We start from the raw sequence: 115,056 nt of genomic DNA on the forward strand, positions 1-115,056 counted from the left end.
GCGCGAGGAGTGAGCTTGCGAGCCCCGCAGTCGCGAACGAAAGGTGGGCTCGGTGAGCGCGAGGAGTGAGCTTGCGAGCCCCGCAGTCGCGAACGAAAGGTGGGCTCGGTGAGCGCGAGGAGTGAGCTTGCGAGCCCCGCAGTCGCGAACGAGAGGTGGGCTCGGTGAGCGCGAGGAGTGAGCTTGCGAGCCCCGCAGTCGCGAACGAAAGGCTGGATCAATGACCGAGCTGCGGATCATGCGGGGCCGGGAGTGGGCTCGCCCGATCCGGCCGGCGCGGCGTGAGGTGCTCAGCGCCGTACCCGAGGTCGAGGAGGGGCGTCCGCCGCTGCTCTTCGTTCCCGGGTTCGGCCATGGCGCGTGGGCGTTCGCGGAGCACTGGCTGGGCCACGCCGCGTCGCGGGGCTTCCCGGCGTACGCGCTGAGCCTGCGGGGGCACGGCGGCAGCGAGCCGGCGCCGGAGGCGACGCTGCGGGCGTACGCGCACGATGTGACCCAGGTGGCGGCGGGCCTGCCGCGCCAGGCGGTGCTGGTGGGGCACGGCGCCGGGGCGCTCGTCGTGGCGCACGCGCTGGCGCGCTACCCGGCGCGCGGCGCGGTGCTGGTGGCGCCGGTCTTCGGCGGCTGGGGGGTGCTCGGGGCGGCGGTGCGCCGCAACCCGGCCGGGACGCTGCCGGCGGTGTTCGGCGGACCGCTGCGGCTCAGCCGCGCGCAGTTGTTCAGCCGGGAGTTGCCCGACGAGGACGCCCGACGGCACGTGGCGCGACTCGGCCGGGCCGGTCGGCGCGCGCAGTGGGCGCTGCTGGGTGAGCCGCAGGCCGAGCCGGCCGTGGGTGAGCCTCCGGTCCTGGTGCTGGGCAGCCCGGACGACCGGGTGGTGCCGGCGTCGGCGTTGACGCGGATCGCCCGCCGGTACGGGTCGGCGCCGCTGCTCTTCCCCGGCATGGGGCACGACCTGATGCTCGACGCGCGCTGGGCCGAGCCGATAGACGCGATCCTGGACTGGCTGGAGAAGGAGCCCACCGGGCGGTGAGCGCCGGTCAGCCGCCGGTGTGTTGGGTGGCGATGGTCGCCCGGGTCGCCGGACGAGGCACCCGGGCGGTGCCGTCGGTGCTGGTGAGGCGGCCGACCAGCGCGCCGGTCTCGTCCAACGCGCTCAGGTAGGAGCGGGCCCAGGCGCGGATGTCGTGCTCGTGCAGGTGGGCGCGCATCGCCCGCATCCGGGCGGTGGCGTCCGCTGGGTCGGCCCGCAGCGCCGTCCGCAGCGCCTGCTTGAGCCCTTCCAGGTCGTGCGGGTTCACCAGGTACGCCTGGGACAGCTCGGCGGCGGTGCCGGCGAACTCGCTGAGCAGCAGCGCCCCGCTGTCGTCCACCCGCGCGGCGACGTACTCCTTGGCGACCAGGTTCATCCCGTCGCGCAGCGGGGTCACCGCCATCACGTCGGCGACCCGGTAGAGCGCCGCCAGCTCGGCCCGGTCGAAGGGCTGGGTGAGGTAGTGGATGGCGGGCTCACCGACCCGCCCGAACTCGCCGTTGATCCGGCCCACCTCGCGCTCGATGCGTTCGCGCAGGATCTGGTACTGACCGACGCGTTCCCGGCTCGGCATGGCGACCTGGACGAGCACCGTGTCGCGGACCTTGACGTCGCCGCTGGCGATCAGCTCGCTGTACGCCTTGAGTCGCTGCTCGATGCCCTTGGTGTAGTCCATCCGGTCCACGCTGAGGATGACCTGCCGAGGGTCGCCGAGGTCCTGGCGGAGGCGGCGGGCGCGGGCGGCCACGTCGGGGCGGGCGGCGAGGGCGGCCATCTCGGCGGTGTCGATCGAGACGGGGAACGCGCCGATGCGGACCACCCGGTCGTCGATCCCGATCCGACGGTCGGTTGCCGGCAGCTCCAGTACGCGGGTGACCAGTTGGGCGAAGTTGTGCGCCGCCTGGGCGCGCTGGAAGCCGACCAGGTCGGCGCCGAGCATGCCGCGCAGCAGCTCGGCCCGGCGCGGTAGCTGCATGAACAGCTCCGGCGGCGGGAACGGCACGTGCAGGAAGAAGCCGATACGCAGGTCGGGGCGCAGCGCGCGCAGCAGCCCGGGTACGAGTTGCAGGTGGTAGTCCTGCACCCAGACCACGCCACCCGGCTCGGCCACCTCGGCGGTCGCCTCCGCGAACCGCTGGTTGACCCGTTGGTACGCCTCCCACCACCGGCGGTGGTGCTCGGGTTGCTCGACGGCGTCGTGGTAGAGCGGCCAGAGGGTCGCGTTGGCGAACCCCTCGTAGTGGTCGCGCAGGTCCTCCTGGCTGAGGGCGACGGTGTGCATGTGGACGCCGTCCACGTCCGGCAGGGCGGGCGCGGAGCCGGTGCCGCCGGCCCAACCGACCCAGATCGCCGGGGTGTGCCGCAGGAGCGGGTGTAGCGCGCTGACCAGCCCACCGGGGCTGCGCCGCCACTCGCAGGCCCCGTCGGGGGCCTGGTTGTCGTCGATGGGGAGGCGGTTGGCCACCACCACGAGAGAGCTCTTTCGCATCTCGGGCATTCCGATCAGCAGAGGACTGACCGCCACGAGCAAGGAAAAACCGGTCAGTCAGCGGGGGAAGTGACGTGCAGCGGTATTCCTACTGACAGTAAGTTACACCACTGTTACGCCCAGAGTGAGGGCGGTCGTGTCCCGCGATACGGGCCGGGTTGGGCCTGCTTCATAAGGGCGGCCGAGCCGAGGCGGAGTCCGGGCGGCGATCCGGCAAGGCGCGGTTGGGTCCGGATACCGATGTTGTATCCGGACCCAACCGCAACGCCGCCGGTCGTCGTCCGGGCCCGCCGCAGGCCGGCCAGTTCTTATGAAGCAGGCCCTAGACGACCGCGCCGTTGTCCGGGTCGTCGTCTTCCTCGTCGCCGGGCCGCAGCCGCCAGATGAGCGTGACGAATCCGGCCAGGATGCCGGTGAACCCGAACAGGGTGACGGCCGAGCGGTCCACCGGGAGCAGCGACGGGAAGAGGAAGAGCACGAACCCGACGACCACCGCGAGCGCGCCGACGACCGCGTACTTGGAGACGCGGGGTAGCGGTGGCGGCGGTGGCGGGTGGTAGGTGTCCTCGTCGTCGTCCGGCAGGTCGGCGCCGAAGGTGTCCAGACCATCGAGCAGCGACGGCTCGTCGTCCCGCGTGTTGCGGCCGACCGAGATGCCGGAGAAGTCCGTCGCCGACGGCAGCCGACGGACGTCGGTCGCGGTCGGCCCGGCCTCGTCGGCGCCGGAGCGGGCGAGTGGTCCGGCGGTCGGCTCGTCCCGGGTGTCCTGGTCGTCGCGTTCGTCCACGTCCTCCGCGGCCGGCCACGGCCGCTCGTCCGTGCTGGGGGAGGTGCTGTGGAAGCCGGCCACGATCCGGGCCCACTCGGCGTCGATGTCCGGCTCGTCGCGGGCCGGTGGCTGCTCCGGGGCGCTCTCGTCGGCGAGCTGGGTGAGGTAGTCGCGAGCGGTCCTCAGGTGCGAACGGTCGACGTAGAGCCGGTCGACCGGGCGGGCCGGGACGGTGGTGGTGCGGGTGACCGGGTTGAGGTCGGCCGACGGTTGCAGGTAGGCGGCGATCCCCCCGGCGGCCAGGACGTCGAGCAGGTGCTCGCCGACGCGCGGATCGACGTCGCCGACCACGGCGTACTCGCTCGCGTCGAGCCCGTTGTCCCGCCGTCCCCGGCGGGCCCCACCCGCTGACACCCGGCAATCCTCCTCAACGCGCCCTGCGGCGCGGCCACCCTGCCCCCTCGACGCCCGTCCGCACGCCGTGCTCTGAATCGTGACACGTCAGGGGCCGGTTCCGGGAGTGCGTTGTGTCGCGTCTTGGAAACTCAGGGGCGCTCCCGCTGGTCACGGCCGTGGCTCTTTGTCCGTTGTTGCGCGAGACGTGCTATCTCGATGATCGCTTTCGACCGCATGGCGCGCTGGTGAGCTGCGAGGTTCGCGCCCCTGGGGCGGAACAACCCTCGCGTCGCGCGCAAGGGTCCGAGCAGTTTCCCTGTTGTTGCTGCCTGCGGCGTCCGGGAAGCAGCATCAACGCTGATGTTGTGCGGATCTCCGCGCGCCTGTCCGGTCCGCTGGTCGTCGGCAGGAGGCGCGGCGTGCCGAGGTGGGCGTCCGTCCGTTGTGGTGCGAGCGCTCGCTTCGTAGGCTCGTCGGCGACGCGCCCGGCGCTGTCGTGGGCCCCCTCGGAAAGGACGCCGGTGCTCTACTGGCTGTTGAAGCACGTGATCCTCGGTCCGCTGCTCAAGCTGATCTTCCGGCCGCAGGTGGAGGGGTTGCACCACGTGCCGGCGACCGGCCCGGTGATCCTGGCCAGCAACCACCTCTCCTTCTTCGACTCGATCTTCATTCCGTTGATCGTCTCGCGGCGGGTCACCTTCGTCGCCAAGGCGGAGTACTTCACCGGCAAGGGGATCAAGGGCTGGTTCATGAAGATGTTCTTCGTCGGCACCGGCACGATCCCGGTGGACCGCTCCGGCGGCGAGGCCGCCCGCGCCGCTCTGGACACCCAGTTGCGGGTGCTGCGTGCTCAGGGGGTGGCCGGCATCTACCCCGAGGGCACCCGCTCCCCGGACGGGCGGCTCTACCGGGGCAAGACCGGCGTGGCCCGGCTCGCCCTGGAGAGCGGGGCGGTGGTGGTGCCGGTGGCGATGCTCAACGCCGACGAACTCCAGCCGCCCGGCAGGCTCATCCCGAGGATCGGCCGGGTGCGGGTCCGCTTCGGCGTACCCCTGGGCTTCTCCCGCTACGCGGGAATGGCCGGCGATCGGTTCGTCGAGCGTGCGGTCACCGACGAGATCATGTACGAGTTGATGGAGCTCACCGGCCGTGAGTACGTCGACATCTACGCGCAGAAGCTCAAGACGCCGGTGGCCGCCTAGCCTAGGCCGTGCGTCAGCAGGCGACGGCCGGCCCGGTCGGGCTGACCGGCCTCCCGGCCAGCGCCAGCAGGCCCGGGGCGTCGTTGCGCAGCGCGAAGGTGCGGACCTCGGCGCGCGGCGCTCGTGCGCCCGCCGGGTCACCCGCACGGCTCAGCTCCGCGGCCGCCAGCGCCAGCGCCAGCACGCGGTCGCTCGTGTCCGGGATCCGTCCGTACGTCTCGGCGGCGGCCAGGTGCAGCTCGGCCGCCCGTCGGTGGTCGCCGTCGGCCGCCGCCACCGCAGCCGTCACCGTGCGCAGCGCCGCCTCCGACCACGGCGTCCGATGTCCGACCCGGTCGAGCATCGCCCGGACCCGCACCGCGGCGTCCCGGCCGGCCAGGGCGCCGGCGTACGCGGCCGCGGCGATCCACTCGCCGCTGGCGAGCGCCGGCACCTCCGACCAGGAGCGCTCCAGCTCGTCGATCAACTCCGCCGCCTCGGCGTGGCGCTCCTGCAACGCCCGGCACAGTGCCGCCATGCCCAGCATCGTCCAGCGCAGGCGGTGGAAGCCGCTGCGCCGGGCGGTGGTCAGCGCGTCGACCAGGTCGGCCGGGTCCTCGTCGTCGCGCAGCACGAGCAGGCAGCAGCGCAAACCCCGCACCTGCATGTCCCAGCTGCCGGTCGGCGTGTCCACGAACGCCTCCGCCGCGGCGAGCAGCCGGCCGAAGTCACCCTCGAACCAGGCGCGCATCGCCTCGGCCGAATAGCTGGTGGTCAACGTCTGCCCGCTGGCCGTACGCGCCGGCGCGGCCGAGAGCAGGGCGTTCGAGCGCAGCCAGTCGCCCTCCTCGCGGATGGCCCAGGCCAGGTTCTGGGTGGCCCGGGGCAGCGCGAGCAGCTGGCCGGCCCGGCTGAACTCGACGATCGCGTGCAACTCGTCCAGGCCGACCCGGTCGCCGGCCTGGTAGCGGGCGGTGGCCGCGGTGATCCGCGCGTTGGTGCGGGTCTCGGTCAGGCCCAGCCGCTCCGCGATCTCCGCCGCCGTGTCCGCCGCCGACACGGCCGGGTCGCGCTCGTAGTTGAGCATGTGCAGGCGGCCCAGCTCGGCGTACGCGTCGGCCTTCTGCGGGCTGTCCGGCAGCGGCTCGAAGAGCTGCACCGCCCGGTCCAGGCAGGCCAGCGCCTCACCCCGCTCGGCGCGCAGCCACGCCGCCTGGCCGAGCAGCGTCCACGCCCGTGCGGCGCAGGCGTCGTCGCCGTGCGCCGCCAGCCGGTCGGCCAGCGCGTGCACCTGCTCGGTCCCGCCGCCGGAGAGGAACGCGTTGCCGTCCCGGTAGAACGAGATCTCCGTACTCAGCAGCTCCAGTTGCAGCCGGCCCACCGGATCGCTGTCGTCGGCCAGACCCAGCGCCCGGCCCGCGTGGCTCGCCGCCGCATCCAGCCCGTGCAGGGCGTACGCCCGGCGGGCCGCCCGGTGCAGCGCCTGCCGCGCGGGCCCCGCGTACCGCTGGATCGCCATGCCGAGGGACCGCGCGATCTCGTGGGCCGCCCAGCGGTGGTGAGCGAGGACCTCGGCCAGGTCGGTGTCGCGGCTCTGCGACAGCGCGTCGAGCCAGTCCGCCGCCCGCTCGTGCCGCGCCACCCGCTCGGTTCTCGGCAGCCGCTGGTAGCAGACGTCGCGCACCAGCACGTGCCGGAACCGGAACTCGGCCTGCCCGGCCATGGTCGACGCGGCCTGCTCGTGCACGAAGTCGCGCTGTTCGAGGCGGCGCAGCGCGCGCTCGACCGACTCGACCGGCTGGCCCAGCGCGGCGGCCACCGCGCCCGGCCAGAACTGCACCCCGACCACCGAGGCGGCGAGCAGCACCGCCCGGTCCTTGGCGTCCAGCAGGTCGACGCGGTTGGCGATCACCGCGTGCACGCTCTCCGGCATGGTCAGTTCGAGCTGCTTGTCCAGCGACCAGCCCCGCCCGGACTGGCGCAACGCGCCCTGCTCGATCAGCATCCGGACGTACTCGTGCGCGTAGAGCGGGTTGCCGCCGGCCACCTCGATGAGCGGCGTCAGCATGTCGGCGGAGAACGCCGCCTGGCCGAACAGGTGGGCGTACAGGGCGGCGATGCCGGTGTCCCGCAGCGGCGGCAGGGTGATGGTCACCGAACCCGTGATCGTCCCGGCCCAGCTCGGGTCCCGGTCGACAAGCTCGGGGCGCGCGGTGCAGAGCAGCAGCAGCGGCACGTCGCGGGCGGCCGCGCCGAGCAGCTCCACGAAGCGCAGCATCGCGTCGTCGGCCCAGTGCAGGTCCTCGAAGACCAGCACGGTGGGGCGGCGGGCCGCCAACGCCAGCAGGAAACGTCGCCACGCCGACTCCGCCTCCTCCGCCGGCAGCGGCGTACCGGGCAGCCCGACCAGTGGGCGCAGCGCGTCGACCACCCGGTCGCGTTCGCCCGGCCCGATCAGTTCGCCGACCGCGGCGCCCAGTCGCTGGGCCGCGCTCGCGGCCGGGTCGGTGTCCAGGATGCCGGCCTCGGACTTGACGATGTCGGCGAGCGCGGCGAACGTGACGTTCTCCCCGAAGGGCGGACAGCGCCCCGTCCGCCAGGTCAGCGGCTCGTCGACCAGCCGGCCGGTGTGCCGGTACAGCTCGCGCAGCAGCCGGCTCTTGCCGATCCCGGCCCGGCCGAAGATCGTCACCACCTGGGGCAGTTGGTCACGCAGAGACCGGTGCAGGGCGTTGACCAGCATGCCCAGCTCGTGCTCGCGGTCCACCAGGGGCGTGGTGTCCGGCTCCCGGTCGGTGGGCTGGCGGCGCACCGGAGACAGGGCGAGCCACACCTCGGTCGGCGACGACCGGCCGCGCAGGGTGACCGGGGGCTGCTCCTCGTAGCGGATCGCGTCCTTGGTCAGGGCGTGCGTGGTGCCGCAGACCAGCACGCCTCCGGGCGGCGCGACCGACTGCATCCGCGAGGCGGTGTTCACCACGTCGCCGGCGACGATCGCCTGCCCGCCGTCGCGGGCGGCGGCCACGTCGACCAGGGCCTCGCCGGTGGCCACGCCCACCCGGAACCGCATCTCGGTGCTGCCGGTCGGCGCGAAGCGGGTGAGCACCCGTTGCAGTTCCAGCCCCGCCCGGACACAGCGCAGCGCGTCGGTCTCGGTGGCGATCGGCGCGCCGAAGAGCGCCATCACCGCGTCGCCGATGTACTTCTCCACCACCCCGCCGTACTGGCCGACCACCCGGCGGGCCGCCGAGAAGAAGCCGGTCTGCATGCCACGGACCTGCTCCGGGTCGGCCCGCTCGACGTACGGGGTGAAGTCGATGAGGTCGACGAAGAGCACGCTCACCCGCCGGCGGTCCTCCTGCGGGGCGAGCGTGGCGGACCGGTCCGTGCCCGGTCGGGGAGACCCGCAGGAGGTGCAGAACGCGACGTCCGAGGCGAGAGGACGCAGGCAATGTGGGCAGACGGCACCCAGCTCGGCGCCGCAGCCACCGCAGAAGCGGTCACCGTCGGCGGCCGTGCGTCCACAGCGCCCACACTGCGCGGCGATGACACACCCTCCACTGGCGATACCGGCCGGCGCCCCCCAGCGCCGTCACCCACAAGGAGTATCGCCGTCGGACGGGCTGTCAGGTACCGGCCTGTTGGTTTGTGGACAGTCCACCAACGGTCTGACCGACTACATTCAGTCCGCCACATATTCGATCAGCGACCAGAGGGGGACAGGTCAATGGTGTACGTCAAGCTGGAAAGTGACTGGACCGACGGTAACGGCGTCGATCACTCGGCGGGAGAGTCGGTGGACGTCGACGCCGCCACGCTCGCCACGTTGCAGGCCGAGGGCATCGTCAGCGAGCAGTCCGGCGCGGGCGGCGACAGCAAGGGCCCGAACAAGTGGGCCGGTCCGGGCAGCCCCGGAGTCTGAACCAGGCGTCGATGACACGACGGAACGGCCGGGCCGCCCACGGGCGACCCGGCCGTTTCGGATGTGCGGGCCCCGCGCTGCCCCCGCCCGGGGGTGGCGAGTCGGTTCAGCGGTCGTTCATGCCGGCGCGGCGGCGCAGCGCGGCCACGTCGGTGACGACGATCCGGCGGCCCTCGGTCCGCAGCCAGCCACGACTGGCGAAGGAGCCGATGGCCTGGTTGACGCTCTGTCGGGAGCCGCCGGCCATCTCCGCCAACTGGCTCTGGTTGAGCTCGATCGTGATCATCGGGGCCTGGCTCTCGCCGGCCAGCCGGACCAGCGTCTTGGCGACCCGGCCCGGCAGGTCGAGGAAGACGTGGTCGGCGTTCTGCTCGGTGAGTCGGCGGATCAGCCCGCCCAGAGACCTCATCACCGCGTCCAGGATGCGCGGGTTGGAGTGCACCAGCTCCATGAACGCGCCCCGGGAGAGCGCGAGCGCCGCGCAGTCCTCGATGGCCTCGGCCGACGCGGACCGCGTGGAGGCGTCCAGCAGGGAGACCTCGCCGAGCACGTCCGGCGGACGGATCACCGACAGCACCGCCCGTTCGCCGGTCGGCGCGGTGCGGAACACGGCGACCGCGCCGCGGCGCAGCACGATCAGCGACTCGCCCGGGTCGTTCTCGACGAAGAGCAATTGACCCTTGCGGTAGGTGCGCGGAACGGCGGCTGCGATGACACGCTGGCGCACCTCGGGCTCCAGCCCGGCGAACATCTCGACACCTGTGAGCGCGTCACCCGGCTCCGGCAGGCGCATCTCCACGGCCCAACCCCTCCCCGGTCATGGACCACACAATCGCTCACCGGGTGAACCTGATGGCCCTGACGAGGTGAACTGACGCCGGTTCGGCATCCGGTAGCGGTACACATCAGATCATGACGGTCCGGTCGCTTGCTGTACACCCCTCGAAGCACTTCCGTGACCGTCGCGAGCTGCGGCGTACCCCCTGGGTCGTCGCCGCAGCGGCGTCGGCGGCCCGGGTCGCCGCTGGCCCACGGCGGACCGGCCGGGCTCGCACCCGGCCCCGCCGCGCGCCGACGGACGGCGGTGGGTGAGGATGTCCGGAATGGTCTACCGCTACTTCTACGACTGCGAGTTCATCGAGGACGGCCGGACCGTCGACCTCGTCTCGATCGGTGTCGTCGACGAGTACGGCCGCGAGTTCTACGCGGTCTCCACCGAGTTCGACGACTCCCGTGCCGTGCCCTGGGTACGGCGTAACGTGCTGGACCGGCTGCCGTCGCCGGCCGACCGGGCCTGGCGTTCGCGGGAGCGCATCCGCGACGACCTGTACGACTTCCTCATGGAACCGGTCCGGGACCGGCCGGGTGAGCAGTTGGAGCTGTGGGCCTGGTACGCGGCGTACGACCACGTGGTCCTCGCCCAGCTCTGGGGGGCGATGCCGGCGCTGCCCCGGGAGATCCCCCGGTTCACCAAGGACCTGCGGCAGCTCTGGGACGACCGGGGTCGGCCGAGCCTGCCGGACGCGGACGCGGCCCGGCACGACGCCCTGGTCGACGCCCGGCACAACCTGGCCCGCTGGCGGGCGATGACGACGCGCTGAGCGATGGTCATACGTCTGTAGGTTTGACCGGTTCTGTCCTGGGCAACGGTTCGACAGCCGAGCCGAGGGAGACCGCCATGAGCAATGATCCGACCAGCGTCGCCGACGGCCGGGCGCGGGTCACGGAGCTGATCCGCGCCGCACGGATCTGCATGCTCACCACGATCGGGCTGGACGGGCGGCAGGTGAGCCGGCCGATGGGGCTGCAGGAGGCGGACTTCGACGGTGACCTCTGGTTCTTCGCCTACGCCGACTCGGCCAAGATGCGCCAGGTCCGGGTGAACCCGGAGGTCAACGTCGCCTTCTCGGACCAGAAGAACAACGCCTGGGTGTCGATCTCGGGCACCGCCAGTGAGAGTTCCGACACCGAACGCGCCAAGCGGCTGTGGAATCCGCTGCTCAGGGCCTGGTTCCCGGACGGGCTGGACACGCCCGGCCTGACCCTGGTCAAGGTGCATGCCAGCTCCGCCGAGTACTGGGACTCGCCGAGCAGTGCCGTGGTCAACCTGCTCGGCCTCGCGAAGGCCGCCGTCACGGGCCGTCCGCCGTCGGCCGGGGAGAACCACGAGGTGACCTACTGAGCCGTCGCCCCCGGGGCGCTGTCGTCGCGTGGTCAGGTGCGACTACAGTGCGCAGTGACGGCCCGCCCCGGGCCGGCAACGGCGCCGATGGTCTGACCTGACACATATCCTGGGGCATATCGGGCTTTACCTGATGCTCCAGGAGGATGAGCGGATCATGCGTATCGGCGTGCTCACCGGCGGCGGCGACTGCCCGGGTCTCAACGCGGTCATCCGGGCGGTGGTCCGCAAGGGCGTCGCCACTTACGGTCACGAGTTCGTGGGCTTCCGGGACGGTTGGAAGGGCCCGCTGGAGGGTCTGTCCCGCCCCCTCGGCATCGCCGACGTGCGCGGCATCCTGCCCCGCGGCGGCACCATCCTCGGCTCGTCGCGCACCAACCCGTTCAAGATCGAGAACGGCGTCGAGCGGATCAAGGACAACCTCGCCGAGCAGGGCGTGGACGCGCTGATCGCGATCGGCGGCGAGGACACCCTCGGCGTGGCCACCAAGCTCTACGAGCTGGGCGTGCACGTGGTCGGCGTGCCGAAGACGATCGACAACGACCTCGGTGCCACCGACTACACCTTCGGCTTCGACACCGCGGTCAACATCGCGATGGAGGCCATCGACCGCCTGCACACGACCGCGGAGAGCCACCACCGCACCCTGGTCGTCGAGGTCATGGGCCGGCACGCCGGCTGGATCGCCCTGCACGCCGGCCTGGCCGGCGGCGCCAACGTGATCCTGCTGCCCGAGCGGCAGTTCGACGTCGAGCAGGTCGCCGGTTACGTCGAGAAGCGCTTCCAGCACCAGTACGCCCCGATCGTCGTGGTCGCCGAGGGCGCCCAGCCGCTCGACGGCCAGATGGTGCTGCACAACCAGGAGCTGGACTCGTTCGGCCACGTCCGTCTCGGCGGCATCGGCCAGTGGCTCGCCGAGCAGCTGGAGGCCAAGACCGGCAAGGAGGCCCGCACCGTGGTGCTGGGTCACATCCAGCGCGGTGGCACCCCGACCGCCTTCGACCGGGTCCTCGCCACCCGGCTGGGTCTGCAGGCCATCGACGCGGTCCACGACGGCGACTGGGGCAAGATGGTCGCGATGCAGAGCACCGACATCGTCCGGGTGCCCCTCGCCGAGGCCACCCGTGAGCTGAAGACCGTGCCGCTGGAGCGGTACGAAGAGGCCGAGGTCTTCTTCGGCAGCTGATCGACGGTAGGCGGCGCGGCGAGCCTGCGGGCCCGCCGCGCCGCGACCCGACCTCAAGGGGGTACGGCCCAGATGTCAGCCGGGGTGCACACGGTCGCGGTGATCGGGGCGGGCAAGATCGGCGAGCTGATGCTCTCCGGCCTGCTGCGCTCCGGATGGCCGGTGGAGAGGCTGCTCGCCACCGCCCGCCGACCCGCCCGCGCGCAGGAGTTGACCACCCGCTACGGCGTCCGCGTGGTCGACAACCTGACCGCCGTCGACGAGGCCGCGGTGCTCGCCGTGTCGGTCAAGCCCCAGGACGCCGCCGCGCTGCTGGACGAGATCGGCCCCAAGGTGCCCGCCGGCAAGCTGGTCATCTCGCTCTGCGCCGGGCTGCCCACCAGCTTCTTCAACCGCCGGCTGCCCGAGGGCACGCCGGTGGTCCGGGTCATGACCAACACGCCGGCGCTGGTCGACGAGGCGATGACGGCCATCTCCGCCGGGGCGTACGCCACCGGGGCCCACCTGAGCCTGGCCGAGGAGATGTTCAAGCCGCTCGGCCAGACCATCCGGGTGCCCGAGTCGCAGCAGGACGCGGTCACCGCGCTCTCCGGCTCCGGCCCGGCCTACTTCTACCTGCTGGTGGAAGCCATGATCGACGCCGGGATCCTGCTCGGGCTGCCCCGCCAGGTGGCGCACGAGCTGATCGTGCAGACCGCCATCGGCTCCGCCGTGATGCTGCGCGACTCCGGCGAGCACCCGGTCAAGCTGCGCGAGGCGGTCACCTCGCCGGCCGGCACCACCATCTCCGCGATCCGCGAGCTGGAGAAGCACGGCGTCCGCGCCGCACTGCTCGCCGCGCTGGAGGCGGCCCGGGACCGCGCCCGCGAACTGGCCGCCCAGGCCGACTGACCGCGGCGCGCGGGGTCCCCGCGGCCGGGTGGGTGCCGCATACTGGCGGCGTGTTCACACTCGCCCAGGCCCGGCACCTGGTGGCCACCCTCCAGCCGCGTGTCGACGAGCTGATCCGCATCCGCGCCGACCTCGCCGAGCTGCGCGTCGACCTGGCCGACCACGGCGTCAGCTCGCTCGGCGGGATGGCCGAGGTCAAGGGGCTGGAGGCCCGGCTGCACGCCGTCGTCGACGAGCTTCACCAGCACGACATCCAGGTCAAGGGCATCGCGCCGGTGCTGCTCGACTTTCCGGGCGAGCGCGACGGCCGCGCCGTGCTCTGGTGCTGGTTGGAGGGCGACTCCGACGTGCGCTGGTACCACCGCGCCGAGTGCGGCTTCGCCGGCCGTCGCCCCCTCTGACAGTCCCGCGCCGCCGAGCCGCGCCACCGGGGTGTTGATCAACTGGGGTGCACGGAAACCGCGGTGTCCGCTTGCGTCGGATGCCGCGATTCCCTGGAACCCGAGTCGATCAAACTCTCAGCCCGCCGCGGACGTCGGCAGAACCGGCCCGGGGGCGTCGGTGACCGCGAACACCACCACGTTGTCGACGTAGTGACCCCGCCGCCGGTCGAAGTCACCCCCGCAGGTGACCAGGCGAAGCTCCGCGTTGGGCGTCGGCCCGTAGACGACGGCCGTCGGAAACTGGTCCTTGCGGGTGCGCAGCGACCCGGTCACCCGGAACGACAGCCACTGCCCGTCGCGCCACACCTGGACGCGGTCGCCGGAGCGCAGCTCGCCGAGCCGGGCGAAGACCGCCGGGCCGCGCCGCGAGTCCAGGTGCCCGGCGAGCACCGCCGGACCGGTGTCGCCCGGGGCGGGGCCGCCCCCGTACCAGCCGGCCACGTCGAAGTCGGCCGGCGGGACGAGCGCGCCCGCGCGGTCCAGGCCCAGCACCGTGAGCGCCGAGTCGACACCGATGCGCGGCACCCGTACCCGGGTGGGTGGACCCTGCGGTCGCGGCGACGCGGCCACCGACGCGGCCACCGAGGCGCAGCCGTCGGCGCAGCCGGGGTGCCAGGTCGCGACCGGGGGCGGCCCGGTCGTCGCGAGCCCGACGCCGCTGCCGGCGGCCAGGCAGACCGCCGCGCCGGCCGCGACCAGCGCGGCCAGCGGCGCCCGACGGTCCCGGTGCCGCCGGATCGCGGACCCGATGCTCACCAGGTGGTGCGCCGCCGCCGACGCCACAGCAGCAGGCTCGCCGCCACGGCCGCCGCGGCCACCGCGCCGGCCACCAGGGGGTACGCCCCGAGCCCACGCCCGGCGGTGCCACCGGCGCCGGTTTCCACCCCGCCCGCCGGTACGACGGTGCCGCCCTCGGCGTCCTGCCGCAACTCGGCGGTGAGCCCGCCCTGCCTGCCGTCGAGCACCAGCAGCGAGTAGACCGCGCCCCCGGCCAGCCGCACCTCGGCGTCGGCGCTCGGACCGCCCGCGCCGGTCAGCCGCAGCCGCCAGGTGCCCGGGTCCACCTGCTGGTAGTCCGTGGTGGTGGCGAACTGCACGCCGTCGGCGATCGTCGGGCCCTCGGCGGCGGCCACGTCGAGGACGGGCGTCCGCACCGACGCCTGCACGACGCGCACCTTGGCCCGGCCCTGCGCGGGAGCGCTCAGGTCGTCGGTGAGCACCCGCAGCCCCAGGTCGGCGTGCCGGCCGACACCGGCGACGGTGTACGCGCCGCCACTTCTCACCGCCACCTCGGTGGTGAGCACCGGCGGATCGCTGGCGGGCGCGCCGGCGTCGCGCATCGCCACCGCGTACCGGCCCGGGGGCAACTGGAGATAGTCGGAGACCACGCCGTAGCCGACGCCGGGAAAGACCCTCGGCTTCGCGGCGTCGGGGGCGGCAAGGTAGACGTCCACCGCCGGAGTGTCGGGGGAGAGGTGAGCGAGTCGGACGTACCCGACGCTGTCCGCGCTGGCCGGTGCCGGGAGCACGGCGGCGACGGCGGTGCCGAGCAGGAGCGCGCCGGTGCCGGCCAACAGCCGGCGGGACGCGGTACGGAGTGTGTGCATGTCGCCTCCGAGGCACGTTCGGTGAGCGGGCGGCAACCCACGGACAGAGTCCCGTGCGTGAGACTTTCGCGCAAGTTGTACACGCCATGTTTCTCTCCGCCGCGCCGCCGCAAGCGCCGCGATCGTGCTCGATCCAGGATGTAGTGGCCTCGGCGTCGAAAGGATGCCACTGGATCCATGATCGAGCGCGATCTTGCCGCTCGGCGAGGGATGACCTGACTCTGGGACCGAAACTGCTGCCGCTACCGCGCTGGCTACTCCGACTCGGCGACGAAGACGCCCTGCCCCTGTTGGCCGTACACCAGGTTCCGCTGGTGCAGTTCGCGTACGGCCCGGTAGGCAGTCGACCGTGCCACGTTGTAGATCTCGCCGATATCCGAGACCGAGGGCAGTTGATGGCCGGGCGGGTACTCGCCGGAATTGATTCTGCGCGCGATGTCGTCGGCGACGCGGAGGTAGTGCGGTGGCCTGGTAGGCATGATCAGCTCTCCTGGACTTCAGCGCAGATCATGCTTCCAGCCGGGAGCGGGCCAGGACAAGTGACGACGCGGCTCGACTGAACACAGTGAGAACTTGACTACACTGAGACAGTGGATACAGTGAGACAGTGGTCGGACGCTTCTGGACTTCAGCACCCCGAGGTCTTCGATCCACCCACCCTGGAGGGCGCGACGCATGCCCTCCGCCCTCCAGGGTGTGCAGCTCGTGACCTGGGAAAGGTGCGGACGATGGCGATCGACGAGCCGGTGTCCAGGGCGACCGAACTCTTTGTGGCAAAGCGGGTCCTCGACGCTCACTGGGCCCCCGGGCGAGATCGACCCTGGCAGCCGAGCGGCTGCCTGGAGTGTCGAGGTCAGCACGACTGTCCGCAGTTGGACTGGGCTCTCGAGATCGTGGCGGACGTCGCGTCGGTGCTCTTTCAAAAGGAGTGCCTTCGCCCGACGGTCGAGTCGTGCTCGTCACCGTTCGACTGCACGGCCAACGGTTGACGGGGCCGTCGCCCGGCTTGCGTTCGCCTATTCTCGGGCGATGCGGGATCGCCGGGTGGCGCTGGTGTGGGCGGCCTTCGTCGTCGTCGCGACAGTGTCCTGTGTGCTCGTGATGACACGCGATGACCGGCTCTCCGACCTGCACATCTACTACGGCGCACTGTCCGATCTGCACGCCGGCCGCCCGCTGTACGAGTACCGCGCCGCGAACGGCGGGCCGTTCACCTATCCACCGTTCGCCGCACTGGTGCTGGCCCCGATCACCGTGGTCGCTGAGGGCGTACTCCAGGGGATCTGGCTGGTCGCGACGTGCGCGGCGGTCGTCGCCATCGCCGGGATGGTCGGTGTCGCGCTGAGCGCCGATCGGTCCCGCCGCCCGCTGGTCGTCGCGGTGGCTGCCCTGACGCTGATGCTGTCGGCGCCGGTTCAGAGCAACCTGCGGTTCGGGCAGGTCAGCATCTTCGTCGTGCTGCTGGCGCTGCTGGACGGCATCGGCGTCGTCCCGCCACGGCTGCGGGGAGTGCTGGTCGGGGTAGCGGCGGCGATCAAGCTGACACCCCTGTTGTTCGTCGTCTACTTCCTCGTCACCGGCCGCTACCGCGATGCCGGGCGTGCGGCGGCGACCTTCGTGGGCTGTGCCGGGCTGGCGGCGCTCGTGTTGCCCGGCGAGAGCTGGACCTACTGGACCGAGGCCGTCCGGCAGACCGCACGGATCGGCAACCTGGCGTCGCTGGGCAACCAGTCGGTGCACGGGATGCTGCTACGGGTCGGCGTCGGCGAGGCGGCCCTGCCCGTGCTCTGGGCCGCTCTGGTCGCGGCGATCTGCGGGGTGGCGCTCCTGCGCGCCCGGCAGTTGGCCGCGCAGGAGCGCCCCGGCCACGCCGCCGTGCTCGTCGGCTGCGCCACGGTCGCCGCGTCCCCGGTGTCCTGGACCCACCACCAGGTGTGGCCGGTGCTCGCCGCGATGCTGCTGGTCGGCGCGTCCGGCGTCACCCAGCGGGTGGCCGGCATGGCGCTGCTCGCCGCCATGGTCCTCTCGCTGGGCGCGGTCCTCGGGCCGGTGTCGACGCGACCGGGCGTGCAGTTCCTGTTCGAGAACGCCCGCACCGTCGGGACGTGCCTGCTGTGCCTGGTCGGCTTCGGCGGTGCCACGGTCGCCGTCGCCCGGGGCGGCCGTCGCCCGTCCGCCCGACGGGCATGGCTGCGAGTGGGCATCACGAGCGCGGTGGCCCTCGCCTTCTTCGCCGTGCAACCGCTGCCCGCCGGGGCGGACCCGACGTTCAAGGCGTACACCCTCGACGACGTGGTCAACCCGCGATACTTCTTCGTCTGCCGGGGCCCGGCCGAGTGCGCCGCCTACAACACCGCAGCGCCGGTCACGTTCGGCACGCGGGCGGAAAAGACCAAGGTGCGGGTCAATGGCGTTGTCTCCGCACGGGTGGCCCGGCTGGACTACTACTCCGCCCCGGGCGGCGCGCCTCGGAGCATCCCCCTGCTGGAGGCCTATCCCGGCACGCGGACGTTCTCGTTCCGGTCGGCCAGCATGGCGCAGGGCCGGCTCGTGGCGTACGACGTCGACGGCCAGCCCATCGCCAGTTACGACGACGAACTGGCGGTCGCTCTCCGGAGGGCCAGCCGGTAGGCGGTGCTCAGCGAGTGGCGGCGGCCAGGGCGGCGCGCAGCTTCTCGGCGTCCCCCGGTGCGGGGTGCTGCCAGTCGGAAGGGGTGGCGGAGTAGAGCGTGCCGTACGCCGGGGTGTCCGGCTGGTAGCGCCAGCCCTCGGCGAGCGGGCCGACGTCGACCGCGTCGTACCCGATCCGGTCGAGGAAGGCCGTGACCTCGGCCTTCGCGGCGGCGTCGTCACCGGCGATGGCGAGGGCGCTGCGGTCGGCGGCCCCGGACGGCCGGGCCAGCGCGGCCAGGCCCACGAAGTAGATGTTGTTGAAGACCTTCACCACCCGCGACTCCGGCAGGTGCCGCTGGAGGAGTTCGCTGCTGGTGGTCTCGCCCGAGTCCAGCTCCGGGAAGTTCCCGTCACGCTCCGGGTAGTAGTTGTTGGTGTCGATGACGACCTTGCCGGCCAACGGTTCGACGGGCACCGCCCGGTACGCCTTGAGCGGCACGGTGACCACCACCAGATCGCCGACCTGCGCCGCGTCCTGGGACGTGCCGGCGCTGGCCCGCTCGCCCAGCTTGTCGACCAGTTCGGTGAGCGTCTCCGGCCCGCGCGAGTTGCTCAGCACCACGTCGTAGCCGGCGTCCACCGCCAGTCGGGCCACGGTGCCGCCGATGTTGCCGCTGCCGATCAGTCCCACAGTTGTCATGCTGCTTCCCAACTCCGTCCACCCGCGACGCATTCCCGACCGATGCGGTGGGTTATTGCACGAACCTCTGGTTGCGCGAGCCGGTCCCGCACAACGTACTGCGTACGCAATGTCGTGCGACGGGCTTCACGGGACGCGCCACCCTCCGGCGGCGCCTGCTCCCCGGGTGGGGCGTTCGGGGTGGGGCGTCAGGCGGGGAGGATCTTTTCGATGGCCGTGCGCAGGTCGTCGGAGTCGGGCTCGACCGTCGGGGCGAAGCGGGCGGCGACCGTGCCGTCCGGCGCCACCAGGAACTTCTCGAAGTTCCAGCGAACGTCCCCGGTGTGCCCGTCGGCGTCCGGCATGGACGCCAGCGCGGCGTAGAGCGGGTGCCGCTCGGGTCCGTTGACGTCGACCTTCTCGGTCAGCGGAAAGGTCACCCCGTAGTTGACCTGGCAGAAGTCGCTGATCTCGGCGGCGCTACCCGGCTCCTGTCCGGCGAACTGGTTGCACGGCACGCCCAGCACCACGAGGCCACGCTCGGCGTACGTGTCGGCGAGGGTCTGGAGGCCGGCGTACTGCGGAGTGAGGCCGCAGCGGGAGGCGACGTTGACGACCAGCAGCGCCTTGCCGCGGTAGCGGTCGAGGTCGGCGGGGCCGCCGTTGAGGGCGCCGATCGGGATGTCGAAGACGGTCATGGCCCGAGGTTACGCGCCGAGTGTCGTCGCGCCGGGACGGGGCGTGAGAGGCGCATTCCGCGCATCAGGGTAAATCGAAACATGGACATCTTGACGGAGTGATGACGGTGTGAGTACCGTCTCACCATCTCTTTTGGAAAGTTTCCTAACAGTACGGGAGACGCCTCATGAAAAGATCGCTCCGTCGGGCCCTCTGGGCCGGCGCCGTGGTCGCCGTGACCGTCGCGGCGGTGCCGATGACGACCGCGTTCGGCGCCGGCACGGTCACCACCACGTTCGCCAAGGCACAGGACTGGGGGACCGGTCACGAGGCGAAGGTGACCGTAACCAACGGCACCAGCGCCACGGTCGCCACCTGGCGCATCGAGTTCGACCTGCCGTCCGGCACCACCATCAGCAGCGCGTGGGACGCCGACGTCACCAGCAGCGGCAACCACTACGTCGCGGTCAAGAAGAGCTGGGCCGGAGGGCTCGCCCCCGGCGCGTCGTTCAGCTGGGGCTACAACGGCACCGGCGCGTACAAGGCGCCGCTGAACTGCACCGTCAACGGCGCGCCCTGCGGCGGCGGCACCCCGACGACCCCACCGACCACGACCGCGCCGCCCACCACGGCACCCCCGACCACGGCACCGCCCACCACCGCGCCGCCGACCACCGCGCCCCCGACCACCACCCCGCCGCCCAACACGGGCGGCAAGAAGGTCGTCGGCTACTTCGCCGAGTGGGGCGTCTATGGGCGCAACTACCACGTCAAGAACATCCAGACCAGCGGCTCGGCCGCGAAGCTGACCCACATCCTGTACGCCTTCGGTAACACCACCGGCGGTCGCTGCACCATCGGCGACAGCTACGCCGACTACGACAAGGCGTACACGGCGGCGGAGAGCGTGGACGGCGTCGCCGACACCTGGGACCAGCCGCTGCGCGGCAGTTTCAACCAGCTGCGCAAGCTCAAGGCGCTCAACCCGCACCTCAAGGTGATCTGGTCGTTCGGTGGCTGGACCTGGTCCGGCGGCTTCACCCAGGCCGCCCAGAACCCGGCCGCGTTCGCCGAGAGCTGCTACAACCTGGTCGAGGACCCGCGCTGGGCGGACGTCTTCGACGGCATCGACGTCGACTGGGAGTACCCGAACGCCTGCGGTCTGAGCTGCGACACCAGCGGTCCCAACGCGTTCAAGAACGTGATCGGTGCCCTGCGGTCGAAGTTCGGGTCCAGCGCCCTCGTCACCGCCGCGATCACCGCGGACGGCAGCAACGGCGGCAAGATCGACGCCACCGACTACGCCGGGGCCATCGGCAACCTCAACTGGCTCATGCCGATGACGTACGACTACTTCGGCGCCTTCGCCGCCCAGGGCCCCACCGCCCCGCACTCGCCTCTGACGTCGTACACCGGTATCCCGCAGCAGGGCTTCAACTCCGACGCGGCGATCCAGAAGCTCAAGAGCAAGGGCGTCCCGGCCAACAAGCTGCTGCTCGGCATCGGCTTCTACGGGCGGGGCTGGACGGGCGTCACGCAGGCCGCCCCTGGTGGCAGCGCCACCGGTGCCGCGCCGGGCACCTACGAGGCGGGCATCGAGGACTACAAGGTCCTCAAGAACACCTGCCCGGCCACCGGCACGATCGCCGGCACCGCGTACGCCAAGTGCGGCAGCAACTGGTGGAGCTACGACACTCCGTCGACCATCAACGGCAAGATGACGTACGCGAACAACCAGGGCCTCGGCGGCGCCTTCTTCTGGGAGCTCTCCGGCGACACCAGCAATGGTGAGCTCATCGGCGCCATCAAGGGCGGTCTCGGCTGAGCCGAAGGCCGACGCACCACCCCACACGGCGGGGAGGGGCCCGCACCGCCCCTCCCCGCCCGTGCCGAAGCGGCCCGGTCGACGCCCAGCGTCGGCCGGGCCGCAGGCCTTGGGCGGGTCGGGCCCGATGTGGCAGACTCGCGGCTCGGCAGGTTTCGATTTCCCTGGTCGACGGAGGTGGTCATGCGCTCGATCCACCGCGGGCTGGTGGTGGCCGCCGCCGCGTTCGTGCTGCTCCCGGCCTCGTTGGCCGGCTGCGGGATCGGCCGCGACGACGCCGACGAGCAGATCGCCAAGCCGAAGGGGTCCCCCGCCCAGGAGACCGCGGTCCAGCGGTCCCCCGCCGAGGAGGCCGCCGCCCGGTCCCGCGAGCGCGTGCAGGCGTACCTCGACGCGATGATCGCCAAGGACGTCGCCGCCGGCCGCAGTCAGCTCTGCGCGCTGCTGCACGGCGGGTTCGACCTCGCCGCCACCGGCCCGAACGGCGACTTCGCCGACCACTTCGAGGTGCCTGAGGCGACCATCACCGACGTCCGGTCGGGCAAGCGCGGGCAGGAGGTCAGCGTCTCGGTCTCGGTCATCGCCGGCAAGAGCAAGGTCACCCGCCCGCTGCTGTTCACCGTCACCCGCGACGGCGGCGACTGGTGCATCGCCGGTGAGGCGCCAGGGGGCCATCCGGCCGCCAAGCCCTCGCCCAAGGGGCTCGCTCCCTCACCCGCGTCCTGACCGGCGTCGGTGGGATCGATCTCCCACTTGCCGGAACCGTCACCCTCGCCGCCCGGTCACACCCACGGTCGCCGTACGCTTTCTCTCATGCGCCATGAGTGGCATCAGCTGAGCCATCCCGCGGTGGGCAGCCCGGGCCTGCAGACCAGCCGTCCGACCGTCGACTCCGCCGAGGACGCCGCCCTCGGTCTGGACCGCTGGCGGGAGCTGCCCCGCGAGCAGGTCCCACCGTGGTCCGACCCGGCCGCCGTCGCCGAGGTCTGCAAGGTGCTCGACACCGTGCCGTCGGTCGTCGCGCCCTACGAGGTGGACCAGCTCCGGCAGAAGCTGGCGCTGGTCTGCGAGGGCAAGGCGTTCCTGCTCCAGGGCGGTGACTGCGCCGAGACGTTCGCCGACAACACCGAGAGTCATCTGCTGGCCAACGCCCGCACCCTGTTGCAGATGGCCATCGTGCTCACCTACGGAGCGTCGCTGCCGGTCGTCAAGGTAGCCCGGGTCGCCGGCCAGTACACCAAGCCCCGCTCGCTGCCCACCGACGCGCGTGGCCTGCCCGCGTACCGCGGCGACATGATCAACTCGCTGGAGGCCGATCCCGCCGCCCGCGTCGCCGATCCGCAGCGCATGATCCGCGCGTACGCCAACTCGGCCGCCGCGATGAACATGCTGCGGGCGTACCTCGCCGGCGGGCTCGCCGACCTGCACGCCGTGCACGACTGGAACAAGGGCTTCGTGCGGACCTCCCCGGCGGGGGAGCGCTACGAGGCGATCGCCCGGGAGATCGACCGGGCGTTGGCCTTCATCCGGGCCTGCGGGATGACCGACGACGAGGCGCTGCGGACCGTCACCCTCTACTGCTCCCACGAGGCCCTGGCCCTGGAGTACGACCGGGCGCTCACCCGGGTATCCGACCGCCGGGCCTACGGGCTGTCCGGGCACTTCCTGTGGGTCGGCGAGCGCACCCGGCAGATCACCGGCGCGCACATCGACTTCATCTCCCGGATCGCCAACCCGATCGGCGTCAAGCTCGGCCCGACGACCTCACCGGACGAGGCGATCGAGCTGTGCGAGAAGCTCAACCCGGACAACATCCCCGGCCGGCTCACCCTGATCAGCCGGATGGGCAACCACCGGGTCCGCGACGCCCTGCCGCCGATCGTGGCCAAGGTCACCGCCTCCGGCGCCAAGGTGGTCTGGCAGTGCGACCCGATGCACGGCAACACCCACGAGTCGTCCAACGGCTACAAGACCCGGCACTTCGACCGCATCGTCGACGAGGTGCTCGGCTACTTCGAGGTGCACCGTGGCCTGGACACCCACCCCGGCGGCATCCACGTCGAGTTGACCGGTGAGGACGTCACCGAGTGCCTCGGCGGTGCCCAGGGCATCGAGGACCTCGACCTGCCCGACCGGTACGAGACCGCCTGCGATCCTCGGCTGAACACCCAGCAGTCGTTGGAGCTGGCCTTCCTCGTGGCGGAGATGCTCCGAGGCTGACGCTGCGACCCCTGTCGGCAGCCTGAAGCCTGGCTCCGAGGCTGACGCTGCGGCCCCTGTCGGCCGCCGAGAAGAATGACCGTGGCCAGGTGTGCGAGACCCGCCACCGGCTGTCGAGAGGATGACTGTGACTGAGCTTGTTGACCTGCGTTCCGACACGGTGACCCGGCCTACCGCCGGGATGCGCGAGGCGATGGCCGCCGCCGAGGTCGGTGACGACGTCTACGGCGACGACCCCACCGTCAACGCGTTGGAGGCGGAGGTCGCCGCGCTGTTCGGGCACGAGGCGGCGCTCTTCGCCCCGAGCGGGTCGATGGCCAACCAGATCGCCCTGCAACTGCTGGTGCCGCCCGGCGACGAACTGCTGTGCGACGCGGACGCGCACGTCGTCACGTACGAGATCGGGGCCGCCGCCGCGTACGGCGGGATCTCCTCGCGGACCTGGTCGGCGGTCGGCGCGGACATCGACCCGGAGGTGGTCGCCCGGATGATCCGTCCGGACGGCTACTTCGCCGTGCCCACGCGCGCGATCGCCGTCGAGCAGACCCACAACCGGGGCGGTGGCGGCGTGATCCCGCTGGCCACCCTGCGGGAGCTGCGCGGCGTCGCCGACGACGCGGGAGTGGCGCTGCACTGCGACGGCGCCCGGATCTGGCACGCGCACGTCGCCGACGGGGTGCCGCTGACCGAGTACGGCCGGCTGTTCGACACGCTTGCCGTCTGCCTCTCCAAGGGGCTCGGCGCGCCGGTCGGTTCGCTGGTGGTGGGCAGCGCGGAGAAGATCGAGCGGGCTCGGATGATCCGTAAGCGGATGGGCGGCGGCATGCGCCAGACCGGCATCCTCGCCGCCGCCGGCCGGTACGCGCTCGCGCACCACGTCGACCGGCTCGCCGAGGACCACGCCAGGGCGGCCCGGCTCGCCGAGGCGGTCGCGCCGTTCGGGGTGCTCGCCACCACGGTCCGCACCAACCTCGTTCCGCTGGACCTGACCAAGCACGCGTTGGACGCCCGCGCCCTGGCCGCCGCCGCGCGCGAGGAGGGCGTACTGATCTCGGTGCTCGGCCCCCGGACCGCGCGCCTGGTCACCCACCTGGACCTCGACGACGACGCGGTAACCCGCGCCGCGATCGTCCTGACCAGGGTCCTCGCCGCCTGACCCACTCCCTGTCGATCAAGAGCTTTGCGTCATCCGAAGACCGGATCTTGACGCAAAGCTCTTGATCACCGCCGCGAGCGGGTGGGTGGGGGTGGGGGTACGGGTTAGGGGTTGAGGCGGGTCAGGGTTTCTATGTCGGCCCGGTGGCCCAGTTGCTTGTCGCTCGGGGTCTCCACGACCACGGGGACGCCGGCGGTGGCCGGGTGGGCCATCAGCTCGGCGAAGGCCGGCTCGCCGATGGTGCCCTTGCCGATGTTCTCGTGCCGGTCCCGGGTGGAACCGCACAGATCCTTGGAATCGTTGGCGTGCACCAGCCGCAGCCGGTCCGGCCCCACGGTGGCCACCAGCGTGTCCAGGGTCGCGGTCATCCCGCCCTCGGCGGCCAGGTCGTGGCCGGCCGCCCAGGCGTGGCAGGTGTCGAAGCAGACCCCGAGCATCGGATGCCGGTCCACCGCGTCGAGGTAGGGCCCCAGGTGCTCCACCCGGGAGGCGAGGGAACGGCCGCCACCGGCGCTCGGTTCGACCAGCAGCATCGGCCCGCCGGCCTCGGCGGCCCGGTCGAGCAGGGGCAGCAGCTCCCGGCGGACCTGCCGCATCGCCTCCTCGGCGTACCCCTCGTCGACCGAACTGCCGGCGTGGAACACCACCGCCTGCGCGCCGATCGTCGCACCCCGGCGCAGCGCGTGCGCCAGCGTCAGCGCCGATCGCTCGACGGTGGCCGGAGTGGGTGAGCCGAGGTTGACCAGCAGCGAGGCGTGGATGAACGCCGGGATGCCCCGCTCGGCGCAGCCCTCGCGGAACAGCGCGTCCTGCGCCGGGTCGCCGGGCGGCAGCGCCCAGCCCCGCGAGTTGGAGACGTAGACCTGCACGGCTGCGGCACCGGTGGCGTCGACGTAGGGCAGGGCAGCCTTGGCCAGCCCGCCCGAGGTCGGGGTGTGCGCGCCCACCGGCCGCGTGGAGATCGCCGGCATCAGAAGCACGTGATGACGACCGGGGTGCCCGGAGGCACCTGCGAGTTCTCGCCGGGGGCCTGGATGCGAACCACCGCGTTCGGGTTGACGGCGACCGTCACCGGGAAACCCTGACTCTCCAGCACCTGCTTGGCCTGCTGGCAGGGCAGGTCGACAACCCGGGGCACCACGACCAGCGGCGGGCCCTTGCTGATCTCCAGCTTGACCTCGGTGCCCTTCTCCACGCCCGCGCCGTCGGCCGGGCTCTGCCCGAGGATCTCGTCCTTGGGCTTGTCGGAGTCCTTGAAACTCTCCACCGGCGTCAGGCCGAGCTGGCCCAGTTTGGTGCGCGCCTCGGTCAGGCTCTTGCCCACCAGGTTCGGCACCGTCACCGGTGCCCGGCCACGGCTCAGGATGAGCGTGATCTTCGTGCCCGGCTTGACCTCGGCGCCCACCTTCGGGGAGCTGTCCAGGACGACGCCGGCCGGCAGGGTGTCGTCATAGCGGGTGGCGCCCTTGGCGACCACCAGTTGCGCGTTGACCAGATCCGCCTCGGCCAGCTCGTACTCCTTGCCGATCACGTCCGGCACCGGGAAGCGCTCCGGGCCCAGCGAGAGGGTCAGGGTGATCGTGCCGCCCTTGACGATCTTGCTGGACGACGCCGGGCTCTGCCCCAGCACGCTGTCCTTCGGCGCCTTCTCGTCGAAACGCGGCTCCCCGTACGCCAGGGTCAGGCCGGCGCGGTCGGCCTGGGCCTGCGCGTCGGTCTTGCTCAGGCTGACCAGCTGCGGGGCGGAGGTGTAGCGGCCGACGCCGAACCACCAGCCGCCCAGCGCGGCCACCAGGCCCAGCGCCACCACCACGACCGCGACAGCCAGACGACCCTGCGAGTTGCTCAGCACCGTGTTGCGCAGCTCGGCGAACCGCGCACCCAGGCCCTCGGCGGGCTCCGGTGCTGCTCGCCGACGGCCCGGGCCCTGGCTGCCGCCCTCGGGCAGTCGCGCCCAGGTGGGCCGCTCCGCCGGGCGGATCGCGGCGACCATCATCGTCGGCTGGGAGACCGGCGGCTCGTCGGTCACCCGGCGCAGTACGGCGGTGCTGGTGCTGTTGACGCTGCCCAACTGGTCCCGCGCGACCTGAACCTCGGCCAGCAGCGCGCCGGCGTCGGCGGGCCGGGCGGACGGGTCACGCCGCGTGGCGCGCTGCACCACGGTGTCGAGCGCCGGCGGCAGGCCGGGCACCAGGGTCGAGGGCGCCGGCACGTCCCGGTCGACGTGCTGCCAGGCGACGTCCACCGGACGGTCCCCGTCGTACGGCACCCGACCGGTGAGCATCTCGAACAGGACGATGCCGGCGGAGTAGACGTCGGTACGCGGATCGGCCCGACCCTCGGTGACCAGCTCCGGGGCGACGTACGCCACGGTGGCCATCAGTTGGTTGCCCTGCTCGTCGTCGGCGCTGGCCTCGACCGCGCGGGCGAGCCCGAAATCGGCCACCTTGACGACGCTGTCCACGAGGTTGGCGACGCCGCCGGTGGGCGCCTCGGCGACCAGGACGTTCTCGGGTTTGACGTCGCGGTGCACGAGGCCGGCCCGGTGCGCGGCGGCGATCGCGGCGAGCATCTGCTCGGCGATGGCCAGCGCCTCGTCCGGGTTGAGTCGGCGTCGCTCGGCCAGCACGTCGCGCAGCGTGCGGCCGCGGACGTACTCCATCACCAGGTACGGCAGGCCGGCGTGGGTGCCCTGGTCGTAGACCGCGACGACGTTCGGGTGGGTCAGCCGGGCGATGGTCTTCGCCTCGTCGGTGAACCGGGCCACGAAGTTGGCGACCCGGGCCCGCGCCTCGGGCGCCTGGGTCGGGTGAATGATCTTGACTGCGACGGTGCGCTCGAGGCGTTCGTCGGTGGCGGTGTACACGGTCGCCATGCCGCCACGGGCCACGCGACCGCGAATGCGGTAGCGCCCGTCGATCAGCGAGCCCAGCAACGTGTCGGCGACCTGTGTGTCCATCGGCAGGCAGTCTATGTGTCCAGAGGGTGGGAGTTGAACAGGATGCTACAGCCCGGGGACGTACCCGGTCCGTCCCGTCGTGACCGCCACCCCGGCGGCGGCCCTGAGCCGCTGCTCACCGGCGGTGCCCACCCTGCGGACGCGGACCGGTGGTGCGGGGTGCCGGTGGTCCGCGCCGACGGCGGCGTGGCAGGGTGATCGGGTGACCGAATCCGTACCCGACCCCGAGCTCGCCGGCCCCACCGACCCGGCCGACTGGCTCGCCCTGCCCGACGTCGCCGAGCGGCTCGACGTGTCGATCAGCAAGGTCCACCAGATGATCCGCGACCGGGAGCTGCTGGCGGTCCGCCGCGACGGCATCCGCCGGATCCCCGCCGACCTGGTGGCCAACGCGACAGTTCTGAAGCACCTGCCCGGCGTGCTCAACCTGCTGGCCGACAACGGCTACGACGACGAGGCGGCGCTGCGCTGGCTCTACGAGCGGGACGACACGCTTCCCGGCAACACGCCCGCCGCGGCCCTCTCCGGCGACCAGGCCCGCGAGGTCAAACGCCGAGCCCAGGCCCTGGGCTTCTAGCCCCCACCCGGCCCCCGCACCGGCGCGCCCGTGCGTCCTGGCCTCGTCCCGGCCTCGTCCTGGCCTCGTCCTGGCCCCGTTGATCATGAAGTTATTGCCCGCTGCCGCGGCGTGTCGCGGCAATAACTTCATGATCAACGCAGTGAAGGGGGTGGGGGCAGGGGGAGAGGGGGCGGGGGCGGGGGGTTAGTCGGCTCGGCGGGTTGCGGCTATGGCCAGGTCTACCAGGGCCTGGCGGGCTTCGGTGTCCAGGTCGACGGCGGACAGGGCGGCCAGGGCGGTGTCGGTGAGCGTCACGATGCGCTGTTCGGTGCGGGTCAGGGCGCCGCTCGCGTGGATCAGCTCGCGCAGGCGGGCCACGCCCTGCTCGTCCAGGTCCGGGTTGCCGAGCTGACCGAGCAGCAGCTCCCGGCCCGCGTCGTCGGTGGCCTCCACGGCCGCCGCCACCAGATAGGTGCGCTTGCCCTCGCGCAGGTCGTCCCCGGCGGGCTTGCCGGTCTGCGCCGGGTCGCCGAAGACCCCGAGCACGTCGTCGCGGAGCTGGAACGCCTCGCCCAGCGGCAACCCGTACGCCGAGTAGGTCGTCCGGACGTCCTCGCCGGCGTCGGCCAGCGCGGCGCCGAGCAGCAGCGGGCGCTCGACGGTGTACTTCGCCGACTTGTACCGGGCGACCTTGCTGGCCCGTTCCACCGACGTGTCCCCGGTGACCTGGGTCAGCACGTCGAGGTACTGCCCGACGGTGACCTCGGTGCGCATCTCGTCGAAGACCGGCCGGGCCCGGGCCACGGCCCGCAGGTCCAGGCCGGCGGAGTGCAGCAGCTCGTCGGACCACACCAGGCACAGATCCCCGAGCAGGATCGCGGCCGAGTCGCCGAACCCGTCCGGGTCGCCGCCCCAACCGGCCGCCCGGTGCCGGGTGGCGAACCGCCGGTGCACCGCCGGCTCGCCGCGCCGCGTGTCGGAACGGTCCATCAGGTCGTCGTGGATCAGGGCGCTGGCCTGCACGAACTCCAGTGCCGCGAGAGCGGTGAGAACCTCGTCGCCGTCCACCCCGCCGGCACCCCGGAATCCCCAGTAGGCGAAGGCCGGGCGCAGGCGCTTGCCGCCACCGAGCACGAACGCCTCGATCGCCTCCGCCACCGGGACGAGGGCCTGGTCGACTCGGATCAACCGGGCCCGCTGGCCGGCCAGGAACTCGGTGAGCGCCTCGTCGACCCGCTGCCGCAGGCCGGCGCGGTCGACGGGGGACACAGGAGCAGCGTGGGTCACGCCACGACGCTAGCGGGTCGCCACGGTCCGCGCCCCACCGCCACGCGTAGTCCCGCCGGCCCGGCCCGGGCCTGTCCGCGCACCGGCCGCGCCGTGTCGGCCCGATCCGCCGGCCGCGGGCGGACCGGTCCGCCGGGCGTGCACGGCCGCCTCGGCGAGGACCGCCGCCGGTACGTCCAGCACGACGGCGAGCCAGCCGAGCCAGAAACTGCCTGGTACGCGTCGCTGCCGTTCCCACCGGGACACCTCGTGACGGCTCAACGTCGGCACACCTGCGGCGGCGCACAACTCGGCGGCGGCACGCTGCTGGCTCCACCCTCGGGCCCGCCGATGCCGCACGAGCAGCGGCCCGAGCTGGGTGCGGTGCGGCGGTGAAGACGAGATCACGGGCCCTCCCGGCGGACGTCGACGCGGTGCCACCCCGCCCGCGCGACGGGCCGGGCGCACCTCGGTTGCGTGACCCCCACGCCGGAGCCGGGCCGCCCCCGCCGCCCCTCCCGCGCCCCCCATTCCTACCCCGGGGGTACGACGACTTCCGCCGCCGGAGCCCATCGGGTACGCGGCGTTGTCGTTCCCGCGCCCCGCTCAGAGGACGCCTCGAATCACGGGAAGAGTCGGCTTAGGTGAGGTCGATCCAGTAATCCAACTCCACCAGATCGGCGCGCCTGACGATGTGCGCCACCTCGACCACGCGCTCACCGACGTACGTCTGTCGAATGATCACCACGACGTGAACGCCACCAGGGATTTGCAGAGCCTCAACCTCATCGGGCGTCGGCATCCTCCACCGCGGCCGTTCTCGGATGCCGGTAATGGTGTGCCCGAGGCTGTAGAGCTGTGAGGTGTTGCCACCCGGCCAGGGCTCGTTCTTCGGGTCGGCTACCGGGGTGCCGGCGACCATGTCGAGCAGCAGCGACGAGACGGACATCTGTTGCGGCACGCCGTGGGTACGGAACAGGAAATGGCGCTCCAACAGCATCGTCCCTTGCTCCACCCCGAACAGTTCCGCCATCTGCTCGGTAGCCGGCACCTCCAAGAAGCTCCTGTCGAGGCTGTAGGCGGACCACTCGACCTGCTGATCAGCAGTGAAGGACGTTCCGGGCTCGCCGCTGCGAACCTGCTCCAGCTCCTTGCGGTACCTCTCGGAGGCGAGTCGGCGCACGGGCATGATCGGACGGGCATAGGTGCCTCGTCCAACCTCTGTCATCACCAAGCCCTCTGCCCGCAGTAGCGCCAGCGCTTCACGAACGGTCCCGCGCGCGACTGCGAACTCGGCCATCAAGGTCGACTCACTGGGCAGCAAGGAGCCGGGAGCGATCACGCTGGCCTCGATCCGGTGGCGTAGCTCGTCAGCAACCTGCCGGTAGCGCCGCGGCTGTGGGTGCGGGGTAGGCACGCCCGTCACCGTACTCCGGATCTTCCCGACCGCTTGTTCGCCATGACACGACATTACCTGTCTGGACAGGCTGCCTAGACAGGCTTACGGTTACAGTGTGGCCGGCACGCTGAGTGATCTAGGGGTAGGCACTGCGTGTCGGCCACCCAAGGAGTCTCGGGAGGCAGCTCATGCGTCGATGGAAATGGTTCCAACGTCCTGACGAGCCGATCGACGTCGTCGAACGCTCGGCCTATCAGCCCGTGGCCTGCGCCCCTCCTACGCCGCCACAGAAGCAGGACGATCCCGCCAGCGCACGGCCAGCCGCGAAGCCGCACAGCCAGCGAGACGACCGCCATGATGCTTGAGGAGATCAGGCCGGAGCCACCGTTTCCCGTGATCATGGCCGGCTTCATCGTGGATCTACACATCCGCAAGACGTGCCCACGCTGCCGGCAGGATGGCTGTCCAAAGCTCAGAGCCGCTGGACTCACCCTGAAGCTCTGGCGGGCAAGGAAGCAGCCGTGAAGGCCGGTGACGTCCTGCGGCTTGGTCGGAAGGTCAGCGTTCAGTTCATGAGGCCGATAACCGTTCGGGTCATCAGAAGGCTTGACTGGGTTACCTACGACGGTTGGTGCTGGATCGACTGTTATCAGCTCGACCGCAGAGGTGACGCCATCGCCAGACGTTCGCTGTTCATCCGACCCGAGTTTGTGGAGTCCCCCGCCGAAGGCCTGGCCGCGTCGCAGGGCCGGGACCGGTCGACTCGTGCGCACGGTGGGAAGCTTCTGGGTCACGGTGGCGCCGCCCGCTAGAGTCGGGTCGTGGCGCTCGGTCTTCCCTCGGTACTCCCCAATCCGCAGCCGGCGATCGGGGCGCTCATCCGTGACCGCCAGCCGACGTTCTCGTTCGAGTTCTTCCCGCCCAAGACCGAGGCGGGGGAGCGGTTGCTCTGGCAGGCGATCCGCGAGCTGGAGTCGCTGCGTCCGTCGTTCGTGTCGATCACCTATGGCGCGGGCGGTTCGACCAGGGACACCACCGTGGCGGTGACCGAGCGGATCGCCACCGACACCACCCTGCTGCCGATGGCCCACCTGACCGCCGTCAACCACTCCGTGGCGGAGCTGCGGCACGTCATCGGGCGGCTCGCCGGGGTGGGGGTGCGCAACGTGCTGGCCGTACGCGGCGACCCGCCCGGCAACCCGGGTGGCGAGTGGGTCCGGCATCCCGAGGGCGTCGACTACGCCGAGGACCTGGTCCGGCTGGTCCGTGACTCCGGTGACTTCAGCGTCGGTGTGGCGGCCTTCCCGTACAAGCACCCCCGCTCACCCGACGTGGCCAGCGACACCGCGCAGTTCGTCCGCAAGTGCCGGGCCGGCGCCGAGTTCGCGATCACCCAGATGTTCTTCGAGGCCGACGACTACCTGCGCCTGCGTGACCGGGTGGCCGCCGCCGGCTGCGCCACCCCGATCCTGGCCGGGGTGATGCCGGTGACCCAGATCGGCACCATCGAGCGGTCCGTGCAGCTCTCCGGCGCGCCGTTCCCGCCGGCGCTGGCGGCACGCTTCGAGCAGGTGGCCGACGACCCGGAGGCGGTGCGTCGGCTCGGCATCGAGCAGGCCAGCGAGATGTGCCGCCGGCTGCTGGACGAGGGCGTACCGGGAATCCACTTCATCACCCTCAACCGGTCCACCGCCACCCGGGAGGTCTGGCAGAACCTCAGGGCCGGCGCGCGGGTGTGAACGCGGAGTCGGCGACACCTGATGCCCGGCACGACGGTTGATCCCCAGGTGGGCACACAGCTGAACTGGGACCAGTACGCCACGGCGTGGGCGCGGCTGCACGGCGGGTTCGACCCGCGGGTCGCCGCGCCGGTCGTACGCGCCTGGCTGCGGTTCGCCTACCACGTCGGGTACGTGCTGGGCCGGCTGCGGGTCGGCCCCACCCCGGTCACCGCTGCCGGGGTGCTGCTCTGCTTCTGCGTACCGCTGCTGGCGACCAGGCCGGACGACGGCCCGTTCCTCGGCGCGCTGTTCGTGCTGTTCGCCGCCGTGGCCGACAGCGTGGACGGCGCCGTGGCGGTCGCCACCGGCCGCACCACCCGGCTCGGGTACGTCTACGACTCGCTGGCGGACCGGCTCGGCGAGGTGGCGTGGCTACTGGCGTTCTGGCTGGTCGGCGCGCCGGGCGCGCTCGTCGTCGCGGCCGGCGCGCTGTCCTGGCTGCACGAGTACGTCCGGGCCCGCGCGGTCTCGGCCGGGATGCGGGAGATCGGCGCGGTGACCGTCGGCGAACGTCCCACCCGGGTCTCGGTCGCGTTGGCGGGCCTGGTGGTCGCGGGGCTGGCCGGTCTGATCGAGCCGGACCTGGCCGCCGGCACCATCACCATGGCGACCGCCGTGTGGGTGCTACTCGCCGGCTTCGGGCTGGGACAACTGCTGTCCACCGTCCGCCGCGCGCTCCTCGACGCGGGCTGAGCGACCCCGCCGAGCCGCCGGACTACCAGGCGGGACCGATCTCGTCGGCGACGATCTGCGCGGAGAGGGTCACCATCGGCAGGCCACCGCCGGGGTGGCTGGAGCCGCCCACCAGCCACAGCCCGTGCGCCGGACCCCGGTTGGGCGGGCGGAGCAGACCGCCGGCGGTGCCGTAGATCGTGCCGCCCGGCGCCCCGGTCGCGGCGTCCAGGTCGGCCGGGGTACGGACCTCGCGGAACAGCAGCCGGTCCCGGACGTCCACGCCGCGTTCGGCCAGCACGTCCAGGATGCGGTCGGCGTACGCGTCCGCCAACCCGGGACGTCGCCAGTCGACCGCGCCACCGGCGGTGCCCTGCCGGGCGGCGTTGACCAGCACGAACCACGCCTCGTGCCCGGCCGGGCGGACCATCGGGTCGTCGGCCACGGTGACGAACACCGTCGGGTCGACCGCCGGCCGGGCCCGTACGCCCCGGCCGGGGTCGCCGAAGACGGCGTCGAACTCCGCGTCGTAGTCGCGCGGGAAGAACACGTTGTGGTGGGCCAGTCCGGTGCTGCCGGACACGCCGAGCAGCAGCACGAAACCGGCGAGGCTGCGGTCGGTCAGCGCGGCCAGCCGGCGCGGGTGCGGCAGCAGGTCACGGTAGACGGTGAGGGCGTCGGTGTTGGCCACCACCACGTCGGCGGGGACCGGCGCGGCGACGCCCGCGAGGCGTACCCCGTGCACCCGTCCGCCGGTCGCGTCGATCCGGGTGACCCTGGTGTCGGTCTGCACGACCACGCCCAGGTCCAGGCAGCGCGTCAACAGCGCGTCGGCGAGCGTGCCCAGCCCGCCGCGCAGGTACCAGCCGCCGAAGGCCAGCTCGGCGTAGGGGACCGCGACCAGCGCCGCCGGCGCCCGGCGCGGGTCGGCGCCGGTGTAGGTGGCGTACCGGTCCAGCAGCATCCGCAGCCGCGGGTCGGACAGGTGGCCGCGGCCCAGGCCGCGCAGGGTGCGGCCCGGAGCGATGGCGGCCAGGTCGCCGATCCGCCAGGCCAGCGACGCGAGGTCGCGGGGGGAGTCGACAGTACGGCGCAGGATGTCCCGCGAGGAGGCCTCCCACACCCGTGCGGCCCGGCGCCACAGCCGTTGCCAGTCGGTCGCCGCCCGGTCACCGAAGGCGGCCCCGATGCGCGCGGCGAACTCCACCGGGTCGGCGCACGAGTCGAGAGTCGGGCCGCCACCGGGAAAGACGTGCCGGACGATCGGGTCCAGCGGGACCAGGTCCAGGTACTCGTCGAGCTTCGCCCCGGTCGCCTCGAACAGGTCGTGGAACACCTCGGGGAGGGTGAGCAGGCTCGGCCCGGTGTCGAAGTGGAACGCCCCGGCGGGGGTGTCGTGCGCGTACCGGCCGAGCTTGCCACCGACCGCGTCGGCGGCCTCGAAGACGGTCACCTGGTGCCCGGTGGCGGCCAGCCGGGCGGCGGTGGCGAGGCCACCCACCCCGGCGCCGACGACCACGATCCGCGCCATGCCGTGCCTCCCTAGCTGACCGGGCGGCCCCGCCAGGTGAGGCGGCGTCGCTTCCGCAGATGGTACGACCGCAGGGTCAACCAACCGAGGACCACGACCGACACGGGGTGTGCGAGCGCGTCGGGCCACCACCGACCCCCGGTCGCGCGGGCGGTGAGCGCCCGCCCGGCCACCCCCAGCAGGTATGCGATGAGCGCAACCATCGACACCCGGGGAGCTGTCCAGGCGAACCCCAGCGCGACCAGCGGCGGAGCGGTGTAGAGCAGCAGCAGCGCCGCCACCACGGCCGCCGCCGCGCTCGGGTGCCCGAACGACGCCCACAGCGACTTCGAGTACCCGTCGCGCAGTTGCGGCCAGTCGTCGTACATCCGGCAGGTCGCCAGCCGGGAGCCGTCGGCCAGGGCGATCCGACCCCCGGCCCGCTTGACCGCCCGGGCCAGCTCGACGTCCTCCAGGACCTTGTCGGCGACCGCGGCGTGCCCGCCGGCTGCGGTGTAGCCGGCCCGGTCCACCACCAGGAACTGCCCGCCCGCCGCGGCCAGTGACGGCCGCGGCGAGCGCTCCATCGCCCGCAGCGGCAGGAAGGTCAGCCAGAGCCACTGCAACAACGGCTGGACCAGCCGGTCGGCCGCCGTCGCCACCACGATCCGGGGGTACGGCGACAGCAGCGTCACCCGGGCGGCGCGCAGCTCGGTGACGGCCGCCGCCACGGCGTGCGGGGCGAGCACCACGTCGGCGTCGACGAAGACCAGCGCGGTGGCGTCCGGGTCGGTCCGGGTGGCGAGCTGCCAGCAGGCGTGCGGCTTGCCCAGCCAGCCCGGCGGCGGGGTCACCCCGCTGAGCAGGGTGACCCGGGGGTCGTCGCCGGCCACCGCGCGGACCACGTCGGCGGTGCCGTCGGTGGACCCGTCGTCCAGGACCACGACGCGCAGCCCGGGCACACCCCGCTGGGCGAGCAGGGCACGCAGGCAGGGCGTGACGCGGGTGGCCTCGTCGCGCAGCGGCAGCAGGACGGCCACCGACTCGCCGACCTCGTCCGGTGCGTCGGTGGGCCGGCGCAGCCAGCGGGCGGCGTTGACCCAGGTGTGCGCGGTCAACGCGGCGACGGAGACCAGCAGGGCGTACAGGACGGTCATCGGGTCGCGTCGACGCCGGTACGGTCCGGCTGGTGGTCCTCGCGGCGGGTCTCGCCAGCCCGGCGGGCGCGCAACAGGGCCACCGTCAGCGGCACGGCGGTGACCGCCATGCCGGCCGCGCCCCAGAGCGCCGACGCGGGCAGGTCCAGGAAGACCGCGTGGGCCAGGATGCTGGAAAAGTACGTCCACAGGTAGAGCGCGACCATCGGGTGGTCCCGTCGGTCGGTGTGCTCGACGGCCGGGCCGGCCAGCGGTCGCAGCGCGCTCATCAGCAGCACCGCGAAGAGCAGCCAGCCCAGGTAGTTGCTGACCGGGATGCCCGTCAGGCCGGGCAGCGCGGGGGTGGCGTCGCGCCACACCCAGTAGCCCTCGGCGACCATCTGCGGGTCGAGGAAGAGGTCCCAGGCGGCCAGCCCCAGCGCGGCCAGCGCGATCCTGCCCACCCACCGCCCGACCGTCGTGCCACCACCTGTCGTGCCACCGCCGGTCAGGCGGACCGCGGCCAGCCAGGCCGGCCAGGCCATCCAGGTCCAGGCCAGCGGGATGATCAGCGGTACGCCGGCCAGCTTGGGGCCCAGCTCGCCCGAGTAGTCGTAGCTGCCGAACGGCACACCGGTGGCCACCCCGATCGCCTCGATCGCGAACCCACCGCCGGTGGCCACCGCGACCAGTGCCGCCGCCACCCGAGGGCCCCGGCTGAGCAGCGCGTGGCCGACCGAGAGCAGCCAGCCGAGCACGACGGTGGCCACGGTGAGGCCGGCCCGGGTCGCGCCGGTGGTCAGCGGGTAGCAGATCTGGGCGAACACCAGGACGCCGAGCAGCGTCCAGGAGATCCGCCGGGTCATGACGCCGGGGGCTCGAGCGGCAGATCCCGACCGAGTACGCCGAAGGGCCGCTCGTCGCCGGGGAAGTGGAAGTCGCGCAGCACGTCGACGAAACCGAAGCGCCGGTACAGTCGCCAGGCCCGCGAGGTCTGCTCCTCGGCCTCCGGCGTGGACAGCAGCGTGGTGTCGCCCTCGGCCATCGTGAGCAGCGCCCGCAACTGGCCGGCGCCCAGGCCGTGCCCCTGCGCCGGCGGGCGTACGTGCAGCTCCACCACCTCGAAGCAGTGGGTGAGCCAGCGCTTGCGGGTCGGGCCGTCCAGCGCCCGGTGCACCTGGTCGTGCCACCACTGGCCGGAGCTGCCCAGATAGCCGTACCCGAAGCCGGCGAGGTGACCCTCACTGGTCAGGCTGGCCACGGCCCGGAAACCGGGTCGGCGGACGTGGGTGGCGATGTAGCCGCGCCGGGCCTCCAGCAGGTCGGTGCGGTATCCCATCGCCTCGCCGTAGACGGCGACCACGTCGTCCAGCCGTCGGACGAGATCGTCCGGCGTCCAGCGCACCAACCTCATGCCCGTCCACCCTTCACTGTCGCCTGGTCGCCGTCGGCGACCCACCCGAGGACCGTCCGGTCGCCGACCACGTCGCGTACCTCGAACCGGGCGAACAGCTCCTCGGCGTACCAGCCCGCGGTGGGGGTTCGCATGATCGCCGCCCGATGCTCCGGGTGACGGTACGCGAACGCCACCAGGTCCGTCGGGTCGCGCCACACACTGACCGTGCCCTGCCATCCCAGCGGGGCCTCACCGACGCCGAAGCGGGCCAGCAACCCGGGCGCGTCGCGCAGGGCGGCGGCCACCGGCGGGATCGCCCGCCAGAAGGTGGCCGCCCGGCGGGCCCGTAACCGGGCGCGGGTCAACGCCAGCACCGGACCGGTCACCCGACCGCCCGGCGGTTCGCCGAACGGTCGCTGACCGGACCACTCGCCCCGGCTGCTCAGCGGGCGCAGGTCGACCCGGGCCTGGGCGTGGGCGATCCGTGCCCAGGCACGCCCGACCGGCGAGTCGTCGAAGCCGGCCGCCGCGGCGGGGGAGTCCCAGACGGTCAGCGCCGCCCATCGGGTCAGGTCGGCGTCCCCCGGCCCGAAGCCGGTGCCGGTCCCGGTGCCCAGCAGCTTGCCGAACCGTACGCCCGGCAGGGCGCGCAGCCGGCGCGGGTCCACCGCCATCCGGGTCAGCGCCCGGGGCAGCGCGCTCCGGGCGGTCCGCCACACGTGCAGGGTGACCAGCTCCGGTACGGCGTCCTGTGCCGCCCGCACGTTCGGGTGTGGCTGCATCCCGTCATTCTTCCCGGTCCGCGTGTGCCGCTTCACCCCGGCACACGTCACAGCGAGTCCTGGCGCGTCACACGTTGCATTTTCGTCGGAGGGGAGGTGTACTGTCAGCAGCAGTTAGAACGAGTGTTCGATTGCCTCGAACGTTCGTTCCAACCAGCCGGAGCGCGGTGTTTCGCGGCACCAGCTCCGGCCCGGTGCGGCTCCGCGGGCCGCACCTGGGTTTCCGGGCAGTCGCGAGCCCGGTCCCATCAGGCAGGAGCGTCGCCCGCCGCCCACGACCCCCGGGCGGCGGGCGACGAACCCGCCGGTACGCCGGCCGGGTGTGGTGTGGGGAAGCATCCACACCCGGCCGGCCACCCCCGGTGCGTCTTCCTCCGCACCACCCGACCTCGGCGTCTCGCCGGCGGCACCACCGCCCCGGCTCACGCCCCGGCCATGTGGAGGAGACAGTCCATGCCGACCAACCCGGCTCAGGCACCGACGGTGCCGGCGCACGTGCTGCCGCACCGCACCCCTGCCCAGCTCCTCACCCTGGCCCGCCGCGGGCTGGTCGAGGCCGGCCAGACCCGACCCGACGGCCTGCGTTACGCGGCCGCCCACCTGGCGGCGCTGCGCGCGGCGGCCGCCCTGCTCGCCGCCCGGGCCCGCCCCGCCCCGAGCCGGCGCAACCGGATCACCAGCGTCTGGGTCCTGCTCTGCGCCGTCGCCCCCGAGCTCGACGAGTGGGCCCGTTTCTTCGCCGCCGGGGCCAGCAAGCGCGCCGCCGCCGAGGCCGGCATTCCCCGGGTGGTCAGCGCCCGGGAGGCCGACGATCTGCTCCGCGCCGCCGAACAGTTCGTCACGGTGGTGGAGACCGCGCTCGGCGTGGCCCACCAACCGGCCCTGGACGGCCTCGCGGCGTGAGACAGCCGTGACGCCGGCCGCCTGGAAGGGAAGCCGGGCGGCTGGCGTCACGGTGCGTCGGTCCTGATCTGTTCCACAGCAACGACGGGGGGTTGGTCCCATGGCGGGCCGCATGGTGGTCGGTTCCGCCGCGCTGGCCGATCTGGTACGCCCGGCGAGCGCACCCGATCCGGTCGGCGGGCACCGCGTGCTGCCGGTAGCGCCCGAACTGACCGGCCTGTTGCCCAACCGGGGCCTACGCCGGGGCAGCACGATCGCGGTCGCCACCGGTCAGCCCCGACGCAGTGGGGGCACCTCGCTGGTGCTCGCCCTGCTGGCCGAGGCGTCCCGGGCCGGTTCGTGGTGTGCGGTGGTCGGAGTGCCGACGTTCGGCGCGGGCGCGGCAGCCGAGCTGGGCATCTCCCTGGACCGGCTGGCCCTGGTGCCGAATCCGGGTCCCGAGTGGGCCACCGTGGTCGCCGCGCTGATCGACGGGGTGGACGTCGTGGTCACCGCCGTACCGGCCGCGGTCTCCGCCTCGGTCGCCACCCGGCTGGCCGCCCGGGCCCGGCAGCGCGGCAGCGTGCTCGTTCCGTACGGCCGCTGGGACGGCGCGGACGTGACGTTGCAGGTGGTCCGCGGGGTCTGGGAAGGGCTCGGCCAGGGCCGGGGGCGGCTGCGTCGCCGGGAGGTCACCGTGTCGGCGCGCGGGCGTGGAGCAGCCGCTCGTCCCAAGGAGATCAAGGTCTGGCTTCCCGGCGCCGAGCTCACCCGCGTCATCCCCCGGACGGTGCGGTCGAGCGTGGACCGACCGTCCGTACCGCTCGCCCTGGTCGGGTCGGGGTGACCGGCTCGCCGACCCGGACCCTGCTGCTGTGGTGCCCGGACTGGCCGGTGCTCGCCGCCGAGATCGTCGACGGGGTTCCGGCCACCGGTCCGGTCGCCGTGCTGCACGCCAACCGGGTGATCGCCTGCTCCGAGCGGGCCCGCGCCGACGGCGTACGCCGAGGGTTGCGCAAGCGGGAGGCGCAGGGCCGTTGCCCGCAGCTCACCGTCGTGGAGTACGACCCGGCCCGGGACGCCCGGGCGTTCGAGCCGGTGGTCGCCGCGCTGGAGGAACTGGTCGCCGGCGTCGAGGTGGTCCGTCCGGGGGCCTGTGCGGTTGCCGCCCGGGGCCCGAGTCGCTATCTCGGCGGCGAGGAGGCGGCCGCCGAACGACTCATCGAGCACGTCGCCCAGTCGTGTCTGGTGGAGAGCCAGGTGGGCATCGCCGACGGGGTGTTCGCCGCGGGGCTGGCCGCCCGAGCCGGCCAGGTGGTGCCGCCGGACGGGACGCCGGCGTTCCTGGCCGGGATGCCGGTCGAGGCGCTCGGTCGGTCCGCGCTGGCTGACCTGCTGCGCCGGCTGGGGGTGCGGACCCTCGGTCAGTTCGCCGCGCTACCGGCCGGCGACGTGCTGGCCCGATTCGGGTTCGACGGCGCGCTGGCCCACCGCCTCGCCGCCGGCCGGGACCACCGGCCGCTCGCCGTCCGGCAGCCGCCGGCGGACCTGACGGTGACCTCCGGGTACGACGAGCCGATCGACCGGGTCGACGCGGCGGCGTTCGCCGCCCGGGCCCTGGCCGAGCAGTTGCACGACCGGCTCGCCGGGCACGGGCTGGCCTGCACCCGGCTCGGCATCGAGGCGGTCACCGAGCACGGGCAGGAACTGCACCGGGTGTGGCGGCACGACGGTCTGCTCACCGCCGCCGCCATCGCCGACCGGGTGCGCTGGCAGCTCGACGGCTGGCTCTCCGGCAGCAACGGCCGCGCCGGTGCCCGACCGGCCCGCCCGACGGCCGGCATCATCCGACTGCGGCTGATCCCGGACGGGGTGATCGCACAGGGTGGCCTGCAGACCGGTCTCTGGGGGGAGACCGGCGAGGAACGGGAACGGGCGCACCGGGCATTGAGCCGGGTACAGGGCATCCTCGGTCCGGAAGCGGTGGTCACGGCGGTACTCGGTGGTGGACGTTCCCCGGCCGACCAGGTGCGACTCGTGCCGTGGGGCGACGAGCGGCTCCCCGGCCGCCCCGACGTTCCGCCGTGGCCGGGTCGGCTGCCGCCGCCCGCGCCGGCCGTGGTGCTGCCCAGCCCACTCGCCGCGACCGTGCACGACGCCGACGGCGAGCCGGTGGTGATCAGCGCGCGGTTGGCGGTGAGCGCCGCCCCGGCGCGGCTGGTGGTCGGTATCGGCCAGCCGGCGGAGATCGTGGGTTGGGCCGGGCCATGGCCGGTGGACGAGCGCTGGTGGGCGCCGACCGAGGCCCGCCGCCGAGCCCGGTTCCAGGTCAGCCTCGCCGACGGTGCCGCTCTGCTGCTCGCCGTGGAGGCCGGGCAGTGGCTGGTGGAGGCGATCTATGACTGAGCCGGGCCGGTCCATGACCGGCGTCGGTGGGACCGGCGTCGGTGGGGGAGCGGATGTCCCGATGAGCGTGATGACTCACAGGCATCTTGATGCCTGTGAGTCATCACGCTCATCGCACTCATCGCCGCCGGCGGTGCGGTCGCTGTCGTGCTCGGTCAGCGCGGCCGGAGCGGTTGGATGAGCTTCCACAACCCGAAGATGCCCTGGTCGGAGCTGGAACGCGTGCTCTCCGGCCGGGCCGGCGACACCCGGGCAGGTGGCAGTCGAGGGAGCAGAGGCGAGCGGCACCTGCACGTGGTGGACCCGCTCGCTGTGGACGCCGACGGCGGTGACTCCCCGGCCTGGAGCCGCCACCGCGAGCGGTACCAGCCGCCGGAGCTGGCCCGCCCCGACGGCGTGGTGCCCTACGCGGAGCTGCACGCGCACACCAACTTCAGCTTCCTCGACGGTGCCAGCCACCCGGAGGAGCTGGCCGAGGAGGCGGCCCGGCTGGGGCTCACCGCGCTCGCCGTCACCGACCACGACGGCTTCTACGGGGTGGTCCGCTTCGCCGAGGCGGCCCGTACGTTGGGTCTGCCGACCATCTTCGGCGCGGAGCTGTCCCTCGGACTGCCCGGCCCGCAGAACGGCGAACCCGACCCGCACGGCGCGCACCTGCTGGTGCTGGCGCACGGCCACGAGGGGTACGCCCGGCTGGCCACCACCATCGCCCGCGCCCAGCTACGCGGCGGGGAGAAGGGCCGCCCGGTCTACGGGGACCTGGAGGAGGTCGCCGCCGAGCTGCGTGACCACGTGCTGGTGCTGACCGGCTGCCGCAAGGGGCACGTGCCGGGTGCGCTGCTCACCGAGGGAGTGGACGCGGCGGCCCGCGAGCTGGACCGGCTGACCGCGCTCTTCGGCGCGGAGACGGTGGCCGTGGAGCTGACCGATCACGGGCATCCCGTCGACGCCGACCGCAACGACGCGCTCGCCGAGCTGGCCGCCGCCGCTGGGCTACCGACGGTGGCCAGCAACAACGTGCACTACGCCAGCCCCGGCCGGCGTCGGCTGGCGACCACTGTCGCCGCGGTACGAGCCCGGCGCAGCCTGGACGAGATCGACGGCTGGCTGCCCGCCGCGGCCACCGCCCACCTGCGCAGCGGCGCGGAGATGGCGGCCCGGTTCGCCGCGTACCCGGGTGCGGTGGCGCGGGCTGCCGAGTTCGGCGCCGAGCTGGCCTTCGACCTGCAACTGGTCGCGCCGCAGCTACCGGCGTACCCGGTGCCGCCGGGGCACACCGAGATGAGCTGGCTGCGCAAGCTGACCGCCGACGGGGCGCGGGAGCGCTACGGGCCGCCGCAGGCGCACCCGACGGCGTACGCGCAACTCGAGCACGAGCTCAACATGATCGAGGAGCTGGGCTTCCCCGGCTATTTCCTGGTGGTCTACGACATCGTCACGTTCTGCCGCGAGCAGGACATCTACTGCCAGGGTCGGGGATCGGCGGCCAACTCGGCGGTCTGCTACGCGCTGCGGATCACCAACGTGGACGCCGTCCGGCACCGGCTGCTCTTCGAGCGGTTCCTCGCTCCGGAGCGGGACGGCCCTCCGGACATCGACGTGGACATCGAGTCCGACCGGCGGGAGGAGGTGATCCAGCACGTCTACACCCGGTACGGCCGGGAGCACGCCGCGCAGGTCGCCAACGTCATCTCCTACCGGCCCCGGTCGGCGGTGCGGGACGTGGCCAAGGCGTTCGGCTTCTCACCCGGTCAGCAGGACGCGTGGAGCAAACAGATCGACAGGTGGGGTTCGGTCGCCACGGTCGACGTCGAGGGCATCCCGGAGCAGGTGGTGGAGTACGCCAACGAGCTGCAGACGTTCCCCCGGCACCTGGGCATCCACTCCGGGGGGATGGTGATCTGCGACCGGCCGGTGATCGAGGTCTGCCCGGTGGAGTGGGGGCGGATGCCCGGACGCAGCGTCCTGCAGTGGGACAAGGACGACTGCGCCGCCGTGGGCCTGGTGAAGTTCGACCTGCTCGGCCTCGGCATGCTCTCCGCGCTGCACTACGGCTACGACATGATCGGCATGAGTCTGGACCTCGGCGACATGACGCTTGACGACCCGGAGGTCTACGACATGCTCTGCCGGGCGGACTCGGTCGGGGTGTTCCAGGTGGAGAGCCGCGCCCAGATGGCCACCCTGCCCCGGCTCAAGCCCCGCGAGTTCTACGACCTGGTGGTCGAGGTGGCATTGATCCGTCCCGGCCCGATCCAGGGCGGTTCGGTGCACCCCTTCATCCGGCGTAAGAACGGCCAGGAACCGGTGACCTTCGCGCACCCGTTGATGCGCAACGCGCTGGAGAAGACCCTGGGCGTGCCGCTGTTCCAGGAGCAGTTGATGCAGCTCGCCATCGACCTGGCCGGTTTCGACGCGGCCGAGGCCGACCAGCTGCGCCGGGCGATGGGCGCCAAACGGTCGATCGAGCGGATGACCCGCATCGCCGACCGGCTCTACGCCGGGATGGCCGAGCGGGGCATCACCGGCGAGTTGGCCGACGACGTCTACCGCAAGCTCACCGCGTTCGCCAGCTACGGCTTTCCGGAGAGCCACGCGATGAGCTTCGCCTACCTGGTGTACGCCAGTTCGTGGCTCAAGCGCTACCACCCGGCGCCGTTCCTGGCGGCGCTGCTCAACGCCCAGCCGATGGGCTTCTACTCACCGCAGACCCTCGTCGACGACGCCCGCCGGCACGGGGTGGAGGTCCGCCGCCCGGACATCAACGCCAGCGGAGCCCTGGCGGTGCTGGAGTCCACCCCGGACACCCGATGGGGCAGCGAACCGGGGGAGCCGCCGCACGCCTGGGGGTTGGGCGGTCCGGCCGTCCGGCTGGGGCTGTCCAGCGTACGTACCCTCGGATCTGACGTGGCCGAGCGGATCGAGGCCGAGCGGACGGCCGGCGGGGCGTACCGCGACATGCCGGATCTGGCCCGGCGGGTCGGCCTCACCGCGGCGCAGCTGGAGGCGCTGGCCACCGCGGACGCCTTCGCCTGTTTCGGGTTGACCCGGAGGGAGGCGCTGTGGGCCGCCGGCGCGGCGGCCCAGGACCGACCGGGCCGGCTGCCCGGCACGGTGACCGGCGCGGCGGCGCCCGTGCTGCCCGGCATGGAGGCCGTGGATCGGTTGGTCGCCGACGTGTGGGCCACCGGGTTGTCGCCGGAGAGCCATCCGGCCCGGTTCATCCGGGGACAGCTCGACGTGCTCGGCGCGGTGCCGATCGCCCGACTCGGGCGGGTGGAACCGGGCCAGCGGATCAGGGTCGGCGGCATCGTCACGCACCGGCAGCGTCCGGCGACGGCCGGCGGGGTGACCTTCCTCAACCTGGAGGACGAGACCGGGATGCTGAATGTCACCTGCTCACCGGGGCTGTGGCAGCGCTACCGGCGGGTGGCCCGGACGAGCGCCGCGCTGGTGGTCCGGGGGCGACTGCAACGGCACGAGGGGGTGACCAACCTGGTCGCCGACCGGCTGGACGCGATCGAGCCGCCGGTCCGCCCCGCCTCCCGTGACTTCCGCTGATCCAGTGATTCACATTACGGTTTCTGGCGCCCGGGAGCGGGAGACTCGTCCTGAGCGGGCAGAGCGGCCCGTGATCCGTGAGGGGGACTGACAAGTGATGGGAAACCACGCGTACACCGGCGGTGGGATCGCCAACGCCCGACGGACCCGGCTGGGTACCGGCTGGATGCCGTCGCACCTCACCGACCCCCGCGAGTACGAGGTGACGAACGGTCCGGTGGCCAACGAGCGTCGATCCCGGGCTGAGGACGCGGTCGAGGGCACCGAGTCCTGACCACTAGGCTCGACCGGGTGGAGCAGACCCGAGGCCGGTTCGCCGCGCCGCCGCTGACCCCCCGGACCGCCGTGATCTGGTCGGTGCTGCGCGCCGAGCTGGACCGGCGCGGCGCCGCCGAGCTGACCGTGCTGGACGTCGGCGGCGGCACCGGCGGTTTCGCCGTCCCGCTGGCCCGGGCCGGGCACCGCGTCACCGTCGTCGACGCGAGCCCCGACGCGCTGGCCGCGCTCACCCGCCGGGCCGCCGAGGCCGGCGTCGCCGACCGGATCGTCGCCGTGCAGGGCGACGGCGACGCTCTCGCGGGGCTGGTCGAGCCGGCCGGCGTCGATCTGGTCCTCTGCCACGCCGTCCTGGAGGTCGTCGACGACCCGACGCCGGTGGTCGCCGCGCTGGCCACCGCACTGCGCCCGGGCGGCGCGGCGAGTGTCCTGGTGGCGGGTCGGGCCGCCGCCGTGCTGGGCCGCGCCATGAACGGGCACCTGGACGTCGCGGCCACGCTGGCCGCTGACCCGGCCGGCAGCGCCGGGCCGCGCGACACCCTGCGCCGCCGCTACGACGCCGCCACGGCCGGCGCGCTGCTCACCGCCGCCGGGCTGGAGGTCGAGGACATCCACGGTGTACGCGTGCTGGCCGACCTGCTGCCCGCCGCGGTGTCCGACGGACAGCCCGCAGCCCTGGTCGAGCTGGAACTGGCCCTGGCCGCCCAACCCCCCTACCGGGACCTGGCCGCCCAACTGCACCTGTTCGCCCGCCGACCGGCATGACCGGGCCGGTTCCGCCCGCCGACGGGCATCCGCCGGGTGGGGGTGGCCCGGCGGTCGACGTCGCCCCGCCGCTGACGATCCTCGCACCGGACCAGGCCGGCGGACGGCTCGCCGACGTGCTGCCCAGCGCGCTCGCCGTGCTCGGCGTGCCCGACTCGCCCGACCCGCTCGGGCTGGCGTCCGCCCTGGCCGGGGTACGCCGGATCGCCGTCCTGCTCGTCGACGGGCTCGGCTGGTACCAGGTGCCGACCGCCGCCCCGTACGCGCCGACCCTCGCCGGGTTGGCCGCGACGGTGGGTCGGCCGATCATCGCCGGGTTTCCGTCCACCACACCGACGAGCCTCGTGACGCTGGGCACCGGCGTCGCCCCCGGCGCGCACGGAGTGCTCGGCTTCACCGTGCGCGTGCCCGGCACCGACCGGGTCCTCACCCACACCGACTGGGCCGCCGACCCGCCACCGCTGCGCTGGCAACCGGTGCCCACCCAGCTCCAACGGGCCCGCGCCGCCGGTGTGACGACGACAGTGGTGAGCCGGCCGGAGTTCGGCGGCAGCGGGTTGACCCTGGCCGCCAACCGGGGCGGTGACTTCCGGGGCGCCGCCGGGGCCGACGAGGTGGCCGCCACCATGTTGGCCGCGCTGTCCGCCGGCGACGGGCCGACCCTGGTCTCCGGTTACCACGCCGACCTCGACCGGCACGGGCACCTCAGCGGGGTCGACTCGGGTCCGTGGCGAAGCGCCGCCGCCGAGGTGGACATGCTCCTCGCCCGGTTGGTCGACGGGCTGCCGTCGGACGCGGCGCTGCTGGTGACCGCCGACCACGGGCAACTCGACATCCCCGTGGCGCACCGCTTCGACCTGGACACCGATCCACGGCTGCGCGACGGGGTCCAGGTGGTGGCCGGCGAGGCCCGGGTGCGCTACCTGCACGCCCGGCCGGGCGCGGTCGACGACGTGGTGGCGGCCTGGTCGGCGGTGCTCGGTGACGCCGCCCGGGTGCGTACCCGTGGCGAGATGGTGGACACCGGCTGGTTCGGGCCGGTGCCCGAGGAACACCTGGGCCGGATCGGCGACGTGGTGGTGACGTGCAACGACACGTACGCCGTCATGGCCAGCCGCACCGAGCGGCCGATGGCGTCGAAGCTGGTGGCGTACCACGGCGCGGACACCGCCGCCGAGCTGACCGTGCCGCTGCTGGTCGTGCGGGGCTGACCGGCGCGCGGTCCGGCCCCTCGGCCGGTGGTGCTGTCGTACCCCCGGGTTAACCTGCCGGGATGGGTCGCAGCCAATCGTTGCCCCGGGGCGACGATCCGCGCTTCGGGCCGGACGCCGACGACTCCGCCAGCGGAATCCTGCACGTCGACATGGACGCCTTCTTCGCCTCGGTGGAGGTGCGCGCCCGACCCGAGCTACGCGGCCGCGCGGTCGTGGTGGGCGGCGTCGGCCCGCGCGGGGTGGTCAGCTCGGCCAGCTACGAGGCCCGCCGCTACGGCGTACGCAGCGCCATGCCGACCTCCCGGGCCCGGGCCCTCTGCCCACACGCCGTCTACCTCCCGCCGAACTTTGCCGCGTACTCGGCCGCGTCCCGGGCCGTCATGCAGATCTTCCGGGACGTCACCCCGCTGGTCGAGCCGCTCTCCCTCGACGAGGCGTTCCTCGACGTGACCGGCGCGCGGAAGCTGTTCGGTTCGCCGGCCACCATCGCCCGGCTGATCCGCCAGCGGGTCGCCGACGAGCAGCGGCTGACGTGTTCCGTCGGGGTGGCGCCGAGCAAGTTCGTGGCCAAGCTCGGCTCCACCCGGGCCAAGCCTGACGGGCTGCTGGTCGTACCCGCCGGGCAGGTCCTCGACTTCCTGCACCCGCTTCCGGTGGACGCGCTGTGGGGGGTGGGGGAGCGGGCCGCCGAGACGCTGCGCCGGCTCGGACTGGCCACCGTCGGGGATCTCGCCGAGGCCCCGGTCAGCATGCTGCGCAAGGCGGTGGGCGCGGCGTCCGCGACACACCTGCACGAGCTGGCGTCCGGGCGCGACCCGCGCCGGGTCAGCCCCGAACACGTCGAGAAGTCGATCGGCGCCGAGGTCACCTTCGACGCCGACGTGGCCGACCCGGTGGAGATCCGCCGCGCCCTGCTCGCGCTCAGTGCCAAGGTCGGCGTCCGACTGCGCGGCGCGGGCCAGGTCGGTCGTACCGTCACCCTGAAGGTGCGGCTGGCCGACTTCCGCACCGTCAACCGCTCGCGCACCCTCGGCGTACCCACCGACACGGCGCGCGAGATGTTCGACACGGTCTGGGCGCTCTACACCGCGCTGGACCCGGGTGAGCGGATCCGCCTCGTCGGTGTCCGGGTGGAGGGGCTCACCCCGGCGCAGGGCGCGCCCCGACAGCTCACCCTCGGCGCGCCCGAGCGCGGATGGCGGGAGGCGGAAGCTGCCGCGGACGCCGCTGCTGCCCGATTCGGGCGGTCCGTCATAGGTCCGGCCAGTCTGTTAGGCGACCGTGACGCCCATCGAAAGGAAAATCCACCCCACCCGTAGGTCGTCCCGCTTTCCGACGCGCGACCCCCCTCGTAGACTTGCGGGTAAGCAGCCGGTTGGCTGCCACGGTCTGTCGGCCCGAGTGGGCCCGACCAACGTGACCGGGGAGGAGTGCCGTGCCGCTCTCGGAGCACGAGCAGCGGCTGTTCGAGCAGATCGAGCGGTCGCTTGCCGAGGACCCCAAATTCGCCTCGGCCGTGCGCGCCAGCGATCCGCGCTTCCACGCGCGGCGTCGCCTGCTCGTCGCTGCCGGCGTGATCATCGCTGGCTTGGCTCTACTGGTCTACGGCGCGGTGATCAAGACTCCACCGCTGGCGGTGGCGGGCTTCGTCGTCATGCTGGCGTCAGCCGCGTTCGCGGTGCAGTCGCACCGGCGGGCGCAGTCACCCGACCTGCACGTGGTGGGTGGCACGACGAGTCGTCGTTCCCGCGGTGGCCGTCCCGGTCGCCGCCGGTCGATTCTGGACCGGATGGAAGACCGGTGGCGGCAGCGCCCGGAGGGGCACCGCTGAGCCCGTCCCGCCGCTGAGGCGGGCCGTACACCGCGACGAGCGGGTCGCCGGGAAGAGCCCCGGCGACCACCGACGTATCCGCGCGCCCAACCACCCCCACGCCCCCCGCTCCACCCCCACGCGCGCGCTCCGCGCTCGCGCGCGCCGCGCTCGCGGCTCCGCGCCCCCCTCATGTCGCGCCGATCTTGCAGTTTCTGTTGTCCGTATGAGTGGCATTGCCCCTTATGCGGCGACACAAAGTGCAAGATCGCTGGGGCTGGGGCTGGGGCTGGGGCTGGGGCTGGGGCTGGGGCTGGGGCTGGGGCTGGGCTGGGCTGGGCGGGCTGGGCTGGGGCGGCGGGCGACAGCCCGCCACCCCACAGCACGGGCGTCGGTCAGCGGGCTGCGCGGTCGGCCAGTATCCGACGCGGGTTCCAGCGCAGTAGCCGGTAGCGGACCCGTCCGGTCCACGCCACCAGACGGCCGGAGGCGTCCGCGAGGGCGATCCGCCAGCGCAGCAGCACGGACGGCGGCAACGCGGTGGCGAGCAGGCGGGTCCGCCGATCCGCGCTGGAGGACAGCGCGCCACGGACCGCGCGCAGCGCCGGCGGCAGCGGCTCACCGGTCAGCGGGTCCCGCGCGTACCGGGCCCGCTCCTCGGCACGGCCGAGCAGCCGGGCCGCGCCGACCGCCTCGCCGTCGTCGGCGAGAGCGTCCCGGACCAGTCGGTCCGCGGTCGCCCGGGGCGTCTCGGTCGAGTCGACCCGGACCTTGAAGTCGACGAGCGTGTCGAGCAGCTCCGCCCAAGCGGCGTGGGCGTCCGCGCGAGCGCGACCGGCGTCCGCCTCGACCACCATCAGGCGTGCGTCGTCGGCCGGAGGCCCGTCGCCCGGGACGGTGGTGGCCGTCGTGGTGGCCGCCCGGCCGCCCCGCCGCCGCCGCAACGCCAGACGACGAAGCGCCGGCACCGCGAGCAGTGCCACCAGCGCGAGTACGCCCGCCAGCCACCACGGCCAGACCGGTGCCGGCTCGTCCGGCGTCGATCCGCCTAGGGAGAGCCCGGAATCGGTGTCCCGGTCGGCGTTGTCCGGACCGGCCGGCCCGGCCGACGAGTCCGCACCGGTCGGGCTGTCCGTGGCGCCGGTCTCCGGGGCGGACGGTTCGGGCGCGTCCGTGTCCGGAGCCCAGGCGGACCGGGTGGAGCCGGGAACCCCGTACGCCGGGGTGGCGTCGAACGGCACCCAGCCGACACCGTCGAAGAAGACCTCGGTCCAGGCGTGCAGGTTGAGGTTGGTCAGCGTGTACGTGTCGCCGTCGCGCTTGCTGCCGTTGGTGAAGCCGAACGCCACCCGCGCGGGGATGCCGGCCGACCGGACCAGCCAGGCCATCGCGGCGGCGTACTGCTGGCAGTAGCCGACCTTGTTGGTCAGGAAGTTGACGATGTCCTGGCCGCTGCTGCCGCTCTCGGTGCTGAGCCGGTACTTGAAGCCGTTGTCCGCCGAGAAGTGCCGGTAGATGGCCAGCACCCGGTCGTAGTCGGTGCGCTTGCCCTGGGTCAGCCCCTGGACCAGCTCCTCCACCTCGGGCACCGGGCCGGGGGTGGCGGTCTGCTGCCGGCGGACCGGGTGGTCGGCCGGCAGCGGCTTCGCGGCCCGCAGGGTCGCCGGGCTGTACGTCGAGCGGATGTAGTCGAACGTGTACTTGCGCCCCCGCGAACTCTCCCGGTTGGAGAAGACGATCTGCTGGTTGGGGTCGTAGAGCCAGTTGCCGTTCAGGTCCTGGGTGCGCACCGGTTCGGCGTACACCGGCATCAGCGACATGCTGAGGTTCTTGGTCACCTCGACGCTCGCCCGGTACTCGGTCTGCTGCACCCCGGGACCGACCCGCTCGTTCGGGTTGGGCAGATCGCGGTTCACCGGCCGGCCGCTCGCCGGGCGGGCCTGGAAACCACTCGGGCGCAGCTCGTCGGCGACGGCGTACCGCAGGTAGAACGGGTTCGGCTCGGACGTGGTCACCTTGACCAGGTCGGCCACCTCGGACTGGTTGAGCTGACCGGCGAGCGACGCGAACAGGTCGATCCGGCCGGACGAGCCGCCCGCGCCCCGGCCGGTGCCGCTGCCGTTACCCGTGCCCTCGGTGAGCCTGTTGAGCAGCCCACCGCTCAGGCCCGGGACCGCCAACGGCAGCACCACGGCCAGCACCACGCCGACCACGGCGAGCCGACGACCGGCGGCGGCCAGCGGGGACGCCTCCCACACGTCCACGTCACGACCGTCGCCGGTGAACCGCCGCCCGAACCGGCGTACCCGGTCGACGTTGTCGGTCACCAGCAGCCACAGGTAACCGGCGGCGCCCACCACGAACGGCGCCGGGGGGACGCTGTCCACGTAGACGGCGACCGGCACCGAGTAGATCGCGAGCATCGGCAGCCCGGCCAGCGCGGGCCGCCGCAGCCCCACCGCCAGCACGTCCACCAGTACGGCCACCCCGCCGACGCCGAGCACGGTGATGAACAGCAGCGGGTCGGTGTCCGGAACTTCGACGCCGTACGAGCGCATGTCCTGCGCGGAGCCGGCGAGCAGGTCGGCGAAATGCGCGATCGTGCTCGGCGTGGGCAGGACGGCCAGCAGCTCACTGCCGCTGGGGAACAGCCAGGTCAGCGCGAGCAGCAGGGCGGCAAGCATGCCGAGCACCTGACCCCAGAGTGGCGCGCGGACGAGCCGGGTCAGCGCGGCCACACCGGCCACCACGGCGACCGCGATCGCGCACTGGATCAGCCACGTCCAGGTCTGGAAGATGGCCGACAGCGGCGCGGCGGCGAGCAGCGTCGCGGCGGCCGCCACCGCGCCGGTGTTCCGGCTGGCGATCATGAGGGGAACCTTCCGTTCATCGCACCCGGCCAGCGACCGTCTCGGCCAGCGCGGCCCGCAGGGCGAAGCCCTGGGAGCCGCGGCCCGCCTGCGGCCACAGCGCCGGCAGTCGGCTGCCGTGGTCGGCGCCGACCACCCGCCAGCCACTGCGCACCATGGCGAGCACGGCGGCGCCGTGCGCGTGCTCCGCCTCGGCGCGAGCCTTCTCGGGGAGGCTCAGCCAGGTGGAGCTGTCCAACAGGAAACCGACACACGTCGCACCGTTGCCGCGGAGCCCGGCCAGTAGATCGGCCTCGGCGACGCTCACCGTGCCGAACAGTCCGATGATCAACCCGCCGTCGGCGCGCTGCCGGACCCGCTGCACCAACTCGGTCATCTCGGCCCGCTGGTCCAACCGCACCTCGGCCAGGTGGTCGAGCACCGCGCCGTCACCGCCGCCCTCGGAGGCGTCCACGTCGACTCCCGAGCCGGTGACCAGGCGCAGCTTGTAGCCGGCCTGGCGCAGGTGCACGGCGATGCTCGCGGCGGCCGAGACCGCCCACTCGAAACTCGCCGTCGGCCCGTCACCCCGGTGGCCGTGCGCGCGGGTGTCCAGCACGACCGTCGCCCGGCTCTCCCAGGGCTGCTCCTCCCGGCGCACCATCAGCTCGCCGGTGCGGGCCGTCGACTTCCAGTGCACCCGGCGCAGGTCGTCGCCGCGCCGGTACTCCCGCGTCGCCGCGTCGTCCTCGCCGTGTACCGCCACCGAACGCGCCCGGCTGTCGCCGCTGCCCGCGTACTCTCCGGGGAGCCGGACCGACGGCAGCGGGGTGACCTGCGGGATGACTGTCAAATGGTCGGTGCTGGGAAAGGCGCGGGTGAGCTCGCAGAGACCGAACGGGTCGGTCATCCGGACCACCAGCGGACCCACGTCGTAACGACCGCGCACATCGGCGCGGACCGTGTACGCCACGGAGCTGGCCTGATGTGCGCCGAGCCGTTCCAGCACGACGCGGGGCCGGCTGCCCAGCGCGTAGGGCAGCCGGTCCTCCAGCAGCAGCGTGCCGGTGGGCAGCCGGGAGAGGTTCTGCAGGCGCAGCACCACCCGCGAGTTGGCCCCGACCGGAACCCGGTGCGGGTCCAGCGACCGGTTGCAGGCCAGCTTGTAGCGGCTGCGGCCCACGTAGGCGGCCGCCAGCAGGGGCAGGATGGCCAGCAACAGGGCCACCCGGAGCAGGTCCTTCTCGCCCAGGATGACGGCCGAGACCGTCGCCGCGACCGCGGCCGCCAGGAACGAGCGCCCGCGGGTCGTCAGCCCGCGTAGCCCGGCACGCACGTCACGGCCTCCGCGGCTCGTAGGGCGGGCGACCGTTGCCGGTGGCGGGCCGGGTGTCGTACGGGTTGCGCTGACGGTCGTGCGGCAGGGGCAGTCGGTGCACCAGCTCGGAGACGATCGCGTCGGTGGTACGCCGGGCGAGCTGCGCGTCGGCCGTCGGGATGATCCGGTGCGCCAACACCGGCACCGCAAGCGCCTGCAGGTCGTCCGGGAGGACATAGTCGCGACCCTCCAGCGCGGCGACCGCCCGGGCCGTGCGCAACAGCTGCAGCGTCGCCCGGGGGGACGCGCCGAGGCGCAGGTCGGGGGCCTCACGGGTGGCGGTGACCAGGTCGATCGCGTACTGCTTCACCGCGTCGGCGACGTGCACCTGCCGGACGGTGGCGATGAGCTGCCGGACGATGTCGGCGTCGGAGACCGGGCGCAGTTCGTTCAGCGGGTCGGTGGCACCGTGCCCGTCGAGCATCGCCAGCTCGGCGCCGGCGTCCGGGTAGCCCATCGCGATCCGGGCGGTGAAACGGTCCCGCTGCGCCTCGGGCAGCGGATACGTCCCCTCCATCTCGATCGGGTTCTGGGTGGCGATGACCATGAACGGGGTCTGGAGCTGGTAGGTCACGCCGTCGACGGTGACCTGCCGTTCCTCCATGCACTCCAGCAACGCCGACTGGGTCTTCGGCGAGGCCCGGTTGATCTCGTCGCCGACGACCAGGTTGGCGAAGACGGCGCCGGGACGGAACTCGAAGTCGTGGGTCTCCTGGTTGTAGACGCTGACGCCGGTGACATCGCTGGGCAGGAGGTCCGGGGTGAACTGGATGCGGCGGACCGTGCAGTCGATGGACCGCGCGAGGGCCTTGGCGAGCTTGGTCTTGCCGACGCCGGGAACGTCCTCGATGAGGAGGTGGCCCTCGGCGAGCAGGACGGCCAGAGCCAGCCGCACGGTGGCGGTCTTACCCTCGATGACCTGCTCGATGTTGGCCACGATGGCCTCGCTGGCGGCGCGGAACTCGTCGTGCGGCAACAGGCCGCCCACCTCGTCCCAGGTCTGTTGTGTCACGGGCCTCCTCCTCGTCGCCGTCACGGCAGCTCTGTAGAGAGCACCTGGACCCGCCGTTGGGTTCGCGACGTCGAGCCTCGTTTGCCGCAGGGATCTCACTGGCCTCTCAGGCTAACCATGTTTGTCGTTATCGCCGACCCCCGCAGGTAGTCCGCCGGTTACGCCCCGATATTCGCCAGCTCGGGGGAACGGGTCCGACCCCGCCCGGCGGCCGACGGGCGGAACCGTGCGCGCGGTACACTGCGGGGCATGGCCGGAGTCTTCCTGCTTCTTACCGGGCCGTGCTGATGCGCTGAACGCGCGACAGCACGGCGGCCCCTCCTGCGCGAGGGGCTTTTTTGTGCCCGCCGCCGGTCCGGCCCGGCGGTGCCGAGACGAAGCGAAGCGAAGCGAGGAGAGACGATGAGCGAGGCAGCCGCACCGGCGGGCGACATTCCCCCGTTCCGATACACCGCGGCCATGGCCGACGAGATCGAGACCCGTTGGCAGGACACCTGGGCGCGCGAGGGCACCTTCCACGCGCCCAACCCGACCGGCCCGCTGGCCGATCCGGGCCACCCCCGGGCCGGCGCGGAGAAGCTGTACGTGCTGGACATGTTCCCCTACCCGTCGGGCGCCGGCCTGCACGTCGGCCACCCGCTGGGCTACATCGGCACCGACTGCTACGCCCGCTACCAGCGGATGGCCGGGCGCAACGTGCTGCACGCCATGGGGTTCGACGCGTTCGGGCTGCCCGCCGAGCAGTACGCGGTGCAGACCGGCACCCACCCGCGGACGACGACGGTCGCCAATATCGAGCGGTACAAGGCGCAGCTGCGCCGGCTGGGGCTGGCGCACGACGAGCGGCGCTCGGTGGCGACCATCGACACCGACTTCTACCGCTGGACACAGTGGATCTTCCTGCAGATCTTCAACTCCTGGTACGACCGCGACGCCGGCCGGGCCCGCCCGATCGCCGAGCTGATCGCCGAGTTCGAGGGCGGCAACCGGGCCACCCCGGACGGCCGTGCCTGGGCCGAGCTGAGCGTCGCCGAGCGCCGCCAGGTCGTCGACGACCACCGGCTGGCGTACGTCTCGCAGGCGCCGGTGAACTGGTGCCCCGGGCTGGGCACCGTGCTGGCCAACGAGGAGGTCACCGCCGACGGTCGCTCCGACCGGGGCAACTTCCCGGTCTTCAAGCGCAACCTGAAGCAGTGGAAGATGCGGATCACCGCGTACGGTGACCGGCTGCTGGACGACCTGGACAGCCTGGACTGGCCCGAGCCGATCAAGCTGATGCAGCGCAACTGGATCGGCCGGTCGACCGGGGCGCACATCGACTTCGCCACGGCGGGGGAGCCGATCCGGGTGTTCACGACCCGCCCGGACACCATCTTCGGGGCCACCTACATGGTGCTGGCGCCCGAGCACGAGCTGGTCGACGCGCTGGCGCCGGTCACCTGGCCGGACGGCACGCGGGACGCCTGGACCGGCGGGCACGCCAGCCCCGCCGAGGCCGTCGAGGCGTACCGCAAGGCCGCCGCCGCGAAGACCGACGTCGAGCGGCAGTCCGACTCCAAGGAGAAGACCGGCGTCTTCATCGGCGCGTACGCCACGAACCCGGTCACCGGCGGGCAGATCCCGATCTTCATCGCGGACTACGTACTGGCCGGCTACGGCACCGGCGCGATCATGGCGGTGCCCGCGCAGGACGAGCGCGACTGGGCGTTCGCCGAGGTCTTCGAGCTGCCCATCGTGCGTACCGTGCAGCCGGCGGAGGGCTTCGACGGCAAGGCGTACACCGGTGACGGCCCGGCCATCAACAGCGCCGCGCCCGAACGCGGCCTGGACCTGGACGGCCTGGGTGTCGTCGACGCCAAGGCGGCGATCATCGCGTGGCTGGAGGCGAACGGGCACGGCACCGGCGCGGTGACCTACCGGCTGCGCGACTGGCTGTTCTCCCGGCAGCGCTACTGGGGCGAGCCGTTCCCGATCGTGTACGACGAGACCGGCGCGGCCATCGCCCTGCCGGAGGAGATGCTGCCGGTCGAGCTGCCGGAGGTCGACGACTTCTCCCCGAAGACGTTCGCGGCCGACGACGCCGACAGCAACCCGGAGACCCCGCTGTCCCGGCGGCGAGACTGGGTCGAGGTCGAGCTGGACCTGGGTGACGGACCGAAGCGCTACACCCGCGAGACCAACGTGATGCCGCAGTGGGCCGGCTCCTGCTGGTACGAGCTGCGCTACCTGGACCCGACCAACAGCGGACGGTTCGTCGACGCGGAGAACGAGCGCTACTGGATGGGCCCGCGCGGCGAGGGCGACTGCGGCGGCACCGACCTGTACGTCGGCGGGGCCGAGCACGCCGTGCTGCACCTGCTGTACGCGCGGTTCTGGCACAAGGTGCTGTTCGACCTGGGACACGTGTCGTCGTTCGAGCCGTTCCGCAAGCTGTTCAACCAGGGCATGATCCAGGCGTACGCGTACACCGACTCGCGCGGCAGCTACGTGCAGGCCGAGGACGTCGTCGAGCGCGACGGCGCGTACTACCTGGAAGACCTGGTGGTCAACCGCGAGTACGGCAAGATGGGCAAGTCGCTGAAGAACGTGGTGACCCCCGACGACATGTGCGCGGCGTACGGCGCGGACACCTTCCGGGTGTACGAGATGTCGATGGGCCCGCTGGAGGTGTCCCGTCCCTGGGAGACCCGGGCGGTGGTCGGCTCGTACCGGTTCCTGCAGCGGGTGTGGCGGGCGGTCGTCGACGAGCAGACGGGCGAACTGCGGGTCACCGACGACCCGGCCGACGAGGCGACCCGCCGGCTGCTGCACACGGTGATCGACGGGGTCCGCGGCGACATGGACAACATCCGGTTCAACACCGCGATCGCCAAGCTGATCCAGCTGACCAACGGGCTGACCGCGCTGTCGGCGACGCCCCGCGAGGTGGCCGAGCCGCTGGTGCTGATGGTGGCGCCGTTCGCCCCGCACGTGGCCGAGGAGCTGTGGCGCAAGCTGGGCCACGACACCTCGCTGACGTACGCGGACTTCCCGACCGCCGACCCGGCGCTGCTGGTGGCCGACACGGTGACCTACCCGGTGCAGGTCAACGGCAAGGTCCGGGGCCGCGTCGAGGTGCCCGCCGACGCCGCCGACGAGACCGTCCGCGCGGCGGCCCTGGAGGCGGTGGCCACGTCGCTGGCCGGCAAGGAGCCCCGCAAGGTCATCGTGGTGAAGGGCCGAATGGTCTCCGTAGTCGCCTAACCCCACCCCACCCCACCCCGCCCGGTCTCGGCCCCGTCTCCACCCCGCCCCGTCTCCGCCCCGCCCCGTCCCCGCCCCGTCTCCGCCCCGTCGATCTTGCAGTTTCTGTTGACGTTCCGCCCCCTGTGTCAGGGTTTGTCGGGACAGAAAGTGCAAGATCGGCGAGGGCCGGGGGCGAGGGCCGGGGGCGAGGGGCGAGGGCCGGGGGCGGGGGGCGGGGGCGGTTAGGCCGGGATTTGCCGGCGACGTCGTTCGGCGCGCCACCATTGGTGTACGAGCACGACGCTGGCGATCAGACCGAGGCTGGCGGGGGCGGCGGCGTACCAGTTGACGTGCCCGGGGGAGCTGACGGCCGCGCCGATCGCCGCGTACCCGAAGGCGGTCGGCGCGGAGGCGATGACGCTGCCGGCCAGGAACGGCAGCACCCGGGCGCCGGTCGTGCCGTAGCCGTAGCTGACAAGTCCGAAGCCGGCGATCGGCAGCAGCCGGACGGTGACCACCCCGAACACGCTCTGCCGGGCGAACCAGCCGTCGAGGCGTGCCAACCGACCGCGTACCCGTTCGGCGACGAACTCCCGGCCCAGCAGCCGGCCGATCGTGAACCCGATGGCCGCGGCCACCAATGCCGCGCCCAGGGCGTACGCGGCGCCCTCCAGGGGGCCGAAGATCGCGCCTGCGGCGAGCGTGACGAAGGTACGGGGAACCAGCGCGACCAGCAGCAGCGCACCGCCGAGGATCGCCGCCACCGGCGCGAAGTCACCCAACTGGTCGGCGAGCGCCGGCAGCCGCGCCGGGTCCGGTCGGGGCGCCAGGAGCAGCAGCACCCCGCACGCGCCGATCAGGACGACCAGCAGCGCGAACCGGGCGGCCGACGGCTGCCGGAGCAGCCGTCGGACGGTGCGGATCATGCCCGGGCGGCGGCCACCGCTGAACGGCGCTCGTTGCGGAGCCGGTCGGGCCAGGCGTCGTCCAGGGGCGGGAGCTGGTGTGCCCCGGTGGCCCAGCGCAGCAGCAGGTCGGCCAGGGCCGGGTTACGCGCCAGCGCGGGCCCGTGCGAGTAGGTGCCGAGGAGCTTGCCGCGCCAGGCGCCCTCGGTGGCGCCGTCGTTGCCGATCCCGGCGGTGACCCGCGCCAGGGGGGAGACCTCCGGGCCGAGGTGGGTACGCCCGCCGTGGTTCTCGAAACCGGTCAGCGCCGGCAGGCCCAACCGCGGGTCGATCTCACCGGCCAACTCGCCGACCGCCCGGCTCTCGCCCCGGTCGGACCGCAGGTCGAGCAGCTCCAGGCCGCGGCACTGCACGCCCTTGGCGAAGAAGGACGTCCCGAGCAGCTGGTAACCGGCGCAGACGCCGAAGACCACCGAACCCTGGGCGACCGCCCGGTGCAGACCGCCGTCGGCGAGGAGCCGCTGCGCGCCCAGCGCCTGCGGGCCGTCCTCGCCGCCGCCGACGAGGTAGATGTCGGCCGTCGCGGGCAGTTGCTGGTCGGAGCGGACCTCCAGTACCTCGACCGGCATGCCGCGCTGGCGGGCCCGCCGGGCCAGGATCAGCGCGTTGCCCCGGTCGCCGTAGGTGGACAGCAGGTCGGGGTAGATCCAGACGATGCGCAGGCTCTCAGTTGACACGGTCCAACTCCGCTCGGATGTCCTGGAACGCGGTGTAGTTCGCGATGACCTCCAGCCGCCCGGGCGGGACCGACCGGACGGCGTCGTCGAACGTGCGGACGTGCTGGAAGGGCACGTCGTTGACGTCCAGCCGAACCGCCAGGTCGTATGCCCGGTCGCCGGTGATCAACACCTGCCGGCCGCGCAGCGGCGCGAAGTCGACGTCGAACAGCCAGGAGGTGTCCAGCCCGTCGGGGTCGCGCGCGTTGATGGAGAGCAGGGTCGGCGCCTCGTCGGCCATGTCGAACGCCTCCAGCCAGCTGGCCGGGTTCTTGGCCAGCAGCAGCCGGATGTTGCGACCGTCCCTGTCGACCTGCGCGTACCGGCCGGCCACCGAGGTGACGATGCCGAGGCGGGACACCGCGTCGACGGGGCGTACGCCGAACTCGGACGCCACGGCCAGCGCGGTCGCCGCGTTGCCCAGGTTGACCTTGCCGGGTAGTTGGAGGGAGACCTTGTGCCAGGCCCCGGTGGGGTCGAGCACACCCTCGTCCTCGACGACCCAGTGCGGCTCCGGGCGGCGCAGGGCGCAGCCGGTGCACCACCACTGGTCGCCGGAGCGCGCGATGGTGGAGCCGCACTCGGGGCAGACCCAGGAGTCGTCGTGCCAGCGCTGGCCGGCGCTGAACCAGGTCACGTGCGGCGGGTTGATGCCGCGGGCCGGGTCGGCCGGCGGCGTGGCGGCCCAGACCACCATCGGGTCGTCGGCGTTGGCCACCACCCGCACGTTGGTGTGCCGCACCAGGGCCGCGCGCCAGAGCTGCGCCATCATGGCGACTTCTTTGGCACGGTCGAGCTGGTCGCGCGAGAGGTTGAGCAGCGCGACCACGTGCGGCTCGGTCGACTCCAGCACCTGGGCGAGGTAGTGCTCGTCGACCTCCAGCACCGCGTAGGGGGTGCTGCCTGCCTTGGCCAGCGCCGAGGTGTGCCCGCTGGGCATGTTGGCGCCGAAGGAGTTGGTGGCGACCCGGCCGAGCACGCCGACCGCGGCGGCGGTCAACCGAGTGGTGGTCGTCTTGCCGTTGGTGCCGGAGACGAGCGCGATGGCGCGTCCGGCCGACAGGTGCGCCAGCAGGTCCGGGTCGATCTTCAGCCCGATCCACCCGCCGATCACCGAACCGTCGCCACGACCGGCGGCCCGGGAGAGCGCCGCGGCGGTCCGTGACACGGAGCTCGCCACCTTGGCCCGTAGGGGCATTTTCGCGTCCGTCACGCGAGCGAGGTTACCGGACCGCCCGCCTCGCCAGATCGCCGCCGACGGGGAACCGTTCGGCCGTGGCGTTCGTGCGGGAGGTCGGCCCGCGCTCCACCGGACGGAGTCGATCTATGTCGGAAAGCGGACCACGCCGGGCGGGCGCCCGGGCCCTCCACTGCGCTCCACCCCCTGTGACGTGCGGTTTTGCGAGCGGATCGGACGCGCCACGCGGGCGAATCTGGTTGCAGGTGGAGGGAAGTGGAGTAGAGTGGGGCCCAATGGTGAGGCCGGGAGGGCTCACCGGCCCGGGGGGTCAGCGGCGCCGCGAACGCCGCTCAAGGGCGAGGGGGTTGGGCCGATGTTCCTCGGCACCCATACCCCACGCCTCGACGAGAAGGGCCGGTTGATCCTTCCGGCCAAGTTCCGGGATGAGCTGGCGGGGGGTGTCGTGGTCACAAAAGGGCAGGATCGCTGCCTCTATGTCTTTCCGACACCCGAGTTCCAGCGGATAGCGGAGCAGTTGCGCGCGCAGCCGATGACACACAAGGCGTCCCGGGCCTACAGCCGGGTCTTCTTCGCGAGCGCGCACGACGAGGTGCCGGACAAGCAGGGCCGCGTGACGATTCCGGCGCACCTTCGTGCGTACGCGGCGCTCGACCGTGACCTGGTGGTCATCGGCGCGAGCACGCGGGTGGAGATCTGGGACAAGACCGCCTGGGAGACCTACCTCGCCGAGAGCGAAGACGACTTCGCCGACATCGAGGAGGGGGTGCTGCCCGGCGGTCTGTAGGGCGGAACGGCGCCCGACGTACTGCGAGATCTCCAGCCGCTTTCGAGTTCCTGGCATCACTTCCCCGGTGCCAGGCGCACGATCCAGTCATCCGGTGAGAGCCGGTGTCGGGCGGGAGCGGATGGGGATCTGGCGGTACGACGGCAGCGCCGTCTCCACGGCAGGCGCGCGACAAGAACGGACGTTTCAACCAGTGGGGGTCATCATGGGGGAGTTGCGCGGCACGCACGTGCCGGTGCTGCTCGAGCGGTGTCTCGAGCTGTTGTCCCCCGCGCTGGGTCGAGGCGGCCGGACGGTGCACGTCGACGCGACGCTCGGCCTGGCCGGGCACGCGGAGGCGGTGTTGGAGGCACACCCGGAGACGGTCCTGATCGGGCTCGACCGGGACACCGAGGCGCTCGCCCACGCACGGGTGCGGTTGGCGCGGTTCTCCGACCGGGTGCACCTGGAGCACGCCGTCTACGACGAGCTGCCCGAGGTGCTCGAACGGCTGGGTTATCCGGGCATCGACGGGATCCTGTTCGACCTGGGTGTCTCGTCGCTGCAACTGGACGCGCCCGACCGCGGGTTCGCGTACGCGCAGGACGCGCCTCTGGACATGCGGATGGACCAGACCCGGGGGGTGACCGCCGAAGAGGTGGTCAACACGTACGGCCATCCGGACCTGGCACGCGTGCTGCGGGTGTACGGCGAGGAGAAGTTCGCCGGTCGGATCGCCTCGGCGATCATCCGCGAGCGCGAGCGCGCCCGGATCACCTCGTCCGCGCGCCTGGCGGAGCTGGTTCGGGAGTCGATTCCGGCACCAGCCCGACGAACGGGTGGGCACCCGGCAAAGAGAACGTTTCAGGCTTTACGGATCGAGGTAAACAGAGAGCTGGCAGCGCTGGAGACAGCGCTGCCGTCCGCGCTCGACGCACTGACCGTGGGTGGTCGCATGGTGGTCCTGTCCTACCACTCGCTGGAGGACCGGCTCACCAAGGCGGCGCTCGCGGACCGGGTCCGCAGTAAGGGCCCGGTCGACCTCCCCGTCGAGCTTCCCGGGTCCGGTCCGACGTTCCGGCTGCTCAGCCGGGGCGCCGAACTGGCCGGGGAGGCGGAGGTCACCGCGAACCCGCGCGCCGCCTCGGTGCGGCTGCGGGCCGCGGAGCGACTCGACCCGAACGCGACGGAGCAGGGGCGGACCGACCGCGAACGGTCCCGCCGACGAGTGAAGGCGATGCACCAACCGGGGACGGGGTCAGCGGGATCCGTGGGGGATCCAGCGGCGCCGGCGGACGGCAGAGGGACGGATATAGAGGGGGAGGGGACATGAACATTGACAAGCGCGACCGCCGGGACATCACCGGCGGCGGGCAGCGCGCACCGCGGTCGGGGGGCCGGACCGCGGCGGAGCGAGCCCCGCGCGTGGGGAACGGTACGCCACGCATCGATCGGGTCAACCGGCAGGGGGAGACTCGCGCCCGGGGGGCGCGCGAGTTCCCCACCCAGGGCAGCGCCGCGCTGCGTCCGGCCGAGAAGGCGACCGCCACGGCGACGGCCCGCTCGCCGCGGCTGCGGGTTGCGCCGCCGCCGCCGGTGTCGGTGCCGCGTGCGCCGTTCGCGGCGCTGATCGTGCTGCTGGTCGTCGGGGGGGTCTTCGGCATCCTGGCGGTCAACACCAAGATCAATGAGAACGCGTTCCGGCTGGAGAAGCTGCAGCAGCAGCAGGCCCGACTGGACCTGGAGAAGCAGCAGCTCGACAAGGAGATCGCCGACGCCAAGGCGCCGGGAAACCTGACCGCCGAGGCACGTCGTCTGGGCTTGGTGGACGCCGGTGAGCCGGCGTACATCCGGATGCCGGACGGCAAGCCGATCGGCGTGCCGAAGCCGGCGACCGGCGAGCCGTCGGTCACCAGCCAGGGTGCGGGAGGCTGACCGGTGCCACCAAGGTCGGACGAGCCGCGCCGGGACCCCACAGGGTCCCGGCGCGGTTCTGCGCGGGACGCCAGCGACTCCGAGTCGCGCACGAGTGGGCAGGGGATCGGTGGCATCTCCGGCGCGCGGGCGTACACCCCGAGGGGTCGGACGGTCCGCGAGGAACGTGGAACGCCCGCGCGCGGCGCGAACACGGAGCAGCGGCGTACCCCTCGCGGCAGCACGCGGTCCGGCGATCCGTTCCGACCGGCGTTGCAGGTGCTCGACGGCGGCCGGGCCGCCGCCCGCTCCGGCCGACGGGACGCTCCGGCGGCCGGCCGGGGCGGCGTCGTGCGGACCGTCGCCCCGCGCGGCCCGGCCGGCGACGAGCCGCCACCGCGCCGCCGCACCACGCCGCGCGCACCACGCCGCACCGACCGTCCGGCCGCCCGCCGGCCCTACCGCAAGCCGCCACGTCCGCCGAAGCTCGCCGACCCGCGGCTGCGGCTGCGCCTGGGCACCGTGCTCACCCTGGCGCTCTTCGTCGTCATCGGGGTGCGGTTGGTCTTCCTCCAGACGGTGGACGCTCCGGCGTACGCCGGAGGTGGCGTCGCCGCCCGGACCCGGACGGTGGAGTTGCCCGCGCCGCGCGGCGCGATCTACGACTTCCGGGGCGAGCCGCTGGCCCACAGCGTCGAGGCCCGGTACGTGTTCGCCGACCCGACCCTGATCAAGGATCCGGCCGCCACCGCGAAGGCGCTCTCCCCGCTGCTCGGTATCCCGGCGTCGAAGCTCGCCGAGCTGATGAAGCCGCGCAAGCTGGAGAACGGCAACGCGTCCCGTTTCGAGTACCTGGTCCGGGGGGTGGAGATTCCCACCGCCAAGCAGGTGCTGGCGCTGGACCTGGCCGGCATCGGGGTGCACCGGGACGAGCGCCGCGAGGTGCCCGGTGGTGACCTGGCGGCCAACCTGATCGGCTTCACCAGCCAGGACATGGACGGCCTGGAAGGGTTGGAGGCCCGCTACGACGACCTGCTCTCCGGGCAGGATGGCCGTCGGGTGTACGAGGCGGGCCTCGGCGACCTCGCCGCGCCGATCCCCGGCGGCTACAGCAAGACGACCGCCGCCAAGCCGGGCAGCTCGATCGCGCTCACCATCGACCGGGACCTCCAGTTCCGCACCCAGCAGATCCTCAGCGCGGGGATGGCGGGGCAAAAGGGTGCGACCGCCGCGGCCGTGATCATCGACGTCGCCACCGGCGAGGTGCGTGCCCAGGCCAGCGATCCGACCTACAACGCGGCCAAGCCGACCCCGAGCGACCCGGTCGCCCGGGAGGACGCGGCGACCAGTTTCGTGGTCGACCCGGGCTCGGTGCACAAGGCGATCACCTACGGCGCGGCGCTGCAGGAGGGGGTGATCACCCCGGACACGACGCTGCCGATCGCGAACAGCATCAAGATGGGCGACACCTGGTTCTCCGACACGCACCCCGCCAACGGCCGGAAGATGAGCGTGCCGGGAATGCTCGCCTTCTCGTCGAACGTCGGCGCCATCACCGTCGCCGACAAGCTCGGCAAGGAACGACTGATCGACTACCAGAAGCGGTTCGGGCTGGGCCAGCCCACCCGTGAGGGCCTGCCCGGCGAGGCCAGCGGCCGGCTGCTGCCGGCCGACGAGTGGAGCGGTTCGTCGTACGGGTCGGTGCCGATCGGGCACAGCGTCGACGCCACGCCGCTGCAGATGGCCGCCGCGTACGCCGCGATCGCCAACGACGGTACGTACGTGCAGCCGCACCTGGTCAAGGAGACGATCGGGCCGGACGGTAAGCACACCCCGGCGCCGGCGCCGGTCACCCGCTCGGTGCTCAGCCCGCAGAACGCGGCGGCGCTGCGCACCATGCTGGAGGCGGTCACCACTGTCGAGGGCGCCACCGGCACCACGGCCGCGGTCCCCGGCTACCGGGTCGCCGGCAAGACCGGCACCGGCTGGCGTCTGGTCGACGGCAAGAAGCAGCCGGGTGAGGTGTCCTCCTTCATCGGCATGGCCCCCGCCGAGAAGCCCCGGTACGTGATCGCGGTCTTCGTGTACGCCCCGGGTGGCGGTGGTGCGGCGATCGCCAACCCGGCCTTCCGGAACATGATGCAGTTCACGCTGCGTCATTACCGCGTGCCGCCGTCCCCGACCGGTTCGGCACCGAAGTTCGTGGTCTATCCGCGCTGACCAGCGCAGGCGCGACATCATCGGTGAGTGCCGACGAACCACCGGGGCGGCTGTGCGGCCGGAACCGGACGACCGGGTAGGGTCTGACGCCGTGCCCGGCAATCCACGTCCACGTACCGTGACCGGCGTCCGGCTCGGTGATCTCGCCGTCCGGCTCGCCGTCGACCTGCCGGCGGACGCCGCCGACGTGGTCGTCACGGGTGCCACCCACGCGAGCCAGGAGGTCCGCCCCGGCGACCTGTACGCGGCCCTGCCCGGCGCCCGCCGACACGGCGCGGAGTTCGCCGTCGGCGCGGCCGAGGCCGGTGCGGTGGCGCTGCTGACCGACCCGGCCGGCGCCGAGTTGGCGGCGGCGAGCGGCCTGCCCGCCCTGGTGGTACCCGACCCGCGCGCGGCGCTCGGCGAGCTGGCCTCGGCCGTCTACGGCGACCCGACCGCCGACCTGACCGTCATCGGCATCACCGGCACGGCCGGGAAGACGTCCACGGCGTACCTGGTCGAGTCGGGGTTGCGCGCCGCCGGGCACACCACCGGGCTGATCGGCACCGTGGAGACCCGTCTCGGCGACCTGGTGATCGACAGCGTGCGGACCACCCCCGAGGCGACCGACCTGCACGCGATGCTGGCCACCGCCCGGGAGCGTGGGGTCACCGCCGTGGTCATGGAGGTCTCCAGTCACGCCCTGGCCATGGGTCGGGTCGGCGGGGTGCGCTTCGCCGTGGGCGGTTACACCAACTTCGGCTCCGACCATCTGGACTTCCACGCCGACAGCGCCGACTACTTCGCCGCGAAGGCGCAACTCTTCGACGGTCGGTGCGCGGTCGAGGTGCTCAACCAGGACGACCCGGCGCTGACGCCGCTCTACAAGCCGGCGACGGTCAGCTACTCGGCGGCCGGCGACCCGACCGCGACGTGGTGGGCCGACGACGTCGACGGCGAGGGGTACGCCCAGCGCTTCACCGCCCACGGTCCCGACGGCGTGGTCGTGTCCGCCGGGGTGGCGCTGCCCGGCCGACACAACGTGGCCAACGCGTTGCTGGCCATCGCCGCGCTGGTGGGTGCCGGGGTCGACCCGGCGACGGCAGCCGACGGTGTGGCCGCCTGCGGTGGCGTGCCCGGTCGCCTGCAACTGGTCGACGTCACCGGGCCGGTACGCGGTGTCGTCGACTACGCGCACAAGGCGGACGCCATCGTGGCGGCGCTGGCCGCGCTGCGTGAGCTGAGCGCCGGACGCCTGATCTGCGTGATCGGCGCCGGTGGGGACCGGGACCGGGGCAAACGGCCGGTGATGGGGGCCGCCGCCGCCGAGGGAGCCGACGTGGTGCTGGTGACCGACGACAATCCGCGCACCGAGGACCCGGCCGAGATCCGCGCCGAGGTGCTCGCCGGGGCGTACCGGGCCGGCACGGCGGCGCGGATCATCGAGGTGGCCGGTCGCCGGGACGCGATCGACGAGGCGGTCCGGCTGGCCGAACCGGGCGACGTGATCGCTCTGCTCGGCAAGGGGCATGAGCGTGGCCAGGAGGTGGCGGGCGAGGTGTTCCCGTTCGACGACAGCATCGAGTTGGCCGACGCGCTGCGGGCGCGCTTCGCGGACCGGGCGGGTCAGCGGTGATCGCCCTGACCCTGGCCGAGGTGGCCACGGCCGTCGACGGGCGGCTCGTCGCCGCCGATCCGGCCGTCACCGTCACCGGCTCGGTCGAGTTCGACTCGCGCAAGGTCGGGCCCGGTTCGCTCTTCGTGGCGTTCCCGGGGGAGAAGGTCGACGGGCACGACTACGCGGCGACGTCGGTCGAGGCGGGCGCGGTGGCGGTGCTCGGCACCCGCGAGGTGCCCGGGGTGCCGATGGTGCTGGTCGACGACGCCCTGACCGCGATGGGAAAGCTGGCCCGCGCGGCGGTGGCCCGGCTACCTGAGCTGACCGTGATCGGGGTGACCGGCTCGTCCGGCAAGACCACCACCAAGGACCTGATCGGGCAGCTCACGGCCCGGCTCGGTGCCACGGTCGCGCCGCCCGGCTCGTTCAACAACGAGCTGGGCCACCCGTACACGGCTCTGCTGGCCGGGACGGACACCCGCTACCTGGTCATGGAGAAGGGCGCTCGGGGCATCGGGCACGTGCGCTACCTGTGCGAGCTGGTGCCGCCGCGGATCTCGGTGGTGCTCAACGTCGGCACGTCGCACATCGGCGAGTTCGGCTCGCAGGAGGCCATCGCCCAGGCCAAGGGCGAGCTGGTCGAGGCGCTGCCGTCCGACGGGCTGGCCGTGCTGAACGCCGACGACCCCCGGGTGGACGCCATGGCGAGCCGCACGCGGGCGCGCGTGGTCCGCTACGGCGAGGCGCCGGACGCCGACCTGCGTGCCGAGGACGTCACACTCGACGAGCGGGGCCATCCGTCGTACACCCTGGTCACGCCGGAGGGAAGCGAGCCGGTGCGGCTCGCGCTGACCGGACGCCACCAGGTCGGCAACACGCTCGCCGCCGCCGCGGTCGCCCGGGAGCTGGGCATGCCGCTGGCCGAGCTGGCCACGGCGCTCGGCGAGCTGGGGCTGAAGTCCACCCGACGGATGGACGTCTTCGACCGGCCCGACGGGGTGACGGTCATCGACGACTCGTACAACGCCAACCCGGCCTCGATGGCGGTCGCGCTCCGGGCGCTCGCCAGCCTCGGACGTGAGAGGCGTACCGTCGCGGTGCTCGGTTACATGGCCGAGCTGGGCCCGTTCGAGCGCGACGGCCACGCCGAGGTCGGCCGGCTCGCGGCCGAGCTGGGTGTCGACCGGCTGCTCGTGGTGGGCGAGCCGGCCGCGCCGATCCACGAAGGCGCGACAGCGGTAGCGAACTGGGGAGGAGAGTCGGTGCTGCTCACCGATCAGGCGGCGGCCGTCGAGGTGCTGCGGGGCGAGCTACGGCCGGGCGACGTCGTCCTGGTCAAGGGCTCCCGGTACCGGACCTGGGAGGTGGCCGACGCCCTGCGCGCCGACGCCGCCGAGGAGGCCAGTCGATGAGGGCCATCATCGTCGCCATCGGGGTGGCCTTCGTCGTCTCGCTGTTCTGCACCCCGATCGCGATCAAGGTGTTCACCCGGCTCAAGGCCGGCCAGCCGATCCGGTCCGACGGCCCGGCCATGCACCAGGGCAAGAAGGGCACGCCGACGATGGGCGGCGTGGTCTTCATCCTGGCCACGGTGATCGCGTACGTGGCCGGCCACCTGGCCCTGACCACGCTGCCGGACGCGCAGATCGCGCAGGTGGAGCCGACCATCACGGCGCTGGTGCTGCTGGGGCTGATGGTGTTCTCCGGCGCGGTGGGCTTCCTCGACGACTTCCTCAAGGTGCGCAAGCGCAACAGCGCCGGCCTCAACAAGCGCGGCAAGCTACTCGGTCAGATCCTGGTCGGCGCGGTCTTCGGCGTGATCGCGCTGTGGTTCCCGAGCACGATGACCGACGCGACGGGCAAGGCCACCAACACCCAGACCGTGGGCAGCACCACGCTGAGCTTCATCCGGGACATCGACTTCCTGGAGGTCAGCAAGGTCGGCGCGGTGATCATCTTCATCTTCGTGGTGATGGCCGCGACGAACGGCGTCAACCTCACGGACGGCCTGGACGGTCTGGCCACCGGCGCGTCGGTGATGGTGCTCGCCGCGTACGCGCTGATCGCGTTCTGGCAGTACCGCCACTGGTGCGCCGACCCGAGCTACACCCAGCCGTACTGCTACGAGGTCCGTGACCCGTTGGAGATCGCGCTGATAGCCGGGGCCGCCGCCGGGGCGTGTGTGGGCTTCCTGTGGTGGAACACGTCCCCGGCGCGGATCTTCATGGGTGACACCGGAGCGCTGGGGCTGGGCGGCCTGATCGCCGGCATGGCGATGTCCACCCGGACCATCCTGCTGCTGCCGATCATCGGCGGGCTCTTCGTGATCATCACGATGTCCGTGGTGATCCAGATCATCTCCTTCCGGACCACCGGTAAACGTGTGTTCCGGATGTCCCCGTTGCAGCACCACTTCGAGTTGGCCGGCTGGAGCGAGGTCAACATCGTGGTCCGGTTCTGGATCATCGCCGGCATCGGCGTGGCCATCGCCCTGGGCCTGTTCTACAGCGAGTTCCTCGCCAACATGACCTGACCCGCTGACCCGCTGACCCGCTGACCCGCTGACCCGCTGACCCGCTGGCCGGCGCCGGTGGCCGTAGCCGGGGCTGGCGCTGCGGCTGGGTTCGGCGCTGCGGCTGGGCCGTGGGCTCTGGTTTGTACCGGTGGCGCGGGTGCTGGGAGCGTCCTTTGCTCTGCTTCAACCCAGGCAACACTCGGGTAGCCGAACTGTTGCGCGGGTTGAAGCAGAGCAAAGGACGTGCGGGGAGGGTTGCCTCCCCGCTGCCCGCTGCCCGCCGCCGCCTGCCGCCTGCCGCCCGCTGCCCGGGGTCCGGCGGACGGCCTCTTCGCACGACACGCCCGGTGCAGCGTTGTGGACCACTCGGGCGCGCCGAACGGTGATGATGTCCGTGTGGGGGAGGACCGAGGGAAAAGCGAAGACAGGACGGTCGGCCGGCCGCGACGGCCACCGACGGCGGAAGCGGGACGCGTCACGGAGGTCGGCAGGCAGTCGGACGAGACGCGTGGCGCGGAGCCGGGTGCGGCCAGGCGCGACGCGGCATCGGAGACGCCGGCGTCACCGCCACTGCGCGGACTGGACGCGGCCGGCGGGCTGGCCGCGCTGCGTGGCCTGCTGGACCGGCCGCTGGCGTCCTACTACCTGCTGCTGTCCTGCGCCGGCCTGCTGCTGCTGATCGGGTTGACCATGGTCTTCTCGGCGACCAGCGTGAAGGACTACGCCGAGGACGGCAACGCCTCCGCCTCGGTGACCAAGCAGGCGATCTTCGCGGTGATCGGTATCGGGGCGTTCTGGGCCTGCCAACGCCTGCCCGCCAGCACCTACCGTTCCCTGGGTCGGCCGCTGCTGATCACCTCGGTCGCACTGCTGCTGGTGCTGAACCTGCTGGTGGCCTATGCCCGGCTCACCCATCAGAAGTCCGCCCAGATCGGCCCGATCGAGGCGTGGCTGAACTGGCTGTACATCGGCGGAATCCAGGTGCAGCCGTCCGAGCTGGCGAAGTTCGCGCTGGTGCTGTGGGGTTCGCACGTCATCGCCCGCAAGGGCGCCGCGCTGGGTTGGTGGCGGGAGTTGGCCACGCCGCTCTTCCCGGTGATGGGCCTGCTGTTCGTGCTGGTCGGCTACAACGACACGGGTACCATGCTCTGCCTACTGGCGCTGGTGGTCGGCCTGCTCTGGGCCGCCGGGGTGCGGGCGCGCGTCTTCGGCGCGCTGACCGCGATCGGCCTGCTCGGCGTCGGCCTGCTCGTCGCCGTGGCCTCGCTGGGCGCGGGCTCCGGCGAGCGCGGCGCGGACAACTATCGGCTGGCGCGGCTCACGCTCTTTCTCAACCCGCCGCCACCGGATCAGTGTGGTGACCCCTGCTACCAGTTCTACCAGGGTCGACTGGCCATCGAGCACGGCGGGTGGTTCGGCGTCGGCCTGGGCAAGAGCAGCCTCAAGTGGGACTGGCTGCCCGAGGCGCACAACGACTTCATCTTCGCGATCATCGCCGAGGAGCTGGGGGTGATCGGCTGCGCGGTGGTGCTGAGCCTGTTCGCGGTGCTCGCGTACACCGGTCTGCGCATCGCCCGACGGGTCGAGGACCCCTTCCGGCGGCTCGCCGCCGCCGCGGTGACGACCTGGCTGGTGAGCCAGGCGGTGATCAACGTCGGTGGGGTGGTCGGCCTGCTGCCGATCACCGGCCTGCCGCTGCCGTTCATCTCCGACGGCGGAAGTGCGCTGGTCGTGACGTTGGCGGCGATCGGGATGCTGGCGTCCTTCGCCCGCGCCGAACCCGATGCGGCCAGAGCACTGCATGCCCGTCCGCCGGCCCGGTGGGTCCGACTACTCTGGGCCCCGTTGCCGCCGCTTCCCGGCCGGCGTCGCCGATCGGCGACGCCGCCGGCTGGCCGAGGGTCAGTGCCCCGGTCCCGCGGGCGGCGCGAGGACGACCAGGCCGTACCGCGCGGTGTCCGGCAGGGCCGGAGCCGCCAGGGTACGGCGAGCGAGAGGAGACGCTGATGGGTCCGCTGCGTTCGGTGGTGCTCGCTGGAGGTGGCACCGGAGGGCACATCTACCCGCTGCTCGCCTTCGCCGACTGCCTGCGCCGACACGACCCGGGCGTCCGGATCACCTGCCTCGGCACACCCAAGGGCATGGAGAACGAGCTGATCCCGCCGCAGGGCTACGACCTGCGGCAGATCCCGGCGTACCAGCTGCCCCGGTCGGTGAACATGAACCTGGTCCGTACCCCGGGCCGGATGTGGAGCGCGGCCCGGGCGGCGGGCAAGGTGATCGACGAGGTGCGCGCCGACGCGGTCGTCGGCTTCGGTGGGTACGTCTCGGTGCCGGCCTACCTGGCCGCGTGGCGGCGCGAGCTGCCGATGGTGATCCACGAGGTGAACGTGCCGCCGGGCGTCGCCAACCGCCTCGGCATGAAGTTCACCAAGAACATCGCGGTCGGCTTCCCGCACCAGCCGAGCCAGGCCGAGTCGCTGCGCGACGCGACAGTGGTCGGTGTGCCGCTGCGGCGCAGCATCGCCTCGCTGGACCGGTACGCGCAGCGCAACGCCGCCCGCGCCCGGTTCGGCCTCCGCCCGGACCTGCCGGTGCTCTTCGTCGCGGGTGGCTCGTCCGGCGCCCGCTCGATCAACCTGGCGGTCTCCGGCGCGGCCAAGGAGCTGGCCCGCAACGGTGTGCAGGTGCTGCACGTGATGGGCGCCCGCAACGAGCCGGTGCCCATCCCCACCGACCTGCCGGTCCCGTACGTGACGCTGCCGTACCTGTCCGAGATGGAGCTGGGCTACGCCGCCGCCGACCTGATGCTGGCCCGGGGCGGAGCGATGACCGTCGCCGAGGTGGCCGCGATCGGCCTGCCGACGATCTTCGTGCCGTACCCGCACAGCAACCAGGAGCAGAAGCGCAACGCCCTGCCCGTGGTGGAGGCCGGCGGTGGTCTGCTCGTCGACGACGCGGAGTTGACCCCGGACTGGCTGGAGCGCGCGGTCATCCCGTTGATCCGCGACCCGCAACGGCTGTACGCGATGGGGGCCGCCGCGTCCGCGTACGGGCGGCGTGACGGCGACGAGGCGCTGCGCTCGTTCGTCCTCGAGGCGGTGGCCCGGTGACCGCACAGTTCACCCCGGCCGGCACGCTCACCGCCGAGGACCTGGGCGCCGTCCACCTGATCGGCGTGGGCGGGGTCGGCATGCTCGGCGTGGCCCGGCTGCTGCTCACCCGGGGCATCCGGGTGTCCGGCAGCGACCTGCGCGAGTGGCCCTCGCTGGCGGGGCTGCGGGCGCTCGGCGGCACCATCTACCTCAGCCACGAGGCGACGAACCTCGACGGGGTGGACACGGTCGTCTACTCCTCGGCCATTCCGAAGGACCACCTGGAGCTGGTCGAGGCCCGTCGCCGCGGCCTGCGGGTGCTGCACCGCTCGGAGGCTCTCGCCGCGGCGATGACCGGCCGCCGGGCGATCGCGGTCGCCGGTACGCACGGCAAGACCACCACCACCTCGATGGTGACGATGGTGCTCCAGCAGGCCGGTGTGGACCCGTCGTTCGTGATCGGCGGGGAGATCTCCGAGGTCGGCTCGGGCGCCCACCACGGCACCGGCGAGCACTTCGTGGTCGAGGCGGACGAGAGCGACCGCTCGTTCCTCATCTACCGCCCGTACGTCTCGGTCATCACGAACGTCGAGCCGGACCACCTGAACACCTACGGCGACCTCGCGACGCTGGAGGCGGCGTTCGCGGAGTTCGCGCGGCTCACCGACCCGAACGGGTTCATCATCACCTGCGCCGACGACCCGGGCGGTCGCCGGCTGGCCGAGACCCTGCGCGCCGACGGGCGGCGGGTGTTCACCTACGGCGCTGCGGACGACGCCGACCTGCGGCTGACCGAGGTCGTCTCCTCCGCGCGTGGTGTGCGCTACCTGGCCGAGATCGACGGGCAGTCGCTGGGCGAGTTCCGGCTTCCGGTGCCGGGCCGGCACATGGGGCTGAACAGCGCGGCGGCGGTGCTGACCGCGTACCTGCTCACGTTGCCGCTGGAGGCGGCGGAGGCCGCGCTGGCGGTCTTCCCCGGCGTGCGGCGGCGCTTCGAGCGCAAGGGCGTCGCGGACGGCGTGCTGGTCTACGACGAGTACGCCTACCACCCGACCTCGATCATGTTGGCGTTGCAGACGCTGCGCGAGGTGGCCGGGGACGGGCGGTTGATCGTCGTCTTCCAGCCGTACCGGCTGTACCGAACCCGCGACAACCAGGCGGAGATCGCCGAGGCGCTGGCCATCGCCGACGAGGTGGTGCTGCTGGAGGTCTTCGGGCCGGGCGAGCTGCGTCAGCCCGGCGAGGGCTCGGCGGCGCTGATCGCGGCGGTGGACCTGCCCGCCGACCGTAAGGTGTTCGTCGACTCCTGGGAGGCCGCGCCGGGCGAGGTGATCCGTCGGGCCCGCTCGGGCGACGTCGTGGTGACCATGGGCGCGCCGCCGATCTCGTTGATGGGTGACGAACTGCTGGCCGCCCTCGGTGCGCGTACCGCCGACGCCGCGCCGACCGCGACAGTCGACCCGGTGGCGACGACGCCGGCGATCGGCCAGCCGGTGCCCGGCGGGTCCACCGCCGGTGGCGACGGGGCGGCCCTCGGCGGCGCCGCCGCACCGGACGGCGCGGCGCCCACGGCCGGATGAGCCCCGGCCCCGCCCGCGGGCGGACCAATGCCTCCGACGGCGGCGGCGGCCCGCGGCGCGGTCCGGTCCGGCGCTGGCAGTTGGTCCGCGCCGGCAGCGACGCGGTGCCGGCGTCGACCCGCCGATTCATGGCCCGTGCCCGGCAGCGCCGGATGCGGGCGGCACTGCCGTGGGCGGTGGCCGCCGGGGTGCTTGCGCTGCTCGGGCTGATCGCCTGGACGGTGCTCGGCACCGGGCTGTTCGGGATCCGCTCGGTCCGTGTGGAGGGTGCCAAGCTGGTCACCGACGTGCAGGTACGCGACGCGGTGGGGGTGGCCGACGGGGTGCCGCTGGCGCGTGTCGACCTGGCGGCCGCCGCGCGTCGCGTCGGCGGGTTGGCGCCGGTGGAGCGGGCCACGGTGTCCCGGGACTGGCCGGGCACGCTGGTGGTGCGGGTGACCGAGCGGACGGCGGTGGCGGTGGTGCCGCAGGCGGACGCGTTCGCCCTGATCGACCGCAGCGGCGTGGCGTTCCAGACGGTGGCCCGTCGCCCGGCCGGGCTGCCGCTGGTGCGGGTGGTCCGGCCCGCCGCCGACGACCCGGACACGCGGGCCGCGCTGGAGGTGCTCGGCGCGCTGACTCCGCAACTGCGCGCCGAGCTGGTGGACGTGAGCGTGGAGGGTCTGGCCCGCATCAGCCTGAAGCTGCGGAAGGACCGCACGGTGTTCTGGGGCGACGCCACGCGGGGTACGGACAAGGCCCGGGTGGCCACCGCGCTGCTCGGCGAGGACAGCGAGCGGATCGACGTGAGCGCGCCGGACGTGGTGACCTTCCGCTGACCGGTGAGCGGGCTGCGGACGTGACGAGTCGCGCTCCGCCGGCGACACGCCGGTCGGGTCCTTGGCTCCTGGCGCGGCGGCGCTTACGTTGCCCCGAAGAGGATCAGTGGTTGACATAACTGTAAGCCTCTAGTAGAGGGTGAGGGTTCACCTCTGATCCTCACTGGTGGCGCTGTCGTCGGCCGCTGGGCTGGCCACACCGTACCCGGTCGGCCGAAGCCAATCTCGAAGGGAAAGGACCGGAGATGACACCTCCGCACAACTACCTGGCGGTCATCAAGGTCGTCGGCATCGGGGGCGGCGGCGTCAACGCCGTCAACCGGATGATCGAGGTTGGGCTCAAGGGCGTCGAGTTCATCGCGATCAACACCGATGCCCAGGCGCTGCTGATGAGTGACGCCGACGTCAAGCTCGACGTCGGCCGCGAGCTGACCCGCGGGCTGGGCGCGGGCGCCAACCCGGATGTGGGCAAGAACGCCGCCGAGGACCACCGCGACGAGATCGAGGAGGTGCTCAAGGGCGCCGACATGGTCTTCGTGACCTGCGGCGAGGGCGGCGGCACCGGCACCGGCGGCGCGCCCGTCGTGGCGAACATCGCCCGCAAGCTCGGCGCGCTGACCATCGGCGTGGTGACCCGGCCGTTCTCCTTCGAGGGCAAGCGCCGCCAGGTGCAGGCCGAGTCGGGGATAGACGAACTGCGCAACCAGTGCGACACCCTGATCGTCATCCCGAACGACCGGCTGCTGGCGCTCGGCGACCGCAACATCAGCATGATGGACGCGTTCCGCACCGCCGACCAGGTGCTGCTCTCCGGTGTGCAGGGCATCACCGACCTGATCACGACCCCTGGTCTGATCAACCTGGACTTCGCCGACGTCAAGAGCGTGATGAGCGGCGCGGGCAGCGCGTTGATGGGTATCGGCAGCGCCCGGGGCGAGAACCGCGCGGTCGAGGCGGCCGAGGCGGCCATCTCCAGCCCGCTGCTCGAGCAGAGCATGGACGGCGCGCGCGGCGTGCTGCTCTCCATCGCCGGTGGCTCCGACCTGGGCCTCTTCGAGATCAACGACGCGGCGCAGCTGGTCACCGACGCGGCCCACCCGGACGCCAACATCATCTTCGGCGCGGTCATCGACGACGCGCTCGGCGACGAGGTGCGGGTGACGGTCATCGCGGCGGGCTTCGACGGCGGCACGCCCGCCTACAAGGCGGCCGAGCCGACCCGCAAGACCAACACCAACCAGCCGGCGCCGCAGAACACCCCGGTGCCGCCGCCGGCGACCCTGCCGGCCCCGGCCCAGTCGCCGCGCCGGGTGCTCTTCGACGACGTGGACGTGCCCGACTTCCTCAAGAACGGCTCCTGAGCGCCGCCGATGACCGACAGCTCAGCCACGGTACGACCGGACCGGCGCGCCGAACTCGCGGCCGGCCTGGCGACGGTACGGGCCCGGATCGCCGACGCGTGCGTCCAGGCTGGCCGGGACCCGGGCGACGTCACGATGATCGCGGTGACCAAGACGTACCCGGCTGGCGACGTGGTGGCGTTGGCCGGGCTCGGGGTGACCGACATGGGGGAGAACCGCGACCAGGAGGCCGCCGGCAAGTCGGCCGAGGTGGCCGCCGCCGGGGTGCGTCCACGGTGGCACTTCATCGGGCAGTTGCAGCGCAACAAGGCCCGGTCGGTGATCCGCTATGCCGACGTCGTGCACTCGGTGGACAGCGTACGGCTGGCCCGGGCCCTGGACGGCGCGGCGGCGCAGCGGGAACGGCCGCTGGAGGCCCTGCTCCAGGTGAGCATCGACGGTGACCCGGCGCGGGGCGGGGCCCTCCCCGGGTCGGCCGATCAGGAGTCCGGCCTGGACGCGGTAGCCGCGGCGGTCGCCGACGCTGCCGCGCTGCGGCTCACCGGTCTCATGGCGGTCGCGCCGCTGGGCTGGCCGCCGGAGCGGGCCTTCGCCCGGCTGGCCGAGATCGCCGAGGCGTTTCGGTCGGTCCATCCGGGAGCGACAGCGTTGTCGGCGGGAATGAGCGGCGACCTGGAAATAGCGATCCGCTACGGCGCGACACATGTCCGCGTCGGTAGCGCGTTGCTCGGAATGCGTTCCACGCTGCGGTAGCCTGACCGCGAGACAGGCAAATTACATCAGTGTTGTTTCAGGGGCGGCGGATCCTTGTGGGGGTCGTGACACGCGACGCGAATCGCGTGTCAGGGGATTGCGGTTCCGGTCCGAGGGGCATGGTTGTCCACTCGCGACGGGCGACACGGCACGGGGGCGAGTGCCGCACGGCGGACGGAAGGGCGCGGGATGGGTGCACTGCGCAAGGCGGGGGTCTGGCTCGGTCTCGTCGAGGAAGACGACGAGCGGGCCTACGACGACGGTGACTACGACAAGGGTGGTTACCGTGACTCGCGCTACCGGCAGAGCCGGTACGCGGAGGAGTTCGCCGACGAGGACGACGACGACACCGAGGAGCCGCCGGCTCCCCGGCCGCGCGCGAGTGAGCGGGGCCGACTCTCCGAGCGGTCGACCGGGCGGGCCACCGAGTCCGACCGTGGTGACACCGAGCGTCCGGAGCGGGCCGAGCGGTCGAGCGTACGGTCGATCACGCGGTCCTCGGCCAGCGAGACGTCGGGCGCGCTGACCTACCACACGCGGGACAACCTGGCCCTCGCGCCGCAGGCCGTGACGCGGGAGCGCGTGGTCGTGCCCGAGGAGGAGCAGCGCTACCAGATCACCACGCTGCACCCGACCACCTACCGTGAGGCGCGCACCATCGGGGAGCACTTCCGCGACGGCGTGCCGGTGATCATCAACCTCACCGAGATGGACGAGGCCGACGCCCGCCGTCTGGTTGACTTCGCGGCCGGTCTGGCGTTCGGGCTGCGCGGTACGATCGAGCGCGTGACCAATCGGGTGTTCCTGCTCTCACCGGCCAATGTCCAGGTCACCGCTGAGGACAAGGCCAAGATCGCTGAGGGTGGTTTTTTCAGTCTGAGTTGACCCCGCCCGATCCGAGGGACGTCGCTGACCGTGTTGTCGATCTTGCTGCAAGTGTTGTACCTGGTCCTTTATGTGTTCCTGCTTCTTCTTCTGTCCCGGTTCGTGTTGAGCGCCGTCCTCCAGTACGGCCGCCGTTGGCAGCCGGGGCGCGGAGCGGCAGCAGGACTGGAATCCGTGTGGAGCGTCACTGATCCCCCTCTCAACGCGTTGAGGCGTGTGATCCCTCCGCTGCGAATTGGTACCGTGAGCATCGACCTGGCCTCCCTTGTGCTCCTGGTTATCCTGTTCGTGCTGATGGAGTTCGTGTTAGGGCCGTCGATCAGGGCATCTGCCTGATGACCGACGCGCTTTCGCGGCCGCAACTGACCCGAGGAGTTTCGATGCCGCTGACCCCGGCCGACGTCCACAACGTCGCCTTCAAAAAGCCGCCGATCGGCAAGCGGGGGTATGACGAGGAGGAGGTCGACGCTTTCCTGGACGAGGTAGAGCGCGAGCTCGCCCGTCTCATCGAGGAGAACAACGAGCTGCGCGCCCAGGTGGAGCGCGGTGGCCGTGGCGGTGCCCCCGCCGGCCCCGGCGGCGACGCCCGACTGGCAGCGGAGCTCAACGACGTCAAGGCCCAGCTCGACCGGGTCCAGCGCGACAAGTCCGCTGCCGAGCAGGCCGCCCGCGCCATGCAGGCCGAGCTGGAGCAGGTCCGCGCGACCGGCGGCCCGGCCGGCGTCACCGGTGACGGTGAGCAGCAGGCGCTGCGGGTGCTGATGATGGCCCAGCGCACCGCCGACGACCACGTGTCCGACGCGCGTCGCGAGGCCGACAGCCTGCTGTCCGAGGCGCGGAGCAAGGCCGAGGAGGTGACCCGCGAGGCGCGCGCGAAGGCTGACGCTCTGGAGCGGGACGCCCGCCAGCGGCACCAGGAGGCCATGGGCGGCCTGGACGCCAAGCGCACGGCCCTGCAGAAGCACATCGAGGAGCTCAAGCAGTTCGAGCGTGAGTACCGCACCCGGCTCAAGGCGTACCTGGAGAGCCAGCTGCGGGACCTCGACGGTCGTGGCCAGGGCCTCGAAGCCGAGATGACCCGATCCGAGGCAGGCCGGGTTGCCGGCGGCAACGGGTTGGCCGCAGCGGGCCTCGCCGGCTCGTACGGCGGCGGGCGCTCCGGCGCCCTCGAAGCCGGACGCTGAGCACCGGCCGGCGATCGTTCTCCGCAGATGGTGACGGTCGCCGGCCCCGCCTGGACGGTACGACGCGGCGGGGGTGAGCCGTGATAGTCGCGAGTCTCCTGCTCATCCTCGTCGCCGTGGTTCTGCTGGTGTTCGGTCTTGCCGGCGGTTCCAGCATTTTGTTGACCATCTCCATCGCGGCCAGTCTGCTGGCCGCCGTGGCGTTGGTGGTGGGCGCCCGCCAGGCAGCCGCCAACCGCGCTGCGGCGGACCCCGGTCGGGTCGGCCCGCGGGAGCGCACGGCATTCCGCACGGCCAGTCAGGCCGAGCCGGGTGCCGCGTACGGTCCACCGCTGGCCGAGCCGGATGTGCCGGTCCAGCACGTACCTTCGACGGTCGGTAACGGCGGCACCGGGTGGCGGCAACCACCCGAGCCGCCGTTCGACCCCGACCCGGTCAGTCCGGCGTCGCCGTTCGCGGCCCGCGCCGACGAGGCGTACCGGGCCGACGCCGCGGCCGCCGACACGTTGGCCGACGAGCCCGCGGAGCAACCGATCACCCCCGCCGAGGCGGCCCGCGTCGCCCGGCTGCCCGACCCCGTCGAGGTGGTGGACGGGCGACCCCGCTACCACCTGGCCGCGTGCGCGCACCTGATCGGCCGGATTCCCGAGACGCTTCCGGTCGCCGAGGCCGTCGAGCTCGGCTTCACGCCCTGCGCGGCATGTGCGCCGGCCACCGCCCTGCTCACCGACGCCCGGCCGATCTGAGCTGCCGGTGCCCCCGCAGGACGCCCTCACCGTGGCCGTACGGGTGAAGCCGGGCGCCTCCCGGGACGCCGTCGGCGGACGCTTCGACGGCCCGCACGGTCCCGCCCTGGTGATCGCCGTCCACGCGCGTGCGGTGGACGGCCAGGCGACCGAGGCGGCCCGCCGCGCCCTCGCGGCCGCGCTGGGTGTCCGACCGGTGACGGTGTCGCTGCGCACCGGCGCGGCCAGCCGGGACAAGCTCTTCCTCGTCGACCGCCCCGCCCCCGAGCTGTCCGACGTGCTGCGCCGACTGCGCGACGGAGCCGCGGGGTGAGGACCGCCCGGGCCCGGCAACCGTGACGCCCGGGCTGGACATCGCGCTGCTGCTCGGCGCGGCAGTGCTGTTGGTGGCGGTCGGCGCGGTCCGGCTGTCGAGCCGCCTCGGGGTGCCGAGCCTGCTGGTCTACCTGGCGCTCGGCGTGGCCATCGGCGAGGCCGGGCTGGGCATCCGCTTCGACGACGTCGAGCTGACCCGGACCCTCGGTTTCTGCGCGCTGATCGTGATCATCGCCGAGGGTGGCCTCACCGCCCGGTGGAGCACCCTGCGTCCGGTGCTCGGGCTGGCGTCCGCGCTCTCCACGGTCGGTGTGGTCGTCAGCATCGTGCTGGTCGGCGTCGCCGTACACCTGTTGTTGGGTCTGGACTGGCGGTTGGCGCTGCTCTACGGCGCGGTGCTCTCCTCCACCGACGCGGCGGCGGTGTTCGCCACCCTGCGGCGGCTGCGGTTGCCGCCCCGGCTGGTCGCCACGCTCGAGGCCGAGTCGGGCATGAACGATGCCCCGGTGGTGCTGCTGGTGGTGCTGCTGTCGCACCGGGGTCTGTCGCATCCGTGGTGGTACGAGGTCGCGCTGGTCTGTTACGAGCTGGGCGTCGGTGCGGCGGTGGGCGTGGGTGCGGGCCTCGCCGGCACGTGGGCGCTGCGCCGGGCCGCGCTGCCGTCGGCCGGGCTGTACCCGATCGCGGCGGTGGGGATCACCATCCTGGCGTACGCCGCCGGCGCCGTGCTGCACGCCTCGGGCTTCCTCGCCGTCTACGTGGCGGGGGTGTTGCTGGGCAATGCCCGCCTGCCGCACCGGCAGGCGATCCTCGGCTTCGCCGACGGGCTGGCGTGGCTCGCGCAGATCGGGTTGTTCGTCCTGCTCGGGTTGCTGGTCTCGCCGGGCCGGTTGGACGCGGCGGTGCTGCCGGCGGTGGTCGCCGGTCTGGCGCTGGTGCTGCTGGCCCGGCCGCTGTCGGTGGCCGTCTCGGCGTTGCCGTTCCGGGTCGGCCTACGGGAGCAGGTCTTCCTGTCCTGGGCCGGGCTGCGCGGGGCGGTGCCGATCGTGCTGGCCACCATTCCGCTCTCGGAACGGGTGCCGGGAGCGGAACGCCTCTTCGACGCGGTGTTCGTGCTGGTGGTGATCTTCACGCTGGTGCAGACCGGAACGCTCGGTCCGCTGGCCCGTCGGCTGGGGACCACCGCGCCCGCCGAGGCCACCGAGATCCACGTGGAGACCGCCCCGCTCGAGCGGATGCGCGCCGACCTGCTGCAACTCGAGGTGCCTCCGGGCTCCCGGTTGGCCGGCGTGCACGTCGACGAGCTGCGGTTGCCGTTGGGTGCCTCGGTGACCCTGGTGCTGCGCGACGGGGTGGGTTTCGTGCCCGGCCCGGACACTCGGCTGAAGACTGGCGACAGCCTGCTGATCGTCGCCACCGGTGGGGTGCGCGACGCCGCCGAACGGCGGCTGCGGGCGGTCAGCCGACGGGGTCGGCTGGCCCGATGGTTTGGCGAGTACGGAGATGAAGCGGTCGGTTGATCTGCTAGCGTTCCCTTTGCCCCAGTTAGGCAGGGCTCGGGGCGGTTGAGCGGTGCGACGGTGCGCCACGTTGTCGGACGCCTGTACGTTCCGTATTCTTGCCAACCTCCGGAGTGCGCGGCCATTGTTGCCGTGCGCCCCTTTTCGTACTCAGGGGACGCCTCGTCGGCGCCCCCTGACCAGGTGCCGCGACCGCGCGGCTCCCCGGCCGAGGGAGCGACCCATGGCGAAGCCAGCCGACACCAGGACCGCCGGCCGCAAGCCGGTGGCCAAGGCCACCCGCAGCGCGGCGGAGACCGAGAAGATCCGGGCGGCGCTGGCGGCGCGGCGGGACGAGCTGCGCGCCGAGTACGATCAGACGCTGAGCGAGATCACCGAGCTGCAGCGCGATCGGTTGACGGACTCGGCCGGGGACGACCAGGCCGACACCGGCACCAAGACGTTCGAGCGGGAGCAGGAGATCTCTCTCGCCAACAGCATTCTGGAACGGATCACGCAGGTCGAGCGCGCCCTGGAGCGCCTCGACGAGGGTGGTTACGGCTGGTGCGAGCGGTGCGGCAACCCGATCCCGGTCGAGCGCCTCGCCGCCTTCCCGTCGGCCACCCTCTGTGTGACGTGCAAGCAGTTGGAGGAGCGGCGCTGAGAGCCGGTCCCCGTCTGCGATGAGACGGTGAGCGATCACCGCCGAGACACCTCGATGGGGAGCGCATGACCGCAGCACCGCCCGCCGAACCCGGCCGCACCGACCCGGACGGCGGCAAGGCCCGTCCCCGGGCTGTCGCGATCCTCGCCGGAGTGGCCCTGGTGGCCCTGCTGGCCGACCTGGTGACCAAGCACCTCGCGCTGGCCGGCCTCACCGACCGTGAGCCGGTCCGGATACTGGGCGGGCTGGTCTACCTGAGCCTGACCCGCAACAGCGGCGCGGCGTGGAGCATCGGGGCGGACTACACCTGGGTGTTCCCGCTGATCACCATCGGTGTGGTCGGCTGGATCGTCTGGATGGCGCTGCGGCTGCGCTCGCTGCCGTGGGCGATCTCCCTCGGTCTGGTGCTCGGTGGCGCGCTGGGCAACCTCACGGACCGCATCTTCCGGGCACCCGCCCCCTTCCACGGCCACGTGGTCGACATGATCAGCGTCTTCGGGCCGTACGGCGAGTACTTCCCGGTGTTCAACCTGGCCGACAGTTCGCTCGTCTGCGGCGTGGTGCTGGCCGTACTGCTGGAGCTGACCGGTCGTCAACGCGACGGCCGACGGGCCGGCGGTGACGGCGCCACCGGCGACGCGGACGCCACCGCCGGTGCCGAGCAGAGGGAGCGGGCATGACCTCCGCGTTCGCCGCTGGCGGCGACCACCGTTCCCTGCCCGTACCCGACGGTCTCGACGGCATGCGCCTGGACCAGGCGGTGTCTCGGCTGTTCGGTCTCTCCCGGACCGCCGCGGCCGCCCTCGTCGACGCGGGCGACGCCCTCGTCGACGGCACTGCCCGAGCCAACTCCCACAAGGTCAAGGCCGGCTCCTGGCTGGACGTCACGCTGCCGGCCCCGGTCGCGCCGCCGACCGTGGTGCCGCAGGCGGTGCCGGGCCTGCGCGTCGTGTACGCCGACGACGACATCGTCGTGGTGGACAAGCCCGTCGGTGTGGCCGCGCACCCCAGCCCGGGATGGACCGGCCCGTCGGTGATCGGCGCGCTCGCCGCGATCGGCCACCGCATCTCCACCAGCGGCGCCGCCGAGCGCCAGGGCGTGGTGCACCGCCTCGACGTGGGCACCACGGGGATCATGGTGGTGGCCAAGAGCGAGCAGGCGTACACGGCGTTGAAGCGGGCCTTCAAGTACCGCGAGGTCGACAAGGGGTACCACGCCGTGGTGCAGGGTCACCTGGACCCGCTGCGGGGCACCGTCGACGCGCCGATCGACAGGCACCCCACCCACGACTACCGCTGGGCGGTGGTGTCCGGCGGCAAGCCGAGCATCACCCACTACGACACCCTCGAGGCGTTCCCGGCTGCCAGCCTTGTCGACGTCCGGTTGGAGACCGGCCGGACCCACCAGATCCGGGTGCACTTCTCCACCCTGCGGCACCCCTGTGTGGGCGACCTCACCTACGGTGCCGACCCCACCCTCTCGGCCCGTCTCGGACTGTCCCGTCAGTGGTTGCACGCCCGCGAACTGAGCTTTTTGCATCCCCGTTCGGGGGACGAGGTCCGGTTCGTCAGCGACTACCCTGACGATCTGGAACGTGCGCTTGAGATCCTGCGTGACTGAGCGGCGACCACCCGACATCGATCCGACGAGGGGATTTCGCCCGTGCGCGCCGGCGACCTGCTGCGGCAGCTGGACCAACGGCTGCTGCCGCCGCTGACCCGGGCGGTGGCCCGTCTCGGTGATCGTCCGACGCGCTCCGGGGTGCTCACCTGGGTCGCCGTGCTCTCGGCGGCGGCGGTGCTGGGCACGGCCGTCTGGACGGTCGACGACGCTCCGGTGAGCGACCTGACGGTGGGCGAGGTGACCCGCGTCGGGGTGGCCGACGGCGACTCCGTCCCGGGCTACCTCAGCTCCGCGGCGGCTGACCTGGCCGCACTGGGTCCGACCGCTCCGGCCGCCGTGGACGGCACGTACGCGTTGGTGACGCTCGACGCGTACGTGCCGCCGCACCGACTGGCGACGGTGCTCGGCGACGTCCCGGTCTCGACGGTCTTCGGGCGGGTGCCGCTGCCCGGTCGGCAGACCGAGATCGTCCGGATGCCCGCCCTGCGGGTGCCCGACGACGTGGTCGCGCAGATGGAGCGGGTGGCCGCGCGCAAGGACGGCGAGGCCGCCGACTACCGGGCGCGGGCCGCCGCGGTGCGCGGCGACGGCGCCGCCGAGCGTGAGCTGCGCGAGCGGTACGTCGTCGGTGCCGACGTGGCGAGCGCCGAGGCGCGGGCGTACCGCGCCGGATGCGCCTGCGTGTACGCGGCGGTGGTGCGCGCGGCACCGGAGGCGTTGCGCCGGGTGGCCTCCCGTCCGGACGTGCGGGCCGTCGATCCGGCGCCCGAGGTGTACCGACTCGACCGTACGGTCTTCACGCCGCCACTGCCCGAGCAGAGCGACGTGGTCCGGCCGCCGGTCGACACCGGGCCGAGCCCGACGCCGACGCCGCGCGCGAGCGACGGGTCGACGCCGGGCACACCGAGGCCGCCGGTGCCGATGGGCGAATCGTCGGAACCCGCACCGCTCGTAACGATTGCGCCACCCGAGCCGTCTCCGGTGGAGGCCACCGAGCCTGCCCCGCCAACTGTCACCACCTCCCCGGACGCGACCGGCGCCGGCTTTGTGGCACCCTCCCCGTCGTGATCTACGCCGGGCGGCGTGCGTCCTCAGGTGTGGTCCGAATAGGGTTTGGTTCGTAGCCTGTCAGGCAGAGATCGATGGCGCTGGGAGGGCGGGCCGTGGAGGGCAGCGAGACCGGCTGGGGCCGGCCGGCCGAACCAGCGCCGAGGTGGCGGGCGCTGCTCGACCGTGCCCGGCTGGGCGGTCGGGCAGCGGAGCAGCCCGAGCCCGAGCGCCGGACCGACGAGGCGCCCCCGGACCCACTGCCGCGACGCGCGGCCCCCAACGGCTACGCGGGGCGCGCGCCGGCCATCGGGCATCCGGCCGATCTGTCGTACGGCCAGGAGCCCGGCTACCGGGCCGAGGCGACGTACCGGGTCGACCCCGCCTACCGTGCCGAGCCGGGTTACCGCGCCGAGCCGGACTATCGCGCCGAGCCGGCGTACCGCTCGGAGCCGGACTATCGCGCCGAGCCGGCGTACCGGTCCGAGCCGGCGTACCGTGCCGAGCCGGACTATCTTGCCGAGCCGGCGTACCGTGCCGAGCCGGGTTACCGTGCCGAGCCGGACTATCGCGCCGAGCCGGCGTACCGCTCGGAGCCGGACTACCGCGCCGAGCCGACGTACCGTGCCGAGCCCGGTTACCGTGCCGAACCCACCTACCGCGCCGACCCGGGCTATCCGGCCGAGCCCGAGCCGCCGCACCGGGCCGAGCCGGAATCGCGGTACGCCATCCTGGACAACGGCTACCGGCAGGGCAACCCCGCCGGGGAGTCGCGGTACGCGCTGCTGGAGACCGGTTACCAGCCGGAGTCCGGCTATCCGGCCTCCGCGCCGCCGCTGACACCGCGGGCCCCCGCAGTCGTCCCGCCACCGGTCGTCCCGCCACCGGTCGTCCCGTCACCGGTCGCGCCGTCACCGGTCGTACCGCCACCGGTCGTGCCGCCGCCCGCCGCGCCGGTCACCACGGCTCCGGGCTCGGCCCTCGCCGAGCGCGGCTACCCGGCCCGGATCGAGTGGCGTCCGAAGGGCGTCGACCAGGAGCTGGAGCGCTCCACCGGCGTGCTCCGCCGCGACCTGGGCACACCTCGGGTCTTCGCCTTCGCCAACCCCAAGGGCGGGGTGCACAAGACCACCGCCACGGTGCTCGCCGCCGCCACCATCGGCAGCGTGCGGGGCCGGGGCGTACTGGCCTGGGACGACAACGAGCTGCGCGGCACGCTCGGGCTGCGCGCCGGCAGCGCCCGTCATGCCCGCACCATCCGGCACCTGATCAGCGACCTCGCCCAGATCGAGATCCTGGAGAGCGAGACCCTGCTGGAGCGGCTGGACGACTACCTGCGGCACGCCTCCGACGGCTCGTACGACGTGCTGGCGGGCGAGGAGAGCCCGCGCTTCGCCCAGCGGCTCGACAAGTTCACCGTCAAGCGGGTCCTCGAGCTGCTGCGGCGTACGCACGACGTGATCTGCGTGGACACCGGCAACAACGTGGAGAGCGCCAACTGGCGCACCGTGATGCACGCCGCCGACCAACTGGTGGTGACCACGGTGCCCCGCGAGGACGCGGCGTTCAGCGCCGACTGGATGCTCGACCTGCTGCACGAGGAGGGGATGGGCGAACTGGCCGACAACGCGGTCACCCTCATCTCCTGCCCGACCCCCGGCCGCTCGTCCCTGCAGGACGACCTGGAACGGCACTTCGCCACGCGTACCCGCGCGGTGGCCGTGGTGCCGTACGACCCGGCGTTGGAGACTGGCTCGTCGATCGAATACCACCAGCTCCAGCCGGAGACCCGCGAGGCGTGGCTGCGCGCCGCGGCGGCCATGGCCGAGCCGTTCGCCCGGTGAGCTGGTTCGCCGCCACCGGCGCTCCGGTCGGTAGCGGGGCCTGAGAGGATCATCGGGTGAGCCCGGACAACTCCGACCCTGAGCGGCCCGCCGAGGCCCCCGACGACCGGCCCGCGCCACCCCGGGCGTCGGCCGCGCCGCCGACGCCCAGCGGGTCGACCACGCCGTCCGCGCCGAGCGGGTCGGCGATACCGCCCGCGCCCAGCGGGTCGGCGATACCGCCCGCGCCCAGCGGGTCGGCGATACCGTCCGCGCCGAGCGACTCGACCTCGCCGTCCGCGCCGAGTGGGTCGGCGATGTCCGCCGAGTCGACCGTGCCGCCCGCGTCGAGCGCGCCGGCCTGGCCGCCGCTCGGGTCCGACCCCGACGGAAATCCCGCCTCGTCGGCGTACCAGAGCTCGCTGGAGCTGGCCTTCGACGAGCCGCGCCGGCCGCTGCGGACGGTGACGACGGTGCTCGGCGCCGCGCTCGCCCTGGCCGTGCTGGGCGCGCCACTCGGGCTGCTCTGGGCGGCGCTCGCGCCGGACACCCCGGTGCTCAAGGTCGCCGAGGGCGCGATCTACGCAGAGCCCCAGCCGGAGCAGCCGATCGCCGCGGACGGTTGGTTCAGCCTGCTCGGGGTGGCGTTCGGCGTGCTCGCGGCGCTGGCCCTGTGGTTCCTGCTACGCCGGAGACGCGGGCCCGTCGGGCTGCTCAGCGCGGTGCTGGGCGCGCTGGCCGCCGCCCCGGTGGCCTGGCAGGTGGGACGTCGGGTCGGGCTGGCGACCTTCGAGCGGCTGTTGGAGACCGCCCCGGCGGGGCAGGCCTTCACCAAACCGGCCGACCTGCGGGCCGGTGGAGTCGACTGGCTCCTCCACGTGCTGCCCGTGCCGCACGGCAACCTGCTGCTGCCGGCGTTCGGCGCCGCCGCCACGTACACCCTGCTGGCCGGCTGGTCGCGCTGGCCGTCGCTGCGTCCGGAGCCGGAACCGGCGGAATTCAGTTGGGTGTCGGCGGGGACGCCAGCTCCGACAACGGCACCGGAACCGCCCGCACCTGGCGCAGGAGAGCCGCCTCGCGGTTGAGCAGGCGCAGCTCGGCGCGCAGCCGGGCGGCGGTGTCGTCGATCGCGAGGAGCCGCTGCCGGTCGTCGACGGTCAGAGCTGCGGTGGCCGCCACCAGGTGCGACAGCACCGTCGGGTCCTCCGGAAGCTGCTCGGAGATCTCCTCGGGGTCGGGGCGGATCAGCCCCAGGTACTGCCGGAACACGGCGATCACCCGGGCGGCGAGCAGGTCGGCCACCTCGTCCGGCCCGTTGGCCTCGGGCAGCCACTCCACCGCGGCCGTCAGGTAGGGCGTGGAGGCGTCGTCGACGTCGGCGATCCGGAAGCGGCGCCGGCCCACCGTGACGATGTCGAAGCCGCCGTCGGCCAGCTCGGTGACCTGGCGCAGCTCGGCCGTGCACCCCACCTCGTGCAGGGTGACGTCACCGACACCGTTGCCGGCGCGGGCGCCGGGCCCGGTGGGGGCGACCTCCCAGCCGGCCTGGATGGCCACCACGCCGAACTCACGCGGCGCGCCCTCGGGCAGATCGACCAGATGCCGCACCAGGGCGCGGTAGCGCTCCTCGAAGATGTGCAGCGGCAGCACCAATCCGGGAAAGAGCACCGTTGCGAGCGGAAACACCGGCAGCCGTGCGGTCACGCCGTCGAGCCTAACCAATCGCGCCCGCGACGGCGTGGCCCGGCTCACCGTCGGCCACAAGGCCGCATTGCCCAGAGATATCATTCCCGATATGTTGCTGGCCCAAAGCCTTGCGGTGCCCAGGGAGACACAGGCGCTCCTGCTTGACATGGATGGCGTCCTCATCGATTCGCTCGCGCTGGACTTCGCGGTGGTCGAGCGTCTGCTGCGCCGACATGTTCCGGGGGTGGCTGTTCCGCTAGAGACGATCAAGCGGTACTTCCCCTACTCGCTGCCGGACTTCTGGGCCCGTGTCTGCGCCTCGGTCGACGTGCGGCTGACCGACCAGGAGATCACCGACCTGGTCCGTAGCCACGAGGAGGAACGGCTCTCGGCCGTCGCCGACGTGCACGCTGGGGTCCCCGAACTCCTGCGGGACGCCCGGTCGGCGGGCCTGCGGTTGGCGGTGGTGTCCAACAACCCCAAGCGCGACGTCGAGCGGATACTCGCCTCGGTGAAGCTGCGTGATCTGGTCGATGCCGTTGTAGGCAATGACGCGCCGGGCATGGAGCGCAAGCCGGCCCCGGACCCGTACCTGGCCGCTGCGGCCGAGCTCGGTGTCGCCCCGGACAGGTGCGTGGCCATCGAGGATTCCGTGCTGGGCCTCCAAGCGGCCCGAGACGCGGGCTGCTACACCGTCGGCGTGGCAACCGGGGCCAGCAGCCTGGACGAGCTGTCTGGCTCGGGGCTCGCGGACCGTTGTCACCGGGACCTGCGGCCGAACATGGTCTCGCTGGGGCGGGAGGGCATCACGCGTAAGTCGCTCGACACGCCGAACGACTTCGTCAGCCACATGGTCGAGCACATCGCCTGGCGGCTCGGTTGTTCCATCGAACTGCGCTGGAACAACGATGACTGGCGCGGGCTCGGGACGGCGCTGGGAACGGAGATCGCCCGGATCCCGCGGCTGAGCGACAGCGCGGCGGCGCTGGGCATGATCGACGACGGCAGTGCCGAGGTGCAGCTCCGGGTCGACCCGGAAGGTGGTGCGTCTTTCCACGCGTCACCGCAGGTCGACTTGGACTGGTTCCTGTCGGTCCGCTGCGAGCAGTTGTCGCACGGTGCGCCCCTGGTCGACCTCCTAGACGCCTTGGGCCGCGCCGCCGGGCTGTGGATCACCGTCACGGTCGCGAGCTTCGAGGACCCGCACCACACCTGGGAGGGCGTCTACCGGGCCGTCGGCATCGCGCTCGACCGGATGTGCAACCCGCTGACCGAGGAGAGCACGGCGGCGGCGGCGGTGACCAGTTCGCTTCCCGAGCACAGCGGTGAGCGCGCCGTCGAGCGCGGCTGGCGGGTGGAGTCGCTGTCAACCGGTTCGGTCCGGCTGAGCCGGGCGACCGCCGAGAGCGTGGTGGCGGTCGAGGTGTCAATGGGCGATCCGGGTGCCGACGTGTTCATCGAGGTCGCCGACTCGGTCCGGGTCACCGGCTTCGCCGGTTTGGTGGACGCCTTCGCGCGTGAAGCTGGCTTGCGGGTTTCGGTGCGCTTCGAGGCGACCCGGCTCAGCTCCAGCCACGTGGTCACCGAGGACGTCGGCCTGGCGCTGGGCCGCGCGTTGCGATACCTCGCGATCGAGCGGATCAGCGAGGTCGGGATCTATGGTGCCGGCTCGAACGTACGCGCCGTGGCCGACCTGGATCAGCCGGTGCGTGTCGGCGTCAGCATGGAGGGCCGCAAGTTCTGGAAGTACGTGCCGCTCGACCAGACCTACCCTGAGTTCCGGCGGTCCTTCCTCATCGGCCACGACCTGTGTGGTGACCTGTTCAGTGAGGACCTGGACGACTTCGTCGACGGGTTCGCGGGCGGACTGCAGGCCAGCGTCATGGTGCACATCCGTTCCGACGTCGGCGCCGAGAAGGGCTGGCCGCTGCTCTTCGCCGCCATGGGGCAGGCCACCCAGGAACTGCTGTCCGTGAACCCGTATCGCAAGGCCTTGGCACCCGGGGTTAAGGCGACGCTCGCGTGACACCCCGGACACGGAACAGCGCGCTGACGTTTCCCGCCGCCGTTCTCGAGGCGAAACCCTACGTGCCCGACTGGGCCGGGCAGGATCGCCGTGGGTTGATGCGCCTGGACCGCAACGAGGCGCCCGGGCCGCTCTCACCCGCGGTGGCGGAGGCGGTGAGCGCGTACGTGCGGGATGCGGGCGTTCACAGCTACCCGGAATATCCCCAGTTGGCTGCCGCTCTGGGGCAGTACTGCGGTGTTCCCGCCAACTGGATCCTGCCGACCAACGGCTCGGATCAGGGCATCGACCTTTGCGTCCGAGCCTTCCTGAGGCCCGGCGCGTCGATGGTGGTGGCACGTCCCGAGTTCGTCATCTTCGGCCACACCGCAGGGCTGGCTGGCGGGTCGGTCGTCGGCGTCCCCTATCCGAGCGACCTCCGATACCCCTACGAGGAGTTCCGGGCCGCCGTCGCGGCCCGCAAGCCCGACCTCGTCGTGTTCGTCAACCCCAACAACCCGACGGGAACACCGGTCGACGTGGAGTTCATCGCGGAGGTCGCCCGGTCGGTGCCCGACGTCCCGGTCCTGGTGGACGAGGCTTATTACGAGTTCACTGATGCCACCGTCGTTCCGTTGATCCAGGAGCTGCCCAACCTGATCGTGTTGCGGACCTTCTCGAAGGCGTTCGCCATGGCAGGCCTGCGGCTCGGCTACGTCGTCGCGGTGCCCGAGGTGGTCGAGCAGTTGGTCAAGCTCCGCAATCCGTTCGACGTCAACGCCCTGGCCGTGGTCGCCGGTCTGGCGCAGCTCGCCCGCCTGAGCGAGATGCGTGCCATGGTCGGGGAGATGATGGGCGACATCAAGCCCGAGGTGGTGGGCTTTTTCCGGGACCAGGGAGTGGTCGTCCACCCAGGCGCGGCGAACTTCCTCCTGGTGCGGCCGGAGCGCCCGGAGGAGACGGTGGTCGCGCTGCGAGCGGCCGGCATCCTCGTCCGCACGATGACTCATCCGCTCCTGGCGGGGATGTTTCGGATGAACCTCGGCACGCGCGAGGAAATGACCAAGCTGATGAATGTCTATCGCGGAGTACTGACCACTGGGCTGGGCCCGGAGACGGAGCGATGAAGGTGCGAGTCAACCGTTACGAGCTGAACGAGCTGTCGGCGTCGGAGCGCCGCGTGCTGATGCAACGGGTTCGTGCCGACTACGCCGCCATCGAAGGCACCGTTCGCGAGATCATCGATGACGTCCGCGAGCGCGGTGACGCCGCCCTGATCGCGCACACCGCCCGCCTGGACGGGGTGACCCTGGCGCCGGAGCAGCTGCGGGTCACCGAGGCCGAGTTCGCGGCGGCGGAGTCCAGGGTGGACCCGGAGGTTCGGGCCGCCCTGGAGAAGGCGATCGCCAACATCCGGCACCACCACCAGGCGCAGCTTCCCCAGGCGACGTGGATGCAGGAGGTGCGTCCCGGCGTGCTCGTCGGCGAGCGCTGGACTCCCATCACGTCCGTGGGTCTGTACGTCCCCCGGGGCAAGGGCTCGTTCCCGTCCGTGATGACCATGCTGTGCGCCCCTGCGGTGATCGCCAAGGTGCCGGACATCGCCGTCTGCACCCCGCCGGGTCCGGACGGCACCGTCGACGACGCCTCACTGGTCGCTGCGGCGCTCTGCGGGGTACGCACCATCTACAAGATGGGTGGCGCACAGGCCATCGCCGCCTACGCCTACGGCACGAAGACGGTTCAGCCGGTCGAGAAGATCATCGGTCCGGGCAACCAGTACGTCTCCGCCGCCAAAAGGGTCGTCTACGGCGACGTCGACCCGGGCCTGCCCGCCGGCCCGAGTGAGTCGGTGGTCCTGTGTGACGGGGCGGCCGACCCGGCCATCGCGGCTCGCGAGCTGTTGGTCGAGGCCGAGCACGGCCCCGATTCGGCCGCGTTGCTGGTGACCCACTCCCGCTCGCTCGCCGACGCGGTCGAGAAGTTGCTGCCGTCGCTGCTCCTCGCTCTGCCGCAGCAACGTCGGGAGTTCTGCGAGACGGTGCTGAGCAACTTCGGCGGCATCGTGCTCACCGCCGACGAGGCAGAGTCGGTGCGGTTCGTCAACGAGTACGCCCCGGAACACCTCCGGGTCCTCATGACCGACCCGTTCGACAAGCTCGCCAAGCTGACCAATGCCGGTGAGATCATGCTGGGCGAGAACACCTCCATCCCGTTCGGGAACTTCGCCGTGGGCGTCAACGCGATTCTGCCGACGGGCGGGACGGCGCGGAGCCAATCCTGTGTCGGCACGTTGGACTTCCTGAAGCGCTCGTCCTTCGCCTACGTCTCGGACGAGGGGGTCGCGGAGGTGGGCCCGACGGCGGTCACCCTGGCCAATTACGAAGGATTCCCCGCCCACGCCGCCGCGGCAGCGTACGTGCTGGAGCGCGCCGCGGCGCGGCGGGAGGCTAAGGGAAGTTGAGCGGAACCGAGGCCGTCGAGGCGTGATCCTCGATCACTCGGCCCAGGTGTGCCAGCTCGGTCGTCAGCTTACGGCGGGCGGCCGAGCGGCGCGCCTTGGCCAGCAGCCGGTTGGCGGCGGTGTGCTGACCGGACGAGCGCAGCGCCAGCGCGTACGCCCGGGAACACTGCACCGCGCTGTGGTGCAGGTGGCGGGCCTCGTAGATCGCGCTCACCTGCCGGTAGGCGTCGAGGTCTAGCTCACCCCCCGCCCGGCGCGCCTCGGCGAGCCCCAGGGTGGCGTGCCCGACCTCGGTCTCACTCCCGGTGTTCCGGAACCGGAGGATGGCGTCGGTGTAGAGCCGGATGGCGTCGTTCAGTCGACCGGTCGAGCGACAGGTCTCCGCTAGACCCAGCAGGGCCCAGCCCTCGCTGCGCACGTCCCCGACCTGGCCACAGCGCTCCAGTCCGTCGAGGTGGTGCCGCTCCGCCGTGTCGTGCTCGCCGACCAGCCGCGCCACCTCGCCCAAGCCCCACAGCGCGTAGGCGTGGCGTTCCGCGTTCTCCCGGGACACCGCCCGCTCCAGCGAGCGCTGGTAGGCAGACCGGGCGATCGGCCAGTCCTCGAGAAGCCGGCGCACCTCGCCGATGCCGAACTCGGCCTCCATGAGACCGGTCTGGTGCAGGCAGCTGCGGAAGGCGTCTTCCGCCTCCCGGTATCGCCGCTCAGCTCGCGGATAGTCGGCGCGGAGGCGTTCCAGTTTTGCCCGACCCAGGCTCGCCCAGCCGGCTTCCCGGGCGGCGACCGGGGGTTCCTCGGCGCGCCCGGCGTGGGCAGCCCGGGCGGCCGCACCGTACTCCCGGTCCGCCTCCGCGTAGCGACTCGCCATCCGAAAGGCATCGGCCCGCCGGTTGTGCATGGCGGCGGCGGCCAGATTGCTTTGCTGTGCGCGCAGCGCGTCGGCCCAGTGCCGCGCCGCGTGCTCGTAGTTGCCCCGGATGCTTTCCTGGCTGGCCATCACCGCGTGCAACATCGGTAGCCAACCGGCCGTCGTCGGGGTTTCGGCCACGACGCGGTCGACGGCGGCCCGCAGCCCTCCTGCGCCGCCCCGGGCGATGATCTCGTCGCGTTCGGCGAACAGCAGGCTGACCGCCTCCTCGTGCCGGCGGGCATCCATGAGGAGCCGGGCTGCGGCGAGCGAGAGGCCGTTGGCCTGCAACTCCCTGGCCGCGCTCAGCCGAGCCCGAGTGACGAGTTCCTGATCGGTGGTTGCCAGCACCGCCCGCGCCACGTTGGAGTGGATCTGTAGCACGCCGCTGGCGGCTTTCACCAGCGGAGGGCTGTGGGTGAGCGCGTCCAGCGTCGCCGCGAACGACGCGATGGCGGCAGTCCGCTCGATCACATCGCGCGCCACCGGAGCGGCGATGACGGCCAGCGCCAGCAGGATGCGTTGCGCGCCCTCGGGCACCTCGGCCAGGTAGCGGTTCAACCAGTAGCGGTGCAGCTCGGCCGGCTCGCCGGCCTCGAGCTGCCCGCGTTCTGCCGACTCCTGCCAGTCCGGCGTACGGATGAACTGCTCGACGCAGGTGATGTCGCCGGCCAGCTCCGTGAGCCACGCCACGGTCGTCGCGGACACCTCGATCCCGTGCAGGTCGAGGTACGGCGAGACTTCGTCCTCGGTCAGGCCAATCACCTCAGTGACTGGGACGGTCAACGAGGGTGGGGGTCGGTCCCAGGAGGCGAGAACGACGAGGGATTCTCCCGCCTCGGCCGCCCAGAGCAGCTCGGCGAGCAGGTCGATGACCCCCTGGGCGTCCGCGCGCTGGGGGGCGTGGGAGTTGTCGATGACGATGACGTGGCGGCCCTGTCGTACGGCGGACACAACGGCCCGCCGCGCGGACGAGATGTCGCGGGCGAACGAGTCGTCGATGCACGCGTCGATGGGTTCGAGGACGCCCTGATGCTCGAGCAGGTGCAGGGCGAGCCGGATCAGCAGGCGCTCCGGTGAGCGGTTCGCCGGCGGCTCGAAGTCGTACCAGAAAACGGAACCGACGACGTCGCGCCGCAGCAGGTCGCGGACCAGTTCGACGGCGACGACGGACTTACCGCTGCCCGGTGGTCCGTGCAGCAGGATCCCGCCGGTCACGCCGTTCAACAGTCCGTCGCGGACCTCCTGGACCAGCCGGCGACCCTCAAGATGAGGTTCGGGCAGCGTCAGCAGTGCGGGAGCGGTACCCAGGCGGGAGAGTTCGGGGTGGGTGGCGACCAGGTGGGTCACCGCCTGCCGCCGCCACGCCACCGCGAGATCGTCGAGGTCGATGCCGAGCATTTCGGCGGGCAGCGCCGACCGGTCGAGCAGCGCGGCGTCGGCGGTCAGCCGCTCGTCCTCCCGAAACCCGACCACCGAGCCGACCACGGTGTGGCTCCGTAGGTCGATGACCGGCCCACCGCTCTGCCCCTGACTGCGGACCGAGAAGGCGATGCGGAAGCGGTGCCGGTCGGGGACGGCGCGCAGGAATTCGCCGCTGAGCGACCCGAGGCCGGCGTGGCCGCCGCCTGCCACCGTGAAGCCGTACACGCGCAGCGGCGCGCAGTCGACGTCGTCCCCGGCCAGCCGACCCGGCGTGCTGAGCGGCAGGTATCCGGACGGCTCCAGGTCGAGCTTCAGCAGAGCCCAGTCGGCCAGTCGGTCGTGGCAGCCCGGCAGACAGTGGGCGCGGGTGGTGACCGTTCTGTGGCCGTTGCCGGTGGTGACGAGGACCTCCAACGGGAAACTCTCGCCAGCGACCAGGAAGCGCGCTTTGACCGAATGGAATGCGGTGATCAGGTGACCGGTCGGGGAGATGAAGAAGCCGGTGAAGACGCCGCCGTCTAGGTCGGGATCTCGTAACCGCACCACGGCGGATCGTGCCTGGACGGCAAGGAAGGTGCTCAGCGCCGAGGCATAGTCCATGGGTCAGGCGGTGGCGGCGGGCGGGACCGCCCCGCAGAGACTGTCGAGATGCCGCCGGGTCACGAGTACGGCGGCGGTCGCCAGTGGGTCGATGATCATGTCATTGGTGCCGGCCTTGGACAGGCTTCCCGCGATCAGCGCGATGAGAGCCAGCTCACTGAGCTGCTTGCTGCGATCGCTCAACCGGGCGTAGCGGACCTGCTCGCAGAGCAGGCGCTGGAGTTGGTGTCGGTGACTGTGCAGCCATTGGGCGAAGAATTCCTGGATCTTGGCGGGGGATGGAAGATGACCGCCGGACAGGATGAGATCGGGATCCTCCTCGCCCGCCAGGTAACCGGCGTACCAGCGACGGAGCGCCTCGTCCGGATCGGCGAGCAGCGCGTCTGCCTCGATCTCAGGGCTGGACACTGAACCTCCTCACGATGTCGAGCGGGTCGGTACCTCAAGCACGATGGTATATCCGACCGGTCGTTGATCTCTTCCCGTGGGGTGCACGCCGGCCTGCGCCCCTGCCACTCCCGGCCGGTCCACTATCGTTGAACCGTGAATCGCTTGCTGCCGACGTTGCTGCTGATCCTGGCCGGGGTGCTGGTGGGTGGGGCGTGGTCGCTGCACCGACAGGGCGCTCCGCGTGGCGCCGTCGTGGTCACCGGGCTGCTGGCGCTGCTCGCCACGGCGGCCGGGGTGCTCCGGCTGATTCCGGGGTCGGGGTCGTGACCGCCGACGTGGTGGTGCTCGACTACGGCTCGGGCAACCTGCGCTCGGCCGAGCGGGCGCTGGCCGCGGCGGGCGCGACCGTCCGGGTGACCGACGACCTGGCCGCGGCGGCCGCCGCCGATGGTCTGGTGGTGCCGGGCGTGGGCGCGTACGCCGCCTGCATGGCGGGTATCGACGCGCTGGGCGCGGGGCCGGTGATCGCGGAGCGGGTGGCCGCGGGTCGGCCGGTTCTCGGCATCTGCGTGGGCATGCAGGTGCTCTTCGAACACGGCGAGGAGCACGGGGTGGTGACCAAGGGCCTCGGGCTGCTGCCCGGCGGGGTGACCCGGTTGGCCGCGCACCGCCTCCCGCACATGGGCTGGAACACGGTCCGCGCGCCCCGGGGGTCGGTGCTGTTCGCCGGGTTGTCGGCCGAGAGCCGATTCTACTTCGTGCACTCGTACGCGATGGGTGACCCGGCGGCGCTGGCGGGCGCGGGCGCGCTGGTGACCACAGCCCACCACGACACCGACTTCGTGGCGGCGGTGGAGCGCGGACCGCTGTCGGCGGCGCAGTTCCACCCGGAGAAGTCCGCCGACACCGGTGCCGCGTTGCTGCGCAACTGGCTCGCCACCCTGCCCGCCGGTGGCTGAGCGCCGACGCCGTCCGTCGTCCGATCGGCGGGCGTCGCGGTGAGTCGCGAGCGCGCGCGTCGGCGGGCGGAACGTGAGGCGGAGCTGGCACGGGAGCGGGCGGTCCGGCAGCGCCGGGTGGCACGTCGCCAGCGCCGCCGCGCGGTTCTGCGCCGGTTGGCGCCGCAGGTCCGACGGGGTCGCACGGGCCGGCTGGCCCGGCACTCACGGGGTGAGCGCGCCGCGATCGTGCTGCTCACCGGGGCGGCGATGATTCTGATCTGGACGTTCGTCGACGATCTGGCGCTGCGTGTCGCGCTGATCGTCCTGTTGCTGCTCGTACTGCCGGCGATCGTGGTGATCGCCCTGGACCGTCGTACCTGATCGAGGAGAAGACCGTGAGCCTCACCCTGTTACCCGCCGTGGACGTCGCCGACGGCCGGGCTGTCCGGCTCGTGCAGGGCGCCGCCGGCAGCGAGAGCGTCTACGGCGACCCGCTGGACGCGGCGTTGGCGTGGCAGCGCGACGGCGCGGAGTGGATCCACCTGGTCGACCTGGACGCGGCGTTCGGTCGGGGCACCAACGCGCACCTGCTCGCCGAGGTGGTGCGTCAGTTGGACGTGCAGGTGGAATTGTCCGGTGGCATCCGCGACGACGAGTCGCTGCGCGCCGCGCTGGGCACCGGGGCGGCTCGGGTGAACATCGGCACCGCCGCCCTGGAGAACCCGGAGTGGTGTGACCGGGTGGTGGGGGAGTACGGCGACCGGGTCGCCATCGGGCTGGACGTGCGGGGTCAGACGTTGTCCGCGCGGGGTTGGACCCGCGACGGCGGTGACCTGTACGAGGTGTTGGAGCGCCTGGACAAGGCGGGTGCCACCCGGTACGTGGTCACCGACATCACCAAGGACGGCACGATGCGCGGGCCGAACCTGGATCTGCTGCGGGACGTGTGCGCGCGTACCGACCGTCCGGTGATCGCCTCCGGTGGCGTGTCCACCCTGGACGACCTGCGGGCGCTGACCACGCTGGAGCCGCTGGGTGTGGAGGGCGTGATCGCCGGCAAGGCCCTGTACGCGGGCGCGTTCACGGTGGCCGAGGCGCTGCGCACCCTGGCCGTGTCATGACTGTCACGCGGTTGGGCTCGGGAGGGCCGTGGGAGCAGAGCTACGGCTACTCCCGGGTGGTCCGGGCCGGTGACCTGGCCCTCACGGCGGGCTGCACGGCCACGGTGGACGGTCGGGTGGTGCATGTCGGGGACGCGGCCGCGCAGACCGCGCAGGCGTTGCGGATCGGGTTGGATGCGCTGGCCGAGGTGGGCGCGGGGCCGGGTGACGTGGTGCGGACCCGGATGTACGTGACCGACCGGCTGCACGCCGACGAGGTGGGCCGGGCGCACAACGCCGTCTTCGGCGCAGTCCGGCCGGTGGCGACGCTGGTGGTCGTCGCCGGTCTGCTCGATCCGGAGCACCTGGTCGAGGTGGAGTTGGAGGCGTACGTCGGCGACCGCTGACCGCGTCGGTGGCGGTCGTCACGGCCGCACTCCGCACCGATCGGTTGTGCACAACTTAATTGCGGGCTACGGTTCAACGGTGACCGATGACCTGGTGCTGCGCCGGCAGGTGTGCTTCGCGCTCTACGCCGCGTCGCGCGCCCTCACCGACGTGTACCGGCCGATCCTCGACGAGGCCGGGCTGACCTACCCGCAGTACCTGGTGCTGCTGGTGCTCTGGGAACGCCCCGACGACCCGCCCACGGTGTCCGAGCTGGGCACCGAGCTGCGGCTCGACTCCGGCACCCTCTCGCCGCTGCTCAAGCGGCTGGAGAACGCCGGACTGGTGGCGCGCCAGCGTTCGGCGCGCGACGAACGGCTGGTCGAGGTCAGCCTCACCGAGCAGGGTCGGGCGCTGCGCGAGCGGCTGTGCGGCGTCCCGCTGCGGATCGCGCAGGCCACCGGGCTGGGCATCGACGAGCTTGTCGCGCTGCGCGACACCCTCACCCGGGTCACCGAGACCATCCACCGACAGAAGGAGCAGTGACCACCATGCAGGTTCTCTACACCGCGTCCGCGACCGCCACCGGTGACGGCCGCGACGGCCACGTCGAGACCTCCGACGGCACGTTCGCCCTGGACCTGGCGTCGCCGAAGGAGCTGGGTGGCGCGGGTGGCGCCGCCAACCCGGAGCAGCTCTTCGCCGCCGGCTACGCGGCCTGCTTCCACAGCGCCCTGCGCATCGTCGGCCGCCGCGCCAAGGCCGACGTGACCGGCTCCGTCGTCTCCGCCGAGGTCGGCATCGGTCCCAACGGCAGCGGTGGCTTCGGGCTCACCGCGCAGCTCGTCGTCGACCTGCCGGCCGTTCCTCGGGAGACCGCCGAGCAGCTCGTCGAGCAGGCTCACCAGGTCTGCCCGTACTCGAACGCCACCCGCGGCAACATCGACGTCGCGCTGACCGTCCGCGAGACCCTGGCCGCCTGACCGGCGCGGACCCCGCCCCCATCCGCGTACGAGAGGACGACCACCCCATGACCAGCAATCGCGAGATCCACCTGGCCCGCCGCCCCGAAGGCTGGCCCACCGAGGACACCTTCCGGCTCGTCGAGACCGACGTCCCGACGCCCGGACCGGGCCAGATCGTGGTCCGCAACCAGTACGTCTCCGTCGACCCGTACATGCGGGGACGGATGAACGACGTCAAGTCGTACGTGCCGCCGTTCGCGCTCGACGCCCCGCTCGACGGGGCCGCCGTCGGCGAGGTGGTGGCCAGCGAGTCACCCGACATCTCCGTGGGCGACACCGTCCTGCACGGGCTCGGCTGGCGGGAGTACGCGCTGCTCGACGCCAACCGTGCGCGCACGGTCGACGCGAGCATCGCCCCGGCCAGCGCGTACCTGAGCGTGCTCGGCATGCCCGGCCTGACCGCGTACGCCGGCCTGCTGGAGGTCGCCGCCCTGAAGCCCGGCGAGACGGTCTTCGTCTCCGCCGCGGCCGGCTCGGTCGGCAGCCTGGTGGGCCAGATCGCCAAGCTCAAGGGCGCGGGCCGGGTCATCGGCAGCGCCGGCTCGGCCGCAAAGGTCGAGCGGCTCCGGGCGCTCGGCTTCGACGCCGCGTTCGACTACCACGACGGGCCGGTCCGCGACTCGTTGCGCACGGCTGCTCCGGACGGCATCGACGTGTACTTCGACAACGTCGGCGGCGACCACCTGGAGGCGGCGATCTCGGCCATGAACCTGCACGGCCGGGTCGCGATCTGCGGCATGATCGCGCAGTACAACGCCACCGAGCCGCCGGCCGCGCCGCGCAACCTGGCGCTGGTCATCGGCAAGCGGCTCACCCTGCGCGGGTTCCTGGTCAACGACCACAACGACGTGCGCGCGACGTTTGTCCAGGACGTGGCCGGCTGGCTGCGCGAGGGCAAGCTGTCGTACGACGAGACGGTCGTCGACGGCATCGAGAACGCCCCGGCGGCGTTCCTGGGCCTGCTGCGCGGCGAGAACCTGGGCAAGATGCTCGTCCGGGTGTGACGTGGACGTCCTGCGCGGCGGTCGGCCCCTCGGGTCGGCCGCCGCGCCGCACGCGGAGGATAGGGTGACGGCATGACGGTGGCGGTGCGGGTGATCCCCTGTCTCGACGTGGACGCCGGGCGGGTGGTCAAGGGGGTCAACTTCCTCGACCTGCGTGACGCCGGCGACCCGGTCGAGCTGGCCGCCGCGTACGACCGGGCCGGTGCCGACGAGTTGACCTTCCTCGACGTCACCGCGTCCTCCAGCGACCGGGGCACCATGCTCGACGTGGTGCGCCGCACCGCCGAGTCGGTCTTCATCCCGCTGACCGTCGGGGGCGGGGTCCGGCAGGTCGGCGACGTCGACACGCTGCTGCGCGCCGGGGCCGACAAGGTCGGCGTGAACACCGCCGCCATCGCGCGGCCGGAGCTGATCGCCGAGATCGCCGACCGGTTCGGCCGGCAGGTGCTCGTGCTCTCCCTCGACGTACGCCGTGCACCGGCCGGCGTCACGCCCAGCGGGTTCGAGGTCACCACCCACGGTGGCCGGCGTGGCACCGGCATCGACGCGGTCGGCTGGGCCCGGCAGGTCGCCGAGCTGGGCGCGGGGGAGATCCTGCTCAACTCGATGGACGCCGACGGCACCAAGGCGGGCTTCGACCTGGAACTGATCGGCGCGGTGCGGGCCGTGGTGGACGTGCCGGTCGTCGCCAGCGGCGGGGCCGGCGAGGTGGCGCACTTCCCGCCCGCCATCGGCGCCGGGGCCGACGCGGTCCTCGCGGCCAGTGTCTTCCACTTCGGCGAGTTGACCGTCGGCGAGGTCAAGGACGCCCTGCGCCGCAGCGGCCACCCGGTCCGCTAGCCGGCTCATCGCGCGACGTCCTTCTGCTCGGTCAGACGCCCAGTTCGGTCGAACGTCGACCCTCGCGCATGCGGTCACCCTTGTCGTCGATGCCCCGCCAACCACAACCTGCGGTCGGGTTGACCACTGGGACGAACGGCGGGGTCGGGCCCGGGAGACATCCCGCGACGCGTTGCCAGCTATGTTCGGTCAGACCTCGGCACGGGCGGCATCTCCGGCAGGCCGAGTCTCGCCTGCGCATACTCGAACATCGCCCGCTGATGCTCAGCCGCAAGACGTGGCAGGTCCCGGACGGGTGTGTTGTGCAGGACTGCGGCGTCAAAGCCGAAGTGAACTCGGACCACCTTTCGGCCCTTGCTCAGGCGCTGTTTCGGGACCACGTCCCAGGTGTAGAACGGGTAGGTCTCCAGATCGGGCACGCCGGATCCGGCCCACCATGCCCGCCAGGCGCGATCAGCGTCGATCGCCGCTTCCAGTTCGTAGGACACGGCGTCGAACTCATCACGTTCGGCTTTCACGTCGTACATGTGCCCGCACATGTACCAGTTCCACCACTTGCCGTCGTCGGCGACGCCGGCCTCGGCTCCGGGGCCGCCGCCAGCGAGCGGCATGTCGAAGTCCAGGTCCTCGTCCCACTCCAGACCCGTGGCGCGTCGGAACGCCGCCGGCACTACTTCCAACAGCTCCTCGGCATCTGCCACATGCCAGCGCCCCGACATGGCGTCGGGATCGGCGCAGACCGCCTGCCACGAGCGCTGGCCGGCGGCGACGACGGCGAGTCTGGCGTACAGAAAGACGTCGTCGGACATGGGCAGCGCGGGCGTTGCGGCCGGCTCTGACACGTCCCAGACCGCTTGCGACTGGTGGCGCGCGCTGGTGAGTGCGCGCACTGCCTCCACGAGATCGTCGGCGAACTGCCGCACGTCGGCCTCTCCGGCCGAACCAAGGGACTCGACGAGACGCCCGCATCCCTCCGGGCTCGCCGCGTCGTCGAGCAGGTCGATGTACGACCAAAACTTCTCAGAGATCAACGGAGCTCCTTCTGCTGCGGACGCACTGAAGCCTAGTCGGCACCAAGCCGTGCCGCTCCTGCCGTCGGCGTACGGCAAGAGCAGCACGGCGTTGAGTGTTAGCTGGTCATCGCGGTCCAAGCCGCAGCGGTCGCCATCTGGGCGTGCGCACTCATCGGCAGCTGTTGTACTGGCCCGGTGGGCAGTGTCCGTGTCGCCAGTAATACGCCTCGATGTATCCGGCTTCCAGGGTCCGGGCTGTGAACCAGCCGCGGACGCGGTTCTTCACCTGGTATCGGCACCTCGCCCTCATGCTGGTCTGGCAGCTGCCGATCTGGCCGGATGGCCGTGACATACCAACCCGCGAGATCCCGTACTTCCAGGTACGCCAACTGCCGCGCTTGAAGTAGGAGATTTGGTAGACGATGTACTTCGTCAGGCGGAACCGCTTGACGCTCGGAGCCTTGATGTGGGGCCACGGAATGCTCCGTATGGCAGGAGCGACGCCACAGCCCTTGATGACGCAACGAGCGACGGCGTAGACGATTGCGATGATCAATATGTAGACGATGATCTCCGACGCCGCAGCGGCAATGGCAGCGACAGCACAAGGAGGACATTTGCCAGACAGGTCGGTCTCGTTGGCCGGGTCTGCGCAGACGTAGTCGTACGGGTTGCAGCTGCCGCCCTGGACCGGGTCTGTTTGCAGAAATCTGCCGAGTGAGGGGCTGTAGAGGCGGATACCCATGAGGATCACGCCGCCGAGTGCCTCGGCGGAGCGTTGCTTGCCGCCCAGCCATCCGTAACGCTGGTCGGCTTGACCGGCGAGTGGGGCGCCGAACTCCTCATAGTCAAAGAGCTCCGGCTCGGCCAGCGCGGTGTCGATCGTCACCGAGAGGTCTCCGTGCAGGTTGGTCAGCGCGAGTCGAACATCTCCCGTACCGGAGGTGACGGCAGCCAGGTCGCCGTCCGGTCCCGCGACGTTGCGGGCCACAGCTCCGCTCGCGGCGTCCTCAGTGATCCACCGGGGTTCGTCCGAGTCGTTGGCGTAGTGATTGACCTTGGTCGAAGACGTGGTCCAGGTCCCGTCCACCTGCGTCTCCGCGGTGAACACGCGGAACCGTTGCATCGGGTCCAGTGTCCAGGCCTGACGGGCGTCGCCGACCTGCTGCTTCTGCACGAGGTCAGTGACGTAGTAGGTGTTGGCGACGCCATCCGCGGTCGCGGTCGTACGGCCGAAGGCGTCGTAGACATAGCCCGCGTCGGTCAGCCGGTCAGCGGTGTCGTAGTCGTGTGTGATCTGCTCGGTTGGCGTGCTCTCATCGCACGTTCCATCGGTCGTCGGGGCGAACCGGGCGTTGCTTTTCCGGTTGGCCCGGTTGTCGTAGGCGTAAGTCCGGGTGACGCAGCCGTCGGTCATCTGACTGTCGTGCTGGACCCGGTTCAGCCGGCCCAGGCGGTCGTAGCGGTAGCTCTTGTTGCCGCCGGTGTAGTTGTGGGAGGACCACTGCCCGGAGCTGTTCTCGACCACAGATTCCGCGTAGATGACCGTGCCGTCGGAGTCTCGGGTGTAGGTGCGCTCGGTCGCTTCGAGGTTGGCGTTCTGCCGGTCGGTGCGGGTGATCCCGCCCGGGTACTTCATCTGGGTGAGATGCCCGTCCGGAGAGTACGCGGCGGAGAAGGTTCCCGCGATGCTGTCGGTGATGCTGGTGGCCATGCCGCGCGGTTCCGCCGCGCGGTCGTAGGTGTAGATGGTGGAGCCGGTCGGGTCGGCGACTTTCAGCAGCTTGCCGATCCGGTCGAACTCGGTGGTGGTGACACCGCCGTCGGCGTCGGTGTAGCTCACCGGGCGGCCGAGGGCGTCGTAGTCCCGGACGATGGATGAGGTGCCCATCGTGCTGGTGGTGATCATTCCGGTGGTCGGGCTGTAGCCGGTGGTGACCGTGTCGACGGCGACGCCCTGCGACGCCGTCACCGTCTTGCCGATGGAACGACCGGCCGTGTCGTAGTCGGTGACAATGGTGCGGCTCTCGGTGCCGACCGTCTCGGTGTACGTGGCAGGGCCGCCGAAGGTGTCATACGAGGCAACGCGGCGGTCAGGCAGGGCGGACGTCATCCGGACCGGATCGTGGCCCGTGACCGCGCCGACCGCTCTGACGAGACACTCGTTGCCCGCCCACTCCGGCCGGTTGCCGCATGCGCTGTCCTGACTGTTGACACTGGCGGTGTAGTAGATGGTCTCCTCGGCCCGCGCGTCGGTGCCTGTGGAGTCGACGCCGATGGTCTTGACCACCCGTCCGGCGGTGTCGTAGACGGTGGTGGTGGTCAGGTTCACCCCGCCGGTGACGGCGTCGTTGATCCGCGTGGTGGGCTTGTGCAGCGTCCAGCCGGAAGCACCGCCGGCCACATTGTCGTAGCCGTTGCGGGCGATCTGGATGTCCGCGTCGGCATAGCCGACGATTTGGACACCCTTCTTCTCAGTGGTGGCGAGGTGGTAGTTCGCCCCGTCGGGCTTGTTCTCGTCGTAGGTGGTCGTCAGGTGGTGCCGACCGATGACCGTGGCGCCGGCAGGGATCGCCGCCAGCGGTCCGGTCCCATCCGGATCGGACGCACCGTCCTTCAGCACCACGGTTGAGGTCGGCCCAAGGGTGTCGGTCAGATCCATTCCGTCGGTGCTGTAGGTCCGCACAGTCGAGAGGGCGAGGGCCCGGCTCGCCGTGTCCGAGGCTGCGAGACCGAGCTCGTCCAGGTAGGTGGCGGCACCGGGAAAGGTGCCCAGTGCCAACTCCCGGTTGGCGGCCTCCAGCGTTCGGACCGGGTTACCGAACCGGTCGTACTCCTGGGTGTCGATGTGGTTGCCAGGGGTGGCGGTGTTGGTCTCCTTGCCGCCAGTTCCGAGGTAGTGCACGAGAGCGTAGGGATAGCCATTGGTGCCGGGCGAGGCCGGCGTGGCGCTGTTGCGGGTCGGGTTGTCCTCGGGACCGAAGATGGCGGTCGCGTCGGTCGGCAGGTCGACCTGCCCCCAGGTGGCGATCGCCGCCGCGTTCATGTCGTGTGGGCCGCCGGTGCTCTTGGTCAGCGGAACGTTGTACACGACATTCGCAGCGGTCTCACCGTCAACGATGGTCTTCGACCCTTGCTGTAGGCCCGCTCTGCGTATCCGCAGCAGCCTTCCGGCGTTCTCGTCGCCGGCCAGGTCGGTGACCTGATCAGCGGTGAGGGCCTTTCCGTAGACACGGACGTCGTCGATCTCGCCGTCCCAGATGTTGCTGGCGGCGCCAGCCCATTTGGCTCGGCCGATCGCGTAATTGCCGGTGGCGTTCCAGCCGCCGGTCGCCGCGGTAGCGCTCTGCGGCACGCCGTCGACGTAGAGCTTCATCGTGCCGCTGGCGGTGTCGTACACGCCGGCCAAATGGGTCCACCTACCGGCAACCGGCGCGGTGTTGGAAGTTGCCCGGACCGGGGTGGCGCTCGTGCTGTCCGAGGTCACCCGCGAGAAGGCCCACCGGTCGTCGGCGGCGACGTAGTTGAGGAACAAGCCACTGGTACTCGTGCCGTCCTTGGACACGGCTGTCCGGTTTACGGACTTGTCCTTGATCCGGACCCAGGCCGCGACGGTGTAGGACGACGTGTTCGACAGGGCGGCGCCGGCGACGCTGATCTGCTGCCCGGTACCGCCGGTGAAGGTCGCCGCCCGGTCAGCCGGATTGTCCGGGGCGTTGCCCGGGCCCCAGCCGACCCCGCTGGCCATTGTCCCGTTACGTCCGCTGCCAGACGAGTCGGACACTGTGGTGCCGGAGGCCGTGTCGAGGTCCCACCGCAGGGCGGCCGAGTCGACATCCGGGTTGCCGTAGTCGAAACTCCACGGCAGTTGGCCGGGCGGGGTGAGCTTGGTGACTCGGCCGCCGGTGTACCCGTAGCTGGTCTTGAGGGCCGGGCTGACCCGCGGGTCCCACACCTCCCGGAGCTGGCCCTGGTTGTCGTAGGCGTACCTGGCCACGGTCGTGGCCGTGGTCGCGGAGGTCGCTGGATTCCACGCCCAGAGCTTCACCGCGGATACCCGGTCGGTGTAGTCGCCGAAAACCGTCTCACTCAGGCCGGACGTGGGGGCGGTGGCGTACTCGTATTCGAGGACCTCACAGCCGCGGGCGGGCGTCGCCGCGACGCAGTTGTTCGCGTCGTCCACGCCGGGCTCGACGGGGTTGATGACCTTCTTGAGCAACAGCCGTTTACCGCTGGTGTCGTAGATGAGCCGCGTGGTGGTGCCGGCGTCGCCGTTCCAACTCGACGTCGCTGCCCACACCCCGCCCTGGGAGGTGAACTCGGTGATGCCGCCGTCGGGGTCCAGAAGCCGGTAGGCGGTACTGCTGACCTTCTTCAGGGTCAACACCTCGGCACCTGGTTCCGGGGTGAAACTCACTCCGTCGGAGTTCTTCGCAAAGGTGAGCCAGCTGCCGTCGGCCGTGGTCACCTCCACCAGCGAGGGCTCGGGAAAATCGAGGGTGGTGTAGGCGACGTCGGAGACACCGCCGGTCGCGCCACCGGTCCACGAAGGGCCGAACGGGGCGACAATCTCGGTGGAGGAAAGGTTGTCCCAGTAGACCTTTCGTCCTGAGCCGCCCTGCATGCCGTTGTAGAGGCGGAAGAACGCCTCGGTCGCGCCGGCTGGCACGGTCATGTCGACGGACAGTTCCTGCCAGCCGTCGGTGTACCCGGCCATGGCCGATGTGACCTCGGTGTACGTGCTGCCGACCTTGTAGAAGCCAACGATCCGAAGGCCGCGCTGGGAGTACGCGGGCAGCAGACCGGTGGAGCCGGGCACGTAGATCCACCCGGTCATCCGGTAGGTCCGCCCGGCGGTCATTCCCAGTCGCAGCGCTCCGCCGTCGCCCCCGACTGCGACATAGGTGTCGTTGCTCGTAGTGGTAACCGGAGTGATCTCCAGCGAGTCCAGCGGCGTCGCCTCACCCTGCCCGCGCGCGGTGGAGCGGATCGCGGAGGAGGTCGACGGGACGGTGAAGCCGGACAGGTCGGTCGAGATTTGCTGCTGGTTTCCGTCCAGCACCTCGACCATCCGCTGGTAGCCGTCGGCCGGGGTCCGTGACGTCGAAGAGCGGGAGACCGAGAGACCCAACTGGTCGACGTCGGTGGAAGACAGCGAGTAGTCGCCGGTGAGAAGGTTCGCCGATCCGGGACCGACGTCGTCGCGTGCGCCCCCGTTCCCGCTGGAATCGACACTCACCCGCACCCAGGGCACCGTGAAGGCGGGGGTGGTGCCGGTGGCGGTATAGAGCTGTGCGCGCACCTCGACCACGCCGCCGATCAGACCGAGGGTGTCGGTGGCGTTCCAGATCGCGTACCCGCCCAGCGCAGACAGTGTCGCCGGGCTTGCGGCGGTGGCGGTGATGGGCGCCCCGGTGGCGGAGGTCAGGTTCACCGACGGCACAGGCAGGGTCGCGGCGCCGGGGCCACGGCGGTACTCGTAGTAGGCCCGGGTGTAGCCGGTGACGGGCGTTGTGATCTCGAGCTTGGTGCGTTTGACGATGGTGGCGCCGGGCAGCGGCTGGGCCAGCGCGGCGTTGCCGGCATCGAAGACGTACAGGTTTGGGCTGGACAGGTTGCCGGCCGAGTCTTTGGCCTGCACGGTCAGGGTGCGGTGGCCGTCGCGAGGGCTGAAGGTGACCGTCTTGGTACCGGCGGCGGCGACGGTCGTCGCGGTGCTGTCGTAGTCGAACCTGTAGACAAAAGCGGCGAGGTCCGTGGTGCCTGACGCCGGGGCGAAGGTGAACGTGTCGGACTGACCTGCCCCACCGTGCGGCTGTCCATCGTTGAGGTAGAGCGCTGCAGAGACGAACGGTACGCCCGGCTTTGTGGTGTCTGCCGTAAGCGAAGTCCAGGCCGACCAAGCACCGTAGGCGTACGGGTCCTTGGCCCGGACCTGCCACTCGTACTGTGTGGTGTTGGCCAGATCGACCGGCACCTGCCAGGAGGCGGTCGAGCCGTTGGTCCAGGCCGTGGTGCCGGAGAGCAGCCCGGAGGAGGAGACGGTGGCCAGGGTGGTCTTGTTGCGGATCACGAACTCGGCCTGGAGGCTCTGCCCCGCGTTGGCGTCGGCCAGCTTGGCCGACAGGGTGGGGCGCAACGAGGACGTCCTGGCGCCGGAGCCGCAGGCGGTGTAGCAGGGCGCGACTGCGAGGGTAGACGGCGTCGACGGCGCACTGTTGTAGGTGATTGAGACCAGCGGCGGGTGGGTGCCCTCCGCGGAGTCGAACCGCTTCCAGCCGGCGGTCGTGGTCTCGGACGTGGCCCGCAGCAACACGCTCGCGCTACTCGCATTGGTATCCGCGGCATATTGCAGGGCTCCACCGACCTCGATGTAGACGTACCCGGCACCGCAAGATGAACTGTAACCGCGGGTCTCGGTGGAGGTACCGACCTTGGCACGCGCGACCGGCTGGCCCGTCCAGCGCACCGTTGAGTCGACGTAGTCGGTACGCCAGGCCTCCCAGCCGGCAGCGGTACACGACCAGGAGTGGTAGTTCCACAGCCGCAACTTCGCCGACGTGACTCGGCTACCGGCGAAGCCGGTGGTGTTGAATCGCAGATACGACCGGGCCGTCCGGGACCCGCCGTCGTTGGAGTAGCCGAGCTTCAGGTCTGCCGAGCCGGACTGGTCACTGACGTAGTCGTTCTGAACGAACGCGTCGAACGACGGCGACAGCGACGTGGGCGGATCGATGGTCACTGGGAAGGCCAGGTCTTTCCGAGCAAGGAAGTCCGCGTCGGGGGTCAGCTCCATCACGGCTTGCCCACCTCGGGCGACCGTCCGTAGGCCGACGGGAGCGGTATTGACGTGGTCGCCGGACTGCGGCGACACCTCGCTGTCCCACATCAACGGCGTCTGTGCCTGGCCCACCTGGCGCCCCTTGCTGTTTTTCAGCACCAATCCGCCCATGCCGTCCCCGACCGCCCTCAGCTTGCCCGTCCGCAGCGGCAACGTCAGCTTCCGCACCTGCGTCAGGCCGGTCCGATCCTTGACGACGAAGTGCTGCTCGTAGCCGGTCGCGTGCGCCCGGAAGACCAGGTCCACCCCGGGCCGCACATCCGGGTACGTGATCGTCCGGTCCACAAGCACGGGCTCCGGCAGCGGCCCCGACCACGCCAGACCCGTCCGGTCCGCGCCGACGCCAACAGACACGACCTCGTGCTCCCCGGGGGAGGAGGTGGCGCCGGCGAATGAGAGAGCACGCGGATGCACCTTCGGCGCCACCGACCCATCAGCACGCCGATCGAGGGTAAGGTCAACTGGGAACCATTTTTCGCCCTGTCGCACCCGCACCGGAGCGAGAGACTGCTCCTCGGTCAGCGTGCCGTCCGGGTTCGCGAACAGCTGCGTGGACTCGGTACGCCGATTGGCCACCTCCACCCGGGACCCACACAGCCGGGCCGCGACCGCGGCGGACACCTCGTCGACGCGGTCCTCAGAGCACTTCGGGTTCGCTGCGGGCTTGGGCGCCGCGACCGCAGCGGCGGCTCGCAGCGGCTGAGCGGGTACATCTGACATGGTGGTGATGAGAACCACCGCCATCAGAATCGCCAGCCGTCGTGCCCAGCCGACAAACCCGACACCCGTCAGAGAAATGAATACGCGTGATCGCCACCGATGCGTCGGCACAGCGTCCTCCCCCATGTGAAGCCTCCCTGCGAGGCGGACGGAGCGTACAGTCGCGCCTACGGTGAGTGCTAGACATTGACAGAGGCGAGATCAAGAACTAGCGGGCGAGCCGCTGCCGCCCCAATTGCACGAATGATGCGAGCCGGTATTGTCGGATTTGCACGCGATCCTCCGTCACGCGCAGGCCAAGGAACTGGGGCAGGGACGCCAGCCACCGTCGTGCATGGATTCGGCGTATCCCGGCTGCGAACACCAAGGCTCATGCGGGTTGGCTTTCTCACAACCAAGCCTCCGGCTGGGGCGACGATGCCGGCCTAGGGACCTGAACCCTTAGAAGGCGAGATGCGTTGATTCCACCCATATCGATTCGCCGCCGGACGATCCTTGGACTCGGCTTCGCTACCGCGATCAGCCTTGCCGGCTGCCGGGAGGAGCCGCCCGCCGCGCGGGGCGACTCCCGGGAGCGCGCCCTCACCCAGCCTTGCCTCAACGCATGACACAAACGGCCTATGCTTGATCTGGTATCAGCGCCATTCGGCAATCCGTGCGGGAGACCACATGAGCCGTGACTTCCTGACCACCGCTACCTGGTGCAAGAGCAGCCGCAGCCTGAACGCAAATGCCCAGTGCGTCGAAGTCGCTCTGAATAGGCACGCCGTCGGCATCCGTGACTCCAAAGACCCGTCCGGCCCCTCCCTGGTCGCGACCGCCGCGGCGTGGACGGCTTTCCTCGGCGGGGTCAAGGACGCGAAACTGCGGCCCTGATTCGTCCTACACGACTCATACCAAGGTCATTCGTCGTCGTGTCTTGCCCGGAAGATCGGGGACGCGGCGGCTGGTGAACCGCTGGCGCGCGGTGACGGTGGACCGAGATGGTACGCGTCGTTCGCCACGAGGTTCCCGAACGCTCCCGCCCATGCCCAGCACCGTGCGCGGGTGCCGCAGATCGGGCATCGCCCGTGCCGCTGTTCATGCTCGGCCAGAATCCGCCACCAGCGGTCCGGTAGTTCGGCGGCGGGTGCACTCACCGGGCTCCACGCATGTTCGCGCGAATCGCCGCGACCGAGACCTCTGCTTCGAAGCACCACCCTCCGGCACAATCCGGTACGGGGCCAGAGCACGTGTGCCCTCGCATCCGCACCATGCCGCCGACCGCCTGTTGGTCCACGACCACCGCCCACACCAGCTCGTCGCGGTTGGTGGGATTGGGGGTGATCTCCCATGCCAGCAGGTGAAGCAGGGTGCCCGCAGGTACATGAAGGCTGTCGGTCATGCTCGGCTCCCGGGGGCAGGAGTGACATCACCCAAGACGGCAGAGAGTTTCCGGTGGAGACCCGCTGTGTCAGGTGGGCTGACACGTCGAGCATGGCCGATATGCTGCCCACACGGCAGGCGTGCGTCGTGTGCACACGCTCCTGCACACGCTAGGAGCCGACCATGGACGCTTTCGGGAGGCTGCTCCGGCAGCATCGGGAGAGCGCCGGACTGTCCCTGCGACAGCTCGGTGCCATCATCCATTTCCAGTACAGCCACATCGGCCAGGTGGAGCGCGGTGACCGCCGCCCAACCGAGGCCCTGGCCACGGCCTGCGACCGGGCCCTAGACGCCGACGGGGCGCTCGTCGAGGCGTACCGGAGTGAGCGGGTCGGTGCCTTCGACCTGCACCGACGCACCATGTTGCGGGCCATGACGGCGTTGGCCGCCGCCCCCGCCGTCGCGCCCCTGGCGGGGTTGGAGGCTCTTCGCCACGGCCTCGGCGACGCGGCGACTGCCGACCATGACGAGTGGGAGCAGATCGCGGTCGACTACGGTCACGGCTACTACCGGCAACCCCGTCCCGCGTTGATGGCCCAGCTGACGGCCGATCTGACGGTGCTGCAGCACCAGATCGCCGCTGACCCCGGTGCGCGTCGTCCTGGTCTCCTGCAGGCTGCCGCACGCCTGTCCGTCGTCGTCGCGCTGAGCCTTGTCGCCTCGGGCCAGATCGTGATGGGTCGGCGTTGGTGGCAGACGGCCCGTCGGGTCGCCGACCAATCCGGGGACACCGAAACCGGGGTGTTGGTGCGGGCGTGGGACGTGGTGAACGGTTGCTACGACGGACGTCCACCATCGGCGGTCGTCGCCCTGTCCGACGACGTGCTGCCGCTGCTGGGTCGACAGGCCACGTCGGCGGTGTGCGGGCTGCTCGCCGGCCGGGCCCAGGCACTCTCGTTGGCCGGACGGCATGCGGAGGCGGTGGTGACGGTGCGGCAACTCGTCGACGTCGCTCAGCGGTTGCCAGTTGCAGTTGTGAGCGATGTGGAGTCGCTGTGGGGATGGCCGGAGCATCGGGTCCACCACACCGAATCGTGGGTCTACACGCACGCGTGCCGGCTCGGCGACGCTGAAGTCGCGCAGCGGCAGGCCCTCGGCCTCTATCCGGCGTCGCAGGCGCGGCTACGTGCGCAGGTGCAATTGCACCAGGCTGCCGGGCTGATCCGTGGCGGGCACATTCCCGACGGATTGCGGCACGCCGCCGACGCACTCGACGCGCTGCCGGCTCACCTGCACAACCACTCGCTGCGTTCGGTGGCCGCTCAGGCCATGGATGCGGTCCCTGCGGTGGAACGATCCCGGCCCGCGTTCACTGATCTCGCCGACCGAGTTCGGGCTTAGGCTCCTGGGCCCATGCCTGCGACGTACACCGTGCACACTCCCGAATCGGCCACGGCCGTGTTCGCGGCGCTGGTGCGTCTGTACGCGGTGGTCTACGCGGAGCCGCCGTACGCAGAGGGGCCGGATCAGGTGGCCGCGTTCGCCGCCGCGCTGCCCGCCGAGCCGAGGCGCCCTGGGTTCGCCCTCGTCGTGGCGCACGACGCGGGCGACCTGGTCGGTGCGGCGTACGGGTGGACGATGACAGCTGGCCGGTGGTGAACGCGGGCCGATGTCGAACCGCCTGCCGATCTGCGGGCTGCCGACAAGTTCGCGGTGATGGAGTGGGTAGTGCATCCCGTCCGGCGGGGTGAGGGCATCGGCGCGGAACTCATCCGCCGGCTCCTCGACGGGCGGCCCGAACCGTGGGCGACCCTCGCGTCCAACCCTTCCGCATCGGCGCGCGCGATCTACCAGCGCGCGGGTTGGCGCCAGGTCGGTGGATCGACGATGCCGGACGGCACACCCACGCACCTGCTCGCCCTGCCGTTACCCGTTGCGCCGGCCCGGCGTCGCTGACCCCCGCCCGCGCGCAACGGCGCGGCTTCATGGTTGCAATCTTGGACAGTTTCCGTTAGAAGCGGACGGAAATTGTCCAAGATCTGCATTGGGCTGGGCGTCAGTGGCCGCCGGAGTGGCCCTCGGGGGAGCGGCGCGGCGTGGGGATCGAGCGGACCGCGTACTCCTGCACGGCCGCCGCGTGGTCGGCCTCCTCGAGGATCCAGTCGGCGCTGCCGGGCGCGTGCCGGCGGCTCAGCACCCCCTGCACGGTGTCTACCATGGTGGCGACGCCGGCCCGGGGGCGGCTGCGCCAGAGCTGCTCACCCTCGGCGGTGATGCGGAACCACCCGTCGGCGACGGTGACCAGGCCCGCGCCGACCAGCCGCTGGACCGCGGCCTCCACCTCGTGTCGTTCGGGAATCGCGTGGTTGAGGTGATCGGCGGTGGACAGCACGTCGGTCAGACGGACGCCCTCCGGGCGGCGGCTGGTCGCGGACCGTCGGTGTCGTCCGGCGCCGCTCGCGATGACCAACGACACGAAGATCCAGGCGTCGCTCCAGCGCCAACCGTTCTCCCCCATGCAGTGATGATGACGGCGAGCGACGCGGAAGGGAACACCCACCCTCCAACGAGCCCACTTCCACCAGCGCGGCGTGCCGGTCCGTGAACGGTCGGTGAACGTTCAGGCGGCCGGGGCGCGCGACGGGTCACCGGTAGTGACCGCCGACTCGTCGTCAGCGTCGGCCTCGGCCGGAGGCACCGCCACGAGCGGGATGAAGAACTGCGCCAGCGGACCGATCGCCAGCGCGTACGCGACGGTGCCCACGCCGACCGTGCCGCCGAGCAGCCATCCCAGCGCGAGCACGGTGACCTCGATGACGGTACGCACCAGTCGCACCGAGAAGCGGGGATGACGGGCGACGAAGCCGGTCATCAGCCCGTCACGTGGGCCCGGACCCAGGCGGGCGCCGAGGTAGAGCGCGGTGGCGGCGCCGTTGGCGACGATCCCGGTGATCAACAGGACGATGCGGACGCCGAGGGGACCACCGGCGGGCAGCAGGGCCAGAGTGCCGTCCACCACGAGGCCGACCACCAGCACGTTGCTGACGGTGCCGAGGCCGGGCCGCTGTCGCAGCGGGATCCACAGCAGCAGCACCAGGGCGCCGACGCCGATGGTGACCGTGCCGAAGGAGAGCCCGGTCAGTCTGGACAACCCCTGGTGGAAGACGTCCCACGGGTCGAGGCCCAGGCCGGAGCGGACCATCAGGGCCATGCTCACCCCGTAGAGGACGAGGCCGGCGTAGAGCTGGCTGAGCCGTCGGACCGGCCGCTCCCGGAGATTGCCAATCAGTGCCATGCATGCCACCCTAGGTGCCAATCCTCCCGGAGGAAGAAGCCAATATCCGAGGAGTGGCCATGAGCGGTCAGGTTCGAGGGGTCCAATTAGCGCGGCTGCTGGGGCAGTGGCACGCGCTCCCGGGCCGTCGCCGTAGTCCCGACTACGCCGCCCTCGCCGGTGCGGTGCGCGGTCTGCTCGCCGACGCCCGGCTCCCCCTGGGCGTCCGCCTGCCGGCGGAACGCGAGCTGGCCGAGGCGCTGCGGATCAGCCGTACCACTGTCACCGCCGCGTACCGGGAACTGCGCGAGACCGGCCACCTGGCCAGCCGCCGGGGCGCCGGCAGTTGGACGATGCTGCCCGGCAACCACCGGGTCGCCAGCACCGGCCTGTGGACCCCGCTCGACGACCGGGACATGATCGACCTCGGCGTCGCCGCCCTGGCCGCCCCGCCCCAGCTGCTCGGGGCCGCCCGGGCCGCCGCCGAGGACCTGCCCCGCTACCTGGGCGGCGCCGGTTACCACCCGACGGGCATCGCCGAGCTGCGCGAGGCGGTGGCCGACGGCTACACCGCGCGGGGCCTGCCCACCTCGGCCGACCAGATCATGGTCACCAGCGGCACGCAGCACGCCCTGGACCTGGTGCTGCGTCTCGCCCTGGCCCCCGGCGGGAGCGT

Annotated in this window: 102 protein-coding genes (1 of these 102 cut by a window edge); 69 read left to right on the forward strand and 33 right to left on the reverse strand. The window is 72.1% G+C overall.

What is annotated here, in order from left to right:
* Nucleotides 1-220 precede the first annotated feature (220 nt).
* On the forward strand, nt 221-1,033 hold the full coding sequence (locus tag ABZU91_RS09455) for an alpha/beta fold hydrolase (RefSeq protein WP_355236502.1): 813 nt from the start codon (nt 221-223) through the stop codon (nt 1,031-1,033).
* Nucleotides 1,034-1,040: 7 nt separating this feature from the next.
* On the opposite strand, the gene ABZU91_RS09460 is transcribed toward ABZU91_RS09455, so the two are convergent.
* Nucleotides 1,041-2,522 carry a trehalose-6-phosphate synthase gene (locus ABZU91_RS09460; RefSeq protein ID WP_355236505.1) on the reverse strand — a complete coding sequence of 494 codons (1,482 nt, stop codon included), beginning with the start codon at nt 2,520-2,522 and terminating at the stop codon, nt 1,041-1,043.
* Nucleotides 2,523-2,844: 322 nt separating this feature from the next.
* Nucleotides 2,845-3,705: a DUF308 domain-containing protein gene (locus ABZU91_RS09465; RefSeq protein ID WP_355236508.1), complete on the reverse strand. Its 861-nt coding sequence runs from the start codon at nt 3,703-3,705 to the stop codon at nt 2,845-2,847.
* Nucleotides 3,706-4,208: 503 nt separating this feature from the next.
* Between ABZU91_RS09465 and ABZU91_RS09470 the strand changes: the two genes are divergently transcribed.
* The gene (locus ABZU91_RS09470; protein ID WP_355236511.1) at nt 4,209-4,889 is read left to right on the forward strand and encodes a lysophospholipid acyltransferase family protein; all 681 of its coding nucleotides are present in this window, start codon (nt 4,209-4,211) and stop codon (nt 4,887-4,889) included.
* 13 nt (nt 4,890-4,902) lie between these two features.
* On the opposite strand, the gene ABZU91_RS09475 is transcribed toward ABZU91_RS09470, so the two are convergent.
* Nucleotides 4,903-8,436, reverse strand: coding sequence for an adenylate/guanylate cyclase domain-containing protein (locus ABZU91_RS09475; RefSeq protein ID WP_355236978.1), 3,534 nt, complete (start codon nt 8,434-8,436; stop codon nt 4,903-4,905).
* A gap of 159 nt (nt 8,437-8,595) precedes the next feature.
* Here ABZU91_RS09475 and ABZU91_RS09480 point away from each other — a divergent pair, with 159 nt between their 5' ends.
* On the forward strand, nt 8,596-8,790 hold the full coding sequence (locus tag ABZU91_RS09480) for a hypothetical protein (RefSeq protein WP_355236514.1): 195 nt from the start codon (nt 8,596-8,598) through the stop codon (nt 8,788-8,790).
* Nucleotides 8,791-8,896: 106 nt separating this feature from the next.
* On the opposite strand, the gene ABZU91_RS09485 is transcribed toward ABZU91_RS09480, so the two are convergent.
* A complete protein-coding gene (locus ABZU91_RS09485) occupies nt 8,897-9,589 on the reverse strand; it encodes a Crp/Fnr family transcriptional regulator (RefSeq protein WP_007463121.1) in 693 nt (230 codons plus the stop codon).
* Between the two features lie 304 nt (nt 9,590-9,893).
* Here ABZU91_RS09485 and ABZU91_RS09490 point away from each other — a divergent pair, with 304 nt between their 5' ends.
* The 5 genes from ABZU91_RS09490 (at nt 9,894) to ABZU91_RS09510 (ending at nt 13,450) form a co-directional block, all read left to right on the forward strand.
* Complete coding sequence (locus ABZU91_RS09490; protein ID WP_355236981.1) at nt 9,894-10,391, forward strand: polyadenylate-specific 3'-exoribonuclease AS; 498 nt, start codon at nt 9,894-9,896, stop codon at nt 10,389-10,391.
* Between the two features lie 77 nt (nt 10,392-10,468).
* A complete protein-coding gene (locus tag ABZU91_RS09495) occupies nt 10,469-10,972 on the forward strand; it encodes a pyridoxamine 5'-phosphate oxidase family protein (RefSeq protein WP_355236517.1) in 504 nt (167 codons plus the stop codon).
* 157 nt (nt 10,973-11,129) lie between these two features.
* Nucleotides 11,130-12,158, forward strand: a complete 1,029-nt coding sequence (locus ABZU91_RS09500; RefSeq protein ID WP_355236984.1) for a 6-phosphofructokinase — start codon at nt 11,130-11,132, stop codon at nt 12,156-12,158.
* A 72-nt stretch (nt 12,159-12,230) separates the two neighbouring features.
* The gene (gene proC, locus ABZU91_RS09505; RefSeq protein WP_355236520.1) at nt 12,231-13,049 is read left to right on the forward strand and encodes a pyrroline-5-carboxylate reductase; all 819 of its coding nucleotides are present in this window, start codon (nt 12,231-12,233) and stop codon (nt 13,047-13,049) included.
* A gap of 50 nt (nt 13,050-13,099) precedes the next feature.
* The gene (locus ABZU91_RS09510; protein ID WP_355236522.1) at nt 13,100-13,450 is read left to right on the forward strand and encodes a DUF2203 domain-containing protein; all 351 of its coding nucleotides are present in this window, start codon (nt 13,100-13,102) and stop codon (nt 13,448-13,450) included.
* A 117-nt stretch (nt 13,451-13,567) separates the two neighbouring features.
* On the opposite strand, the gene ABZU91_RS09515 is transcribed toward ABZU91_RS09510, so the two are convergent.
* The 3 genes from ABZU91_RS09515 to ABZU91_RS09525 all read right to left on the reverse strand — a co-directional run bounded on the left by ABZU91_RS09515 (nt 13,568) and on the right by ABZU91_RS09525 (nt 15,578).
* Nucleotides 13,568-14,275 carry a class F sortase gene (locus tag ABZU91_RS09515; protein WP_355236525.1) on the reverse strand — a complete coding sequence of 236 codons (708 nt, stop codon included), beginning with the start codon at nt 14,273-14,275 and terminating at the stop codon, nt 13,568-13,570.
* Nucleotides 14,245-15,099: a DUF4397 domain-containing protein gene (locus ABZU91_RS09520; RefSeq protein ID WP_355236527.1), complete on the reverse strand. Its 855-nt coding sequence runs from the start codon at nt 15,097-15,099 to the stop codon at nt 14,245-14,247. The genes ABZU91_RS09515 and ABZU91_RS09520 overlap by 31 nt, the downstream gene beginning before the upstream one ends.
* Nucleotides 15,100-15,353: 254 nt before the next feature.
* Nucleotides 15,354-15,578, reverse strand: a complete 225-nt coding sequence (locus tag ABZU91_RS09525; RefSeq protein WP_355236530.1) for a GntR family transcriptional regulator — start codon at nt 15,576-15,578, stop codon at nt 15,354-15,356.
* A gap of 249 nt (nt 15,579-15,827) precedes the next feature.
* On the opposite strand from ABZU91_RS09525, the gene ABZU91_RS09530 reads away from it, so the two are divergent.
* Both ABZU91_RS09530 and ABZU91_RS09535 read left to right on the forward strand, forming a co-directional pair.
* Complete coding sequence (locus tag ABZU91_RS09530) at nt 15,828-16,088, forward strand: hypothetical protein (protein ID WP_355236532.1); 261 nt, start codon at nt 15,828-15,830, stop codon at nt 16,086-16,088.
* 40 nt (nt 16,089-16,128) lie between these two features.
* Nucleotides 16,129-17,730 carry a glycosyltransferase 87 family protein gene (locus tag ABZU91_RS09535; RefSeq protein WP_355236535.1) on the forward strand — a complete coding sequence of 534 codons (1,602 nt, stop codon included), beginning with the start codon at nt 16,129-16,131 and terminating at the stop codon, nt 17,728-17,730.
* Nucleotides 17,731-17,737: 7 nt separating this feature from the next.
* On the opposite strand, the gene ABZU91_RS09540 is transcribed toward ABZU91_RS09535, so the two are convergent.
* Together ABZU91_RS09540 and ABZU91_RS09545 are read right to left on the reverse strand one after the other, a co-directional pair.
* Entirely contained in the window at nt 17,738-18,412 is a 675-nt protein-coding gene (locus ABZU91_RS09540; RefSeq protein ID WP_355236538.1) for an NADPH-dependent F420 reductase, read from the reverse strand.
* A gap of 188 nt (nt 18,413-18,600) precedes the next feature.
* Nucleotides 18,601-19,089, reverse strand: a complete 489-nt coding sequence (locus ABZU91_RS09545; RefSeq protein WP_355236541.1) for a glutathione peroxidase — start codon at nt 19,087-19,089, stop codon at nt 18,601-18,603.
* Between the two features lie 167 nt (nt 19,090-19,256).
* On the opposite strand from ABZU91_RS09545, the gene ABZU91_RS09550 reads away from it, so the two are divergent.
* The 4 genes from ABZU91_RS09550 to ABZU91_RS09565 all read left to right on the forward strand — a co-directional run bounded on the left by ABZU91_RS09550 (nt 19,257) and on the right by ABZU91_RS09565 (nt 24,270).
* The gene (locus ABZU91_RS09550; RefSeq protein ID WP_355236544.1) at nt 19,257-20,894 is read left to right on the forward strand and encodes a glycosyl hydrolase family 18 protein; all 1,638 of its coding nucleotides are present in this window, start codon (nt 19,257-19,259) and stop codon (nt 20,892-20,894) included.
* Nucleotides 20,895-21,077: 183 nt separating this feature from the next.
* Complete coding sequence (locus tag ABZU91_RS09555) at nt 21,078-21,620, forward strand: hypothetical protein (protein WP_355236546.1); 543 nt, start codon at nt 21,078-21,080, stop codon at nt 21,618-21,620.
* 87 nt (nt 21,621-21,707) lie between these two features.
* Nucleotides 21,708-23,114 (forward strand): class II 3-deoxy-7-phosphoheptulonate synthase, encoded by a 1,407-nt coding sequence (locus ABZU91_RS09560; RefSeq protein WP_355236549.1) that lies wholly within the window; start codon nt 21,708-21,710, stop codon nt 23,112-23,114.
* Between the two features lie 127 nt (nt 23,115-23,241).
* A complete protein-coding gene (locus ABZU91_RS09565) occupies nt 23,242-24,270 on the forward strand; it encodes a GntG family PLP-dependent aldolase (RefSeq protein ID WP_355236553.1) in 1,029 nt (342 codons plus the stop codon).
* Between the two features lie 104 nt (nt 24,271-24,374).
* Here the strand turns inward: ABZU91_RS09565 and ABZU91_RS09570 are convergent, their stop codons facing one another.
* Entirely contained in the window at nt 24,375-25,241 is an 867-nt protein-coding gene (locus ABZU91_RS09570; protein ID WP_355236556.1) for a deoxyribonuclease IV, read from the reverse strand.
* A complete protein-coding gene (gene pknB, locus ABZU91_RS09575) occupies nt 25,241-27,229 on the reverse strand; it encodes a Stk1 family PASTA domain-containing Ser/Thr kinase (RefSeq protein ID WP_355236559.1) in 1,989 nt (662 codons plus the stop codon). Before pknB ends, ABZU91_RS09570 begins: the two co-directional genes overlap by 1 nt.
* Before the next feature lie 202 nt (nt 27,230-27,431).
* On the opposite strand from pknB, the gene ABZU91_RS09580 reads away from it, so the two are divergent.
* Nucleotides 27,432-27,806 carry an Rv2175c family DNA-binding protein gene (locus tag ABZU91_RS09580; RefSeq protein ID WP_355236987.1) on the forward strand — a complete coding sequence of 125 codons (375 nt, stop codon included), beginning with the start codon at nt 27,432-27,434 and terminating at the stop codon, nt 27,804-27,806.
* A 186-nt stretch (nt 27,807-27,992) separates the two neighbouring features.
* Here the strand turns inward: ABZU91_RS09580 and ABZU91_RS09585 are convergent, their stop codons facing one another.
* The 3 genes from ABZU91_RS09585 to ABZU91_RS09595 form a co-directional block, all read right to left on the reverse strand.
* On the reverse strand, nt 27,993-29,075 hold the full coding sequence (locus ABZU91_RS09585; protein ID WP_355236562.1) for a polyprenyl synthetase family protein: 1,083 nt from the start codon (nt 29,073-29,075) through the stop codon (nt 27,993-27,995).
* A 9-nt stretch (nt 29,076-29,084) separates the two neighbouring features.
* Nucleotides 29,085-29,462, reverse strand: a complete 378-nt coding sequence (locus ABZU91_RS09590; protein ID WP_355236565.1) for a helix-turn-helix domain-containing protein — start codon at nt 29,460-29,462, stop codon at nt 29,085-29,087.
* Nucleotides 29,463-29,694: 232 nt separating this feature from the next.
* A complete protein-coding gene (locus tag ABZU91_RS09595) occupies nt 29,695-30,471 on the reverse strand; it encodes a GntR family transcriptional regulator (RefSeq protein WP_355236568.1) in 777 nt (258 codons plus the stop codon).
* A gap of 803 nt (nt 30,472-31,274) precedes the next feature.
* Between ABZU91_RS09595 and metF the strand changes: the two genes are divergently transcribed.
* Together metF and ABZU91_RS09605 are read left to right on the forward strand one after the other, a co-directional pair.
* The gene (metF, locus tag ABZU91_RS09600) at nt 31,275-32,192 is read left to right on the forward strand and encodes a methylenetetrahydrofolate reductase [NAD(P)H] (RefSeq protein ID WP_355236571.1); all 918 of its coding nucleotides are present in this window, start codon (nt 31,275-31,277) and stop codon (nt 32,190-32,192) included.
* A gap of 21 nt (nt 32,193-32,213) precedes the next feature.
* Nucleotides 32,214-32,927, forward strand: coding sequence for a CDP-alcohol phosphatidyltransferase family protein (locus ABZU91_RS09605; RefSeq protein ID WP_355236574.1), 714 nt, complete (start codon nt 32,214-32,216; stop codon nt 32,925-32,927).
* A gap of 22 nt (nt 32,928-32,949) precedes the next feature.
* Here ABZU91_RS09605 and crtI read toward each other — a convergent pair whose 3' ends face one another.
* From crtI to ABZU91_RS09630, 5 genes are read right to left on the reverse strand one after another with little or no spacing between them, the layout of a single operon-like run.
* Entirely contained in the window at nt 32,950-34,437 is a 1,488-nt protein-coding gene (gene crtI / locus ABZU91_RS09610) for a phytoene desaturase family protein (protein ID WP_355236577.1), read from the reverse strand.
* An 11-nt stretch (nt 34,438-34,448) separates the two neighbouring features.
* The gene (locus tag ABZU91_RS09615; protein WP_355236580.1) at nt 34,449-35,573 is read right to left on the reverse strand and encodes a glycosyltransferase; all 1,125 of its coding nucleotides are present in this window, start codon (nt 35,571-35,573) and stop codon (nt 34,449-34,451) included.
* The gene (locus ABZU91_RS09620; protein ID WP_355236583.1) at nt 35,570-36,418 is read right to left on the reverse strand and encodes a carotenoid biosynthesis protein; all 849 of its coding nucleotides are present in this window, start codon (nt 36,416-36,418) and stop codon (nt 35,570-35,572) included. Before ABZU91_RS09620 ends, ABZU91_RS09615 begins: the two co-directional genes overlap by 4 nt.
* On the reverse strand, nt 36,415-36,966 hold the full coding sequence (locus ABZU91_RS09625) for a GNAT family N-acetyltransferase (protein ID WP_355236586.1): 552 nt from the start codon (nt 36,964-36,966) through the stop codon (nt 36,415-36,417). Before ABZU91_RS09625 ends, ABZU91_RS09620 begins: the two co-directional genes overlap by 4 nt.
* On the reverse strand, nt 36,963-37,730 hold the full coding sequence (locus ABZU91_RS09630; RefSeq protein WP_355236589.1) for a monooxygenase: 768 nt from the start codon (nt 37,728-37,730) through the stop codon (nt 36,963-36,965). The genes ABZU91_RS09625 and ABZU91_RS09630 overlap by 4 nt, the downstream gene beginning before the upstream one ends.
* 453 nt (nt 37,731-38,183) lie before the next feature.
* Here ABZU91_RS09630 and ABZU91_RS09635 point away from each other — a divergent pair, with 453 nt between their 5' ends.
* From ABZU91_RS09635 to ABZU91_RS09675, 9 genes are all read left to right on the forward strand, one after another.
* The gene (locus tag ABZU91_RS09635) at nt 38,184-38,633 is read left to right on the forward strand and encodes an SAV_6107 family HEPN domain-containing protein (RefSeq protein ID WP_234589090.1); all 450 of its coding nucleotides are present in this window, start codon (nt 38,184-38,186) and stop codon (nt 38,631-38,633) included.
* Between the two features lie 100 nt (nt 38,634-38,733).
* Nucleotides 38,734-39,459: a hypothetical protein gene (locus ABZU91_RS09640; protein WP_355236593.1), complete on the forward strand. Its 726-nt coding sequence runs from the start codon at nt 38,734-38,736 to the stop codon at nt 39,457-39,459.
* Nucleotides 39,456-41,018 (forward strand): DNA polymerase Y family protein, encoded by a 1,563-nt coding sequence (locus ABZU91_RS09645; RefSeq protein WP_355236596.1) that lies wholly within the window; start codon nt 39,456-39,458, stop codon nt 41,016-41,018. Before ABZU91_RS09640 ends, ABZU91_RS09645 begins: the two co-directional genes overlap by 4 nt.
* A 177-nt stretch (nt 41,019-41,195) precedes the next feature.
* Nucleotides 41,196-44,579: an error-prone DNA polymerase gene (locus ABZU91_RS09650; RefSeq protein ID WP_355236599.1), complete on the forward strand. Its 3,384-nt coding sequence runs from the start codon at nt 41,196-41,198 to the stop codon at nt 44,577-44,579.
* Nucleotides 44,580-44,673: 94 nt separating this feature from the next.
* Nucleotides 44,674-44,853, forward strand: coding sequence for a hypothetical protein (locus ABZU91_RS09655; protein WP_355236602.1), 180 nt, complete (start codon nt 44,674-44,676; stop codon nt 44,851-44,853).
* On the forward strand, nt 44,850-45,620 hold the full coding sequence (locus ABZU91_RS09660) for a methyltransferase domain-containing protein (RefSeq protein WP_355236990.1): 771 nt from the start codon (nt 44,850-44,852) through the stop codon (nt 45,618-45,620). The genes ABZU91_RS09655 and ABZU91_RS09660 overlap by 4 nt, the downstream gene beginning before the upstream one ends.
* Nucleotides 45,617-46,831 carry a nucleotide pyrophosphatase/phosphodiesterase family protein gene (locus ABZU91_RS09665; protein WP_355236605.1) on the forward strand — a complete coding sequence of 405 codons (1,215 nt, stop codon included), beginning with the start codon at nt 45,617-45,619 and terminating at the stop codon, nt 46,829-46,831. The genes ABZU91_RS09660 and ABZU91_RS09665 overlap by 4 nt, the downstream gene beginning before the upstream one ends.
* A 62-nt stretch (nt 46,832-46,893) precedes the next feature.
* Nucleotides 46,894-48,153, forward strand: coding sequence for a DNA polymerase IV (locus ABZU91_RS09670; protein ID WP_355236607.1), 1,260 nt, complete (start codon nt 46,894-46,896; stop codon nt 48,151-48,153).
* A gap of 116 nt (nt 48,154-48,269) precedes the next feature.
* The gene (locus ABZU91_RS09675; RefSeq protein WP_355236609.1) at nt 48,270-48,665 is read left to right on the forward strand and encodes a DUF3040 domain-containing protein; all 396 of its coding nucleotides are present in this window, start codon (nt 48,270-48,272) and stop codon (nt 48,663-48,665) included.
* 374 nt (nt 48,666-49,039) lie between these two features.
* On the opposite strand, the gene ABZU91_RS09680 is transcribed toward ABZU91_RS09675, so the two are convergent.
* The 3 genes from ABZU91_RS09680 to ABZU91_RS09690 are packed head-to-tail and all read right to left on the reverse strand — an operon-like array spanning nt 49,040 to nt 53,883.
* Nucleotides 49,040-51,514, reverse strand: coding sequence for a DUF3488 and transglutaminase-like domain-containing protein (locus ABZU91_RS09680; RefSeq protein WP_355236612.1), 2,475 nt, complete (start codon nt 51,512-51,514; stop codon nt 49,040-49,042).
* 16 nt (nt 51,515-51,530) lie between these two features.
* On the reverse strand, nt 51,531-52,829 hold the full coding sequence (locus ABZU91_RS09685) for a DUF58 domain-containing protein (protein ID WP_355236615.1): 1,299 nt from the start codon (nt 52,827-52,829) through the stop codon (nt 51,531-51,533).
* Nucleotide 52,830: 1 nt separating this feature from the next.
* Complete coding sequence (locus ABZU91_RS09690; protein WP_355236618.1) at nt 52,831-53,883, reverse strand: MoxR family ATPase; 1,053 nt, start codon at nt 53,881-53,883, stop codon at nt 52,831-52,833.
* A gap of 402 nt (nt 53,884-54,285) precedes the next feature.
* Between ABZU91_RS09690 and leuS the strand changes: the two genes are divergently transcribed.
* Nucleotides 54,286-57,126, forward strand: a complete 2,841-nt coding sequence (gene leuS / locus ABZU91_RS09695; protein WP_355236621.1) for a leucine--tRNA ligase — start codon at nt 54,286-54,288, stop codon at nt 57,124-57,126.
* 224 nt (nt 57,127-57,350) lie between these two features.
* On the opposite strand, the gene ABZU91_RS09700 is transcribed toward leuS, so the two are convergent.
* The 3 genes from ABZU91_RS09700 to ABZU91_RS09710 are packed head-to-tail and all read right to left on the reverse strand — an operon-like array spanning nt 57,351 to nt 59,987.
* Entirely contained in the window at nt 57,351-58,034 is a 684-nt protein-coding gene (locus ABZU91_RS09700) for a VTT domain-containing protein (protein ID WP_355236624.1), read from the reverse strand.
* The gene (locus ABZU91_RS09705) at nt 58,031-58,750 is read right to left on the reverse strand and encodes a glutamine amidotransferase (protein WP_355236627.1); all 720 of its coding nucleotides are present in this window, start codon (nt 58,748-58,750) and stop codon (nt 58,031-58,033) included. The genes ABZU91_RS09700 and ABZU91_RS09705 overlap by 4 nt, the downstream gene beginning before the upstream one ends.
* Nucleotides 58,740-59,987 carry a MurT ligase domain-containing protein gene (locus ABZU91_RS09710; RefSeq protein ID WP_355236993.1) on the reverse strand — a complete coding sequence of 416 codons (1,248 nt, stop codon included), beginning with the start codon at nt 59,985-59,987 and terminating at the stop codon, nt 58,740-58,742. Before ABZU91_RS09710 ends, ABZU91_RS09705 begins: the two co-directional genes overlap by 11 nt.
* 355 nt (nt 59,988-60,342) lie before the next feature.
* On the opposite strand from ABZU91_RS09710, the gene mraZ reads away from it, so the two are divergent.
* From mraZ to ABZU91_RS09835, 25 genes are all read left to right on the forward strand, one after another.
* Nucleotides 60,343-60,774: a division/cell wall cluster transcriptional repressor MraZ gene (gene mraZ / locus ABZU91_RS09715; RefSeq protein WP_355236630.1), complete on the forward strand. Its 432-nt coding sequence runs from the start codon at nt 60,343-60,345 to the stop codon at nt 60,772-60,774.
* 205 nt (nt 60,775-60,979) lie between these two features.
* Nucleotides 60,980-62,086, forward strand: coding sequence for a 16S rRNA (cytosine(1402)-N(4))-methyltransferase RsmH (rsmH, locus tag ABZU91_RS09720; protein WP_355236996.1), 1,107 nt, complete (start codon nt 60,980-60,982; stop codon nt 62,084-62,086).
* Complete coding sequence (locus ABZU91_RS09725) at nt 62,083-62,688, forward strand: septum formation initiator family protein (protein WP_355236633.1); 606 nt, start codon at nt 62,083-62,085, stop codon at nt 62,686-62,688. Before rsmH ends, ABZU91_RS09725 begins: the two co-directional genes overlap by 4 nt.
* Nucleotides 62,689-62,691: 3 nt before the next feature.
* A complete protein-coding gene (locus ABZU91_RS09730) occupies nt 62,692-64,887 on the forward strand; it encodes a penicillin-binding protein 2 (RefSeq protein WP_355236636.1) in 2,196 nt (731 codons plus the stop codon).
* Nucleotides 64,888-64,939: 52 nt separating this feature from the next.
* A complete protein-coding gene (locus ABZU91_RS09735) occupies nt 64,940-66,502 on the forward strand; it encodes a UDP-N-acetylmuramoyl-L-alanyl-D-glutamate--2,6-diaminopimelate ligase (RefSeq protein ID WP_355236639.1) in 1,563 nt (520 codons plus the stop codon).
* Nucleotides 66,499-67,896, forward strand: coding sequence for a UDP-N-acetylmuramoyl-tripeptide--D-alanyl-D-alanine ligase (gene murF, locus ABZU91_RS09740; RefSeq protein WP_355236642.1), 1,398 nt, complete (start codon nt 66,499-66,501; stop codon nt 67,894-67,896). Before ABZU91_RS09735 ends, murF begins: the two co-directional genes overlap by 4 nt.
* Entirely contained in the window at nt 67,893-69,017 is a 1,125-nt protein-coding gene (gene mraY / locus ABZU91_RS09745; RefSeq protein WP_354856133.1) for a phospho-N-acetylmuramoyl-pentapeptide-transferase, read from the forward strand. The genes murF and mraY overlap by 4 nt, the downstream gene beginning before the upstream one ends.
* 552 nt (nt 69,018-69,569) lie before the next feature.
* A complete protein-coding gene (locus ABZU91_RS09750) occupies nt 69,570-71,006 on the forward strand; it encodes an FtsW/RodA/SpoVE family cell cycle protein (protein WP_355236999.1) in 1,437 nt (478 codons plus the stop codon).
* On the forward strand, nt 71,006-72,112 hold the full coding sequence (murG, locus tag ABZU91_RS09755; RefSeq protein WP_355236645.1) for an undecaprenyldiphospho-muramoylpentapeptide beta-N-acetylglucosaminyltransferase: 1,107 nt from the start codon (nt 71,006-71,008) through the stop codon (nt 72,110-72,112). Before ABZU91_RS09750 ends, murG begins: the two co-directional genes overlap by 1 nt.
* Entirely contained in the window at nt 72,109-73,674 is a 1,566-nt protein-coding gene (murC, locus tag ABZU91_RS09760; RefSeq protein WP_355236648.1) for a UDP-N-acetylmuramate--L-alanine ligase, read from the forward strand. The genes murG and murC overlap by 4 nt, the downstream gene beginning before the upstream one ends.
* Nucleotides 73,671-74,492: an FtsQ-type POTRA domain-containing protein gene (locus ABZU91_RS09765; protein WP_355236651.1), complete on the forward strand. Its 822-nt coding sequence runs from the start codon at nt 73,671-73,673 to the stop codon at nt 74,490-74,492. The genes murC and ABZU91_RS09765 overlap by 4 nt, the downstream gene beginning before the upstream one ends.
* Nucleotides 74,493-74,737: 245 nt before the next feature.
* Nucleotides 74,738-75,853 (forward strand): cell division protein FtsZ, encoded by a 1,116-nt coding sequence (gene ftsZ / locus ABZU91_RS09770; protein ID WP_355236654.1) that lies wholly within the window; start codon nt 74,738-74,740, stop codon nt 75,851-75,853.
* A gap of 9 nt (nt 75,854-75,862) precedes the next feature.
* Nucleotides 75,863-76,606, forward strand: coding sequence for a YggS family pyridoxal phosphate-dependent enzyme (locus tag ABZU91_RS09775; RefSeq protein WP_355236657.1), 744 nt, complete (start codon nt 75,863-75,865; stop codon nt 76,604-76,606).
* A gap of 189 nt (nt 76,607-76,795) precedes the next feature.
* Nucleotides 76,796-77,491, forward strand: coding sequence for a cell division protein SepF (sepF, locus tag ABZU91_RS09780; RefSeq protein ID WP_355236660.1), 696 nt, complete (start codon nt 76,796-76,798; stop codon nt 77,489-77,491).
* Nucleotides 77,492-77,521: 30 nt separating this feature from the next.
* On the forward strand, nt 77,522-77,827 hold the full coding sequence (locus tag ABZU91_RS09785) for a YggT family protein (protein WP_355049471.1): 306 nt from the start codon (nt 77,522-77,524) through the stop codon (nt 77,825-77,827).
* 44 nt (nt 77,828-77,871) lie between these two features.
* Nucleotides 77,872-78,675 (forward strand): DivIVA domain-containing protein, encoded by an 804-nt coding sequence (locus ABZU91_RS09790; protein WP_355049472.1) that lies wholly within the window; start codon nt 77,872-77,874, stop codon nt 78,673-78,675.
* A gap of 80 nt (nt 78,676-78,755) precedes the next feature.
* Nucleotides 78,756-79,421, forward strand: coding sequence for a hypothetical protein (locus ABZU91_RS09795; RefSeq protein ID WP_355236664.1), 666 nt, complete (start codon nt 78,756-78,758; stop codon nt 79,419-79,421).
* Between the two features lies 1 nt (nt 79,422).
* Nucleotides 79,423-79,734, forward strand: coding sequence for a DUF167 domain-containing protein (locus ABZU91_RS09800; RefSeq protein ID WP_355237002.1), 312 nt, complete (start codon nt 79,423-79,425; stop codon nt 79,732-79,734).
* Between the two features lie 22 nt (nt 79,735-79,756).
* Nucleotides 79,757-81,256 carry a potassium/proton antiporter gene (locus tag ABZU91_RS09805; RefSeq protein WP_355236667.1) on the forward strand — a complete coding sequence of 500 codons (1,500 nt, stop codon included), beginning with the start codon at nt 79,757-79,759 and terminating at the stop codon, nt 81,254-81,256.
* A gap of 223 nt (nt 81,257-81,479) precedes the next feature.
* Nucleotides 81,480-81,899 (forward strand): TraR/DksA C4-type zinc finger protein, encoded by a 420-nt coding sequence (locus ABZU91_RS09810; RefSeq protein ID WP_007463005.1) that lies wholly within the window; start codon nt 81,480-81,482, stop codon nt 81,897-81,899.
* A 65-nt stretch (nt 81,900-81,964) separates the two neighbouring features.
* The gene (lspA, locus tag ABZU91_RS09815; protein WP_355236671.1) at nt 81,965-82,579 is read left to right on the forward strand and encodes a signal peptidase II; all 615 of its coding nucleotides are present in this window, start codon (nt 81,965-81,967) and stop codon (nt 82,577-82,579) included.
* Complete coding sequence (locus tag ABZU91_RS09820) at nt 82,576-83,520, forward strand: RluA family pseudouridine synthase (RefSeq protein WP_355236674.1); 945 nt, start codon at nt 82,576-82,578, stop codon at nt 83,518-83,520. The genes lspA and ABZU91_RS09820 overlap by 4 nt, the downstream gene beginning before the upstream one ends.
* A gap of 42 nt (nt 83,521-83,562) precedes the next feature.
* The gene (locus tag ABZU91_RS09825; protein WP_355236677.1) at nt 83,563-84,591 is read left to right on the forward strand and encodes a hypothetical protein; all 1,029 of its coding nucleotides are present in this window, start codon (nt 83,563-83,565) and stop codon (nt 84,589-84,591) included.
* Between the two features lie 74 nt (nt 84,592-84,665).
* Nucleotides 84,666-86,414: an AAA family ATPase gene (locus tag ABZU91_RS09830; protein ID WP_355236680.1), complete on the forward strand. Its 1,749-nt coding sequence runs from the start codon at nt 84,666-84,668 to the stop codon at nt 86,412-86,414.
* 296 nt (nt 86,415-86,710) lie between these two features.
* Entirely contained in the window at nt 86,711-87,478 is a 768-nt protein-coding gene (locus ABZU91_RS09835) for a DUF2567 domain-containing protein (RefSeq protein WP_355237004.1), read from the forward strand.
* Here the strand turns inward: ABZU91_RS09835 and ABZU91_RS09840 are convergent.
* Nucleotides 87,393-88,097: an LON peptidase substrate-binding domain-containing protein gene (locus tag ABZU91_RS09840; RefSeq protein WP_355236683.1), complete on the reverse strand. Its 705-nt coding sequence runs from the start codon at nt 88,095-88,097 to the stop codon at nt 87,393-87,395. The genes ABZU91_RS09835 and ABZU91_RS09840 overlap by 86 nt on opposite strands.
* 34 nt (nt 88,098-88,131) lie before the next feature.
* On the opposite strand from ABZU91_RS09840, the gene ABZU91_RS09845 reads away from it, so the two are divergent.
* From ABZU91_RS09845 to hisD, 3 genes are all read left to right on the forward strand, one after another.
* Complete coding sequence (locus ABZU91_RS09845) at nt 88,132-90,105, forward strand: HAD family phosphatase (RefSeq protein ID WP_355236686.1); 1,974 nt, start codon at nt 88,132-88,134, stop codon at nt 90,103-90,105.
* Between the two features lie 62 nt (nt 90,106-90,167).
* Nucleotides 90,168-91,211 (forward strand): histidinol-phosphate transaminase, encoded by a 1,044-nt coding sequence (locus ABZU91_RS09850; RefSeq protein ID WP_355236689.1) that lies wholly within the window; start codon nt 90,168-90,170, stop codon nt 91,209-91,211.
* A gap of 2 nt (nt 91,212-91,213) precedes the next feature.
* Complete coding sequence (gene hisD, locus ABZU91_RS09855; RefSeq protein WP_355236692.1) at nt 91,214-92,548, forward strand: histidinol dehydrogenase; 1,335 nt, start codon at nt 91,214-91,216, stop codon at nt 92,546-92,548.
* Here hisD and ABZU91_RS09860 read toward each other — a convergent pair.
* Both ABZU91_RS09860 and ABZU91_RS09865 read right to left on the reverse strand, forming a co-directional pair.
* Nucleotides 92,535-95,480: a tetratricopeptide repeat protein gene (locus ABZU91_RS09860; RefSeq protein ID WP_355236695.1), complete on the reverse strand. Its 2,946-nt coding sequence runs from the start codon at nt 95,478-95,480 to the stop codon at nt 92,535-92,537. The genes hisD and ABZU91_RS09860 overlap by 14 nt on opposite strands.
* Before the next feature lie 3 nt (nt 95,481-95,483).
* A complete protein-coding gene (locus ABZU91_RS09865) occupies nt 95,484-95,888 on the reverse strand; it encodes a hypothetical protein (RefSeq protein WP_355236698.1) in 405 nt (134 codons plus the stop codon).
* 135 nt (nt 95,889-96,023) lie between these two features.
* On the opposite strand from ABZU91_RS09865, the gene ABZU91_RS09870 reads away from it, so the two are divergent.
* From ABZU91_RS09870 to hisF, 9 genes are all read left to right on the forward strand, one after another.
* The gene (locus ABZU91_RS09870) at nt 96,024-96,197 is read left to right on the forward strand and encodes a hypothetical protein (RefSeq protein WP_355236701.1); all 174 of its coding nucleotides are present in this window, start codon (nt 96,024-96,026) and stop codon (nt 96,195-96,197) included.
* Nucleotides 96,194-96,829, forward strand: a complete 636-nt coding sequence (gene hisH, locus ABZU91_RS09875; RefSeq protein ID WP_355236704.1) for an imidazole glycerol phosphate synthase subunit HisH — start codon at nt 96,194-96,196, stop codon at nt 96,827-96,829. Before ABZU91_RS09870 ends, hisH begins: the two co-directional genes overlap by 4 nt.
* Before the next feature lie 39 nt (nt 96,830-96,868).
* On the forward strand, nt 96,869-97,192 hold the full coding sequence (locus ABZU91_RS09880; RefSeq protein WP_355236707.1) for a hypothetical protein: 324 nt from the start codon (nt 96,869-96,871) through the stop codon (nt 97,190-97,192).
* A 14-nt stretch (nt 97,193-97,206) separates the two neighbouring features.
* Nucleotides 97,207-97,932 carry a bifunctional 1-(5-phosphoribosyl)-5-((5-phosphoribosylamino)methylideneamino)imidazole-4-carboxamide isomerase/phosphoribosylanthranilate isomerase PriA gene (priA, locus tag ABZU91_RS09885; RefSeq protein WP_355236710.1) on the forward strand — a complete coding sequence of 242 codons (726 nt, stop codon included), beginning with the start codon at nt 97,207-97,209 and terminating at the stop codon, nt 97,930-97,932.
* Entirely contained in the window at nt 97,929-98,318 is a 390-nt protein-coding gene (locus tag ABZU91_RS09890; RefSeq protein WP_355236713.1) for a RidA family protein, read from the forward strand. Before priA ends, ABZU91_RS09890 begins: the two co-directional genes overlap by 4 nt.
* A 79-nt stretch (nt 98,319-98,397) precedes the next feature.
* The gene (locus ABZU91_RS09895) at nt 98,398-98,844 is read left to right on the forward strand and encodes a MarR family transcriptional regulator (protein ID WP_355236716.1); all 447 of its coding nucleotides are present in this window, start codon (nt 98,398-98,400) and stop codon (nt 98,842-98,844) included.
* 5 nt (nt 98,845-98,849) lie between these two features.
* Entirely contained in the window at nt 98,850-99,281 is a 432-nt protein-coding gene (locus ABZU91_RS09900) for an organic hydroperoxide resistance protein (protein ID WP_355236719.1), read from the forward strand.
* Nucleotides 99,282-99,328: 47 nt separating this feature from the next.
* Nucleotides 99,329-100,327 carry an NADP-dependent oxidoreductase gene (locus ABZU91_RS09905; RefSeq protein WP_355236722.1) on the forward strand — a complete coding sequence of 333 codons (999 nt, stop codon included), beginning with the start codon at nt 99,329-99,331 and terminating at the stop codon, nt 100,325-100,327.
* 72 nt (nt 100,328-100,399) lie between these two features.
* Entirely contained in the window at nt 100,400-101,167 is a 768-nt protein-coding gene (gene hisF / locus ABZU91_RS09910; protein ID WP_355236725.1) for an imidazole glycerol phosphate synthase subunit HisF, read from the forward strand.
* 179 nt (nt 101,168-101,346) lie between these two features.
* Here hisF and ABZU91_RS09915 read toward each other — a convergent pair whose 3' ends face one another.
* Together ABZU91_RS09915 and ABZU91_RS09920 are read right to left on the reverse strand one after the other, a co-directional pair.
* On the reverse strand, nt 101,347-102,198 hold the full coding sequence (locus ABZU91_RS09915; RefSeq protein ID WP_355236728.1) for a DUF4240 domain-containing protein: 852 nt from the start codon (nt 102,196-102,198) through the stop codon (nt 101,347-101,349).
* A gap of 151 nt (nt 102,199-102,349) precedes the next feature.
* The gene (locus ABZU91_RS09920) at nt 102,350-109,741 is read right to left on the reverse strand and encodes a LamG-like jellyroll fold domain-containing protein (protein WP_355236731.1); all 7,392 of its coding nucleotides are present in this window, start codon (nt 109,739-109,741) and stop codon (nt 102,350-102,352) included.
* A gap of 669 nt (nt 109,742-110,410) precedes the next feature.
* On the opposite strand from ABZU91_RS09920, the gene ABZU91_RS09925 reads away from it, so the two are divergent.
* Nucleotides 110,411-110,617: a DUF397 domain-containing protein gene (locus ABZU91_RS09925; protein WP_355236734.1), complete on the forward strand. Its 207-nt coding sequence runs from the start codon at nt 110,411-110,413 to the stop codon at nt 110,615-110,617.
* A gap of 259 nt (nt 110,618-110,876) precedes the next feature.
* On the opposite strand, the gene ABZU91_RS09930 is transcribed toward ABZU91_RS09925, so the two are convergent.
* Entirely contained in the window at nt 110,877-111,125 is a 249-nt protein-coding gene (locus tag ABZU91_RS09930; RefSeq protein WP_355236737.1) for a hypothetical protein, read from the reverse strand.
* Nucleotides 111,126-111,289: 164 nt separating this feature from the next.
* On the opposite strand from ABZU91_RS09930, the gene ABZU91_RS09935 reads away from it, so the two are divergent.
* Genes ABZU91_RS09935 through ABZU91_RS09945 form a run of 3 tightly spaced genes read left to right on the forward strand, consistent with a single transcriptional unit; the run spans nt 111,290 to nt 113,062 of the window.
* Nucleotides 111,290-112,507, forward strand: a complete 1,218-nt coding sequence (locus ABZU91_RS09935; RefSeq protein WP_355236740.1) for a helix-turn-helix transcriptional regulator — start codon at nt 111,290-111,292, stop codon at nt 112,505-112,507.
* 12 nt (nt 112,508-112,519) lie between these two features.
* Nucleotides 112,520-112,765, forward strand: coding sequence for a hypothetical protein (locus tag ABZU91_RS09940; RefSeq protein ID WP_355236743.1), 246 nt, complete (start codon nt 112,520-112,522; stop codon nt 112,763-112,765).
* 57 nt (nt 112,766-112,822) lie between these two features.
* Nucleotides 112,823-113,062: a GNAT family N-acetyltransferase gene (locus ABZU91_RS09945; protein WP_355236746.1), complete on the forward strand. Its 240-nt coding sequence runs from the start codon at nt 112,823-112,825 to the stop codon at nt 113,060-113,062.
* A 100-nt stretch (nt 113,063-113,162) separates the two neighbouring features.
* Here ABZU91_RS09945 and ABZU91_RS09950 read toward each other — a convergent pair whose 3' ends face one another.
* On the reverse strand, nt 113,163-113,624 hold the full coding sequence (locus ABZU91_RS09950) for a hypothetical protein (RefSeq protein ID WP_355049493.1): 462 nt from the start codon (nt 113,622-113,624) through the stop codon (nt 113,163-113,165).
* Between the two features lie 102 nt (nt 113,625-113,726).
* Nucleotides 113,727-114,401, reverse strand: a complete 675-nt coding sequence (locus ABZU91_RS09955; protein WP_355236749.1) for a hypothetical protein — start codon at nt 114,399-114,401, stop codon at nt 113,727-113,729.
* Nucleotides 114,402-114,460: 59 nt separating this feature from the next.
* Between ABZU91_RS09955 and ABZU91_RS09960 the strand changes: the two genes are divergently transcribed.
* Nucleotides 114,461-115,056 carry the start of a PLP-dependent aminotransferase family protein gene (locus ABZU91_RS09960; protein ID WP_355236752.1) on the forward strand. It continues 862 nt past the right edge of the window, so the window shows 596 of its 1,458 coding nt (coding positions 1-596); it begins with the start codon at nt 114,461-114,463; its stop codon lies off the right edge, out of view.

This window comes from Micromonospora sp. NPDC005174, from assembly GCF_040608495.1.
Lineage (GTDB): Bacteria > Actinomycetota > Actinomycetes > Mycobacteriales > Micromonosporaceae > Micromonospora.

Excerpts from the sequence above, each read along its gene's own strand:
- ABZU91_RS09455 (WP_355236502.1), top strand. The coding sequence starts at position 221 with ATGACCGAGCTGCGGATCATGCGGGGCCGGGAGTGGGCTCGCCCGATC.
- ABZU91_RS09460 (WP_355236505.1), bottom strand. The coding sequence starts at position 2,522 with ATGCGAAAGAGCTCTCTCGTGGTGGTGGCCAACCGCCTCCCCATCGAC.
- ABZU91_RS09480 (WP_355236514.1), top strand. The coding sequence starts at position 8,596 with ATGGTGTACGTCAAGCTGGAAAGTGACTGGACCGACGGTAACGGCGTC.
- ABZU91_RS09490 (WP_355236981.1), top strand. The coding sequence starts at position 9,894 with ATGGTCTACCGCTACTTCTACGACTGCGAGTTCATCGAGGACGGCCGG.
- ABZU91_RS09495 (WP_355236517.1), top strand. The coding sequence starts at position 10,469 with ATGAGCAATGATCCGACCAGCGTCGCCGACGGCCGGGCGCGGGTCACG.
- ABZU91_RS09500 (WP_355236984.1), top strand. The coding sequence starts at position 11,130 with ATGCGTATCGGCGTGCTCACCGGCGGCGGCGACTGCCCGGGTCTCAAC.
- proC (WP_355236520.1), top strand. The coding sequence starts at position 12,231 with ATGTCAGCCGGGGTGCACACGGTCGCGGTGATCGGGGCGGGCAAGATC.
- ABZU91_RS09520 (WP_355236527.1), bottom strand. The coding sequence starts at position 15,099 with ATGCACACACTCCGTACCGCGTCCCGCCGGCTGTTGGCCGGCACCGGC.
- ABZU91_RS09525 (WP_355236530.1), bottom strand. The coding sequence starts at position 15,578 with ATGCCTACCAGGCCACCGCACTACCTCCGCGTCGCCGACGACATCGCG.
- ABZU91_RS09530 (WP_355236532.1), top strand. The coding sequence starts at position 15,828 with ATGGCGATCGACGAGCCGGTGTCCAGGGCGACCGAACTCTTTGTGGCA.
- ABZU91_RS09535 (WP_355236535.1), top strand. The coding sequence starts at position 16,129 with ATGCGGGATCGCCGGGTGGCGCTGGTGTGGGCGGCCTTCGTCGTCGTC.
- ABZU91_RS09540 (WP_355236538.1), bottom strand. The coding sequence starts at position 18,412 with ATGACAACTGTGGGACTGATCGGCAGCGGCAACATCGGCGGCACCGTG.
- ABZU91_RS09545 (WP_355236541.1), bottom strand. The coding sequence starts at position 19,089 with ATGACCGTCTTCGACATCCCGATCGGCGCCCTCAACGGCGGCCCCGCC.
- ABZU91_RS09550 (WP_355236544.1), top strand. The coding sequence starts at position 19,257 with ATGAAAAGATCGCTCCGTCGGGCCCTCTGGGCCGGCGCCGTGGTCGCC.
- ABZU91_RS09555 (WP_355236546.1), top strand. The coding sequence starts at position 21,078 with ATGCGCTCGATCCACCGCGGGCTGGTGGTGGCCGCCGCCGCGTTCGTG.
- ABZU91_RS09560 (WP_355236549.1), top strand. The coding sequence starts at position 21,708 with ATGCGCCATGAGTGGCATCAGCTGAGCCATCCCGCGGTGGGCAGCCCG.
- ABZU91_RS09570 (WP_355236556.1), bottom strand. The coding sequence starts at position 25,241 with ATGCCGGCGATCTCCACGCGGCCGGTGGGCGCGCACACCCCGACCTCG.
- pknB (WP_355236559.1), bottom strand. The coding sequence starts at position 27,229 with ATGGACACACAGGTCGCCGACACGTTGCTGGGCTCGCTGATCGACGGG.
- ABZU91_RS09605 (WP_355236574.1), top strand. The coding sequence starts at position 32,214 with ATGCCCGGCACGACGGTTGATCCCCAGGTGGGCACACAGCTGAACTGG.
- crtI (WP_355236577.1), bottom strand. The coding sequence starts at position 34,437 with ATGGCGCGGATCGTGGTCGTCGGCGCCGGGGTGGGTGGCCTCGCCACC.
- ABZU91_RS09615 (WP_355236580.1), bottom strand. The coding sequence starts at position 35,573 with ATGACCGTCCTGTACGCCCTGCTGGTCTCCGTCGCCGCGTTGACCGCG.
- ABZU91_RS09620 (WP_355236583.1), bottom strand. The coding sequence starts at position 36,418 with ATGACCCGGCGGATCTCCTGGACGCTGCTCGGCGTCCTGGTGTTCGCC.
- ABZU91_RS09625 (WP_355236586.1), bottom strand. The coding sequence starts at position 36,966 with ATGAGGTTGGTGCGCTGGACGCCGGACGATCTCGTCCGACGGCTGGAC.
- ABZU91_RS09630 (WP_355236589.1), bottom strand. The coding sequence starts at position 37,730 with ATGCAGCCACACCCGAACGTGCGGGCGGCACAGGACGCCGTACCGGAG.
- ABZU91_RS09635 (WP_234589090.1), top strand. The coding sequence starts at position 38,184 with ATGCCGACCAACCCGGCTCAGGCACCGACGGTGCCGGCGCACGTGCTG.
- ABZU91_RS09640 (WP_355236593.1), top strand. The coding sequence starts at position 38,734 with ATGGCGGGCCGCATGGTGGTCGGTTCCGCCGCGCTGGCCGATCTGGTA.
- ABZU91_RS09650 (WP_355236599.1), top strand. The coding sequence starts at position 41,196 with ATGAGCTTCCACAACCCGAAGATGCCCTGGTCGGAGCTGGAACGCGTG.
- ABZU91_RS09665 (WP_355236605.1), top strand. The coding sequence starts at position 45,617 with ATGACCGGGCCGGTTCCGCCCGCCGACGGGCATCCGCCGGGTGGGGGT.
- ABZU91_RS09670 (WP_355236607.1), top strand. The coding sequence starts at position 46,894 with ATGGGTCGCAGCCAATCGTTGCCCCGGGGCGACGATCCGCGCTTCGGG.
- ABZU91_RS09680 (WP_355236612.1), bottom strand. The coding sequence starts at position 51,514 with ATGATCGCCAGCCGGAACACCGGCGCGGTGGCGGCCGCCGCGACGCTG.
- leuS (WP_355236621.1), top strand. The coding sequence starts at position 54,286 with ATGAGCGAGGCAGCCGCACCGGCGGGCGACATTCCCCCGTTCCGATAC.
- ABZU91_RS09700 (WP_355236624.1), bottom strand. The coding sequence starts at position 58,034 with ATGATCCGCACCGTCCGACGGCTGCTCCGGCAGCCGTCGGCCGCCCGG.
- ABZU91_RS09710 (WP_355236993.1), bottom strand. The coding sequence starts at position 59,987 with ATGCCCCTACGGGCCAAGGTGGCGAGCTCCGTGTCACGGACCGCCGCG.
- mraZ (WP_355236630.1), top strand. The coding sequence starts at position 60,343 with ATGTTCCTCGGCACCCATACCCCACGCCTCGACGAGAAGGGCCGGTTG.
- rsmH (WP_355236996.1), top strand. The coding sequence starts at position 60,980 with ATGGGGGAGTTGCGCGGCACGCACGTGCCGGTGCTGCTCGAGCGGTGT.
- ABZU91_RS09725 (WP_355236633.1), top strand. The coding sequence starts at position 62,083 with ATGAACATTGACAAGCGCGACCGCCGGGACATCACCGGCGGCGGGCAG.
- mraY (WP_354856133.1), top strand. The coding sequence starts at position 67,893 with ATGAGGGCCATCATCGTCGCCATCGGGGTGGCCTTCGTCGTCTCGCTG.
- murG (WP_355236645.1), top strand. The coding sequence starts at position 71,006 with ATGGGTCCGCTGCGTTCGGTGGTGCTCGCTGGAGGTGGCACCGGAGGG.
- ABZU91_RS09765 (WP_355236651.1), top strand. The coding sequence starts at position 73,671 with ATGAGCCCCGGCCCCGCCCGCGGGCGGACCAATGCCTCCGACGGCGGC.
- ftsZ (WP_355236654.1), top strand. The coding sequence starts at position 74,738 with ATGACACCTCCGCACAACTACCTGGCGGTCATCAAGGTCGTCGGCATC.
- ABZU91_RS09775 (WP_355236657.1), top strand. The coding sequence starts at position 75,863 with ATGACCGACAGCTCAGCCACGGTACGACCGGACCGGCGCGCCGAACTC.
- sepF (WP_355236660.1), top strand. The coding sequence starts at position 76,796 with ATGGGTGCACTGCGCAAGGCGGGGGTCTGGCTCGGTCTCGTCGAGGAA.
- ABZU91_RS09790 (WP_355049472.1), top strand. The coding sequence starts at position 77,872 with ATGCCGCTGACCCCGGCCGACGTCCACAACGTCGCCTTCAAAAAGCCG.
- ABZU91_RS09810 (WP_007463005.1), top strand. The coding sequence starts at position 81,480 with ATGGCGAAGCCAGCCGACACCAGGACCGCCGGCCGCAAGCCGGTGGCC.
- lspA (WP_355236671.1), top strand. The coding sequence starts at position 81,965 with ATGACCGCAGCACCGCCCGCCGAACCCGGCCGCACCGACCCGGACGGC.
- ABZU91_RS09820 (WP_355236674.1), top strand. The coding sequence starts at position 82,576 with ATGACCTCCGCGTTCGCCGCTGGCGGCGACCACCGTTCCCTGCCCGTA.
- ABZU91_RS09830 (WP_355236680.1), top strand. The coding sequence starts at position 84,666 with ATGGCGCTGGGAGGGCGGGCCGTGGAGGGCAGCGAGACCGGCTGGGGC.
- ABZU91_RS09835 (WP_355237004.1), top strand. The coding sequence starts at position 86,711 with ATGTCCGCCGAGTCGACCGTGCCGCCCGCGTCGAGCGCGCCGGCCTGG.
- ABZU91_RS09860 (WP_355236695.1), bottom strand. The coding sequence starts at position 95,480 with ATGGACTATGCCTCGGCGCTGAGCACCTTCCTTGCCGTCCAGGCACGA.
- ABZU91_RS09890 (WP_355236713.1), top strand. The coding sequence starts at position 97,929 with ATGACTGTCACGCGGTTGGGCTCGGGAGGGCCGTGGGAGCAGAGCTAC.
- ABZU91_RS09900 (WP_355236719.1), top strand. The coding sequence starts at position 98,850 with ATGCAGGTTCTCTACACCGCGTCCGCGACCGCCACCGGTGACGGCCGC.
- ABZU91_RS09905 (WP_355236722.1), top strand. The coding sequence starts at position 99,329 with ATGACCAGCAATCGCGAGATCCACCTGGCCCGCCGCCCCGAAGGCTGG.
- hisF (WP_355236725.1), top strand. The coding sequence starts at position 100,400 with ATGACGGTGGCGGTGCGGGTGATCCCCTGTCTCGACGTGGACGCCGGG.
- ABZU91_RS09920 (WP_355236731.1), bottom strand. The coding sequence starts at position 109,741 with ATGTCAGATGTACCCGCTCAGCCGCTGCGAGCCGCCGCTGCGGTCGCG.
- ABZU91_RS09925 (WP_355236734.1), top strand. The coding sequence starts at position 110,411 with ATGAGCCGTGACTTCCTGACCACCGCTACCTGGTGCAAGAGCAGCCGC.
- ABZU91_RS09930 (WP_355236737.1), bottom strand. The coding sequence starts at position 111,125 with ATGACCGACAGCCTTCATGTACCTGCGGGCACCCTGCTTCACCTGCTG.
- ABZU91_RS09935 (WP_355236740.1), top strand. The coding sequence starts at position 111,290 with ATGGACGCTTTCGGGAGGCTGCTCCGGCAGCATCGGGAGAGCGCCGGA.
- ABZU91_RS09940 (WP_355236743.1), top strand. The coding sequence starts at position 112,520 with ATGCCTGCGACGTACACCGTGCACACTCCCGAATCGGCCACGGCCGTG.
- ABZU91_RS09945 (WP_355236746.1), top strand. The coding sequence starts at position 112,823 with ATGGAGTGGGTAGTGCATCCCGTCCGGCGGGGTGAGGGCATCGGCGCG.
- ABZU91_RS09950 (WP_355049493.1), bottom strand. The coding sequence starts at position 113,624 with ATGGGGGAGAACGGTTGGCGCTGGAGCGACGCCTGGATCTTCGTGTCG.
- ABZU91_RS09955 (WP_355236749.1), bottom strand. The coding sequence starts at position 114,401 with ATGGCACTGATTGGCAATCTCCGGGAGCGGCCGGTCCGACGGCTCAGC.